We start from the raw sequence: 112,627 nt of genomic DNA, 5'->3' as shown, positions 1-112,627 counted from the left end.
CCCTCCGTGGGCCGGGCGGCCGTACGGGTGCTGGAGGCGGCGGGGCTGCGGGTGGTGCTGCCGCCGACGCTTCGGGGGCGTGCGGTGGTCGGGGACGGTACGTCGAAGTCGGCCCTGGCGCTGCCGGCCGCCCGCCGGGGCCGGGTCTGCTGCGGACTGACGTACGTGTCGACGGGCCAACTGGACCGCGCCCGCGCGGTGATGCGCCGCACGCTGGACCTGATGGCGCCGGTGCTGGAGACCTCGGCACCGGTCGTCGTCCTGGAACCGAGCTGCGCCGCCGCCCTGCGCACGGACCTGCCGGAGCTGCTGCACGACGACCCGCGAGCCGCCCGGCTCGCGGCCCGCGTCCTGACCTTCGCCGAGGCCCTGGAGCGTCACGCCCCCGACTGGGCCCCGCCCGCCGTGGACCGCCCGGTCACCGGCCAGACCCACTGCCACCAGCACGCGGTCCTGGGCGACGCGGCCGACCGCCGCCTGCGCGAGGCGGCGGGCCTGACCGGTGAGCTGAGCGGCGGCTGCTGCGGCCTCGCGGGCAACTTCGGTTTCGAGGACGGCCACTACGGGGTCTCCGTCGCCTGCGCCGAGGACCAGCTGCTCCCGGCGGTGCGCGAGGCGCCGGCCGGGGCGGTGGTGCTGGCGGACGGCTTCTCGTGCCGGACGCAGCTGGAACAGCTGGCGGGGGTGCGGGGGCGGCATCTGGCGGAGGTGCTGGCGGAGGGGCTGGAGCAGCGGCCGGAGTGACGGAGGCTACGGCCGGTGGAACTCGACCTCGGGGCGGGACGCCGTGGGGCCGTCGAGCAGAGGCTGGGGGATGCCGCGCAGGTGGCGGTCGAAGAAGGCGTGAACATAATCGCGGGTGATGTACCAACTCCGCTCACCTGAGAGCGGTGCCTCCGGATCCGTCGGCAGTCCGAGCCGGTCGCCCAGCCAAGGGAAGTCGGTGAAGGAGAAGTGCCCGGCCCCTTCGACGGTCAGCCACCGCTTCCAGCCGTGCAGACGGTCCCAGGCACCGGCCCAGTCGGGGCCGTCGCTGCCGGGGCTGTGGGTGTTCGCCGCGCCGACCATCATGAACGGCCGTCGACCGAGCCCGGACCCGGCGTCGTCGACGAAGAAGTCGCCGTCGAGATCGACGCCCGCCCGAACCCGGCGGTCGGCGGCCATCGTCGCGGCGGCGGTCGCCCCGCCGATCGAATGCCCGGCTGCCCCGATCCGCCGGGGATCGATCACGCGGGCCAGCGCCCCGGTCCTCCGGCGGTCCGTCAGCTCGTCGATCACGAACGACAGGTCGGCCGCCCTGCCGCGCACCACAGCGCCCGACTCGTCCCGTCCGTCGACCTCTTCGCAGGCCACGCAGGGCATGACCCGGCCTCCGGGGAACTCCGTGGCGAGCGATTCGTAGGCGTGGTCCACGGCGGCGACGACGTAACCACGACTGGCCAGGTCGTCGGCGAGCGAGGTGAGCGTGGCGCGCGGCATCCCGAACCCGGGGGACAGCAGTACCAGCGGGAAGCGTCCCCGCGCCGGGGCGGCGCCGACCCGTGCGTGCGTCCGGGTGCCGGCGAGCGTCTCGGCCGGCACGACACCGGCCAGGCCCCTGGCCTCCAGCAGGAGCCGTGCCTCGTCGGTCGTCATGTACGCCGCCGGTGCCCCGTCCCCCGCCCGGCGGGCCGGGTACGACACGGTCACCAGCAACTCCCGCCCCCGCGCCGTCGGCACCCAGGGATCGGTGCGGTGCCGGTCGACGAGGTGCAGGGCGCGGCGCCCCACCGGGTGCTGTCCGGCGGGGCGCGGCAGCTCGGGCGCGCTGGTGCTGCGCGTCCCCGGCACCGAGTACTTCGCCTGCGCGGGTGCCTGCTGGGAAGCCGTCGCGGGCGCGGCGCCCAGGAGCGGAACGGCCAACGCGCACGTCAGCAGGGCGGCCAGTGCGACTCTGTGCGATCTGGTGGTCATGTCCCGAAGCTAGGTCCCCGACCGCGCTCGACACATCGGCCCCGGGCGCCGCTCGGCGTACGACCAGGGGATGACGCCGGAGGGCGGGGTGATACCGCGGGGCGACGGGAGACAGACGGCTCGTATCGGTGCCTCCCCCCTCGGAGTCGATGACTTCCAGCCGTCGGCCGCGGCTCCCGGCCACTCTCAGGACGTCGGCGAGGCATTCCGCCAGTCGCCCCACAAGGTCCTGCGGACACTGCGCGAAGAGGGGCTCACTCACACGGAGCCCGGCCTCGGTTCTTTCGTCGCCGAGCGGCCGGGAGGCAGTGGCGCCGACCCGGCCTGACCGGAACCGTGCCGGGCAGCCGCTGCGTGATCGTCTGTATGGACGGTTCGGGTGGTCGAGGGGGAGGGGCGCGGCGGCGCGTCGGTGAGCGGGAGTGGTTCGTGGTGGGCGGCGCGGCCATTGTCGCGCTGGCCGTCGTCACGGGTGTGGTGATCGCGGGTGACTCCGCGACCGACGTCGCAGCGCCGCACGACTGCCGGACCTCGGTGCACGGCACCGCGCCGGTGACCCAGCGGCCCGCGTCGGCCGAGACCGCCCCCGCCGCCGACTTCGACGGGGACGGCCACCCCGACCTGGCCTTCGGCTCGCAGGGGGACGTGGAGGGCGGGGCCGGAGGCAGCAGCATCGAGGTGGCGTACGGGGCGGGGGACGGGACGGGACCGACGCGCTGTCAGCACCTCACGCAGGACGACCCCGGCATACCGGGGAGGAACCGCGACGAGAGTTTCTTCGGGTCCGACGTGGTCGCCCGCGACCTCGACGAGGACGGGTACACCGACCTCGCCGCCGCCGTCTTCGACTGGGAGCCGAGCGTGATCGTCATGTGGGGCTCTGCGGACGGGCTGTCCCGCGCCACCCGGGTGCCGGGGACGGACACCAGCCACGTCTCCTGGGACATCGACCCGATCCTGGACGAGCAGCTCGCCGCCGGTGACTTCGACGGCGACGGGCACACCGATCTGGTCTTCGGGCTGGGCTCCGGGAAGGGGCTGCTCAAGGGGCCGTTCGAACGGGACGGCACCCCGGCGGAGACGGCCGCCGTGCCGGCACCGCGCCGGCCCGCGGGGAACGTCGACTCCGCGAACTACGTCGACCTCGTCGCCGGGGACCTGGACGGCGACGGCGCCGACGAGCTGGTGACCTTCCACAACGCCTGGTCCCCGGACGCCACTTGGTCCGAGACGCCATGGCCGGTCGGCTACTTCGAGGGCGGCCCGAACGGCCTCACCCGGCCCGACGGAGTGGACCTCCCCGACGCGGCGACGGCGGCCGTCGGTGACGTGGACGGCGACGGCTACGGCGACCTGGTCCTCAGCCCCCGGGGCGGCGACGCGAGCCGCAGCTCGGTGACGGTGGTGTACGGGTCGGAATCGGGGCCGGGCAAGCGCAGGACGACGATCGACCGCGACACGCCGGGCGTGCCCGGCGAGGAGCCCCAGGACGAGGACGCCGGCTTCATCTCCCTGGACACCGGGGACGTGAACGGTGACGGATACGCGGACGTGGCGGCCGGGGCGCCGCGATGGGACCCGTACGCCGAACCGGGCCCCGAGCAGGTGCTGTTCCTGGCGGGCGGCCCGGACGGACTGACCGGCGAGGGCGCCCGGGTCTTCGAGGGCGGCACCTTCCCCGGCTCGGGCGAGCGGACGGGCTTCGGCTCGGAGGTGGCCCTCACCGACCTGGACGGCGACCGCCGTGCCGAGCTGGTGGTGGCCGAGCTGGGCGGTGACACGACCGACGGCTCCGCGTGGCTGCTGCCCGGCACGGGCGACGGGCCGTCCGCCGAAGGTGTCGTCAGGCTCTACGGGGAGACCTTCGACGACAGCGAGGACCTGGACCTTGTGATGGGCGGCGGGGGCATCGCCCACTAGGGCCACTTGGGCCACTGGTGCTCCAGCCGTAGATCGCCGGTGCGACGTCCGACCGACCGCGCCTACGGGTGCGTGTCCGTGATCGCGATGACCTCATCGAGGCGGTCCAGGGTGGCCTGCAGGTCGTCGACCTTGGCCTGGATGCGGTCGCGCTCGGCGCGCAGCATGGCTCGTTGCTCGGCGTCGGTGTGCCCGGTGTCCCAGCACGGAAGGAGTTCCGCGATCCTTCGACTGGTCAGACCGGCGGCGAACATCTGCTGGAAGAAGCGGACCAGGGTGACGGTGTCCTGCCGGTAGAGGCGCTGGCCGGACGGGCTGCGCTCCGCGGTGAGCAGCCCCTGCTGCTCGTAGTAGCGCACGGCGCGTACCGAGACACCGGCGCCCCGTGCCACCTCGCCGATGCGGAGCAGCCGCTCGGCAGCAGCCTCCGTGACGGTCATGGTGATTCCTCTCGTCCCGGTCCTGAGGGCCAGCACTTGCCTCTGACGTCAGCGTCAGGTTTTAGCGTACCGGGCATGGATATCAACGACTCCGTCGCCCTTGTCACCGGAGCCAACCGCGGCCTGGGCCGCGCCTTCGCCACGCGCCTGCTCGAACGGGGCGCCCACAAGGTCTACGCGACGGCCCGCCGGCCGGAGACCGTGGACCTGCCCGGGGTCGAGGTGCTGCCCCTCGACATCACCGATCCGGCATCCGTGAGGGCCGCCGCCGAGGCCGCCCCGGACGTCTCGCTACTCATCAACAACGCGGGAATCAATACGAGAACCGATCTGGTGACCGGTTCGCTGGACTCGGTGCGGCACGAGCTGGAGACCAACATGTTCGGCCACCTGGGAATGGTCCGGGAGTTCGCGCCGGTGCTCGCCAGGAACGGCGGGGGCGCGATCGTCAATGTCCTCTCCGCCATGTCGTGGTTCGGGGGCGCGGGCGCCAATGCCTACCACCTGACCAAGGCCGCCGCCTGGGCCATGACCAACGGCGTTCGCCTGGAGCTCGCCGAGCAGGGCACGCTCGTCACAGCGGTACACCTCGGCCTGGCCGACACCGACATGGCGGCGGGCTGGCCCGTGGACAAGATCGCTCCTTCGGACCTGGCCGACGCGGCGCTCGACGGTGTCGAGGCGGGCTCCGCCGAGGTCCTTGCCGACCGATGGAGTCGGGACGTCAAGTCCCGGCTGCCGCTGACGCCGGAAGAGTTCAACGCCGCGATGGACCGCGCCCTGGCGGCGCTGATGGCTGCCTGAGGGGCCCTCGCGGTGCGCCGGCCGCTCTCCGGATCACTGCCCGAGGCGGTACTTCAGGTGGGTGGCCAGGGGAGTGTGCACCACCCGGACCGGTTCGAGGTCGCGGCGGACCGCTCCCGGCCCCTCGAAGAGCCGCAGTCCGGCTCCGAGGAGCGTGGGGACCACGTGGAGCTGGAGCTCGTCGACGAGACCGGCCCCGAGGTACTGCCGCACCGTGTCCGCGCCGCCCGCGATGTCGACGTTGCGGTCCCCGGCGGCGGTCTTCGCCTGCTCCAGGGCGCTGTGGATGCCGTCGGTGACGAAGGTGAAGGTGGTGCCGCCCTTCTTGGCCAGGGTCGGGCGGGGACGGTTGGTGAGGACGAAGACCGGGGTGCGGAAGGGCGGGTCCTCGCCCCAGAACTCCTCGCCCGTGTCGTACATCATCCGGCCCATGACCACCGCGCCCGTGGCGTCGAACCACTCCCGGACCAGCTCCGAGTCGCGGTTCTCCACCCCGCCGGTCATGCCCTGGCGTTCCCGCCAGCTCGCCAGGGTGTGGATCCAGTCGAAGATCGGCTCGCCGCCGTCACCGCCCGGGTTGTCGAGGGTGACGTTCGGGCCGGCGACGTAGCCGTCGAGGGTGATGGCCAGGTCCGCGGTCACGGTGGTGGTCATGGGGGTGCTCCTCGGGTCGTGGAGTGTGCCTTCACCCTTGCGTCGACCGGGGGCCGGCGCTTTCGACACGTCCCGCGAAAGTGATTCAGGGAGCCGTCTCGCCCCGCACCAGCGGACGGCACACCGGCTGGACGTCCTCGGGCAGGTCGTCCGGTCGGCACCAGCGGGCCTCCAGGATCTCGAACGGGTCGATGCGCAGTTCGCCGCCGAGCAGACGGGCCTCGTAGGCCACTTCCAGGCGGGTGCGCAGGCCGCTGTTCAGCATGACCAGGCGGCCCACCTCCACGTCGAGGCCGGTCTCCTCCCGCACCTCGCGGACCACCGTCCGCCGGAAGTCCTCGCCCTTGCGCGCGAAGCCGCTCGGCAGACCCCACTGGCGGCCCGGCGGCCACATCCGGTGCTTCAGCAGCAGGACCCGGCCCTCGTCGTCGCGGACCACGCCGGTCACGCCGACCACGTACTTCGTGTGCAGCAGCCACATCACACGGCTCTGGAACGGGCGCAGGAGGCGCCACAGGCGGGCAATGAGTCGTCTCACAGGGCGGACGCTACCTCCTCGGCGGGCGGGCCGATCCGGGGGAGGGCGCCCACGGACCGGATGTCCGTTGACAGCGGCGTTCCCCGCCCGCGACAGTTGCATGGCAGGCGTACGCGCCTGTCCTGGTCCACTACCGTGGACCGTGCCGTACAGCTCGATGAACGAACCCGTCCCGCAGACCGTCCCGGAGCACCCGTGAGTACCCCCAGCGCTACCCCCGGCACCCCCACCCCGGCCGCCACCGCTTCCCCGGCGGGCCCCGGGGCAGCGCCCGCCACCGGTCAGGCCGCCGGTCGGGCCCCCGCGCCGGACGGCGCGCAGGGCGGGCGGTGGGGGGCCCTCGGGCCCGTCGGTCTCGTCCTGGCCGGCGGTCTGTCCGTGCAGTTCGGTGCCGCGCTGGCGGTGAGCCTGATGCCGCGGGCCGGTGCGCTCGGCGTGGTGACGCTGCGGCTGGCGGTCGCCGCCGTCGTGCTGCTGCTCGTCTGCCGGCCCCGGCTGCGCGGGTACTCGCGGGCCGACTGGGGCACGGTCGTCGTCTTCGGCATCGCCATGGCCGGCATGAACGGCCTCTTCTACCAGGCCGTCGACCGCATCCCCCTCGGCCCCGCCGTCACCCTGGAGGTGCTCGGCCCGCTCGCCCTGTCCGTCTTCGCCTCGCGGCGCGCGGTCAACCTGGTCTGGGCCGGGCTCGCCCTGGCCGGCGTCTTCCTGCTCAGCGGCGGCGGCTTCGACAGCCTCGACCCGGTCGGTGCCGCCTACGCACTCGCGGCGGGGGTCATGTGGGCGGCGTACATCCTCTTCAGCGCCCGCACCGGCCGCCGTTTCCCGCAGGCCGACGGGCTGGCCCTCGCGATGGCGGTCGGCGCGGTGCTGTTCCTGCCGCTGGGCATCGCCGAGTCGGGCGCCGAGCTGATCGACCCGGTGACGCTGGCGTTGGGCGCCGGGGTCGCGCTGCTCTCCTCCGTACTGCCGTACACCCTCGAACTCCTCGCCCTGCGCCGCCTGCCGGCCCCCACCTTCGCCATCCTCATGAGCCTGGAGCCCGCCATCGCCGCGGCGGCCGGTTTCCTCATCCTCGACCAGGCCCTGTCCGCGACCCAGGCCGCCGCCATCGCACTCGTCATCGCGGCGAGCATGGGGGCGGTGCGGACCCAGGTGGGGCGGCGGCGGGCGAAGGCGGTCCCGGACCTGCCGTAGGACCCCGGCCCGACCGGCCGTCACCTCCAGCACATAGGCTGCGGACCTGGTCATCTCATCGGGATCATGGGGAGGGAACCGATGAACCACCCGGCCGAGGTCTTCCAGCCCTTGCAGGACGACGATCCGCGCGCGGTGGGCGGCTACCGGCTCGCCGCCCGTCTCGGAGCGGGCGGCATGGGGCGGGTCTACCTGTCGCACACCCGGGGCGGCCGGCCCGTGGCCATCAAGGTCGTACGGTCGGAACTGGCCGACGATCCGACCTTCCGGCGGCGTTTCGGCCGGGAGATCAAGTCGGCCCGGAAGGTCAAGGGCGCCTACACCGCCGAACTGATCGACGCCGACGCCGACGGCATCCCGCCCTGGCTGGCCACGCTGTACGTACCCGGGCCCTCCCTGTCGGGCGCCGTCGCCCGGAGCGGGCCGCTGCCGGTGCCGGCGGTGCTGTGGCTGATGGCGGGGGTCGCGGAGGCGCTGCAGGCCATCCACGGTGCGGGCATCGTGCACCGGGACCTCAAGCCGTCGAACGTACTGCTCGCCTCCGACGGCCCCCGCGTCATCGACTTCGGCATCTCGGTCGCCGCCGACAGCACCGCGCACACCGCCACGGGCGCCGCCATCGGGACCCCCCAGTACATGGCGCCCGAGCAGGCGTCCGGGGGCGACGTCACGGCGGCGACGGACATCTTCTCGCTCGGGCAGACGGCCGCGTTCGCGGCGCTGGGCAGGCCGCTGTACGGCGACGGGCCGGCCGCCACCGTGCTGTACCGGATCGTCCACTCGCAGCCCGACCTGTCCGAGCTGCCCGAACGCCTGCGCGACCTGCTCGGCCGGTGCCTGGCCGCCGACCCCGAGGACCGGGCCACCCCGGTCGAGGTCGTCGAGTGGTGCCGCCGGGAGCTGGGCCGGGACGACGGGGAAGAGGCGGGCCCGGCCGTGTGGCAGGAGATCGCCGGGCCGCCGGTGACGGTCCCGCCGCCGGTCGCGGCCACGGGCCCGGCGACCGCCGCGGCCTCGGTTCCGGTCCTGGACCCCACCGTGGGGCACACGCGACCGTGGACGGCTCCGCAGCAGGCCGTCGCGCAGTGGCCGGGCGCGGCACAGTGGCCCGCCGGTCCGTACGGCACGACCGCGCCGCAGCGGCAGGACGGCCCAAAGGAGCGCGGGCGCCGCCGGAGACGCGTCGCGCTGATCACGGGCGCAGCCCTGGCCGCGGGCGCGCTCGCGATCACCGCGGCATGGACGGTCTTCGACGCGGCGTGGGACGCGGTACGGGACCGCACCCGGGACACGGCGGCGTCCGCGTCCGGGACGCCCCGTCCGCAGGCGAAGGGGTCGGCCCCGGCCGGGGAGACCGACGCGTCGTCGATCGGGCCGGGTGCCGCCTCGTCCGCCGGCGCGTCGGACACGGGGGCCGACGGTCTCACGGCGGGGGCCACTGCTCCGCAGGCTCACGTCTACCTCACCCCGTTGCTGACCCACGACAACTCGCTGATCCTTCACAACGGCGAGGAGAGCAAGGACCGCAAGGGCGACATCCGCTTCGGTTGCGAGAGCGCGGGCTGCGAGCTGACGAGCGACACCAGCGTCATGGTTCACAACGTCCTCGGCCCCGGCGCCACGTACGAGACGTGCCGTCGGCTGACCTCCGACTCGGAGGCCTCCCATGAACTCCTGCTGGCCGACAAGGCGGCGGGAAGCGAGATCTGCGTCAAGCACCGCAACGGCGACATCGCGCTGATGGTCATCCAGACGAAGTCGACCGCGATGCCGGACATCGGCTTCCTCGCCACGGATCTGACGGTCTGGCCGGCGGAGTGAGAGGGCGGACGCGGTGACCGGTTCCGGGCTGTGAGAGCTCGGGTGCTTCGGGAGACGGCCTTCGCCCAAAATCATGCAAGCATGCTTGATTGTTAAGCCCACCCCTGCGATGCTCCACCCGGCACCACCCCGCACACCGCCGTGCCCGAGGGGAGCGACCGTGTCCGACCCGACGCCCGTGATCGACGACCTGCGCGAGGAGAGCGAGGAACTCGACGCGCTGGTCGCCCGGTTGAGCCCCGAGGAGTGGCGGCTCGCCACCCCCGCGCCCGGCTGGACGATCGCCCACCAGATCGCGCACCTGGCCTGGACCGACCGGGCCGCCCTGGTCGCCGTCACCGACGAGGAGGGCTTCGGCGCCCTGGTCGACCAGGCCCTCGCCGCGCCCGACCGGTACGTCGACGACGGCGCCGAGGAGGGTGCCCGGCGGGAGCCGGCCGAGCTGCTGGCCGCCTGGCGGGACGGACGCGCCGCCCTCGACAAGGCGCTGCGCGCCTCGCCCCCCGGCACCCGCTTCCCCTGGTACGGCCCGCCCATGGCCGCCGCCTCCATGGCCACCGCCCGCCTGATGGAGACCTGGGCCCACGGCCTCGACGTCGCCGAGACGCTCGGCGTCACCCGTCCGCCCACCGACCGCCTGCGGCACATCGCCCGCATCGGCGTCCGTGCCCGGGACTTCGCCCACGCCGCCCACGGACTCACCCCGCCCGCCGAGCAGTTCCGCGTCGAACTGACCGGCCCCGGTGGCGACCTGTGGACGTACGGCCCCGAGGACGCTCCGCAGCGCGTCACCGGCCCCGCCCTCGACTTCTGCCTCCTGGCCACCCAGCGCGCCCACCGCACCGACCTCGCCCTCACCGCCGAGGGCCCGGACGCCGACCGCTGGCTGGACATCGCCCAGGCCTTCGCCGGACCACCGGGAGCCGGACGCCCACCGAAGGGAACCGTTCGGTGAGCGTGCTCCGCGTCGGCAACGCCTCCGGCTTCTACGGCGACCGCTTCGACGCCGTGCGCGAGATGCTCACCGGCGGTCCCCTGGACGTCCTCACCGGCGACTACCTCGCCGAACTCACCATGCTCATCCTCGGCCGCGACCGGCTGAAGAACCCGGACGCCGGGTACGCCCGCACCTTCCTGCGGCAGCTGGAGGAGTGCCTCGGCCTCGCCCACGAACGGGGCGTGAGGATCGTCGCCAACGCCGGCGGGCTCAACCCGGCCGGACTCGCCGACGCCGTACGGGCGTTGGCCGACCGGCTCGGCATCCCCGTGCGGGTCGCGCATGTCGAGGGCGACGACCTGACCGCCGCCCACCCGGGGACGCTGGCCGCGCACGCCTACCTCGGCGGTTTCGGCATCGCCGAGTGCCTGCGCGCGGGCGCCGACGTGGTCGTCACCGGGCGGGTCACCGACGCCGCCCTCGTCACCGGGCCCGCCGCCGCGCACTTCGGGTGGCAGCCGACGGAGCACGACCGGCTGGCGGGCGCCGTCGTCGCCGGGCACGTGCTGGAGTGCGGGGCGCAGGCGACCGGCGGCAACTACGCGTTCTTCCGGGACGGTGACGTGCGGCGGCCCGGCTTCCCGCTCGCCGAAGTGCACGCCGACGGGAGCTGCGTCATCACCAAGCACGACGGCACCGGCGGCTTCGTCGACGTCGGCACGGTGACCGCCCAACTGCTGTACGAGACGGGCGGCGCCCGGTACGCGGGCCCCGACGTCACCGCCCGGCTGGACACCGTACGGCTCACCCAGGACGGACCCGACCGGGTACGGATCGACGGGGTGCGGGGCGAGGCACCGCCGCCCACGCTCAAGGTCGGCCTCAACCGGCTCGGCGGCTTCCGCAACGAGGTCGCCTTCGTCCTGACCGGACTGGACGTCGAGGCCAAGGCCGCGCTGGTCCGCGCCCAGATGGAACCCGCCCTCGGTGAGGTCGCCGACGTGCGCTGGGACCTCGTCCGCACCGACCGGCCCGACGCCGGCACCGAGGAGACGGCCAGCGCCCTGCTGCGGCTCGTCGTGCGCGACCCCGACCCGGAGAAGGCCGGCCGGGCGCTGAGCGGAGCCGCCGTGGAACTGGCCCTGTCCAGCTACCCCGGCTTCCACGTCCTGGCGCCTCCGGGCAAGGGCGCCCCCTACGGCGTCTTCGAGGCAGCCCACGTCCCGCAGGACGCCGTGGACCACGTGGCCGTCCTGCACGACGGGCGCCGGGTGCCGGTGGCGCCCGCGAAGGACACGGCCGTACTCGAAGCCGTACCGGAACCGCCTCCGCCGCCACCGCTCCCAGCCGGCCCCACCCGCCGCGCACCCCTCGGCCTCGTCGCCGGTGCCCGCAGCGGCGACAAGGGCGGGGACGCCAACGTCGGCGTATGGGCGCGGACGGACGAGGCCTGGCGGTGGCTCGCGCACGAACTGACCGCCGACCGGCTGCGCGAGCTGATCCCCGAGGCCCGCGACCTGCCCGTCACCCGGCACGCCCTCCCCGGCCTGCGCGCCCTGAACTTCGTCGTCGAGGGCATCCTCGGCGAGGGCGTCGCCGCGCAGGCCCGATTCGACCCGCAGGCCAAGGCGCTCGGCGAATGGCTGCGCGCCCGGCACGTCGACATACCGGAGGTTCTCCTGTGACCGTCAGCCCGGAGGTACAGCCGTGACCGTCCTCGCCTCCGCCCTCGACCCCACCGCCCCCGACCACCGGGCCAACCGCGAGGCCATGCTCGCCAAGCTCGCCGACCTGGACGCCGAGCACGCCAAGGCCGTCGCGGGCGGCGGCGAGAAGTACGTCGCCCGGCACCGGAAGCGCGGCAAGCTCCTCGCCCGCGAGCGCATCGAGCTGCTCCTCGACCCCGACACGCCCTTCCTCGAGCTGTCACCGCTCGCCGCCTGGGGGAGCGAGTACACCGTGGGCGCCTCCCTCGTCACCGGCATCGGCGTAGTCGAGGGCGTCGAGTGCCTGATCACCGCCAACGACCCGACCGTGCGCGGCGGCGCCAGCAACCCCTGGTCGCTGAAGAAGGCCCTGCGCGCCAACGACATCGCCCTCGCCAACCGGCTGCCCTGCGTCAGCCTGGTCGAGTCCGGCGGCGCCGACCTGCCGTCGCAGAAGGAGATCTTCATCCCGGGCGGCGCGATCTTCCGCGACCTCACCCGGCTGTCCGCGGCCGGCATCCCGACGATCGCCGTCGTCTTCGGCAACTCCACGGCGGGGGGCGCGTACGTCCCCGGGATGTCCGACCACGTGATCATGGTCAAGGAGCGAGCGAAGGTCTTCCTCGGCGGGCCGCCGCTCGTCAGGATGGCGACCGGCGAGGAGAGCGACGACGAGTCGCTGGGCGGCGCCGAGATGCACGCCCGCACCTCGGGGCTGGCCGACCACTTCGCCGTCGACGAGCCCGACGCGATCCGCCAGGCCCGCCGCGTCGTCGCCCGGCTCAACCACCGCAAGGCGTACGCCGATCCGCCGCTCGCCGAGCCGCCGAAGTACGACCCGGAGGACCTGCTCGGCATCGTCCCCGGCGACCTCAAGACCCCCTTCGACCCGCGCGAGGTCATCGCCCGGATCGTCGACGCCTCCGACTTCGACGAGTTCAAGCCGCTGTACGGGACGAGCCTCACGACCGGGTGGGCAGCCCTGCACGGCTACCCGGTGGGCATCCTCGCCAACGCCCAGGGGGTGCTGTTCAGCGAGGAGTCGCAGAAGGCCGCCCAGTTCATCCAGCTCGCCAACCAGCGCGACATCCCGCTCCTCTTCCTGCACAACACCACCGGCTACATGGTCGGAAGGGAGTACGAGCAGGGCGGCATCATCAAGCACGGCGCGATGATGATCAACGCGGTCAGCAACAGCCGCGTCCCGCACCTCTCCGTCCTCCTGGGCGCCTCCTACGGCGCCGGGCACTACGGGATGTGCGGCCGCGCCTACGACCCCCGCTTCCTCTTCGCCTGGCCCAGCGCCAAGTCCGCCGTCATGGGCCCGCAGCAGCTCGCCGGCGTGCTCTCCATCGTGGCCCGCCAGTCGGCCGCCGCGAAGGGGCAGCCGTACGACGACGAGGGCGACGCCGCGCTGCGCGCCATGGTGGAGCAGCAGATCGAGTCCGAGTCGCTGCCGATGTTCCTGTCCGGGCGGCTCTACGACGACGGCGTCATCGACCCGCGCGACACCCGCACCGTCCTCGGCCTGTGCCTGTCCGCCGTCCACACCGCACCCTACGAGGGCGCACGCGGTGGCTTCGGCGTCTTCCGGATGTGAGGGAACCACTGTGATCAGTACTGTCCTCGTCGCCAACCGGGGCGAGATCGCCTGCCGCGTCTTCCGCACCTGCCGCGAGTCGGGCATCCGGACGGTCGCCGTGCACTCGGACGCGGACGAGAACGCCCTGCACGCGCGCGTGGCCGACGCGGCGGTACGGCTGCCGGGCGCCGCCTCCGCCGACACCTATCTGCGCGGCGACCTGGTCGTGAAGGCCGCCGTCGCCGCCGGCGCCGACGCCGTCCACCCCGGCTACGGCTTCCTCTCCGAGAACGCCGACTTCGCGCGCTCCGTCACCGACGCCGGGTTGGTGTGGATCGGTCCGCCGCCGGAGGCGATCGAGGCGATGGCGTCCAAGACCCGCGCCAAGGAACTGCTCGGCATCGCGCCCCTCACCGACGTCACCGAGACCGACCTGCCGGTGCTGGTGAAGGCCGCGGCCGGCGGCGGCGGACGCGGCATGCGCGTCGTACGGCGCCTCGCCGACCTCGACGCCGCACTGACCGCCGCCCGCGCGGAGGCCGCGAGCGCCTTCGGCGAAGGCGAGGTGTTCGTCGAGCCCTACGTGGAGGGTGGCCGCCACGTCGAGGTGCAGGTCCTCGCCGACACCCACGGCACGGTGTGGACGCTCGGCACCCGCGACTGCTCCCTCCAGCGCCGCCACCAGAAGGTCATCGAGGAGGCCCCCGCACCGGGCCTGAGCGCCCCGCTCACCGAGGACCTGTACGGGCAGGCCGTCCGCGCCGCCCGCGCGGTCGGCTACGTCGGCGCCGGGACCGTCGAGTTCCTGGTCGCCGACGGCAGGGCGCACTTCCTGGAGATGAACACCCGCCTTCAGGTCGAACACCCCGTCACGGAGGCCGTCTTCGGCGTCGACCTCGTCGCCCTCCAGATCCGGATCGCCGAGGGCCACGCCCTGGACACCGACCCCCCGCCCGCGCGGGGCCACGCCGTCGAGGCCCGCCTGTACGCCGAGGACCCGGCGAACGGCTGGGCCCCGCAGGCCGGCCGACTGCACCGCCTCGCCGTCCCCGACGGCATCCGCCTGGACACCGGGTACACCGACGGCGACGACATCGGCGTCCACTACGACCCGATGATCGCCAAGGCGGTCGCCCACGCGCCCACCCGCGCGGAGGCCGTCCGCCGCCTCGCCGGCGCCCTGGAACGGGCGGCGGTCCACGGCCCGGTCACCAACCGGGACCTGCTCGTACGCTCCCTGCGGCACGAGGAGTTCACGTCCGCCCGCATGGGCACCGGCTTCTACGACCGCCACCTGGCCGACCTGACGTCTCCCGCCCCGGATCCCCTCGCGCCCCTGGCCGCCGCCCTCGCCGACGCCCACGGCCGCTCCCGGTTCGGCGGCGGCTGGCGGAACGTCCCGTCACAGCCCCAGGTCAAGCGGTACGCCATGGCGGGCGAGGAGCACGAGGTCCGCTACCGCCACACCCGCACCGGCCTCACCGCGGACGGCGTACGCGTCGTCCACGCCGACGCCCGCCTCGTCGTCCTCGAATCCGACGGCGTACGGCGCCGCTACGACGTCGCCCGCTACGGCGACGACCGGATCCACGTCAACACCACCCTCCTCACCGCCCTGCCCCGCTTCCCCGACCCCACCGCCCAGCACGCCCCCGGCTCCCTCCTCGCCCCCATGCCCGGCACGGTCGTCCGCGTCGCGGAGGGCCTGACGGAGGGCACGACCGTCCAGGCCGGCCAGCCCCTCCTGTGGCTGGAGGCGATGAAGATGGAACACCGGATCACCGCCCCGGCCACAGGCACGCTGACGGAACTGAAGGCCGTACCAGGTCAGCAGGTCACGGTCGGCTCTCTACTGGCGGTAGTGCAAGCGCCCTAGGGGCGCGGGGAACTGCGCGACCAGCCACGACGCTCCCGCACCCGGAAGGAAGCCCATGGCCACCACCATCGAATCCGAAGACCACAAAGCCCTCCGCACAGCGGTATCCACCTTCGCCAGGAACCACCCCCGCACCCTCGGCACCGACAACCGGCAGTTCTGGCAGGAAGCCGCCAAACTCGGCTACATCGGCGTCAACCTCCCCGAGGCCTACGGCGGAGGCGGCGGCGGGATCACCGAACTCTCCCTCGTCCTGGAGGAGATGGGCGCCGCCGGCAACCCCCTGCTCATGATGATCGTCTCCCCGGCGATCTGCGGCACCGTCATCTCCCGCTTCGGCACCGACGCCCAGAAGCGGGACTGGCTCCCGTCCCTCGCCGACGGCACCCGCCTGATGGCGTTCGGCATCACCGAACCCGACGCGGGCTCCAACAGCCACCGCATCACCACCACCGCCCGCCGCGACGGCACCGACTGGCTCCTGACCGGCCGCAAGGTCTTCATCAGCGGCGTCGACATCGCCGACGCCACCCTCGTGGTCGGCCGCACCGAGGACGCCCGCACCGGCAGGCTCAAGCCCTGCCTGTTCATCGTCCCCCGCGACACCCCCGGCTTCGAGCGCCGACAGATCGACATGGAACTGAACGCCGCGGAGAAGCAGTTCGAGCTGACCCTCGACGACGTACGGCTGCCCGCCGAAGCCCTCGTCGGCGACGAGGACGCGGGCCTCCTCCAGCTCTTCGCCGGACTCAACCCCGAGCGCATCATGACCGCGGCGTTCGGCATCGGCATGGGTCGCTACGCGCTCTCCCGCGCCCTGGAGTACGCCCGTGAGCGCACCGTCTGGAAGACCCCCATCGGTGCCCACCAGGCCATCGCCCACCCGCTCGCCCAGGCCCACATCGACCTCGAACTGGCCCGCCTGATGACGCAGAAGGCCGCCCACCTCTACGACGCCGGTGACGACACGGGCGCCGGTGAGGCCGCCAACATGGCCAAGTACTCCGCGGGAGAAGCCTGCGTGAAGGCCGTCGACCAGGCCGTGCACACCCTCGGCGGCAACGGCCTCACCCGCGAGTTCGGGCTCGCCCAGCTGATCACGGCGTCGCGCGTGGCCCGCATCGCCCCGGTGAGCAGGGAGATGATCCTCAACTACGTCTCCCACCAGACCCTGGGCCTGCCCAAGTCGTACTAGACCGCGTCCTGGACCTGTTGGAGGAATGGTGTTCCGCAGCGAGTACGCAGACGTCCCGCCCGTCGACCTGCCCATCCACGAGGCCGTCCTCGGCCGGGCCGCCGAATACGGGGACACCCCGGCGCTGATCGACGCCACCGACGGCACCACCCTCACCTACGAGCAGGTGGACGGGTTCCACCGGCGCGTCGCCGCCGCCCTCGCCGAGGCCGGCGTCCGCAAGGGCGACGTCCTCGCGCTGCACAGCCCCAACACGGTCGCCTTCCCGCTCGCCTTTTACGCCGCCACCCGCGCGGGAGCCTCGGTCACCACCGTGCACCCGCTCGCCACGGCCAAGGAGTTCGGCAAGCAACTGGAGGACTGCGCGGCCCGCTGGATCGTCACCGTCTCACCCCTGCTGGACACCGCCCGGCGGGCCGCCGAACTAGCGGGCGACGTCCAGGAGATCCTCGTCTGCGACAGCGCACCCGGCCACCGCTCGCTCATCGACATGCTGGCCTCCACCGCCCCCGAACCGTCCGTCGCCATCGACCCCGCCGAGGACGTCGCCGCCCTGCCGTACTCCTCCGGCACCACCGGCACCCCCAAGGGCGTCATGCTCACCCACCGGCAGATCGCCACCAACCTCGCCCAGCTCGAACCGGCGGTCCCGGCCGCACCCGGCGAACGTATCCTCGCCGTGCTCCCCTTCTTCCACATCTACGGTCTGACGGCCCTCGTGAACGCCCCGCTGCGGCTCGGCGCCACCGTCGTCGTCCTGCCCCGCTTCGACCTGGAGCAGTTCCTCGCCGCCATCCAGAACCACCGCATCACCGGCCTGTACGTCGCCCCGCCGATCGTCCTGGCCCTCGCCAAGCACCCCCTGGTCGCCGACTACGACCTGTCCTCACTCCGATACGTCATCAGCGCCGCCGCCCCCCTGGACGCGAACCTCGCCGCCGCCTGCTCCCGACGGCTCGGCCTCCCGCCCGTCGGCCAGGCCTACGGCATGACCGAACTCTCCCCGGGCACCCACGTCGTCCCCCTCGACGCCATGGACGACGCCCCGCCCGGAACCGTCGGCAAACTCATCGCGGGCACGGAGATGCGCATCGTCTCCCTCGACACCCCCGGCAAGGACCTCGGCCCCGGCGAGTCCGGCGAGATCCTCATCCGCGGACCCCAGGTCATGAAGGGCTACCTCGGCCGGCCCGACGCCACCGCCGCCATGATCGACACCGACGGCTGGCTGCACACCGGGGACGTCGGGCACGTCGATGCCGACGGGTGGCTGTTCGTCGTCGACCGAGTCAAGGAACTGATCAAGTACAAGGGCTTCCAGGTGGCCCCCGCCGAACTGGAAGCCCTCCTGCTCACCCACCCCGGCATCGCCGACGCCGCCGTCATCGGCGCCTACAACGACGACGGCAACGAAGTCCCGCACGCCTACGTGGTGCGCCGCCCCACCGCACCCGGCCTCTGCGAGGCGGAGGTCATCATGTACGTCGCCGAACGCGTCGCCCCCTACAAACGCGTGCGCAAGGTCACCTTCATCGACGGCGTGCCCAGGGCCGCCAGCGGCAAGATCCTCAGGCGCGAGCTGAGGGAGCGCCCGTGACCCTCGTCGCCCGCACCCGCACCCGGGGAGTCCAGACCCTCACCCTCGACTCCCCGCACAACCGCAACGCCCTCTCCGCCGCCCTCGTCACCGACCTCGCCACCGCCCTCACCGACGCCGGCGAGGACACCGACGTACGCGCCGTCCTCCTCACCCACACCGGCAACACCTTCAGCGCCGGCGCCGACCTGCGCGACCCGCCCGGTCCCGACGCCCTGGTCGCACTGCTCCGACAGATCGTCGAACTGCCCAAACCCGTCATCGCACGCGTCACCGGACACGTCCGCGCGGGCGGCCTCGGCCTGCTCGGCGCCTGCGACATCGCGGCCGCCTCCACCACGTCGACCTTCGCCTTCACCGAGGTCCGCATCGGCGTCGCCCCCGCCGTCATCTCCCTGCCGCTCCTGCCCCGCACCGACCCCCGCGCCCTCGCCCGCCACTACCTCACCGGCGAACGCTTCGACGCCGACCAGGCCGCCCGCACCGGCCTGGTCACGGCGGCGGGCGACGACGTGGACGCCGTACTGGCACCCGTCCTCGACGGTGTGCGCCGTGCCTCACCGCAGGGCCTGGCCGAGACGAAACGGCTGCTCACGGCTAGGGTGCTGGAGGCCTTCGACCGGGACGCGGACCGCCTGACCGCGCTCTCGGCCCGGCTGTTCGCCTCTCCGCAGGCCCGCGAGGGGATGACGGCCTTCCTCGAACGACGGGATCCGGAATGGGTGGTGTGAGCGGCGCCGTGCACACGGCCGACCGCGCGGAGCGCGTTCCCAAGCAGGACCGCAGCCGGGCCACCCGGCAGCGGCTCCTGGAAGCCGCCGTGGCCTGCCTCGCCGAACACGGCTGGGCCGGCTCCACGGTCTCGGTCGTCGCCGAACGCGCCGGCGTCTCCCGGGGCGCCGCCCAGCACCACTTCCCGACCCGCGAGGACCTCTTCACGGCCGCCGTCGAATACGTCGCCGAGGAACGCTCCGGCGCACTGCGCGCCCTCTTCCCCGAGGGCGCCGGCGCCGACGACCGGCACGCCGTGGTCGCCGCGCTCGTCGACCTCTACACCGGCCCCCTCTTCCGCGCCGCCCTCCACCTGTGGGTGGCCGCCTCCAACGAGGAGCAACTGCGCGGCCGGGTGACCGAACTGGAGGCCCGCGTCGGCCGCGAGACCCACCGCATCGCCGTCGACCTCCTCGGCGCCGACGAGTCCCGCCCCGGCGCCCGCGAAACCGTCCAGGGTCTCCTCGACATGGCCCGCGGCCTCGGCCTCGCCAACCTCCTCACCGACGACGCGGCCCGCCGCGAACGGGTCGTGGAGCAGTGGGCCCGGCTGCTGGACGGCGTACTGGACGGGACGCCGGGCCGGCGCCATGGGTGACCGGTTCCAGGTGATCGTCGACATCGACGCCGGTGAGGCCGACGCGCGGCGGCTGGCCGGGCGGGTGCTGGAGTGGCTGGTCGCCGAGGGCGTCGTCCTCGCCGAACGCACCCGGTGCGTACCCGGACAGCCCCTCGGACACCCGCCCGGCCCGCACTGGGAGCGGGCGGTCACCGACGACTGGGACCTCGCGCCCTCGGACGGACTCGCCGTCCACACCCGGCGCACCGGCTTCACCAGCGGGGCGGACATGCCCGGCGCGGCCCACTGCCCGCACTGCGCCGCACCCACCCCACTGGACGACCCGGACGGCGCCACGGCCTGGCAGCGCTTCAGCACCGCCATGCAAACCTGGCACGACACGGGCGCCGCGACCGTCGACTGCCCCGCCTGCGCCACCGCCGTCCCCGTCCAGGACTGGACCTGGGACGAGGCGCCCGTCGCCCTCGGCCACCTCGGCTTCGAGTTCTGGAACTGGCCCGACCTCACCGACGGCTTCCGCGCCCGCCTCACCGCACTCCTCGACGGCCACCGCACGGCGTACGTGTGGGGACGCTTCTAGGCGGCAGGCAGGCAGGACGACGGCGCCCCGAGGCGTCGCCCCATGGGTGTCTACTCCGGGGGCGTGGGCGTGTCGTGGGTGCGGTACATGGCCTGTACGTCCATCTCCAGCTGGATGGTCGGACCGACGACCGCGATACCGCGGGCCAGCATGGAGCGCCAGTTCAGGGTGTAGTCCTCCCGGTGGAGTTCCGCCTTGGCGAGGGCCGCACAGCGCAGCTCCTGGTCGTAGCCCCCGTTGACCATCCCGAGGTAGGTCGTGTCGAGTCCGACGGAGCGGCTGGTGCCGTGCATGGTGAGCGTGCCGTGCAGGGTCCACTTGGACCCGCCGCGGTAGGCGAACCGGGTACTGGTGAAGTCGATGTAGGGGTAGCGCTCGACGTCCAGGAAGTCGGCGGAGCGCAGGTGGTTGTCACGGGTGTTGTTGCCCGTGTTGATGCTGGCGGCTTCGATGCGTACCGAGACCTGCGAGTCGGTCATGTCCGGTGCGACGCGGATGCCGCCCTGGAAGCGGGTGAACCGGCCGTGCACATGAGCCATGCCGACGTGTTTGGCGATGAACCGAATCGCGGTGTGCGGGGGGTCGAACAGCCAGGTCCCGGCTGTCGGAAGCTCCAGCTGGCGCGCGGGCGCGAGGCCCACGCGGGTCGGCGTCAGAGCGACCCCGGCCGTGATGTCGACGGTCTCGCGGGCGGGCGACAGGCCCTCGGCGACCGTCATGACGCTGTACGACCCCGGAGGCAGCGTCGCTATGAAGTAGCCGTTGGGATCCGTGGTTCCACGTGTCACCACCCGGTGGCTCTCCACCGCGCTCACGGTGACCTCGGCCCCGCCCATGGGCTGCCCCATGGGATCGACGACCTGGTAGCCGAACGCCCCGGCGTCGGGCGGCAGGGGGACCGACATGCTCGGTCCGGCACCGGCGGCACCGCGCGAAAGCCGGCGTCGTAGCAACCTGAGGGCCATGGAGTTCACCTTTCTTCACAGGGGCACCGCGACGCGGCCCACTCGGTCGCCGATGTTCGCGGTCGCCAAAGTGGGTGGCGACGGGAGGGCGTATGCGGAGGCGGCGGTTCACTGGTGATCATAAAGCCGCACGGTTCAGCCACTCGGCCCCTGAGCGGGAGCAGTTCCCTCGCCCGGTCCGTGGATGCAGGGTCGTATACCAGCACATAGGCGGCCCAGGTCACCGCACCTCGGCTTCGGTGCTTTGCAGCGATGCTGTGGCGAAGGGCACGGAAGGGGACCGTGATTTTCACCAGCAGTCCCGATCTTCATCACGGACCCGACACGAGCCCGGTCTCGTGGGCGACGAGGGTGACGAGCGACGAGCAGGCGCATCCACCGCGCGCCGTTCCGGAACCCCGGTCGCGTGGGGGGCGTCAGGGAGCGAGCCGCTCCACCCGCCACCCCCCGTCCGCCCGAGCCGCGTACCGCAACCGGTCGTGCAGCCGGTTCTCCCGCCCCTGCCAGAACTCCACCGCCTCCGGCACCACCCGGAACCCGCCCCAGTGCGGCGGCACCGGCACCCGCTCGCCCTCCGGATACCGCGCCGCCAGCTCGGCGTACGCGGCGTCCAGGGCCTCCCGGCCCGCCACCACCGACGACTGGGCGCTCGCCCACGCGCCCAACTGCGAGCCGTGCGGCCGGGTCCGGAAGTACCCGGCGGTCTCGTCCCGGCCGGTGCGCCGGGCCGTTCCCGTCACGACGACCTGCCGGGCCATCGGATGCCACGGGAACAGCAGCGACACGTGCGGGTTCTCGTCCAGCTCACGGCCCTTGCGCGACCCGTAGTTGGTGTAGAAGACGAACCCCCGCTCGTCGAAGTGCTTCAGCAGCACCGTGCGGGAACTGGGCCGGCCCTCCGCGTCCGCCGTGGAGACGACCATGGCGTTCGGCTCGAACAGCCCGCCCTCCGTCGCGGCCTGCTTGAACCAGCGCGCGAACTGCTCCACGGGCGTGGCGGCCAGCTCGGACTCGGAAAGCCCCTCGGCCCGGTACTGCTTGCGCATCGAGGCGAGATCGAAGGGGACGGCATCGCGGTCGGTCACACCGGCCATCCTGCCGTATCCACCGCCCACCCCACTGCGTCCTTCGTCACCATGTGGCACTCAGTGCCGCGACCCCTCCCCAAAGGTGGCACTCGGAGATATCGTGCTGGTCCCGTCCCGGTTGGATGACCCCCGGCCGGACGGGGCATCACAGGGGTGACCGCAGACCAGGACCGCGAGTCGACGTACGACCGCGGATCCCCAGGACCCGGTGATCCGAGACGGGCCGGTCGCCACACATCACGATCACGAGGAGCCGCCTGATGTCCGACTTCGTACCCGGGCTCGAAGGAGTCGTCGCGTTCGAGACGGAGATCGCCGAACCCGACAAGGAAGGCGGTGCCCTCCGCTACCGCGGCGTCGACATCGAGGACCTCGTCGGGCACGTCTCCTTCGGGAACGTCTGGGGCCTGCTCGTCGACGGCGCCTTCAACCCCGGCCTGCCGCCCGCCGAGCCCTTCCCGATCCCCGTGCACTCCGGCGACATCCGCGTCGACGTCCAGTCCGCCCTCGCCATGCTCGCGCCGGTCTGGGGCCTCAAACCCCTCCTCGACATCGACGCCGAGCAGGCCCGCGCCGACCTCGCCCGCGCCGCCGTCATGGCTCTTTCCTACGTCGCCCAGTCCGCCCGCGGCCAGGGCCTGCCCATGGTCCCGCAGCGCGAGATCGACAAGGCCCAGTCCGTCGTCGAACGCTTCATGATCCGCTGGCGCGGCGAACCCGACCCCAAGCACGTCGCCGCCGTCGACGCCTACTGGACCTCCGCCGCCGAGCACGGCATGAACGCCTCCACCTTCACCGCCCGCGTCATCGCCTCCACCGGCGCCGACGTGGCCGCCGCCCTCTCCGGAGCCGTCGGCGCCATGTCCGGCCCGCTGCACGGCGGCGCCCCCTCCCGCGTCCTGCACATGATCGAGGAGATCGAACGCACCGGCGACGCCGAGGCGTACGTCAAGAAGACCCTCGACGCGGGCGAGCGCCTCATGGGCTTCGGCCACCGCGTCTACCGCGCCGAGGACCCCCGCGCCCGCGTCCTGCGCCGCACCGCCCGCGAACTGGGCGCCCCCCGCTACGAGGTCGCCGAGGCCCTGGAGAAGGCCGCCCTGGCCGAGCTCCACGCCCGCCGCCCCGACCGGGTCCTGGCCACCAACGTCGAGTTCTGGGCGGCCATCATGCTGGACTTCGCCGAGGTCCCGGCGCACATGTTCGCCTCGATGTTCACCTGCGCCCGCACGGCCGGCTGGTCCGCGCACATCCTGGAACAGAAGCGCACCGGCCGCCTGGTCCGCCCCTCGGCCCGCTACGTCGGCCCCGGCTCCCGCGACCCGCGCGAGATCGAGGGCTACGACACCATCGCGACCTGACGCCGACCCCGTACACGCAGACGACCCGCGAGTCTGGTTCCTCCGGAGAGGAGCCGGCCGGACGTACCGGCGACTCGCGGGTCGGGTGACTGCTTGGGATTGGGCCGGCTGCACGCGTCGTTCGCGCACTGGTCCGGCACCGCACTGAGTGTGGTGGCGAGCCGCTAGCCCGCAGTCACCTCACGCGTCCGGTATTCATACATCTGCCGAACCACCTCCCTTCTCGTGTACGGCCCACCCTAAGAACTGGTCGGCCATCGAATCAACGGCTTTTTTCGCGGCCGGTACGACGCCCCTCCGGCGTCCGTCCCGATGTCGATCTCCATGGACGCGTCCGCGCTGGTCACCTACCGTTCCGCCCATGACGCAGCGACATGGGGAGCCGTCGGTGAGGCGGGCGATCGTCAGTGGTTCGGTCTTCGAGGAGCGGATCGGGTACGCGCGGGCCGTCGTGGACGGGGACCGGGTGCACGTGTCGGGGACGACCGGGTTCGACTACGCGTCGATGACGATCTCCGAGGACGTGGTGGAGCAGGCCGGGCAGTGTCTGCGGAACATCGGGGCGGCGCTCGCCGAGGCGGGGTGCACGTTCGGGGACGTGGTGCGGGTGCGGTACCTGCTGCCCGCCCGGGAGGACTTCGAGCCGTGCTGGCCGGTGCTGCGGCGGGCGTTCGGCGAGGTGCGGCCGGCCGCGACCATGATGGTGTGCGGGCTCGCGGACGAGCGGATGCGGATCGAGATCGAGGTGGACGCGCGGCGCGGGCCGGTCGGACCCGGGTCGGGGCTGCGGATCGAGGCCGTGGAGGTGGGCCGCGGCGGGGACGGGGACACCATGGTGGAGGAGTGGCGGTACGTGCACAACGAGGTCGTGCCGCCCGCCGCGATGGGTCCGCAGGAGGCGCGGGAGCGTGCTGCGCGGTACCGGCTGGCCAACGCCTACCTCGGGGACGTGCTGGTCGGGTGCTCCACCGTGCGGCCGCCCGAGGGGGAGGAGCGGGTGGCGACCGTGATCGCCCGGGTGCTGCCCGCGTTCCGGGGGCGCGGGATCGGTGCGGCGCTCTACGAGGCGGGCATGGCGCGGGCGTGGGCGCTCGGTGCGGGGGCGGTGGAGACCGTGGTGCTGGCGGCGAACGGTGACGGGTTGCGGTTCGCCGAGGGGCGTGGGTTCGTGGAGCGGGATCGGTACGTGTTGGATGGGGAGAGTGACGAGTGGGTCGATCTGAGGCTCGCGGCGACCCCGTCTTGACGGGGGCGTATGCCGAGTTTCCGCAGTACAACGATTTCCGCAATCTTGCGGGAACCCGGTGTGTGCTGCATCACGTTCGAGTTGAATGAAGGCCAGTGACGCAGCCTGCAGGGGGTCCAGGTGAGTGCTTCCCAGCGTAGTGGGACCACCGACGAGCTGGGGCCGGACGAGCCGGAACAGCCGGAGCGGGACGGCGCGGACCTGTTGGCCGCGCTGCTCGACGGCATGGACGCGGCCCTGTGCGCGTTCGACGCGGACGGGGTGGTCACCCATTGGAACCGCGAGGCGGAGCGGATCCTGGGCTGGAGCGCGGCCGAGGCCGTGGGGCGGCAGGGGTTCGCCGGGTGGGCCGTGCGCCGGGCGGACGCCGGGGAGGTCGAGGAGCGGCTGCTGTCCGCGATGCGTGCCCCGGGGCGGCAGGTGCACGAGTTCGCGCTGCTGACCAAGGACGGCGGGCGGGTGCTGGTGCGCACCCAGTCCGCGGCCGTGCGCGGTCCCGACGGGCGGCCCGCGGGGGTGTACTGCGCGTTCAGCGAGGTGCACGCGCAGATCGACCTGGAGCGCTCGATCGCGCTGAGCGAGGCCCTGCTGGAGGACGCGAGCTGGGGCGTGGTGCTGGTGGACGTGGATCTGCGGCCGGCCGTGGTGAACGCCCACGCGGCGCGTGCCCTGGGTGCCGGGCGTACGTCCGTGCTGGGACGGCCGCTCGGTGATCTGCTCGCGCAGGGTGTGGAGGAGCTGGAGAGCGCGCTGACGCACGTGCTGGCGGAGGGTGCGCCGCCCGGGCCCGCCGAGGTGTGGGTGAGTGTGCGTACGCCGGAGGGTGAGCGGCGCCGGTGCTGGCGCAGCGGGTTCGTGCGGCTGGCGTCGCCGCTGGCGGAGGAGCCGGTGCCGCTGGGTGTCGGCTGGCTGTTCCAGGACGTCACGGAGGGCAAGCAGGCCGAGCAGGAGGCGGCGCTGCTGCGCTTTCGCACCAACCAGCTGCACCGGGCGGCGCGGGCGGCGGCGGAGTGCGAGGATCCCGCGGAGGCGGCGGTCGTCCACCTGGACTTCGCGCTGGCCGGGTTCGCCGACCATGCCCTGATCGACCGGGTGGTGGGGGAGAGGGGTCACGGGGCGGGGGATCTGGAGGCGGTGGATCCGGAGGCGGCGGGGCCGGTGCGGCTGATGCGGGTGGCGGCGACGCCGTCGGGTGCGCCGGGGCCGAGCGTGCCGGCCGGGACGTCCGGGATGCCGGTGCGTTACGGCGAGGGGCATCCGGCGGTGCAGTGTGTGGAGCGGGCGGGTTCGGTGCGGGCCAGTGCCGGTGCGCGGGCGGTGCCGGCGGAGCGGGTGCGGGAGTGGGCGACGGCCCGGCAGTGGCCGGCGGACACGGTGCACGCGCTGTGTGCGGTGCTGCGCAGCCGGGGGCGGACGCTGGGCGTCGTGACGTTTCTGCGCGGCTCGGGCCGGAGCGCGTTCGAGCGTTCGGACGCGGTGTACGCCGAGGACGTGGCGGTGCGCATCGCGGCGGCGCTGGATCTGGCCGGGGCGGTGGAGGGGCGGCAGGGGCAACGGTAGGGGCAACGGTAGCGGTGCCGCGGGCGGTTCCCCGGGTCGTTGCCGCGGGTCGATGGCGTGGGTCGGGCCGGTCGGCTCAGTGGCGGTAGAAGATCCGGTCCCCGTACCGGTCCATCACGCGGCCGTTCCACTCGTGGCCGCCGTCGACGTTGCCCGAGCGCAGCAGGGGCGGTTCGACGCCGCGGTCGGCGAGGGCGGCGGCCGCCGTGGCCGTCATGGCCTGCATCAGGGCGCTGGTGACGACCGTGGAGGCGGGCGCGAAGGGCGCCGGGACGGTGTCGAGCGTGAGTTCCGCGTCGCCGACGGCGATCTTGGAGTCCAGCACGATGTCGCAGTGGTCCTTGAGGAAGGTGCCGGAGGCGTGCCGCGACCTGGTCTCGGAGGCGTACGCCACCGAGGTCACGCCGATGACGCGTACCCCCAGGGCGCGGGCGTTCATGGCCATCTCCACGGGCAGCGCGTTGCGCCCGGACAGGGAGATGATCACCAGGGCGTCGCCCTCGCGGAGCGGCGAGGAGTCCAGTACGGCGCCGGCGAGGCCGTCGACCCGCTCCAGCGCGGAGCCGAGCGTGGCCGGCACGACGTCGACGCCGACGACACCGGGCACGGCGAGCAGGTTCATCAGGGCGAGGCCGCCGGCGCGGTAGACGACGTCCTGTGCGGCGAGGGAGGAGTGGCCGGCGCCGAAGGCGAAGAGCCGGCCGCCGCCCACCACGGTGTCGGCGAGCAGCGTGCCGGCCGCCTCGATGGAGTCGGCCTCCTCGTCGCGGACCCGTCGCAGGAGGTCGATCGCGGCGTCGATGAACTGGCCGGCCGGCTTGCGGTCGCTCATGCGGGACCCCTTCGGTGTGGCTGCGTCGCGGATCACCGTGCGGTCTGGACCAGTGCGGTGTCAATACGGCGTCGAGGCCGGTGTGCGGGCCGTGCGGGCGCGGGTTTCGGCGGCGCGGCACGGTTGTCGGTGGTATGCGTCAGAATTGGTGGCAGGGCCAGCGCACGCGCCGGTGGGCCGTAGCCTCCGGCAATCTCATCAAGGGGCACGTATGTCCGGACTGATCGACACCACGGAGATGTACCTCCGCACCATTCTGGAGCTGGAGGAGGAAGGCGTGGTCCCGATGCGCGCCCGGATCGCCGAGCGGCTCGATCAGAGCGGTCCGACGGTCAGCCAGACGGTGGCGCGGATGGAGCGCGACGGTCTGGTGTCCGTGGCGGCCGACCGGCATCTGGAGCTGACCGACGAGGGCCGCCGGCTGGCCACGCGGGTGATGCGCAAGCACCGGCTCGCGGAGTGCCTGCTCGTCGACGTGATCGGCCTGGAGTGGGAGCAGGTGCACGCCGAGGCGTGTCGCTGGGAGCACGTGATGAGCGAGGCCGTCGAGCGCCGGGTGCTGGAGCTGCTGCGGCACCCGACGGAGTCGCCGTACGGCAACCCGATCCCGGGCCTGGAGGAGCTGGGCGAGACCGACGGTGCCGACCCGTTCCTGGACGAGGGCATGGTGTCCCTCGCCGACCTGGACCCGGGCGTGGAGGGCAAGACGGTCGTCGTGCGCCGTATCGGCGAGCCGATCCAGACGGACGCGCAGCTGATGTACACGCTGCGCCGGGCGGGCGTGCAGCCCGGCTCGGTGGTGAGCGTGACGGAGTCGGCCGGCGGTGTGCTGGTGGGCAGCGGGGGTGAGGCGGCGGAGCTGGAGTCGGAGACCGCCTCGCACGTGTTCGTCGCCAAGCGCTGACGGTCGTCGGGCCGTCGACTCCGCGCGGTGCGGGCCGGATTCGCGCCACGGCGCGGATCCCGCCGATTCCGGGATTCGGTGAGCCGAATCGCAGCCTCCGGCCACGGCGCGTGCAAGGCTGTGGCGTGAGGCATATGACGTGAGGGCTCTGGGCCGTGGTGTGACAGCGATGTCGCCCCGACCGGAGAGGGGGAGGGACGTGCTGCTGAGACGGAGAGGGCCCCGGCGCCGTGTGGCGCCGGGGCCTGTCCTCCCCTGTGCTGACCCGGAGCCCCGAGCTCTCAGGGTCAATCCCCTCGGACCGTTTTCCCCGAGCGGTCCGCCTCCCGTTGAAGATCTCCCCTCGGCGACGGCGATCAATCCCTGAGGGGGGTCACTCGAATGAGGGGTGTTGTTCGCCGGAACGGCATTTTCGAATAGGCATTCGATACTCTGCGGGCGTCGGACGGCCGTGCAGACGGCGGCCGGTCACGGCGACAACGACAGGCACGGCAGGCAGGACACGGTTCACAGGACCGGCCGGCCCCGCGGGGCGGGCGGTACGAGCGGAGCTTGGGGGTGCCAGGATCCATGGCGCGACGCATCGACGTGACCGGCGCGGGGGGCGTACGCCTCGCGGCCTGGGAGTTCGGCGACCCGCCCAAGACCGACCGGTTCGACCCCACGGACCCCACCGCCCCCACGGACCTCACGGGCCACTCCGGCGGGTCCCCCGCCCCGGCCGGTGAGCTGCCGGGCGTGCTGTTACTGCACGGCCTGATGGGCCGCGCGTCGCACTGGGCCCCCACGGCGCGCTGGCTCGCCGCCCGCCATCGGGCCGTCGCCCTCGACCAGCGCGGCCACGGCCGCAGCGACAAACCGCCGCGGAGCTCCTACACCAGGGAGGCCTACGTGGAGGACGTCGAGGCCGCCCTGGAGCAGCTCGGTCTCGGCCCGGCCGTCCTGATCGGCCACGCCATGGGCGCGCTGACCGCCTGGCAGCTCGCGGCCAAGCGGCCCGACCTGGTCCGCGGTCTGGTCATCTGCGACATGCGGGCCTCCGCGCTCGGCGGGGCCTCGCAGCACACCTGGGCCGAGTGGTTCCGCGCCTGGCCGGTCCCCTTCGCCACCCTCGCCGACGTGCGCAAGTGGTTCGGCGAGGACGATCCGTGGGTGGAGCGCCCGAATCCGGCCCGGGGCGAGTTCTACGCCGAGGTGATGGCCGAGTCCCCGGACGGCTGGCGGCCGGTCTTCGAGCCGGAGCACATGCTGCGCTCCCGGGAGACCTGGGTGTACGACGCCCACTGGGAGGAGCTGGCCCAGGTCCGCTGCCCCACCCTGGTCGTCCGCGGCCTCGACGGCGAGCTGGGCCGCGCCGAGGCGCAGGAGATGGTCCGTGTGCTGCCGCACGGCCAGTACGCGGAGGTCGCCGACGCCGGCCACCTCGTCCACTACGACCAGCCGGAGGCGTGGCGAGCGGCCATCGAGCCGTTCCTGGACGCCCTCGGCAACGGCTGACCGTCCCCGGCGTCCCCACGGCGGTCCACCACCGCCCCGGCGGTCAGCCCTTGCTGACCGCCGTGAGGATCTCCGGCAGTCGCCCGGCCGTGCGCGGTGCCGCCAGCCGCAGCCCGGCCAGGGTCAGCGCCGCGCCGTACACCGCGCCCACCGGCAGCAGCAGCGGGCTCCCGTCACCGCGCACGTGCAGCCAGACGGTCAGCGCGATCACGGGCGCGCACAGCAGGGCCGCGCCGACCATGCCGCCGAAGATCGAGACCCAGGCCAGCCCCACCTGACCGGGGGCGACGTTCTTGTAGCCCTCCTGCGGGATGGAGTACGGGAAGCGCGCCGAGGTCCACGCCCCGGTCGCCAGCATCGCGCCGAGCAGCGCGAAGGACAGGCCCAGCGCCTCGGGCAGGGTCCGCCAGTCGCCGAGCATCGCCGTGGTCAGGACGGTGACGACGGTCGCGTACGGCAGGGTGACCAGCAGCAGGGCCAGCGCGCGGGCGCGCAGTTCCACGTAGGCGTCCCTGGTCGACGAGATGGTCATCGCCACCATCCAGAACGCGGACGTGTCCTGCCCGAACTGGTTGTACATCTGGATGCCGAGCATCCCGGCGGCGAAGCAGGCGAAGTAGACCGAGCCGGTGCCCTGCCAGGCGTTGAAGACCGGCACGATCAGGCCGATGGCCAGCGAGGTCACCCAGGCGGCCTTGGTCTTCGGGTCGCGCCACACGTAGCGCAGGGTGCGTTCCATCGTCGTGCCGGTGCGGCCCGCGGGCAGCAGGCGGGCGAGCCTCGACGAGTCGCGCTCGCGCACCGGACGCGTGTCGCCGGGCAGGGTCGAACCGTCCGGCGTCGTCATCAGCCGCGTCAGATGCCGCTCCCACACCCGCAGCAGCAGCACCGGCGCCGCCGCCGTCAGCGCCAGCTGGGCGAGCGCGACGCCCCAGGACCCGTCGCTCGCCGCGTCCATCGCGCCGATCGCGGAGGCGGGCGGCACCCAGCGCAGCACGTCGGCCACCGGGTCGAGCTGCTCCAGCCCCGACGAGCCCAGCCGCTGCGCGCCGAAGTTGACGAGCTGCGCCCCGACCGCGATGACCAGCCCGCTCAGCACCGCCAGGTCGCGGCCCTTGCGGCTGGTCAGCAGCCGTACGTTGGCGGCGGCGACGGCCCGCGCGAGGGTCACGCACACCAGCAGTGCGAGGGCCCCGCCGACGACGCCGACGACGTACGCCGCCCCGCCGTGCGCGACCGCGACCACGGAACCGGCGAACATGCACACCGTGAACAGCGGCCCGATACCCACCAGCGAGGCCGTGAGCAGGGCCCTGACCAGAGTGCGGGGCCGCAGCGGCAACATCACCAGCCGGGTCGCGTCGAGCGTTTCGTCGCCGCCGGGGAAGAACAGCGGCATCACCGCCCAGCCGAGGCCCAGCACGGCCGCCAGCAGCACGACCAGCGAGTCCACGTGGTCGTGCCCGCGCAGGGCGATCAGGCCGATCAGCTGGAGCGCGGCGAAGAGCAGCACGGCGGCGGCCGAGGCGATGTAGGCGGCGCGCCGACCGCCGGACTGCCGCAGCCCGTTGCGCAGGAGCGACAGCTTCAGCCGTACGAACACGGAGGTGACCGATGCGCCCCGCGCGGCCGGGGCGGCCTGCCCGCTCATCGGGCCCCGCCGCCCAGCCAGTCGAGGTCCGACCCGGCGTCCCGGCCGTCGGCGCCGACGAGTTCGAGGAACGCCCGCTGAAGGGAGGCCGCCTCGCCGCGCACCTCGGCGAGCGTGCCGGTGGCGCGGATGCGGCCGGCGGCCATGACGGCCACCCAGTCGCACAGGGACTCCACCAGCTCCATGACGTGGGAGGAGAAGACGACGGTGGCGCCGGAGGCGGTGTAGCGCTCCAGGACGCCCCGGATGGTCTGCGCGGAGACCGGATCCACGCCCTCGAACGGCTCGTCCAGGAACAGCACTTCGGGGTTGTGCAGCAGTGCCGCGGCGAGCCCGATCTTCTTGCGCATGCCGGTCGAGTAGTCGACGACCAGCTTGTGCTGGGCCCCGGCGAGGTCGAGCACGTCCAGCAGCTGCGTCGCCCGCTTGTCGACCTCGGCGCCGGGCAGTCCGCGCAACCGGCCGGTGTAGCCGAGCAGTTCGCGTCCCGACAGGCGCTCGAACAGCCGCAGCCCCTCCGGCAGCACCCCGATCCTGGCCTTCACCTCGACCGGGTCGCGCCACACGTCGTGCCCGACGACCTCCACCGTCCCCTGATCCGGCCTCAGCAGCCCGGTCACCATGGAGAGGGTGGTGGTCTTCCCGGCGCCGTTCGGCCCGACGAGTCCGATGAACTTGCCCGCGGGCAGCTCCAGATCGATCCCGCCCACGGCGACCTGCTGCCCGAACCGCTTCCAGAGCCCCTGCACACGTACGGCACTCGCGCCCACCACGTCTCCCTCCGTCGCCTTTGCACCCTACGGGGAGAGAAGCGCCCTGAAGGGGCGCGGGGCTGTGTCGATACGCGGCTCCGCCGCGCTGGCGCGACCGGACCGGACAAGCCGCACACGCCGGAACACAGCGACCCGGCAGACGAGAAGGCGCCCCCTAACGATCCCGCCCGCACGCATACGCCAACGGCGACACCAACTCCTCCACATCCGGCAGCCACCGATTCGCCGCCGTCGGCCGGCAGACCCACTGCACGGCCCCCCGCGTCCCGTACCGCGTGGGCGGCGCGGCCACGTACGCCCCCTCGCCGAGCGCGGTGAGATCGAGGAGCCGCGGAGACCACCCCAGCTTCCGGACCAGCTCCGGCACCTTGGCGGCGGCCCCCGGAAGGACGAAGAACCGCATCCGCCGGTCCGGGGTCAGTGTCACCGGCCCGAGCGTCAGCTCCATCCGCTCCATCCGTGCCAGCGCCAGGAACCCCGCGGTCTCCGGCACGTCGATCGCGTCGAACGTGCGCCCCGTGGGCAGCAGGATCGACGCCGTCGGCTGCTTCTGCCACATCCGGCGGGCGACGGTCGCGCTGCCCGTCGCCTGTGTCGCCCAGTCCTCGCGCGCCGGGTGCGCGCCCGGGGCGGCGCACGCCGGGTCGCCGCAGGAGCAGCGCTGCACCCCGTCGGCTGCTTCCAGCCAGGTGCCGGGGACCACGTCCCAGTGGCGCTCCTCGGCGTAGCGTACGGCGGTCTCCAGCAGCGACGCGCCGCGCTGCTGCGGGATGTGGGCGGCTTCGGTGGCGGGGATGGTCTCTGTCACGTGGAACTCAACTCCCGTGCTCACCGGGGGTTACGGCGCTCGCGCGCGCGGGGGAGGAGCATCGATTCCGCATCCGGGGCGCATGGGTGCATGTGCGGGGGCGCGCGGGAGGATTCGCCGCGGGAGCTGGGTAGCCACGTCTGGGGCCGACGCGGGCCGTCACCCCGGCAATCCTCGCAAGCGACCGATCTTCGCAAGCTTCGCAAGTCTCGCATTGTCGGCACAACGACGGGGCATTGATCTTCACGGCTGGATTTTCCGGACCTTTGGGAACCGCCGGGACAGCATCGAGACCGCATGAGACCGCATGGGGGTTACGCCATGGCCGCAAGGCCTCTCGTCGCGCGGCAGCCGAACGAACGACTGCAGGCGCTCATTCAGGAAGCGGGCTGCTCGAACGCGGGCCTCGCCCGCCGGGTCAACGTGTGCGGGGTCGAGCACGGGCTCGACCTGCGGTACGACAAGACCTCCGTGGCCCGTTGGCTGCGCGGGCAGCAACCGCGCGGCCGGGCACCGGCGATCATCGCCGAGGCGCTCGGACGCAAGCTCGGCCGCACGGTCACGATCGACGAGATCGGCATGGCCAACGGCAAGAACCTCGCCTCGGGTGTCGGCCTCCAGTTCTCGCCGACGGTACTGGGAGCCATCGAGCAGGTCTGCGAGTTGTGGCGCAGTGACGTGGGGCGGCGGGACTTCCTGTCCGGTTCCTCCGTCGCCGCGTCCGCGCTCGTCGAGCCCAGCCGGGACTGGCTGATCTCCGCCCCCGACTCGCAGGTGTCGCGCTCGGCCGGACCGCGGGTGGGGCCCTCCGACGTGGCGGCGGTGCGGGCGATGACGCAGGCGCTGGTGGAGCTGGACCACCAGCACGGCAGCGGGCACGTGCGCCCGGTCGTCGTGCACTATCTGAACAGCGTGGTCTCCGGGCTGCTCGCGGGCTCCTACCGGGAGGCGGTGGGACGGGAGTTGTTCGCCACGGTCGCCCGGCTGACCGAACTCGCCGGGTACATGGCCGTCGACACCGGCCAACCCGGCCTCGCCCAGCGGTACTACATCCAGTCGCTGCGGCTGGCGCAGGCGGCCGGCGACCGCGGTTACGGCGGGTACGTGCTCGCCGCCTCCATGAGCCACCTCGCCGCGCAGCTCGGGAACCCACGGGAGATCGCCCAGTTGGCGCGCGCCGCGCAGGAGGGGGCGCGCGGGCGGGTGACACCGCGTGCGGAGGCGATGTTCCACGCGGCGGAGGCCCGCGGGCACGCGCTGCTCGGCGACGTACGGGCGGCCCACGCGGCGGCCGGGCGGGCGGTCACCGCGATGGACGCGGCAGATCCGGCGGCCGGGGACGACCCGGTGTGGATCGCGCACTTCGACGAGGCCTATCTCGCCGACGAGTTGGCGCACTGCCACCGGGACCTCGGGGAGGCCGACGCGGCGGCGCGGTGCGCCCGGCAGGCGCTGGACGGGCACCCCGAGTCGCGGGCGCGCAGGCGGGCCATCGGTCATGTGCTGCTGGCCACGGCCCAGGTGCAGCAGCGCGAGGTCGAACAGGCCTGCACCACGGCGACGAAGGCCGTGGAACTCCTCGAGGGCCTGCGCTCGAACCGGGGCGCCGAGTACCTGGAGGACTTCCAGGCGCGGCTGGATCCGTACCGGGAGGAGGCGGTGGTACGGGAGTTCGGGGCGCGGCTGGACCTGCAGACGGCCGCGTGAACGAGGGGCCGCGGGCGCGTGAACGGGCGGGCGACGCAGGTGCGGTGTGACGGAAGAGCCATGAACAGCGCGCCGCGGCCCGGTTTTGTTACTGCGGTCACAGGGAAGGAGTTGACGCCCCGGGCGGCGTGGCAGTGGGCTCCGGGGACCCGGTAGCGTGAGCCGACGATTCCGAAGGTCCCCCATTCGTAGGAGTCCCGGTGACGCAGAGTGGACAGGGCGAGGAGCCCTCGCCGCGACAAGCGCGCGAAGGCATCGTGCTGCCCTCGGACGGTGGCGAGCCGCTGCTGCCGGGCCTGACCGGCGCGAGCGCGCCGGCCGGCCCCGCTCCGGCGCCCGCCTCGGCGCCGCCCGCCGCCCAGCCCTGGGACCGGCCGTGGGGGCCCGAGCAGCAGCAGAGCCCGGCCCCCGATCAGGGCTGGCCCACTCCGCCCGACGCCCAGCCCTGGGGGTCCCCGGAGGCCGGCGCCCAGCCGTCCGCCGCGCACGCCTGGCCCGCGCAGGGCGGCCCGGCCCAGTCCCCCGGCGCCCTGCCGCCCCGGCGGGCCCGGGTCCGCTGCCCCCGGAGGGTGCGCAGGCCGGCCCGGGGTACGGGGGGCCGGCCGGCGGGCAGACGTACGGCGGCTCCGGCGGCGGGCAGGCGTACGGCGGATCGTTCAGTCAGGCGTACGGCGGGTCGTCCGACGGTCAGGCGTACGCGGGACAGCCCGGAGAGCAGGCGTACGGCGGTGCGTCCGGGAGCGAGGCGTACGGCGGCCGGGCTCCCGGCGGATCTGCCGGTGGCCAGGCTCACGGGGCGCAGCCGCCGTACGGTCAGCAGGGGCAGTACGGCCAGACCGGGGCGTTCGGCCAGGCCGGTCCGCACGGGCAGCCCCCCGCGGCCGTCCGGCAGCCGGCCGCCGCCCCGCTCCCTCCCGCCGACGAGGGCGCAACCCAGTACCTGCCGCCCGTCGGGGCCGCTCCCGCCGACGAGGGCGCGACGCAGTACATACCCCCGGTACCCGCGGCCGGGAACCCCGCCGACGAGGGCGCCACGCAGTACATACCCCCCGTCTCCCCGGGCGCGCTGCCCCCGGAGAGACCCGCCCGGCCGCAGCACTCCGAGTCCACGCAGTTCCTCGGCACGGCACCGCAGTACCCCGCGCAGCCCACGCCCGGGTACCAGCCCGCCCCCGCCGGCCCCGACGCCGAGGCCACGCAGTTCATCGCGCCGGTGCCCGGCGGCCCCGCCGCCCCGGCCCCGTACGGCGGCGCGCCCGGCGGCGACGAGGGGCGGCAGCCCCCCGCCGAGTTCGACAGCCTCTTCCGCAGCGCCCCGGGCGCGGACGGACCGGCTTCCTCCACCCAGCAGATGCCCCGCTTCGACGAGCCGCGGGCAGCCCACCCCGGCGGCCCCTCCGCCTACGCCACGCAGGGCCCGGGCGGTGGCGGCGGCAGGCGGCGCGGCGGTCACGACGACGGCGGCCGGGGCGGACGCGGCGGGCGCACCGGCTCGCGCGTGCCGCTGCTCGCGGCCGTGGGCGTCGGCATCGCCGTCGTCGGCATCGGCGCCGGCGCGATGATGGCCAACGGCGGCAAGGAGGAGGACAAGGGCGACAACCAGCCCGTGTCCGCGACGGCCCCGGTCTCCGAGTCCGCGTCGGCCCCCGCGTCGCCGTCGGTCGACCCGGCCCGGGAGCAGGCCGTCGCGCTGGACAAGCTGCTGGCCGAGAGCGGCACCGGCCGGACCACGGTGATCAACGCCGTGGCCGACGTGAAGTCCTGCGACAACCTGCCCCAGGCGGCCAAGGACCTGCGCGAGGCCGCCAAGCAGCGCACCGGGCTGGTCACCAGCCTCTCCGAGCTGTCCGTGGACAAGCTGCCGCGGCACACCGAGCTGACCACCGCACTCACCAAGGCGTGGCAGGCGTCCGCGTCGGCCGACAACCACTACGCGGCCTGGGCCGACCGGACGGCCGGGAAGAAGGGCTGCAAGAAGGGCAAGGCCGCCACCCAGCCCAAGGAGGCCAACCGGGAGAGCGGCACGGCGAGCACGGAGAAGGCCAAGGCGGCCAAGCTCTGGAACGCCATCGCCAAGCAGTACGGCCTGACGGAGCGCGGGCCCACCCAGCTCTGACCGGCGCCCCCGGCTCGGACCGGGCCCGGCCGGGGGGCCCGCTCAGACCACGTCGGCGTTCTGCAGGGTGCGGGTGGCGTCCACGGCGCCCTGGCGGGCGGAGACCAGCCGGCCCTGCCGCACGACCTGCAAGGTGACCTCGGTGTTGACCAGGCGCGGGAAGCCGACCGACGCGAGCTTGCCGGCGAACGTCCACTGGAGGGCCGGGGTGAGTCCGTCCGTGCCGACCTTCAGGCCGCCGTCGAGGGCCCGCCGGACGGTGTGGGAGCTCACCTCGCCGTCGCCGAGTGACTCGACGACCTTCTTGAGGACGGTGTACGCGATCCAGGTGGTCTGCACCCCGGCGTCCGCCGCGTCGATGTCGTTGTCGCCGAACGCCTCCTGTTCGATCACCTTCTTCATCCCGTTCCAGGCCGGGTCGTCCACCGCCGGGTACCAGCCGGTGACGTAAGCCCCTTCGTAGGGCCCGGACGCCCCGCCGCTCGCGTTGACCGTGGTCTGGTCGACGCTGCCGAGCACGCTCGCGGTCCGCACGTCGGGGTAGTCCTCGCGGGCCCGGCGGAAGGAATCCATGAAGGTGCCGGTGCGGTCGCCGAGGACGGGCACCACGCACCCCGGGTCCACCGGGTCGCCGGTCGCGTGCTCCAGGGCCCGCTCGGACTGGCCGCCGTACTCGGTGGCGTCCTCCGCCGCCCGCTGGTCCTGGGCGCGCTCGTGTCCGCCCGAGGTGAGCCCCGAGTCGAGCAGGACGGGGAGCTGGTCGCCCGCGATGGTGTCGGGGCGGACGAGGGAGACGGGCCCGCAGGAGTCGGCGAGCGCGCTGCCGAGGCCGGCCAGCAGCGCGGGCTGGCCGCCGTTGACCGGGTAGGACACGGGGCTGGTGAACTCCGCGTTGGTGATGCCGTAGCCGCCTATGTACGGGATGCCGGCGCCCTCCAGCACGGGGAAGAAGGAGTCGGCGTGCTGGCTGTAGGAGCCGACGACCGCGACCGCCTCCTCGTTGACGGCACGCCGGGCGCACTTGGCCGCGGTCACGCTGTCGTTGTGGTCGTTGCAGGTCAGCACGTTGAGCTGACGGCCGCCGACGCCGCCGTTCGCGTTGATCCAGCGGGCGTAGGCCCGGGCGAAGGAGGTCATGCCCGGCTTGTTGGTCGCGCCCGTTTCCTGCGGAGCCCAGGTCATGACGGTGATCGGGTCGTCCTCGGAACCCCCCGTGGTACCGGGGACGACCCCGCAGCCGGCGGCGAGCGACACGCACGCCACCAGCGCGCCCGCCGACAGTGCGCCGGTGCGGGTGGCCCGGGAGCGGCCGCTCGGGCGGCGGAGGAAGCTGCTGCGGGTGGGTCGCCTTCCGGTCATGTACCCGCACGATTCCGTCACACGGCCAACCCGGAGGTGACCTGCGGTCAACGCGTGGTGACACGGAGGTGAATTGCGGGGGGCGGTGAGCCGTCCCGGAAGGGGAACGTACGATCGATGACCGTGCAAGGTTCGGAGAACTCTTCCCGTCGCGGCCGTCGCTCCTCCACCATGGGCGGCATGCCCCTCAACGACATGCCGTGGTGGCGCTGGCGCAGCAACGTGCGCTCCGCGCTGCACATGCTCTCCGCCCCCGCCTTCCAGCGGGACGTCTGGCTGGCCGGTGTGGACGGCTACGGCGACGTCACCGACGCGGTGTACCGGCTGGTGGAGGACACCTGGCTGGACCACTGGTCGGCGGAGAAGTACGTGGGCACGGTCTTCCGGGACTCGCAGGAGGCGGCGCTCGTCGACACCGCCGTGCTGCGCGTACTGAGGATCATGCACCAGGTGGGGCCGGACGCGCCGGTGAACGCCTATCTCGACCACCCGGACTGGCCGGAGGCGGTGCGCGCGGCGCGCGACGCGCACCTGCGGCTGGCCACCGGTGACGGCGACGACCCGGAGGCGGAGCCGCGCTCGCTGGAGCTGCTGCGGATCCTGACCCGGTCCGCCTGACGGGACGGCGCTCGGGCGGCGGGCCCGGATATGGGACCCTGTCCTGCATGAACGAGCAGTCCTCCGTCGCCGTCCCGTCGGCCGCCGCCCCGGCCGACCAGTACGTCCTCACCCTGTCCTGCCCCGACAAGCAGGGCATCGTGCACGCCGTGTCGAGCTACCTGTTCATGACCGGCTGCAACATCGAGGACAGCCAGCAGTTCGGCGACCACGACACGGGACTGTTCTTCATGCGGGTTCACTTCTCGGCCGACGAGCCGGTGACCGTGGACAAGCTGCGGGCCAGCTTCACGGCGATCGGCGACGCCTTCCAGATGGACTGGCAGATCAACCGGGCCGACCAGAAGATGCGCATCGTGCTCATGGTCAGCAAGTTCGGGCACTGCCTGAACGACCTGCTCTTCCGGGCCCGGATCGGCGCGCTGCCGGTGGAGATCGCGGCCGTGGTGTCCAACCACACGGACTTCGCCGAGCTGGTGGGGTCGTACGACATCCCCTTCCACCACATCCCCGTGTCGAAGGACACGAAGGCCGACGCCGAGGCGCGGCTGCTGGAGCTGGTGCGCGAGGAGAACGTCGAACTCGTCGTGCTGGCCCGCTACATGCAGGTCCTCTCGGACGACCTGTGCAAGCAGCTCAGCGGCCGGATCATCAACATCCACCACTCCTTCCTGCCGAGCTTCAAGGGCGCCAAGCCGTACCACCAGGCGCACGCGCGGGGCGTGAAGCTGATCGGCGCGACCGCGCACTACGTGACGGCGGACCTCGACGAGGGCCCGATCATCGAGCAGGAGGTCGAGCGGGTCGGCCACGACGTCACGCCGGACCAGCTGGTCGCCGTCGGACGGGACGTGGAGTGCCAGGCGCTGGCGCGTGCGGTCAAGTGGCACGCGGAGCACCGGATCCTGCTGAACGGCCGACGGACGGTCGTCTTCGCCTAGGCCGTCGGCGCGTCATCGCTCAGTACCGTCGTCACCCGGAGCCGTCGTACCGGATCCCCGGAACGCCGGAAGGGCGGCGTGACGCCGGCGTGTGCCGGAGTACGCCGCCCTGGGGCGGAACGGGTGGGCGGGGGAGGAGTGACGTGGCCCGCGTGGTCACGGCGGTCTACTTCGGGTCGCTGTTGAACTTCGAGGTCGACCAGAAGTAGCCGAGCGCGGTGAGGGCGAGGCACCAGACGAGGGCGAGCCACCCGTTGTGGCCGATCTCGGTGCCGAGCAGGAGGCCGCGCAGGGTCTCGACGGCGGGCGTGAACGGCTGGTACTCGGCGACGGGCTGGAACCAGCCGGGCATGGAGTCGACCGGGACGAAGGTGCTCGAGATCAGCGGGAGGAAGATCAGCGGCATCGCGTTGTTGCTGGCGGCCTCCGCGTTCGGGCTGACCAGTCCCATCCCCACGGCGATCCAGGTCAGGGCCACGGTGAAGAACACGACGAGCCCGAAGGCCGCCAGCCACTCCAGGGCGGTGGCGTCCGCGGAGCGGAAGCCGATGGCCAGGCCGACGGCGCCGACGAGGACCACGCTCATGATCGACTGCACCACGCTGCCGATGACGTGCCCGATGAGTACGGAGCCGCGGTGGATGGCCATGGTGCGGAAGCGGGCGATGATGCCCTCGGTCATGTCGTTGGAGACGGAGACCGCGGTGCCGATCGTGGTGGACCCGATGGTCATCAGGAGCAGGCCCGGCACGATGTAGGCGACGTAGTCGGAGCGGTCGCCGCCGCCGATGCCGGCGCTCATCGCGTCCCCGAAGACGTAGACGAAGAGCAGCAGCAGCATGACCGGTGTGAGCAGCAGGTTCAGGGTGAGGGACGGGTAGCGCCGGGCGTGCAGGAGGTTGCGGCGCAGCATCGTGGACGAGTCGCGCACGGCGAGGCCGAGGTTGCTCATCGGACGGTCTCCTTGGGCTGGTCGGTCTGGGCGGGGACGGTGGCGGTGCCGGTGAGGGCGAAGAAGACGTCGTCGAGGTCGGGGGTGTGCACGGTCAGTTCGTCGGCCTCGATGCCGGCCGAGTCCAGCCGGTCCAGGACGGTGCGCAGTGCGCGCTGGCTGCCGTCGCTGGGGATCTGCAGGGCCAGCGCGTCGTCGTCCCCGGTGCTCCCGTGCAGTGCGGAGGCGGCGGACCGGTAGGCGGCGGGGTCGGTGAAGCGGAGGCGGACGTGTCCGCCGGGGATCATCCGCTTCAGCTCCTCCGCGGTTCCTTCGGCGGCGATGCGGCCGTCGTTCAGCACGGCGATGCGGTCGGCGAGTTCGTCGGCCTCCTCCAGGTACTGCGTGGTGAGGAAGACGGTGACGCCGTCGGAGACCAGCTCGCGGATGATCTGCCACATGTTGTGGCGGGAACGCGGGTCGAGGCCGGTGGTCGGTTCGTCGAGGAAGATGATCCGGGGGTCGCCGACCAGGGTCATGGCGATGTCGAGGCGGCGCTTCATGCCGCCGGAGTAGGTGGAGGCGGGCTTCTTCGCGGCCTCGGTGAGGTCGAAGCGCTCCAGCAGCTCGGCGGCGACCCGCCGGCCCTCGCCGCGGGAGAGGTGGTGCAGGTCCGCCATGAGGAGCATGTTCTCCTCGCCGGTGATCAGCCCGTCGACGGCGGAGAACTGCCCGGTGACGCCGATCGCGGCCCGCACGGCCTGGGCGTGGGTGGCGAGGTCGTGGCCGCCGACGCGGATGTCACCGGCGTCGGCCGTGATGAGCGTGGAGAGGATCTTGACGGCGGTGGTCTTGCCGGCGCCGTTCGGTCCGAGCAGGGAGAAGATCGTTCCTTCGGGGACGGTCAGGTCGACACCGCCGAGGACGGTCTTGTCGCCGTAGGACTTGCGCAGTCCGTGCGCCGCGATGGCCAGGTCGGTCATGACTGTTGCTCCTCAGAGGCTGCGGGCGGTGATGTCGCCGTGGGCGGTGGTCGCGTGGATGGTCAGGCCGGGGGTGCCGCCGGTGTTCTTGAGCGCGTTGTCGATACGGCCGTAGGAGGTGCCGGCGTCCAGGGCGGCGGAGACCCCGGCGGCGGCGCCGACCGACACGTCGCCGGACTGGGTGCGCAGGGTGAGGGTGCCGCTCACGGCCTCCGCGATCCGGATGTCCCCCTTCGCGGTGCTGATCTCGGCGGGCCCGCCCAGCCGGCCGACCGAGACGTCGCCGGCGGCGGTGGTGAGGCGGAGGCTCGCGGCCTCGTCGACCTTGACCGGGCCGTGCGCGCCCTCGTAGTCGACGTCGCCGAGCCGTCCGACGCCCCGGAACTCGGTGGCGGCCGTCCTGGCCTCGACGCGGGAGCCGGCCGGCAGCCGGACCGTCACCTCGAGGGATCCGGAGGCGCCCAGAAGCTGGTTGTTCGCCGGGGTCGCGATCCGCAGGACCCCGTCGCCGAACTCGACCCTGGTCTGCTCCGCCGCCTTCACGTCGCGCCCCTTCGAGGGGTTCGCGGGCAGGACCTCGACCGTGGTGTCGGTGCGGTCGGCGGCGATGAACTGGATGCGTCCCGCGGGGACGTCGAGGACGGCGGAGATCGGGGCCGGGGTGTCGAAGGTCTGCATCGTGTTCTCCTGTGCTCGTCGGTGTTTCTGACATGAGAAACGCTACGTTGCCTTCATGGATTCATCAACGCTCTTGTTGCGCACTGAAGACGTATGCGCAGGTCAGAGAAGATATTTCGTTGCAACAGATTGAAAGTAACGCAACATCAGAGAAGGCTGTCGTTGCAATGGTGAGGAGGTGAACGCTATAGTGACGTCACCAAGGGAGCGCGAAGGAGATCACGATGCCGGGAGGCAGGCTCACCCAGCAGGAACGCCAGCAGATCGCACTGGGTCTGGCCGACGGCCTCGCCTACGCGGAGATCGCCAGACGCCTCGACCGCCCCACCTCGACGATCACACGCGAGGTGATGCGCAACGGCGGTCCCACCGCGTACCGCGCCGACCTCGCGCACCGGGCCACCGAGCGTCGCGCCCACCGCCGCAGGCAGCCCGCCTCCCGGGGGCCGCAGGCGCTGCCGCAGGCCCACGGACGTGACGCCGAGGCCGTGCGCGAGTACGAGGAGACGCTGACCACGGTCTTCATGCAGACGGGCACGCCGAAGATGATGGCCCGGGTGATGGCCTGCCTCTGCGTCAGCGACACGGGCAGCCTCACCGCGTCCGAACTCGTCCGGCGCCTCCAGGTCAGCCCGGCGTCCATCTCCAAGGCGGTCGCGTTCCTCGACGAGCAGGGCCTCGTGCGCCGCGAACGCGACGAGTCGCGCCGCGAGCGCTACGTCATCGACGACGACGTCTGGTACCAGTCCATGATCGCCAGCGCCCGGGGGACGCTGCAGGTGGCCGAGACCGCACGTCAGGGCGTCGGTGTCCTCGGCGCCGGCACCCCGGCCGCGGAGCGTCTGGAAAGCATCGCCCGCTTCCTCGACTTCATCTCCGAGAGCATCGTCCGGGCCGCGGACCAGGCGCGTGAGGTCCTGCACACGGCGCCCGCCACGCCCCGTGACGGCGCCGAGTGAGCCGCTGCTACATCCGGCTCAGGCTGGCCGCCGCGAACAGGACGTCCCTGATCGCCTCGCGGTCGCCCACCTGACCGGCCGCCGCCTCCGCCGGCGGCACGTGGCCCGCGGCCAGCCGGCAGAACTCCACGCCGTCCAGGGCGACATGGGCCACCTCGTGGTCGGCGGAGCCCGTCGCGCCCGGCGAGTCGAGCGGGATCAGCCACTCGCCGCCGCCCGACCCCTCGATCTCCAGCCGCAGGCTGCGTCCCGGCGCCCCCGCGGTGACCAGGTGCGGGCGGGTGCCCGGTGCGGCCAGCCCGGCCCGGCGTCGTTCGGCCAGGACGGCCGGCAGCATCCGGGCCGCGAGGTCGATCATGCGGTTCAGATGGCGCGCGGAGGGCGGCTCGTACGGGTAGTCCACGGCGTCCGCGATGTCCTCCGCGTGCACCCAGCACTCGAACGCCCGGTCCAGCATGGCGTCGTGCAGCGGCAGCTCGAAGTCGCCGTACGACACGGGCATCCCGCCGGCTGCCCCGGTGAACGAAACGGTCCGGACGATGCCGTGGCTCTGCTCGCGCCACGGCGCCCGCACCGCGCGGGTGGGCGGGTAGTGCGAGGCACGCCAGTACGCCTCCGTGCGGCCGGCCGGCGCGGAGGTGGGCGCGGTGATGTCGCCCAGCGGATCGGCGAGGCCCAGGGCGGTCGCGACCAGCCCGTCGACCGTCAGCAGGTGCGCGATGACCCCGGCGACGGTGGTACGGCGGCTCGCGGCGCCGTCGGCCTCGAACCAGCGCAGCCGGACCGGGGCGTGCCACTCGGCGTCCCCGAAGTCCTGGAGCAGCGCGTCCAGCCGCGCGGTCTCGGCGTCGTACGGCGTCGCCCACTCGGGCACGGGGATGCGCGGCGGGCGCCGCTCCAGGCACCCCTCCAGGACGCGGGTGCGCAGCGCGGGGTCCAGGTCGAGGCTCTCCGGTCGCTGGAGCAGGGCCACGGCGTCGCGCAGCCGCAGCGCCTCGTCGGCACAGGGGGCGCACTCGCCGATGTGCTCCTCGACCGCCGCCGCCTCCTCGGCCGAGCAGGCGGCCAGCGCCCACGCGCCGAGGAGCGACGTCAGCACGTGGTGCTCCAGCGTGAGGGGACCGCCCGGGGCCGCGTCGGGCAACGCCCGCCCGGTGTCCTCGACGGACGCGCGGGGGAGCGGTATGTGGGGGGCCGGGGCGGGGTCGCCGGGCTCTCCGGGGGACGAGCCGCCCGGCCCGCGGGGGTCGTCTCCGTCGTGCCTCCCGCCCGGCCCGCCGGGTTCGTTGCTCCCGCCAGGTCCGGCAGGTCCGCCCGGTGCGTCGGGCCCGGCCGTGCCGCCCGGTCCGTCGGGCCCGGCCGTGCCGCCTGTCCCGCCCGGCCCCGGGGCCGTGTCCGGCCGGCCGTCCCCCTGCGGGCCGCCTGCGGCCCGGTTCCGCGCCGGACCGCCGGAGGCGTCCGGCAGGGTGGCGCCGTCGGCCGAGGGCGTGCCGGGGGCGGCCGGACTCCCCGGGCGGACCGGCCTGCCCCGCTCGGCACGGCCGCCCCGCGTCCGCGTGCCCTCGTCCCCGGTGTCTCCGCTCCCCTGCGTGTCCGCGCACCCGTCCTCGTCGTACGCCCCCTTCACGCCGCACCCCCGTATCCCGGCGGCGCTCCGGGCGTCCCGGGGGCGCCGGCGTCGCGGGCCGTGGACAGGAGCTGGAGGCCCAGGCGGAGGCGGCGGCGGGCCTCGTCCTCCGTGACGCCGAGGTCGGCGGCGGTCTGGCGGTAGTCGCGGCGCTGGAAATAGGCCAGCTCCAGGGCGGCGCGCAGCGGCGCCGGCATGGACTGGACGATGTAGTCGGCGCGCGCGGCGACCGAGGCGCGGCGCACCCTGCTCTCCAGCTCCTCCACGGTCCCGGAGCCGTCGCGGGCGAGGGCGGCCGTCTCCGTGGCCCGCAACCGCTGCACGGCCAGCCGGTGGGTCAGCGCGGCGATCCAGGTGCGCAGCGGGCCCTGCCGGGGGTCGTAGGCGTCCGGATGCTCCCAGACGTGCGCGAAGACGTCGCGCGTGATGAGGTCGGCGGCCCGCTCGTCGTCGAGCACGCGGTGCGCGAGCCCGTGCACCAGCGAGGCGAACCGGTCGTACAGCTCACCCAGGGCGGCGGCCTCGCCGCGTGCCAGCCGCTGCTGCATCTTGCGGTCCCAGCGCGGCGGTGCCTCCCTCTTCGCCATGCGGCCTCTTCACCCCCTGTGTCCGTACGTACCTGTACGTCGCCCTCCAGCCTGCGGCCGGCGTCTCCCCGAATGTAGTCGGCACGTCCGACACCGCACGCCCCTTTGTGCCAATGCGCGCCCCCGGCGGCCCGCACGTGCTAAACGCCTCCCCTACCCTCTATCGTGCGACCGGATCCGACCGAACAGGATCGAAACCGTCTGAAACAAGCCCTTTCTGATCGTTCCCCGTTTCCGGGCGGGCGTTTGCGGGAACGGCCGGTGGGCAGGCGCGCGCCCAAGAAGCGTAAGCATGGCTTCCGTTTCGGGTGAATTTCGGGCTTTTCCGGACGTCCGATGTACCGGCGACTGAAGGGCATGGTGGTGACGTTCAATGTGACCGGCGGCGAGCGGGGCGAATGGTCCGTGCTCCAGGTGTCGGGCGAACTGGACCTGGTGACGTCACCGGTGCTGCGGCAGCGCGTGCACGACGAGGTGGCCGAGGGCCGGCACAGCCTCGTCCTGGACCTCTCGGAGGTCCTGTTCTGCGATTCCAGCGGGGTCGGGGTGCTCATCGCCTCCCGGCGGCTCATCCGCTCCTGTCAGGGACGGCTGCGCCTGATACTGCCCGCCCAGGGAGCCGTCGACGGCTCCCACGTCAACCGCGTCCTCGGCGCGCTCGGGGTGCGCCGGCTCTTCGACGTCCACCCCGACCTCGCCTCGGCGACCGGCGACAGGCCCCGCCCGCTGTCCGCCTGAACCGGACTCCCGCACGGCCCGTCCGCCCGTATGCCGCCCGCGGTCGCGGCCGGCGTCGTACTCTCCGAGCGAGACGCAGACCACCGACACCGACGTGAGGCGGCCGGAGAGAACCATGGTCAACAGCGAGTACGAGCGCAGGATCGCCGCACGCTTCGCCACCTTCGACCAGGACGGCAACGGTTACATCGACCGTGCGGACTTCAACGCGGCGGCCAAGGCGCTGCTCGCCGAGTTCGGCACCGCCGCCCGTTCCGAGAAGGGGCAGGCCCTGTACGGCGGCGCGGAGGCGCTCTGGCAGGGCATGGCGGGCATCGCCGACCGGGACGGCGACCAGCGCATCACCCGTGAGGAGTTCGTCACCGCGGCGGTCAAGCGGCTGCGGGACAACCCGGACCGGTTCGCGGAGATCGCCCGCCCGTTCCTGCACGCGGCCCTGGACGTCGCCGACGCCGACGGCGACGGAGCGGCCACCGTCGAGGACGTGGCGCGCGTGCTCACCGTGCTCGGTGTGCCCGGGGACGCCGCGCGGTCGGTCGCCGCCGCGCTCGACCCGGACGGCGACGGCAGGGTCGGGGAGACGGAGATCGTCCCGGCCTTCGCCCGCTACTTCACCGTCCCGGAGTAGCACGCCTCCAGCCGCCCCCGCCCCCGCCGCCCCCGTCCTCGTTCCCGCGAGGCTGCCGACGAGGATGTCGCGGATCGTGGCACGCATCGGTCACGGAGCGTCGATGCGGGGTTGTGTCCGCCGTGTTGTCCGTCACGGCCCGGAGTCGGTGCCACACTCCGGTACCTTGTGTGGGATGCGAGTGGTCCTGAGCGCCGGCCGTGCCGGAGTTGCCCCTGGGGCGGCTCCGGAACCGGGGACGCGTGCCTTGCCCCGCGGGGCGGAACGGCCGTCGGCCGCCGCCTGTTCGACTCCCCGGGGCGAGCGTCGCACAGTATGCCGCAGGGGTACTCCTTCGCGCTGGAATATGCCCGAAGCGCTTGTTGGCGTGACTGTACGTCAACCATGCTGTCCCACAAGGGATTCACGTTCCGTGATCCCTGCCCCGGCTGTTGTTCTGGCCATGCAGAGAATGGCTACGATCGTGGCCCTCATGAGGCGCGAGCCTTTGTGTCCGCCGGTTCGGATGGTGTGAGCGGTGCAGGTGCTTCAAGTGCAACTGGAGGTCCGGCCCGACCCCTCGGAAGTGGGGCGGGCCCGGCGGTGGGCGCGCTCACGGCTCGCCGGGTCCGGGATACAGGCCGACGAACCACTCGCCGAGACGCTGGTGCTCCTCGTCTCCGAACTCGTCACCAACGCCGTGGTGCACACCGGTCGTTCGGCCGTGCTGCGGCTGGTGCTCCCGGGGGCGGTGACGGAGGAGACCGAGGAGGCCACCGTCCGCCTCGAGGTGGACGACGCGAGCGACCGGGCTCCGGTGGCCCGCTGCGTGGACGGCGAGGCGACGGGGGGCCGGGGGCTCGCGCTCGTCGACGGCCTCGCCGACCGCTGGGGCTGGAGCCGGGAGGGCACGGGCAAACGCATCTGGTGCGAACTGGACCGCTGTGCCGGGCGCGAGGGCGCCGCACCCGCCTGCGGGAGCGTCGACGGCGCGGTCGCGTACGGGGGGTACGCGTACGAAGTGGTGTAGCGGCCGGCGCGGGAGGCGGACGTGCCCGGTGCACGGGACCCGCCGTCCACGGAGCCGGTGCGGCGGTGCGCCGGGGTGTGCTTCCGTGCGCGTCCCGTACAAACGGGGTGTAAGTGATGAACAGCCCTTTGCGGGTTGACGGATCGTGACCGTTTCCTCACGCTTGTAGTCGACGATTCGCCGCGAGGGGACGACGAGGGCTCGGTGACGGAGCCCTCGACGAGTGTGGGTCGTGTTTTCGGCGGCGGTTCCCTCGGGGGCGACGGGAGCCGGGCGGGAGCGCCGGAGTCGGGTGGCGGCGTGCGGTGCCATGCTCGGGGCGATCGGCGCCGCGCCGCCGGCCGACGAGTTCCCGTCCGCCGCCCCTCACTCTCCACAGGCTGTGGACAAGTCCGGCCGGAAGGTCCGCCGGTACGCGGTCGGGGTGACCCCGAGGGCCGCCTGCAGATGCTGCCGCATCGACTGGGCCGTGCCGAAGCCCGAGTCGCGGGCCACCTGGTCGACGGAGAGGGCGGTGGACTCCAGCAGATGCCGGGCCCGTTCGACCCGCTGCCCGGTGAGCCACTGGCCCGGACTGACGCCGACCTCCTCGCGGAAGCGGCGGGTGAAGGTACGCACCGACATCGACTCCTGGGCGGCCATGTCCCGCAGCTGGATCGGCTCCTGGAGGCGGGCGAGCGCCCAGGCGCGGGCGTTGGTCGTGGAGGACTGCTGCGGATCGGGCACCGGCCGTTCGATGTACTGCGCCTGCCCGCCGTCGCGGTGCGGCGGTACGACCGTGCGGCGGGCCACCTCGTTGGCGACCGCCGTGCCGTGGTCCCGGCGCACGATGTGCACGCACAGGTCGATCCCGGCCGCGACCCCGGCCGAGGTGAGCACGTCGCCGTCGTCCACGAACAGCACGTCGGCGTCCACCCGCACCTTCGGGAAGAGCCGCTGGAAGTGCTCGGCGGAGGCCCAGTGCGTGGTCGCCGGGCGCCCGTCGAGGTAGCCGGCGGCGGCCAGGACGTACCCGCCCGTGCAGATCGCCACGAGCCGGGTGCCGGGCCGGACGTGGGCGAGCGCGGCGGCCAGCTCCTCGGTCAGCACGCCCTCGTCGTGGACCGGGCCGAGCTCGTAGGAGGCCGGGACGACGACCGTGTCGGCGGTGGCCAGGACTTCGGGACCGTTCTCGACCATGATCGCGAAGTCCGCGTCGGTCTCGACGGGCCCCGGCGGGCGCACGGAGCAGGTGACGACCTCGTACAGGCGGCGCCGCTGATCGTCGCGGGCGAGTCTGAAGATCCGCTGCGGGATGCCCAGTTCGAAGGGGAGCAGGCCGTCGAGGGCGAGGACGACGACGCGGTGCGGCCGGGGGGCGGGGAGCGTGCGCTCGGACGTCATGGCCCGATCCTAGCGAACCATGACCCTCGGGCCACTCGATCGGGCCGACGCCGTATCCGAACCTCTATGACGTGCCCCAGACAACCGACGCCGCCGCAGCCGCCGTACACGGAGCGAAGCCCGACCGCCCGCGCCGCCGCCCCCGCGTGCACCGCGCCTGGTGGGTCGCCGCCGTCACCTTCGTCACGATCATCGGCGCCGCGGCCTTCCGCTCCCTGCCCGGCATCCTCATCGACCCGCTCCACCAGGACTTCGGCTGGTCACGCGGCACCATCGGCGCCGCCGTCTCCGTCAACCTCGCGCTCTACGGGCTGACCGCGCCCTTCGCCGCCGCGCTCATGGACCGCTTCGGCATCCGTCGCGTGGTCGCCGTCGCGCTGACCGTCATCGCGCTCGGCTCGGGCGCGACGGTCTGGATGGAGTCGGCCTGGCAGCTGATCCTCTGCTGGGGCCTGCTGGTCGGCCTCGGCTCCGGCTCCATGGCGCTCGCCTTCGCGGCCACCGTCACCAACCGCTGGTTCACCGAACGCCGCGGCCTGGTCACCGGCGTCCTCACCGCCGCCTCCGCCTCCGGCCAGCTGATCTTCCTGCCTCTGCTGTCCTGGATCGTGGAGACGTACGACTGGCGCCCGGCGGCCGTCACGGTCGCCCTGGCCGCCCTCGCCGTGGTCCCCTTCGTCTGGCTCCTCCTGCACGACCACCCCGCCGACGTGGGCCTCGCGCCCTACGGCGCCGAGGAGTTCGTCCCCAAGCCCGCTCCCGTGCCGGGCGCCGCCCGCCGTGCGCTCACGGTCCTCTTCTCCGCCGCCCGCACCGGCCCCTTCTGGCTGCTCGCCGGCACCTTCGCGATCTGCGGCGCCTCGACCAACGGGCTGATCCAGACCCACTTCATCCCCGCCGCCCACGACCACCACATGCCGCTGACGACCGCCTCCACGTTGCTCGCCGTCATCGGGATCTTCGACGTCGTCGGCACGATCGCCTCCGGCTGGTTCACCGACCGCTTCGAACCGCGCCGCCTGCTCGCCGTCTACTACGCCCTGCGCGGCATCTCCCTCCTCTTCCTCCCGCTCCTGCTCGCGCCCAGCGTCCATCCCCCGATGGTCTTCTTCATCGTCTTCTACGGCCTCGACTGGGTCGCCACCGTCCCGCCCACCCTCGCCCTGTGCCGCGAGCAGTACGGGCAGGACAGCGCCATCGTCTTCGGCTGGGTCCTCGCCTCGCACCAGGTCGGCGCCGCTCTCGTCGCCTTCCTCGGCGGTGTCGCCCGCGACCGGTTGGGCTCCTACGACGTGGTCTGGGTCGCCTCCGGCGCCCTGTGCGCGGCGGCGGCGCTGATGGCCCTGGTGATCCGCCGCCGCCCGGCTCCGGCGCCCGGCGCCGCCGCCTAGCCCGGCAGCCGGGACACCCGGCCCCCCTCCTTCTTCGCCACCGCCCCGGCGATCCGCGAAGCGTCGATGGCCAGCTCGCGGAGCATGCCGCTGATGGGGTTGGTGAAGCCGGTGAAGTACAGGCCGGGGGCGTCCGGCGGGGTGCGTGCGCCCCGTGCGGACGGCCGGCCCCGGGCGTCGAGCACGCCGAGGTGGCCGACCAGTCCCTCCAGGCCCCGGAGGTAGCCGGTGGCGGCGATCACCGCGTCCGGGGCGATGCGGGTGCCGTCGGCGAGGACCACCTTGCCGTCCTCGAAGCCCTCCACGGCGGCCACCACCTCCACCCGGCCGCGCCGCACCGCGTCGATCAGGCCGACGTCCTGCACCGGTATCGCGCCCTCGGCCGCCCGGGTGAGCAGGCCGCCCTCCGGTCGGGGCAGCCCGTGCGCCGACAGGTCGGGCGTGCTGATCCGGGCCAGCGGACGGGCGAGCCGGTCGACCAGGCCGGCCGGCAGGCGCCGGGCGAGGACGCCGTTGTACTGGGCGGGCCAGCCGGCGGTGGAGCGGCGGACGATGTGCGGTGCGGTGCGCACCGACAGCCGGACCCGGGCGGCGCCGCCCTCCACCAGGTCCACGGCGATCTCGGCGCCCGTGTTGCCGACGCCGACTACCAGGACGTCCCGGCCCGCGTAGGGGGCCGCGTTCCGGTACTCGGCGGCGTGCCGGAACTCACCGGTGAACGAGGACCGGCCCGGCCAGTCCGGCACGCGCGGGGTGTGGTTGTAGCCGGTGGCGACCACGACCGCGGCGCCGGTCAGCTCACGGCCCCCGGAGGCGTGCAGCGTCCAGCCGGCGCCGTCGGACGCACGCTCGACGCGGAAGACCTCGACGCCGGTGACGATCTCCAGCTTGTGGACGTCGGCGTACTTCTCCAGGTACCGCACCACGTCGTCCCGGGCCGGCCAGCGCCCGAAGCGGCGCGGCATCTTCAAACCGGGCAGCGCCGACAGGCGGCGGGTGGTGTGCAGGCGCAGCCGGTCGTAATGGCGGCGCCAGGACGCGCCGACGCGGTCGGCCCGCTCCAGGACGACGGCCCGCAATCCCCGCGCGCGCAGCGCCTGGGCGACGGCGAGGCCGCCCGGGCCGGCGCCTATGACGTACACGGGGCGGTCCGCGGGGTGTGCGGACGGCGGCTGAGCGGACGCTGTGGAGTCGGCCATGCGGCGAGCGTAATCAAGGCTCGGCTTGATGGGTCTCGGTCAAGACCGGAATCGGTTGCGGATCGGTCACGACCGCGGCGTGCGGTGGGGCGGCGGGGTGGATCCGGAACCGGGGGTGGGCGTAGCCGCCGGGGGTATGGGTCCTGGGTGGACATGGACCCGCCGGGTTCGGATCCGGTCCGGGGCCCGGTCGGGCCCGGTACCTGTCCGGGTCGGCACGCAAAGCCCGGGCCGCGCCCGAGCGGGTCGGTTTCAATGGCCCGATGGCTTCGACACGCATGCACACCCTGCTTCCCTCCCTGCCCGAGCCCCGCGGACACGGCCTGCACCTGCGCTCGTGGGACGCCGGCTCCGACGCCGACGCGGAGATCTGGCTGCGCGGCTGCCTGGACCCCGACTTCCAGCGCTGGAACACCCCGCTCAAGCTGTGGACCGATCTCGCCGGCGCCCGTGAGTCGCTGCGCGCGCGGGCCCGGGAGGCCGAGGAGGGCAGGTGCTCCTCGTTCCGGATCACGGACGGGGAGAGCGGTGCGACGCTGGGCCACATCGGCGTCAACGAGATCAACCTGACGCTGAAGCTGGCCCGGGTCGGCTACTGGGTGCTCCCCGAGGCCCGCGGCCGGGGCGTCGCCACCCGCGCCCTGCTGCTCGCCTCGCGCTGGGCCTTCGCGGAACTCGGCCTCCACCGCCTGGAACTGGGCCACGCGGTGGGGCACCACGCCTCCTGCCGGGTCGCCGAACGCTGCGGTTTCGCCTACGAGGGCACGATGCGCGGGGCGATGTTCGAGGCCGGCCGGCACGACGGGTTCCGGGACGCGCACCTGCACGCGCGGCTGGCGACGGACGCCGAGCCGGAACCGCCCGCCATGCGCTGACCGTCGCTCATGGCCACAGCAGGCGGGTGCGCCAGCCGCCCTCCGCGTCTTCCGCCCGCCGGTAGGACAGCCGGACGTGGCGGCGGCGGGCGTCTCCCTGGAAGAACTCCACCTCGTCGGGGCGCAGCCGGTACAGCGTCCAGGACGGGACCGGCGCCTCGGGCTCCCGCCCGGCCCGCTCCCAGGCCGCCTCGGAGGCGCGGGCCAGCTCCGCGGGCGACCCCAGCTCCTCGCTCTGCCGTCCGGTGAGCGCGGCGGCCAGGGCGCCGGCCGACCGCGCGTGCAGGTCGGCCTGCGCCTCCTCGGCCGGGGCGACGGCGACCGGGCCGCGCACCCGCACCTGGCGCCCCAGCACCGGCCAGTAGAAGACGAGCGCGGCGCAGGGGCGGGCGGCGAGGTGGCGGCCCTTGCGGCTGCCGGAGTGCGTGGCGAAGGACCAGCCGTCCTCGTCGGCACCGTGCAGCATGACGACGCGTACGTCCGGCAGGCCCTCCGCGTCCGCCGTCGCCAGCGACACCGTGTGCGGCTCTCGCTGCCCGGCCGCCACCGCCTCGGCGAACCACCGCGTGAACAGGGCCAGCGGGTCGCCGGGCGCGGTGGCCGGGTCGAAGGGCGGCAGTTCGGTGACCGCGGGGTCCCACACCCGCAGTGACCTCAACAGCTCGTGCAGATCGGTCGGCTCGGTTCCCATGCCCCGATTGTCACGGGTGGCGGACGCTCACACCGTGCCGAGGTCCGAGGAGACCCAGCGCTCGGGCCGCATACGGACGACGACCTGATCGCCGTGTTCGGCGGAGGCGAAGGCGACGTAGCCGTCGACCTTGTCGGCCGGGAGGTAGCGGGCGGACATCTCCCGCAGGTCCTCCTCCGTGGCGGCGACCGTCTCGACGACCGGCCCCTCCACCGACACGTACCGGATGGTGGGCTCCAGCCGGTCGACCATCAGCGTGAACCGCCCCGCCGCCTTGATCAGTTGATTCTTCCGGCTGTCCAGCCCGGTCATGATCCAGACGTCGCCGCCGGGCGCGTACTGGTACCAGATCGGCACGGTCAGCGGGGCGCGGTCCGCTCCCGCGTCCACCGCGAGCGCGGCGATGTGGGGCTCGGCCAGGAACTGCTCACGCTCTTCGCGGGTCAGGGCCATTCCGGTCTCCTCCAGCGGGTACGGGTGTCGTTCGCTTCCTCAACACCGGCCGGGCGGGCGGCTGTTCCCCTCGTGGAGCGCCCGCCGGAATCAGGTCAGCGCCAGGCGCTGCACCAGCAGGAACGCGCCGATGCCCAGCATCGCGGCCCCCGACGTACGGGTGACCGCGCGGGCGGCGGCCGGCCGGGCGCCCAGGACGGCACGGGCGGCGACACCCACCGTGAGGTACACGGCGGCACAGCAGGCCATGTGCAGCAGCCCCAGGACGACAGTCTGCACGGGCACCGGCGGGTGCGCACCCCGGGTGACCAGGAACTGCGGCAGTACGGACAGGTAGAGCAGCAGGCCCTTGGGGTTGAGCCCGCTGATCGTGGCACCGCGCAGGAAGACCCGGGTGCGGGAACCCCCCTCCGCGGTGGCCGGGCCGTCGTCCCGCGCGGCACCGGGAGTGCCGGGCCGCCGCAGCACCCCCCACCCCAGCCACACCAGGTACGCCGCTCCCGCCACCGTCAGCACCGTGAGCAGCCCCGGCGACCCGGCGACCAGGACCGCCAGCCCCGCCGCCGCCAGCAGCGTGTGCAACGCGTACCCGGCGACCAGGCCGCCCACCGCCCACGTCACCGACCGCTCGCGCAGTCCCGCCGCGATGGCGTACGCCCAGTCCGCGCCCGGCACGCACACCAGCAGCAGGTCCAGAGCGAGGAAGGAGAGGAGAAGTCCGGAGTCCATGACGGGAAGGTTAGGAGCAGACGCCCCGAAAGTGTTCCCGAAGTTTCCCCTGGTCAGTCGCTTGCGTGGAAGAATATGCCCCGTGGACGACATCGACCGGAAGATTCTTGCCGAGCTTCAGCAGGACGGGCGGCTGACCGTGACCGAACTGGCCGCGCGGGTGCGGCTGAGCGTCTCGCCGTGTCACCGGCGGCTGCGCGAGCTGGAGCGGTCGGGGGCGATCGGTGGCTACCGTGCGGTGGTGGACCCGGCCGCGGTGGGCCTGAACTTCGAGGCGCTGGTCTTCGTGTCGATGCGGCAGGAGGACCGGGACACGGTCGCCGAGTTCGAGCGGGCGGTCAGCGAGGTGGGGGAGGTGCTGGAGGCGCAGCGGCTGTTCGGGGAGCCCGACTATCTGCTGCGCGTGGTCGCCGCCGACCTGGCGGCCTACCAGCGGCTCTACGACGAGCGGCTCGCGACCCTGCCCGGGGTGCTGCGGCTGACGTCGACGCTGGTGATGAAGCACGTGGTGCGGGACCGGCCACTGCCGGCGTAGTGCGGGAGGCGACGGGGCGACTGCGGCGACAGGGCGCTACTTGGCGGGCTTCTTGCCCGTGACGCCGAGGTACGTCAACAGCGCGAGGCTGGGCTTGAGTTCGGCCTGCTTGACGCCCCAGGAGGAGAAGCCCTTCTGGTGCGAGGCGGCGGCGGCCAGCATGACGACCAGGGAACCGGCGATCGCCGCGGGATTCACGTCCTTGTCGACCTTGCCCTTGGCCTGGAGCTCGGCGACGGAGTCCGTGAGGGAGGAGTTCACCGAGTTCAGGACCTTCATGCGGATCTTGGAGAACCGCTTGTCGCCCTCGGCCGCGCCCAGGTCGACGACGCGGAGGATCGCGTCGTTCTTCCGCCAGAAGTCCAGGAAGCCGTCGACGAGTTCCTGCGCCGTCTGCCAGCCCGCCTTGCCGGTCCACGAGCGTCCCGCCGTCAGCTCGGCCAACCCGGAACTCTCGGCGGCCATTTGATCGGCGATCTCCAGGACGGCGCCCTCGACGTCCGGGAAGTACTGGTAGAAGGTCGCGGGCGAGGTGCCGGCCTTGCGGGCGACATCGATGACTTTGACATCGCGATAGGGGGAGGAGCTGAGCATTTCGCTGAGGCAGTCGAGCAGTTTCTGCCGGGTCGCCTGCCCACGTCGACCGGCCACGCGGCCGTCGACGGTACGCACTTGTCCTGTCATGCCGTCAGCTTACCGACGGGTGATCGGAGCGCGATTCGGCCGACTGCAAATGGGGTGCACGGGCGCGAAGAGGCTGGTGTGCCTGGTCTGCGCGGTGCGGGCGACGCGGTTACTTTGACGGCATGGCCGAAAACGGGGCATCAGAGAAGAGGGCGTCCGCTCGTCCGGAGCGGGCTTCCGCGCGCCCGGAACCCCCGGAGGGCGCCCCCTGCTGGGTGGACGCACAGCTGCCGGACGTGGAAGCGGGCAAGCGCTTCTACGGCGAGCTCTTCGGGTGGACCTTCGACGAACAGGAGGAGGGCGCCGTACGGGCGCGACTGGACGGCGAGCCCGTCGCCGCACTGGTCCGCAAGACGGACGGCCGGATGCCCACCGTGTGGACCGTGTACTTCCACACCCCGGACGCCGTCGCGCTGGCCGGGCGCATCCGGGCGGGCGGCGGCCAGATCGTCACCCCGCCCCACCCGGTGGGCGACCAGGGCACCAGCGCGCTCGCCGCCGATCCGGACGGCGCCGTCTTCGCCCTCTGGCAGCCGGACCGGCATCCCGGCTTCGGACGCCGGCACGAGCCGGGCGCCTTCGCCTGGGCCGAGCTGTACACCCGCGACACCGAGGCGGCCAACGCCTTCTACGGCGACCTGTTCCGCGACGCCCTCTTCGGCCCGGACGCCGACCCCGACTTCGGCCGTGCCCCTCTCGCCGGCGTCTTCCCCGCCGAGATGCCGCCGCACTTCCTCGTCCACTTCCTCACCGAGGACGTCGAGGCGTCGCTCGGCGCGGTGGCGCGGCTCGGCGGGCGGGTGCGGGTGCCTCCGTTCGAGACGTCGTACGGAGGGGTGGCCGTGGTCTCCGACGGCCAGGGGGCGTCGTTCGCGCTGCTGCAGCGCTGAGCCGAGGCCCCCGGGTGCAGGGCCTCTCCCAGGAGATCTTCGCCCAGGGTGCTTCTTCTGGGGGGCGTCGCCCAGGGGTCTTTGCCCGGGATCGGGATGACACACCCCGATTGTCCGCAGGTTCGCCACCAGCGCTTCCGGCAGGAAGAATCGGGGTGCGTGCCGCCACTCGGGTGCGGTGGTGAGACGCTGCACTTCGGTCGCGTACATATGTGGGTGGCGCGGCTCGTACGGGGAGGTGGCAGGCAAGTGGTGGATCAGCTGACGCAGCACGATCCGCGGCGGATCGGGCCGTTCGAGGTGCTCGGCCGGCTCGGTGCCGGCGGCATGGGGCTGGTCTATCTCGCGCGCTCGGCGTCCGGGCGGCGTGTGGCGATCAAGACGGTCCGGACGGAGCTGGCGGAGGACCAGCTGTTCCGCGTCCGCTTCACGCGCGAGGTGGAGGCGGCCCGCGCGGTCTCCGGCTTCTACACGGCGGCGGTGGTCGACGCTGACCCGCGCGCCGCGGTGCCGTGGCTGGCCACGGCCTACGTGCCCGCTCCCTCCCTCGAGGAGATAGTGAACGAGTGCGGGCCGCTCCCGGCCCAGGCCGTGCGCTGGCTGGCGGCGGGCGTCGCGGAGGCGCTCCAGTCGATCCACGGAGCGGGCCTGGTCCACCGCGACCTCAAGCCCTCCAACGTCCTCGTCGTCGAGGACGGCCCCCGGGTGATCGACTTCGGCATCGCGTCCGGTGTTTCGAACACCCGGCTGACGATGACGAACGTCGCCGTCGGCACGCCCGCCTACATGTCCCCGGAGCAGGCCAAGGACTCCCGCAGCGTCACCGGTGCCAGCGATGTGTTCTCGCTCGGCTCCATGCTGGTCTTCGCCGCCACCGGGCACCCGCCCTTCCACGGCGCAAATCCGGTCGAGACAGTCTTCATGCTGCTGCGCGAGGGCCCCGACCTCGAAGGACTCCCCGACGAGCTGCGCCCGCTCATCGAGTCCTGCATGCAGATGGAGGCCACGGCCCGCCCCAACCCGGCCGACCTCCAGTCCCAGCTCGCCCCGCACCTGTTCGGCTCCGGCTCCGACGACAGCGGTACGGCGTCGGCGTGGCTGCCGGAGCGGGCGGTGGGCCTGATCGAGAGCCGCCGGGGCGGCCGGCCGGCGCCCAAGCTCGCCACGACGGCCGGCGGCCGGGGCGGCGCCGGCGCCGGTGTCGGTGGCGCCGGTGGCTCGGGGGGCGGCGTGCCCGCGCCCCCGCTGCCGCCCCCGCCCTCCCACGACCCCGTCGTACCGGCACCGCCCGTGCACGCGCCGCCGCCCGCACCCGTCGGCGCCCCCGACGCCGGCCCCGTCCGGCTGGCCGGGGTCTCGGTGCCCATCGGCCCCGGCCCGCGCGTCGCCGACATGCGCGCCGCCGCCGTCGCGGCGCCCCCGCCGGAGTCCGCCCTCGCCGCCTCCTGGTCCCGCCCGCGCACCGGCGTCAACGGCGCCGCCCCCGCCGCGCCGCCCGCCCCCACCGCGCCCCCCGAGGCGTCCCCGGCGGGCTGGCGCCCCTGGCGCTTCCGCATGTCCAACGACGTGTGGGGCACCCCGTCCGTCGCCGAGGACCTGGTCTACGTCACCTCCTTCGAGGTGCACGCCCTGGACGTCGCCACCGGACGCCGCCGCTTCAAGACCAGGGACGTGGCCTGGTCGATGGCGGTGGCGGACGGCCGTATCCACGCCTCCGACGGCCCGACCCTCTTCGCCCTCGACGCCCGCGAGGGCGCCGACCTGTGGCGCGTACAGACCGACGCCTGGGTGTACTCGCTCCAGGCCGAGCGGGGCACCGTCGTCACCGCCACCCGCGGCGGCGGCGTCCAGGGCTGGGAGGCCTCGGGCGGCCAGAAGCTGTGGGAAGTGACCGGCTGCCAGACCGACTTCGAGTCCCCGGAGGCGGGCGCGGCCCTGCACGACGGCACGGTGTACGTCTGGCAGGACGCCCGGCTGCGCGCCCTGGACGCCCGTACCGGCGACGAGCGCTGGTCGTACCCGATCGGCGACGCCGCCTCCTGCGGCGGCGTCCCGGTCCGCGTCGCCCACGCCCCCGACGGCTACGTCTACGTCTCCGCGGGCACCCGCGTCCTCGCCCTGGAGGTCACCACCGGCCACGTCCGCTGGCACTTCGAGGCCCCGGCCGTCTTCCTCGCCCCGCCCGCCTTCGTGCCGGGCCCGGCCGTGACCGGCGGCGGCGTCTACCTCGCCGACTACCTCGGCACCGTCTACGCCCTCGACGCCACCGACGGCCGCGACCGCTGGCGCATCGCGACCGAGGCCCGCTCCTCGACCGACCCGGCCCTCGTCGCCGCGGGCCACGTCCACGTCGGCAGCGGCAAGGGCCTGTACACCCTGGACGCCGTCACCGGCACCCCCAAGTGGCGCTTCCAGGCGGGCGGCGACATCGTGGGCGCCCCCGCGGTCGCCGAGGGCCGCATCCACTTCGGCTCCACGGACCACCTCCTCTACACGCTCAAGGCCGACGACGGCCGCCTCCGCTGGAAGCTCGCCACCGGCGGCGAGATCACCGGCTCGCCGGTGGTGCGGGACGGCATCGTGTACGCGTGCAGCAAGGACCGCTGCGTGTACGCGCTGGACGCGGAGAAGGGCACGGGGACGGCCCGCACGACATGAGTCCGGGCGCCGGCGGCATCGTCGCCGGCGCCCGGACACACGTCGGCCGCGGCGGCTCCCCTCCGCGCCGCCGCGGCCGATCCCCGTGTGGAGGAAGGTCTACTTGCCGTCGCCGTCCAGGTCCAGGGCGGGCGGGGCCGGCATGTTGTTGTCCATCGTGGTGATGGCGTCCTTGGCCGGCGGCGAGGGCATGTTGTTGTCCTGCGTCGTGAACGTCGCGTCCGACGCCGGCGGGGTGGGCATGTTGTTGTCCAGCGGCGTGACGGTCGCTTCGTCCTTCTTGTCGCTCATGCGCTTGCTCCTCTGCGGTGGTCAACGAGTGCGGAACGCCCGTCCGGAAGCTCCCCCGAGGGCCACCGGACGGGCGTTCGGAGCCGCACACTAACCGGTGGGCTCTCCGGTCACCCGTCTGCCCCCCGACGCGACGGCGTGACAGGAACGAGACTGGCGGACGCCGATAAACGAATGCTGAACGCCCGCCGCCGTACGGCGCCGCGCGCTCCTCAGGCCGCCGTGGCGGGCTTCAACAGGGAGCGCACGGCATCGGCCTCCGGGGCGCCGTTCGCCTCGTAGAGGTTGAGGGCCTCCTGCCAGCACGCCCTGCCGCGGTCCACTTGTCCGAGATCGCTCAGCGCCTGACCGAGCAGCTTCAGGACGTGACCGCGCATCCGGTCGCCGCCGATGCACCCGAGGGCGAGCGCCTGTTCGGCGTGTTGCGCGGCCTGCGCCGGGCGGCGGGAGGCGATGTGGGCCTCGGCGATCCTGAAGTGGGTCGATCCCGCCCAGAGGCGCTGCCTGTGGTCGAGGAAAATGGTCAGGGCACGCGAGAACTGTGCGAGGGCGTCGATGTGCCGGCCGGCCGTCGTCAACGCCACTCCCAGGGCGTAGTGGCCGTTGGCCAGGCGCATGGTGCTGCCGACTTCGATGTGGACGGCCAGGCCGTTCTGCGCGAACTCGACGGCCTTCGCGGTGTTGCCCATCCCCATGTACGCACGCGAGAGATTGCACAGGGCGGTCGCTTCGCACAGGCCGTTACCGGCCGCCCGGAACCCGTCTATGGCCTGGTCGAAGAACCTCTTGCCGTCGGAGTACCGGTGCTGGTGCAGGGCGATGAGCCCGCGGTCCTGGGCCGCCCAGCTCTCAGCGGTGGGGTCCGCCGCGGCGGCCGCGCACTCCATGGACAGACGCGCCTCGGCGGACGCCTGCTGGATGCGGCCCGACACCAGGAGGAAACCGGTGAGGGCGATACGCGCCCTGCCCTCCGCACGGGTGTCCCCCACGGCCTGCGTCGCCTCGCGCACGGCCATGGCCGTCGCCTCGTACTGGCGGGAGTTCGCGCCGGACTCGGCCAGGTCGCGCGCCGCCCAGAGGAGGTCGACGGCCCGGCGCAGCCTGGCCGTCCCCGAGGCCTGGCGCACGCACGCCAGCAGGGCCGCCGATTCGGTGTACAGCCAGTCCAGCGCCGACTGGCCGTCGTCGAAACGCAGGCCGGGATACTCGGTCGCCTCCAGGTCGTCCACCAGGCGGTCCCCGGGCCGCTCGATCGCGTACACCCCCGCCGCGGTCGCCAGGTAGAAGTCCAGCAGCCGCGACAGCGCCGCCCCCCGCTCGCTCGGCGGATGCTCGTCCCGCTCCGCGCAGGCGCGCGCGTAGAGCCGCACCAGGTCGTGGAACCGGTAGCGGCCGGGCGCCGCCGACTCCAGCAGCGACGTGTCGACCAGGGACTCCAGCAGGTCCTCCGTGTCCTCCGCGGGAAGGTCGAGCACCGCCGCCGCGGCGGCCAGGGAGATGTCCGGGCCGTCCGCCAGCCCCAGGAGCCGGAAGGCCCGCGCCTGGGCCGGCTCCAGCTGGCCGTAGCCCAGTTCGAAGGTGGCCTTGACCGCCAGGTCGCCGGCCCGGAGTTCGTCCAGGCGGCGGCGTTCGTCCGCGAGCTTCGCCGCCAGCACCGAGACCGTCCAGGTGCGGCGGGCCGCCAGGCGGGACGCGGCGACGCGGATGGCGAGGGGCAGGAAACCGCACGCCCCGACCACGTCCAGCGCCGCCTCCCGCTCCGAGGCCACCCTCTCCTCGCCCACGATCTTCGTGAAGAGCGTCAGCGCCTCCTCGGGAGACATCACGTCCAGGTCGACCAGGTGCGCCCCGGCGAGGTCCACCATCCGCACCCGGGACGTCACCAGCGCCGCGCAGCCCTCCGCCCCCGGCAGCAGTGGCCGTACCTGGGCGGCGTCCCGGGCGTTGTCGAGGAGGACGAGGACGCGGCGGCCGTCCAGGACGGAGCGGTAGAGGGCGGCCCGCTCCTCCAGGGAGTCGGGGATGGCCGAGTCGGCGGTGCCGAGGGCGCGGAGGAAGGCGCCCAGTACCGTCTCCGGCTCCACCGCCCGCGCACCCGCCCCCTGGAGGTCGACGTACAGCTGACCGTCGGGGAAGGCGCCCCGCGCCCGGTGGGCGACGTGCACCGCGAGGGTGGTCTTGCCGACGCCGCCGATGCCGGCCAGCGCGGAGACCGCCATGACGCGGCCCGACGGCCCGTCCCCGGACGCCGAGGCCAGTACGTCGCTCAGCTCGCGGACGAAGGCCGTGCGGCCGGTGAAGTCCGGGACCGTGGCGGGGAGCTGGGCCGGGCGGACCGGAGCGGGCGCCGTCTCCTCCGCCGGCGCCGACGGCTCGGCCAGGGCCGGGTCGGCCTGGAGGATGCGCTGCTGGAGTTCCTGGAGCCCGGGGCGCGGGTCCACGCCGAGTTCGTCGGCCAGCAGGCGGCGCGTGTCCGCGTAGACGGCCAGGGCCTCGGCCTGGCGTCCGCTGCGGTACAGGGCCAGCATCAGCAGTTCGCGCAGGCGCTCGCGCAGGGGGTGGGCCGCGGTGAGCGCCGTCAGCTCCGAGACCGCCTCGGCGTGACAGCCCTGCTCGAGGTCCATGTCCAGGCGTGTCTCGAGGAGTTGGAGGCGCCATTCCTCCAGGCGCACGCGCTGCCCCTCCGCGTAGGGGCCCGGTACGCCCGCCAGGACCTCGCCGTCCCACAGCGCCAGCGTCCGGCGCAGCACGTCACGGGCGTGGCACAGGTCCCCGCGGTCGCGGGCCTTCTCCGCCTCGGCGGCCAGGGCCCGGGCCACTCCCAGGTCCAGGGACCCCTCGCCCGGCAGGCGCACCGCGTACCCGCCCGACTCGCTCACCAGCACGCCCGGGTCCAGGACCTTCCGCAGCCGTGACGCGTACGTCCGTACCGCCGCCAGTGCCTGCGACGGCGGTTCCTCGCCCCACAGGGCGTCGATCAGCTCGGCCGCGGTGGCCGTGCGGCCCTCGCGGAGCAGCAGGGCGGCCAGCAGGGCCCGTTGCTGGGGGGAGCCGGTGGCCAGCGGTTCCTCACCGCGCCAGGCGCGTACCGGCCCGAGCACGCCGAAGCGCAGCGCGGCCGACTCCTCGGACTCCGCCGGGGTTCCCGGATGCCGCTGCTCCGGAACCCGCGGTCCACCGTCCATGCCGTCCCCCTAGACATCCTGAGCAACCAGGCCAGTTTGCCTTGTTCATGCCGACCACGTCAGCCGTGGGAGACGCCGATCACAGGTCCCTCACCTGCTCCCTCCACCCTCCAGGTCCACCCGCACGGTCAGATGCCCCGTCCCGACGCCCATGGCCCGTACCGCCAGGCTGTTGAACCGGGGGAGGTGCCGCATACGCGCGATCGGGTCGTCGTCGGCGAGGAGGTGGGCCGTGCCGGTGTGCCAGCGACCGCGGATGCGTACCCGTACCCGCGGGTCGGCCCGGATGTTGCGGACGTACTGGGAGCGTTCGCCGAACTCCGACACCAGCCAGAAGGAGTCCCCGACCCGGCGCCCGCCCACCGGCGTGTGCCGGGGCAGGCCGGAGACGCGGCCGGTGGTCTCCAGCAGGGTCTGGCCCGGCAGGCGGCGCGTCACCGCGTTGAGCCGGCGCTGAAAGGCCGTGACCGCTCGGTACTTCCGCTCGGCGAAGGGCGGCTTCCCGGCGGGTGGCGTCCGTGCGGACGGCTTCCGTGCGGACGGCTCCCCGGTGTTGGGCGACATCGACATCGTTCGTTCACACTCCCGACTCGTGTGCCTCCATCTTCCCTGGAAAACCTCAGCGAGACAGCGTGTGCGGGCGGAGAGGCGGGTGATGCGGTCGTGCGGGTCGTGACCTGGAATCTGTGGTGGCGGTTCGGACCCTGGGCCGAGCGGCAGAAGGCGATCCTCGCCGTGCTGAGGGAGCTGCGGCCCGATGTCCTGGGACTTCAGGAGGTCTGGTCCACCGACGACGGCGCCGGCCTCGCCGAATGGCTGGCCGGCGAACTCGGCCTGCACTGCGCCTTCGCCGCCTCCGAGGCCCCCGGCCGGTGGCAGCGGCGGATCGGGGACGACACGGTCGGCATCGGCAACGCGGTGCTCACCCGCTGGCCGGTGACCGAGCGGGCGGCGCTGCGGCTGCCCGCGCCCGCGGAACTCGACGACGGGCGGCTCGCGTTCTACGCCCGCCTGGACGCGCCCGGCCACCCGGTCCCGTTCTTCACCGTCCACCTGAACTCCGGCACCCGCGCCCGCGCCGTACGCCGCGAGCAGGCCGCCGCGCTCGTGGAATTCGTCGCCGCGCACCGGCACGGCACCGCCTTCCCGCCCGTCGTCACCGGGGACTTCAACGCCCCTCCGAAGTCGCCGGAGGTCCGCCTCCTGCGTGCCGGGGGGCTCCACGACGCGTGGGACCACGCCGACCCGGCGGCCCCGGGAGCCACCTGGGACGCGGCCAACCCGTACATCCCTCACCCGCCGGTGCCGGGCGTCCGGATCGACCACGTCCACGTGGGACCGCCCGGGCCGGGCGGCCTCGGCGCGGTACGTGCCGTGCGGAGGGCCGGCGACGGCCCCGTGGACGGCGTATGGCCCTCCGACCACGCGGCGGTCGTCGCCGACCTGGACGACGGTCAGGCGGTCAACGCCCCAGGAAAACCGGGTTCGTGAACGCCGCCAGCGCACCCGGCAACGGCCCCGCCGCCGCCTCGTGCCGCAACTCCGCCCGCACGTACGCCGCGTAGGAGGCGGTCGTGCGCCACTCCACGACGTCCGCGCCGGACACCGGCAGCGGGGCGCTGGTGAACAGCACGCCCTGGTCCGTGACGAACCGGACCGTGCAGCGCGGGGCGCCCGTCACCTCCAGCCGGACGGTGACCGGGGTGTCGTCGTCCACGCGCAGCCGCTCGCCGATGCCGGCGTGCTCGCCCCGGCCGCCGGACGCGGTGAAGGCCAGCGACACCTTCGCCGACTCGGCGACGTACGACCGCCCGGCCCGGATGCCCTCCTGGATCGCCTCCCGGGTCAGGTCGTCGGCGAGCACGACGGTCTGCGGGCGCCCGATCGGGTCCGGCGAGCGGTGGGAGTCGCTGCTGCCCATCGCCGGGATCCAGTCGCCGCCGCCCCGCCCGCCGCGCCCCTCGCGCACGGCGGCGACCAGCATGCCGTCCCAGTCGGCCAGCGCCACCTCGTCGTCGGGCGTGTAGGCCCCGTTCCACACCTCGACCGCGTCCGCCTCCCCGAAACCGAACTTCCAGTTGCAGCCGATGCAGGTGGCGTGCGGGTGGGCCGGGACGACCAGCCCGCCGGCGCGGCGGATCTGCCGGGCGAAACGGCCGAAGCGGTTGTCCCGGGCCCGGTAGCGCCAGTCGACGAAGGTGCCGGGATCGGTGCCGAGGGCCACGACGTGACCGTTGCGGGTCGTCACCTCCTCACCCAGCATGATCAACAGGTCGTCCCCGGCCTCCGGCGCCCAGTGCGCGTGCGCCGCGTGGGTGTTGTGCTCCGAGGAGTTGATGAAGTCCAGGCCCGCCGCCCGCGCGAGCCGCGCGATCTCGGCGAGGGTGTAGCGGCCGTCGGAGTACACCGAGTGCAGGTGGCAGTCGCCCCGGTACCAGGCGCGGCCCCGCCCCTTGGCGCGCTCGGGCGGATACACCGGACGCGGGGCCTCGTCCTGCTCCCCGTACGTCAGCGTGATCGTGATCTCGTACGACAGGCCCTGCGGCGCCACCGTGTACGGGCCGAGCGCGACGTGCCACGTGCCCGGCCGCACCGGGCCCGGGATGTACCCGGGTGTCGCGTCGTCCGCCCGCACGAAGAACTCGGTGCGCGCCCCGCCCGACCAGCCCCGGAAGCCCCGGCCACCCAGGTCGGTGCCGCGCTCGTCGAAGAGGCCGATGTCGAGGGCGTTGCCCGCGGTGCCGGCCGGGACGGCGGGCCGGTCGTAGGTGTAGGCGACGTGGATCTCCCGGACCCCGGAGGGCACTTCGACGGGGACGTACACGAAGTCGGGCGAGCCGGTGGGCAGCGTGCCCCGCACCGTTCTCGTCCGCCGCTCCCGGGGTGCCGCCGATGCGAAGCTCACGGTCCCCAACGTAAGCGCCGCGGCCGCTCCCGTCACGAACACCGCGCGTCTGCCGATCCCGGCGTGGTCGTCCTCGCACATGCTGCTGCTCCCAAGGTGTCGTGAGTGACTGGCATGGGTGGTGCAGGGGTGGTGCGTGCAACCCTGGTATTGAGCCGTGAACTCCCGTGCAAGAAAAGGGGGTGGGCGCATAGCGGGCCGGAAACCGGAGGGTGGGCGCGCCCGGCCGGACGCGGTGGGGGACGGGACGGCCCCCGGCGCTTCGATCATGCCGCTCGTATGCTCGAAGGATGACGACTTCCGCGACCCCCGGAACCGGCTCGACGGGCCCCACCGAGAACTCCCTGCGCCGCGCCCTCAAACGCGCCCGGGACGGCGTCGCCCTCGACGTCTCCGAGGCCGCCGTGCTGCTCCAGGCGCGCGGCGAGCACCTGGACGCCCTCACCGCGTCCGCCGCCCGGGTCCGGGACGCGGGCCTCCAGGCCGCCGGGCGCCCCGGCGTCATCACGTACTCGAAGAGCGTCTTCATCCCGCTGACCCGGCTGTGCCGGGACAAGTGCCACTACTGCACCTTCGTCACCGTCCCCGGCAAGCTGCGCCGCGCCGGGCACGGGATGTTCATGTCGCCGGACGAGGTCCTCGACATCGCCCGGCGCGGCGCGGCCCTCGGCTGCAAGGAAGCGCTCATCACCCTCGGCGACAAGCCCGAGGACCGCTGGCCGGAGGCCAGGGAGTGGCTCGACGCGCACGGCTACGACGACACGATCGCCTACGTCCGGGCGATCTCGATCCGCATCCTGGAGGAGACCGGCCTCCTCCCGCACCTCAACCCGGGCGTCATGACCTGGACGGACTTCCAGCGGCTCAAGCCCGTCGCGCCCTCCATGGGCATGATGCTGGAGACCACCGCCACCCGCCTGTGGTCCGAGCCCGGCGGCCCCCACCACGGCTCCCCGGACAAGGAACCGGCCGTCCGGCTGCGCGTCCTGGAGGACGCGGGCCGCTCCTCCGTCCCCTTCACCTCGGGGCTGCTGATCGGCATCGGCGAGACCTACGAGGAGCGCGCCGAGTCCCTGTTCGCGCTGCGCAAGGTCTCCCGCGCCTACCACGGCATCCAGGAACTGATCATCCAGAACTTCCGCGCCAAGCCCGACACCGCGATGCGCGGCATGCCGGACGCGGAGCTGGACGAACTGGTCGCCACGGTGGCCGTCGCCCGGCACATCATGGGCCCCTCCGCCTGCCTCCAGGCCCCGCCCAATCTGGTGGACGCCGAGTACGAGCGCCTGATCGGCGCGGGCATCGACGACTGGGGCGGCGTCTCCCCGCTCACCATCGACCACGTCAACCCCGAACGCCCCTGGCCGCAGATCGACGAACTCGCCGAGAAGTCCCGCGCCGCGGGCTTCGAACTGCGCGAACGGCTCTGCGTCTACCCGGAGTTCGTCAGGCGCGGCGAGCCCTGGCTGGACCCGCGCCTGCGCCCGCACGTGACGGCCCTCGCCGACCCGGCCACGGGCCTGGCCCGCGAGGACGCGACCGTCGAGGGCCACCCCTGGCAGGAACCGGACGAGGTGTTCACCGCCACCGGCCGCACCGACCTGCACACCACGATCGACACCGAGGGCCGTACGTCGGACCGCCGCGACGACTTCGACGAGGTGTACGGCGACTGGGGCGCCCTGCGCGAGGCGGCGGCACCCGGCATGGCACCCGAGCGCATCGACACCGACGTACGCGCCGCCCTGGCCACGGCCGCCGACGACCCGACGAGGCTCACGGACGACGAGGCGCTGGCCCTGCTGCACGCCGACGGCCCGGCCCTGGACGCCCTGTGCAAGGTCGCCGACGACGTACGCAGGTCCGTCGTCGGCGACGACGTCACCTACATCGTCACCCGCAACATCAACTTCACCAACGTCTGCTACACCGGCTGCCGCTTCTGCGCCTTCGCCCAGCGCCGCACCGACGCCGACGCCTACACCCTCTCCCTGGATCAGGTCGCCGACCGCGCCCAGCAGGCGTGGGACGTGGGCGCGGTCGAGGTCTGCATGCAGGGCGGCATCCACCCCGACCTGCCCGGCACGGCGTACTTCGACATCGCGAGGGCGGTCAAGGAGCGGGTCCCCGGCATGCACGTGCACGCCTTCTCGCCCATGGAGGTCGTCAACGGCGCGACCCGCACCGGCCTGTCGATCCGCGAGTGGCTGACCGCGGCGAAGGAGGCGGGCCTCGACTCGATCCCCGGCACCGCGGCGGAGATCCTCGACGACGAGGTCCGCTGGATCCTGACCAAGGGCAAGCTGCCCGCGGCGACCTGGATCGAGGTCATCGAGACGGCCCACGAACTGGGTCTGCGGTCCTCGTCCACGATGATGTACGGCCACGTCGACCAGCCCCGCCACTGGCTGGGCCACCTGCGCACCCTCGCCGGCATCCAGCAGCGCACCGGCGGCTTCACCGAGTTCGTCACGCTGCCCTTCATCCACACCAACGCACCCGTCTACCTGGCGGGCATCGCGAGGCCCGGCCCGTCCCTGCGCGACAACCGCGCGGTGACGGCGATGGCCCGTCTCCTCCTCCACCCCCACATCCCCAACATCCAGACGAGCTGGGTGAAGCTGGGCACCGAGGGCGCGGCGGAGATGCTCCGCTCCGGCGCGAACGACCTCGGCGGGACCCTGATGGAGGAGACGATCTCCCGCATGGCGGGCTCGTCGTACGGCTCGTACAAGTCGGTCAAGGACCTGATCGCGGTCGCGGACGCGGCCGGCCGCCCGGCGAAGCCCCGGACCACGCTGTACGGACCGGTGCCCGAGGAGCGGCAGCGGGCGGCGACGGCGTCGGACGGTCACCTGCCGGAGCTGCTGCCGGTACTGGACTGAGCGGTGCGCCGGGGCCGCCCGGTCCAGGCGTCCGTGGACGTGTCCCAGGACATGAGCCCCCCGCCTTCGGTGGCCGACCAGAGGGTCCCGCCGTCGGCCGGCGCATGAGTGGTCCCCCGTCCTCGTGTGCGGCGGCCCGGCCGCGTGACCTCGTCGATTATGTGACCTGACGTCAAAAAAGGCGCGAGAATACATAGTTGGCGGTCAATCTTGCGAGTGTCGGGGGAGCCACGGGTGAGCAGCGCGTCGCACGGTCTGCGGGACGACGATCTTCCGGTGGTGTTCCGGTCCTCGGATTCCGCCTCGCTGGGCGGGCAGCGGAACTACATCCGGGGCACCAAGCTCCGGCTCACCCTGGCCGTGGCGGCAGCCGTGTGCGGCGCGCTCGACCAGCGGGCGGCCGTCGTGGGCCTGGTGGTCGTCTTCGTGCTGACCATCTGCGCCGAGGTCTGGCTGCTGACGGAACGCCCCGAACAGTCCTGGTACGACGGCAGGGCGCTGGCCGAGTCCACGAAGACGCTGGCCTGGCGCTTCGCGGTGGGAGGAGCCCCCTTCCCCGCCGACCTGCCGAGGCCCGACGCCCACCGCCGCTTCCAGCGGCGGCTGGGGGAGCTGCTGAGGGAGGCCCCCGTTTCGAGCCTCGCGCCCGTGGGGTCGATCGCGGTCACCGATGCCATGAACACCCTCCGCTCGCGGTCCTTCGCCGACCGCAAGGAGGCGTACCTGCGGCACCGGATCGAGGACCAGCAGCGGTGGTACACGGCGAAGGCGGCATCGAACGTCCGCAACGCGCGCCGATGGCGCTTCGTGCTCATCGGGGTCGAGGGGCTCGGCCTCACGGCCGCTGTCCTGCGGCTGCTCGAACTCTTCACGTTCGACCTGGCGGGCATTCTCGCCGCCGTACTGGGTGCGGGCTCGGCCTGGCTCGCCGTCCGGCAGCACGAGACGCTCGGCCGCGCCTACACCTTCGCCGCCACCGAGCTGAGCGTGATCCATGAGCGGCTGACCCATGCCGACGAGGAGGCCTGGGCGGGCGAGGTCTCCGACGCCGAGGAGGCGATCAGCCGCGAGCACACGATGTGGCGGGCCTCCCGGGGAGCGGGCTGACGGCTCGGTAGCGGGGCCGGGCACGCGGAACCGTCACAGTAGGATGATCGGACCCCCGGTGTGTTCGGGGTTCTCGTAGCTGAGGAGATGCGTGCCCGTGCCAGCCCGACTTCCCTCATGGGCCTGGGTCTCCGGTCTGACCGTGGGGGCGATCGCGGCGGTGAGCGTCCTGGCCGTGCAGGCGGACCAGGGACCCCATCCCACCGCCGTGGCGACCAGGCCGAGCCCGTCGGCGACGGCGGACGCGAAGCCGTCGCCCGAGGAGACCGCGCCGGCCCCGGTACCCGACGGCTCCGGCACCGGCCGTCGCATCGTGTACTCCCTCGACCAGAAGCGGGTCTGGCTGGTCGACGCGAGCGACGCCGCGCGGCGGACGTTCACCGTGTGGCCGGGCACGGTCAGCCCCGGCCCGGGCACCTACACGGTCGGGAGTCGCACCGAGGGGGCCACGACCGGCTCCGACGGTGTGCAGATCGAGCAGATCGTCTACTTCGCCCAGGAGGACGGCGTCTCCGTCGCCTTCTCCAACGCCGTCGACGGCTCCTCGCCCCCTCCGCCCGCCTCCGGTACGAAGACGGGCGGCATACGGCTGCGGAAGGCGGACGGCGCGGCGGTCTGGGCCTTCGCGACGTCCGGCACGAAGGTCATGGTCGTCGGCTAGCGTCCGCCTCGCCGGGCGTCAGCTGGGCGACGATCAGTACGACCCCGCTGATCAGGAAGATCCGGGTCGCGGCGTCCAGCCCGTTCCAGTCCGCCGACTGCCACATGGAGAACCACTCCCCGCCGATCCCGATGAACCCGGCGCCGAAGAGCAGCATCAGCATGAGAGTGCCGTAGGTGGTCATGCGCCGCGCGGCCGCGTGGTCCCGGCGTATCCACAGCCAGGTGGCGTATATCAGCACGAACGCCGAAACCGTCTCCCACGCGATGATCGCGACGTACGCGGCGTCCTGGACGCCCTCGTTCGTGATCGCCCGCCACATCAGGTCGTCGTCCTTGAACGTCGTGTCCATCGCGAGGACGTGACGCACGAACTGCTGGTTGGTGCCGAAGTCGGTGATGTTCCCGAAAGCGACCAGGGTGATGTAGAGGGCGAGGACCGCGGTGAGGGCGGTGGCTGCGAGGGGCAGGGTGCGTTGGGTGTTGGCCATGGGAGCACTATGGCGAAGTCCGGTGCGCCCGGGGCGGGTAGGGTCCGAGACGTGATCTCTTCGAAGCGTTCCGTCGACGAGCTGCCGGGCGATCCGCGCCGCCTGAACCTGGAGTACCGCTCCTGGCACTTCGTCAGCTCGGCAGGAGACCGGAACGGCTTCGACGAATGGCACGTGACGATCTGGCCGAACCGTTTCCTGGACCGCCCCAAGTGGTCGGCGACGCGGACCGTCCAGGACGACATCGGGTCGGTGCGCTTGTTCCGCATGCGGATGGACGACCGGTTCAGTCCCTTCCCGTTCGCCGACGCGGAGAGCCATGACGCGGGCCTGTCCAACCTGGTCCTCGGCGTCTACGACCTGGGCGGGGGCGGCTACCGCCAGGAGTTCCGGGACGCCGTGACCTCCGCCGACGGGGACCTCCTCGTCCTCTTCGACGTACGCCTCGACGAGGCGTGGCGGGGCTTCGGCCTGGGCCCGGTCCTCGTCTCCGAGGCGATCTGGACCCTGGCCGACGGTTGCAGCGCCGTCATCGCCGCCGACCCGCTGTGGGAGAGCGTCGGCTTCCGGCGCCGTGTCGATCCGCTCGGTCACCTCATGGATCCCGCGACCGAGGAGGCGCGCGACCTGCGGAACGAGCGGCGCAAGGACCTCGACGCGCTGGCCGACGCCTACCGCGAGTCGCTCCGCCGCCGAAGGGCCACGAACCAGCGCCGTGGAGCGAACCCTGACGTCCGGCCTGCCTGAGGAGTCCGACCCGCCCCCCGGCGGCCCGGCGGCCCTCGACGTGAACACTCAGCCGGAAAGTGTCCTCCAGCACCTCAAATGAGCGGCCAGAGGACAGATCCCACCCGAGTGCTCACGCTTTTCCGGCTCACATGGTCGCCAGGACCAGCACGGCCGCGTTCAGGGCCAGGTACCCGATGGGGAACGCGATGTTGTGGAAGACCCGCGCGCGGATGTGCGCGGCGACCGCGCCGACGAAGAAGAGGACGAGGCCGGCCGCGGCGGCGACGCCGAGGGGCCGGACGCCCAGGAGGCCCACGAGGAGCCCGGCGGCCCCGGCGGCCTTGAGCGCCGCGAGCCCCGGCAGCCACGACGCGGGCACCTCCACCTCGGCCGAGTTGGCGAGGACGAACCGCGCCCGCCTCAGGTCCGCGAGGGCGATCCCGGCATTGGCGATGACGGCGACGACGGTGACGATCACATGAGCCGTGGACACGGCGGGCTCCTTCCGGCCGTTCTTCCGAGGGCCACCACCAGCCTCGCCGCGGGTTCCCGCGACGTCCAATACCTGCACCCATAACCTGATGGCATGGATGTCGACACGCGTCTGCTGCGCTGCTTCGCGGCCGTGGCCGAGGAGGGCAGCCTGACCCGGGCCGCCGAGAGGCTGTACGTCTCCCAGCCCGCGCTGACCAAGCAGATCCGGCGGCTGGAGGCAGGACTGGGCGTGGACCTCTTCACCCGGTCGCGGACCGGCATGGCCCTCACCGAACCGGGGCGGACGCTGGCGCGACGGGTCCCCGCCCTGCTGGCCGGGTGGGATGCGGCGCTGCGCGAGACCAGGTCCGCCGCGAGCCGGGCGGCCCGTGTCCTGCGGGTGGGATTCCTCGCCAGCGCCGCCAACGAGGCGACACAACCGATCGTCGCCGAGTTCGCCCGGCGCCGGCCGGGCTGGCGGGCCGACATGCGGCAGGCCGCCTGGTCGAACCCCTCGGCCGGACTCGCCGACTCGGACGTCGACGTCGCGCTGGTGCGCCTGCCGTTCCCGGGCCAGGAAGCACTGCGGGTGCTGCCTCTGTTCAGCGAACCCCGCTGCGTCGCACTGGCCGAGACCCACCCGTTGGCCGCCCGCGAGACGATCGCGTTCCGCGAACTGTGGGACGAGCCCTTCGTCACGGCCCCGCCCGAGACGGGCCGCTGGCGGGAGTACTGGCTGGCCGCTGACGAGCGAGACGGCCACCCGGTCCGCGTCGGCGCCGTCACCGAGCGCCCGGACGACTGGCTCACCGCGATCGCCAACGGCTACGGCATCGCCCTCGCCCCCGAGTCCGCCGCCCGCTTCTACACCCGGCCCGGTGTCGTCTACCGTCCCCTCACCGGGGTCGGCCCCAGCCGGGTCGCGGTCGCCTGGGCCCCCGCCGACGACGACACTCCCGTAGTCCAGGACTTCGTCCGCTGCTGCCGCGACGCGCGCACCGACCGGCCCGACGGCACGTGAACGTTTCCACACCGCTGCGGTCCTGAACCGGCCGCCGTCGTTCGAATACAGTGCTGGACGTCGTACGTACGGACCGCGTCGGTGGCGAAGGGAGGTCCGGGTGGACGCGACAGCCGGTGCCGTCTGGGGGCGCGCCGAGCAGCAGGACTTCCGCAGCCGGGTACGCGGGACACTGCTCGGCGTGGCCGTCGGCGACGCCTTCGGCGCCCCCGTCGACCGGCTGGACCTCGACGGCGTCCGCCGGGCGCACGGCGCGGAGGGCCTGACCGACCCGGCGCCCGCCTACGGCCGGCGCGGCGCCGTCACCCACCTCACCCAGCTCACGCTGTTCTCCGTGGACGGGTTGATCCGCGCCCAGGTACGCCGGGACACCGGCGCCTGGCACCCGCCGACCGACCTGCACCGGGCGTACCGGCGCTGGGCCGCCACCCAGCGCGACTGGGGGCCCGACCTGCGGCGCAAGGAGGACGGCTGGCTGGCCCGCGAGGAGTGGCTGTACGCGCGCCGGGACGCGACCCGGGCGCTGCTGCTCGGACTCGGCGACGAGACGATGGGCACGCCCCAGGCGCCGAAGAACCCCGGGGAGCGCGGTGCGGAGGCCGCCGCCCGCTCCGCGCCGTTCGGGCTGCTGGTCGGCTGGGAACCGCAGCTGGTCGCCCAGCTCGCCGTGGAGTGCGCGGCGCAGACCCACGGCCACCCCGACGGCTACCTGGCGGCGGGCGCGTACGCCGTGATCGTGCACGGACTGGCGCGCGGGGACAGTCTGGACGCCGCGGTGCAGCGGGCACTCGCCCTGCTCGCCGCCCGTCCGGGACACGAACCCGTGGCCGAGGCCCTCCAGCACGCGCTGGGCGCGGTGAGGCAGGGGCTGCCGACGGCGGAACGCGTGAGCGAGCTGATCGGGGAGGGAACCGCGGAAGGGCTCGTCGGCGCCGCCGTGTACTGCGCCCTCGTCGGCGAGGACGTACGGCACGGGCTGCGGCTCGCCGTCAATCACGGCGGTCCCTCCGCGGCGGCCGGCGCCCTGACGGGCGGACTGCTCGGCGCCCTGCACGGCGAGACGGCGCTGCCGCCCGCCTGGCTGGCCGAGCTGGAGGGCCGCCCGACGATCCTGGAACTGGCCGACGACTTCGCCATGGAGATGACCCAGGGCCCGGCCCTGCACGGCCCGGCGGGCTCGTCCCCGGGGTGGCTGGCGCGCTACCCGCGGGCTTGACGGCAGGCCCTCCGCGAGAGCCACGAACCGAGAAGCGTCGGTCACCGGCGACGGCTAGCGTGACGGGCATGGACCTCAGCATTCACACCACTGTCCTCCCGCACGACGACCCGGACGCGGCAGTCGCCTTCTACCGGGACGTCCTCGGCTTCGAGGTGCGCAAGGACGTCGGGCAGGGCGCGATGCGCTGGATCACGGTCGGCCCCGCCGACCAGCCCGACGTCTCCCTGCTGCTGGCGCCGCCGGCCGTCGACCCCGGCATCACCGAGGCGGAGCGCCGCACGATCACCGAGATGATGGCCAAGGGCACCTACGGGTGGATCCTCCTCGCCACCAAGGACCTCGACGGCACCTTCGAGAGGGCTCGCACGGGTGGCGCCGAGGTCGTCCAGGAGCCCACCGAGCAGCCGTACGGCGTCCGCGACTGCGCCTTCCGCGACCCGGCCGGCAACCAGATCCGCATCCAGGAACTGCGCTGAACCCGGGCGGTGTCCCGACCGCCCGGGACACCGCCCGCACCCGCGTGGCCGGCGCTAGTCGCTCACCCGGGACCGCGCCACCGATTCCTCCGCGCCGCCCGCCGGCGTCGGGATCGCCGCCGCCGCGCCGGAGGCGTCGTCGTCGCCGTCCGTGTTGACCTTCTCGATGATCGCGAGCCGTTCCGGAGTGTCCTCCGGCTTGAGGTAGCCGATCAGGACGTACAGGACCAGCGACACGGCCAGCGGGATCGACACCTGGTACTCCAGGGGCACCCCGCCCTCCACGTTCCAGTGGATCGGGTAGTTGACCAGCCAGAAGGCGAGCAGGCCGGCCGCCCAGCTGGTGAGCGCGGCGGTCGGGCCGGAGCGGCGGAAGGGCCGCAGCAGACCGAGCATCATCGGGATCGCGATCGGGCCCATCAGCCCGGCCACCCACTTGATCACGACGGTGATGATGTCCTTGAACGTCGGCGAGTCGACCTGCGTGGCCACCGCCATGGACAGCCCGAGGAAGACCACCGTGGTCAGGCGGGCCGCCAGCAGGCCGGACCGGGTGCCCCAGGCCCGCGCCCGCGCCGACAGCACCGGCGCCACGTCGCGGGTGAACACGGCCGCGATGGCGTTGGCGTCCGAGGAGCACATGGCCATGGTGTGGGAGAAGAAGCCGACGATGACCAGGCCCAGCAACCCGTGCGGCAGCAGCTGCTCGGTCATCAGCGCGTAGGAGTCCGAGCCGTCCGGCTTCTGCGACTCCACCAGCAGCGGCGACATCCACATCGGGAAGAACAGCACCAGCGGCCAGACCAGCCACAGCACCGCCGACAGCCGCGCGGAGCGGGTGGCCTCTCGGGCGTTGCTCGTGGCCATGTAGCGCTGGGCCTGGTTGAGCATGCCGCCGTTGTACTCGAAGAGCTTGATGAAGAGGTAGGCGAGCAGGAACACCGCACCGTACGGGCCGACCAGCGGTTCGGCGTGGCCCTGGAGTTCGGGTTCGTCCCAGACACCGAAGAAGCCGCCGTGGTCGTCGAGCCTCACGACGACGGCCACGAACATCGCGACACCGGCCAGCAGCTGGATGACGAACTGGCCCAGCTCGGTCAGCGCGTCCGCCCACAGGCCGCCGATCGTGCAGTAGACGCCCGTGACGACGCCGGTGATCAGGATGCCCTGGTTGAGGGAGATGCCGGTGAAGACCGACAGCAGGGTGGCGATGGCCGCCCACTTCGCGGCCACGTCCACGATCTTCAGCAGCATCCCGGACCAGGCCAGGGCCTGCTGGGTGGGCAGGTTGTACCGGTTCTTCAGGTACTCCAGGGGAGAGGCCACGTGCAGCCGGGACCGCAGCCGGTTGATGCGCGGCGCGAACAGGGTGGAGCCGATGGCGATGCCGAGCGCGATCGGGAAGGACCACGTCACGAAGGACGTCACGCCGTAGGTGTAGGCGATGCCCGCGTACCCGGTGAACATCACCGCGCTGTAGCCCGACATGTGGTGCGAGATGCCGGACAGCCACCAGGGCATCTTGCCGCCGGCCGTGAAGAAGTCGCTGACGTTGTCCACGCGTTTGTGCGACCAGACGCCGATCGCCACCATCACGGCGAAGTAGCCGATGAGCACGGACCAGTCGAGACCGTTCATGTGCCCCCTTCCGGGGTCCGCCTTGTGAACTCCGCTCAGCTGGTTGGCACTTCGCACGAGCGGGGTAGGGGCGTGGCAGGCCGCGAAGTGCCCGCTCATCGTGGGTGCGACGACGCGGGCACGACAAGGAAGGGGAAGGTCAAGAGCGAGTAAAAAGGTTCGGCTTGCTGACCTCAGTTCACCTACATGAACGGCTGGCGGGTCCGCCGACGGGTTACTTCAGCTCGTCCGGGCACGGCGTACCGCGCTTCAGCCCGTACGGCGACGCCAGCCTGTACGTGCCCGCCTCGGGGGCGATCAGCGTCGTCCACTGGTCGCCCTCGGCGGTTTCCTCCGTCTCCGTCAGACAGCCGTTGACGTTGTCGTACGTCTTCGGCGTGCCCTCCGGGGCGTCCTTGGACGCCTCCGTCTCCCGGGGCGGGGCCAGCTTGTTGCCCTCGTCGTCGACGAGGCTCAGCCACGGCGAGTACGGCACCCGGATCAGGATGCGGCCCGGCCGCTTCACGTCGATCGTCCACTCGTCCTGTCCGGCGCTCTGGACGACGGCGTCGGGTTCCGCCAGGGGCGTCGGGTCCAGCACCTGGAAGAGCTGCCAGTTGGCGTCCCCCCAGATCTGCTTCAGGTACGGCAGGCCCCGCTGGAGCAGCTCCCGCTCCCGCTTGCCGCCGTCACCGTCCGGCTCGCCCTTGGGCAGCACCACGTAGTGCACGGCCCAGCGCTTCAGCCACTCGTGGTAGTTCGCCGAGTTGAGCGTGTCGTCGTAGAAGAGGGGGTTGCGCTCCATGTCGGCCTGGCGGGTCCAGCCCCGGGCCAGGTTCACGTACGGCGCCAGCGCCGAGGCCTCGCGGTGGGAGCGGGCCGGAACGGCCTCCACCCGGCCCTTCTCCGCGCCGACCTCCTGCAACTCGTTGACGAGCGGTGCCAGCTCGCGCGCCCAGGACGCGGTCGGCTGGGTGTGGACGATGTCGTCGGCCGACTTGAAGCCGATCCAGCCCACGAAGCCGACGAGCGAGACCACGAGCGCGTACCACTTGCGGGACTTCGGCACCGTGAACGGCAGCGCGGCCACCAGCGCCACCCCGGCGAACAGCATCGCCAGGCGCGTGATGTTGGAACCGATCTGGGAGCTGATCAGCCAGACCAGCAGCACCGACAGGCCGTAGACCGCCGACGTGATCCGCACGGTCGTCCAGGCGCGCGGCACGAACCAGCACACCAGGCCCGCGTACAGGATCGGCAGGGCCGCCGAGCCGAAGGACATCGGCTGGGTGCCGGAGAAGGGGAACAGCACGGCCGACAGCGCCACCACCGCGGCCGGCGCGAGCCCCAGCGACCACGCGCCCGGACGGCGCTTCTGCAGGAACAGGGCCACCGCCACCAGGCCCACGAACAGGCCCGCGACCGGTGACGCCATGGTGGACAGGGCGGCCAGCGGAGCCGCGCACAGCCCCTTCGCCCACCGCTTGTTGCGCCAGCGGTGGGGCCAGCAGAACACCGCGGCGACCGCGCCCAGTCCGAACATCATGCCCAGCCCGAACGTCACCCGGCCCGACGCCGCGTTGCCCATCAGCCCGAACAGGCCCGCCAGCGACGCCCACAGGGGATTGCGGACCACCCGGCTACGGATCAGGATCATCGTCAGCAGCCCGGCCGACAGCGTCCCCGCGATCATCATCGTCGTACGCACGCCGAGCACCGACATCAGGTACGGCGAGACCACGCTGTACGACACCGGGTGCATGCCGCCGTACCAGGCGAGGTTGTACGCCGAGTCCGGGTGCCGACCGACGAACTCCGCCCAAGCGTCCTGCGCGGCGAGGTCGCCGCCACTGTTCGCGAACGTGAAGAACCAGGCGACGTGGAGGACGCCGGCGAGGACGGTGACGGACAGCACGGGGTGGCGCAGCATGCGCTCGCGCACGGCCAGCAACGCCGCCTTCACCGCAGACGGCGCTTCCGGCTCGGCGCGGTCGCCGTCACGGCCGCCGTTCGCCGGACCATGACCGGCGCTCCCGCCCTCCGCGCTCTCCCCGTCCGCGCGGGGCGCGGGTACGCGTGGTCGCGGGCCGGCTCCCGGGCCCGGATCGGCGTCGTCGGCGCGTGTCGGCTCCGCAGTGGCCACCTGAAGGCACTCCCCGTGTCCCGTCTTCTCATTTCGGCCGTGTCCCGTTCCCGCGACCGGCGACCTGCCCCGATTCGTGACGCTAGCACGCACGCCCGCACCGTGGCTCGTTCCCCTCTGGGAAGCGAACGCCCCCGCGGCCGGGCGGCCGCGGGGGCGTGACATCGCTGGGGACCGGGTGGGCGGGAGGTCAGCCCAGGCGGGTCAGCCTGTCCGTGAAGGCGGGCTCCACGAGATCCTTCTGGAGGGCGACGGGAACCTTCACCGCACCGGCAGTGCCGCCGTCGCCCACGGTCAGCGTGCCGACCTTCGTGCCGGCGGCGGCCGTGTGCGGCACCTCGTCCGCGTCGAACGTCAGCTTCACCGTCAGACCCGGCCAGCCCACGGCCTTGACGTCCTTCGTGGCGACGACCGGCGTCCGGCCGCCGAGGCCGTCATCGACGTACCCGACGACGTCCCCCTTCTTCAGGATCGTGGCCGACTCCAGGATGTCCTGCGCGGCCCGGATCAGCTGGTCGCTGGAGTCGAGCGCGGCGGCGAGGATCCCCTTCTCCGCGGTCGCGGGCTGGCGCACCACGGCTCCGACGATGGTCCGGGTCTCACCGCCGACCTCCTTCTTCGCGGCGAAGACGAGGTTGCCGAGCGCGGAGGTGGTGGTGCCGGTCTTGATGCCGACGACCCCGTTGTGGCCGACGAGCTGGTTCCAGTTGGGGTGGTTCTTGCCCTTGTAGTCGTCGTACGACATCTTCTGGGCCACCTCGCGGAACGCGACCGACTCCATCGCCGCCTTGGCCAGCTTCACCTGGTCCACGGCCGTGCTCACCGTCGTGTCGTTCAGACCCGACGGGTCGGTGTACGTGGTGTTGGTCATGCCGAGGTCCTCGGCGGCGGCGTTCATCTTCTCCACGAACGCCTTCTCCGACCCCGCGTCCCAGCGGGCGAGCAGCCGCGCCACGTTGTTCGCGGACGCGATGAGGATGGCGTCCAGGGCCTCGCGCTGCGAGATCTTGTCGCCCGCGTACACGTTGACGGTCGACTCGTCGCCCGCGTCCGACTGGTCCTCGGCCGCCTGGTCGATCTCGATCATCGGACCGTCGGCGCCGCTCTCGAGCGGGTGGTCGCGCAGGATGACGTACGCCGTCATGACCTTGGCGACACTCGCGATCGGCACCGGCTTCTGCTCGCCGGACGAGCCGAAGCTGCCGATGCCCTGCACGTCCAGCGCGGCCTGCCCGCTGGACGGCCACGGGATCTCGGGCTTGCCGCCCTCGAAGGTGAAGCTGTCCTGCGCCGTGAGGTCCAGCTCCGGCGCGGGCAGCGGACGCATGGACTGGACGATGCCGAGGATGATCACCAGGAGCAGGACCAGCGGCGTCCAGATCTTGACCCGGCGCACCGTCGTCCGCAGCGGGGTCTCCGGCGGCGGCGGGGTGTTCGTCAGCTCCGCCAGCAGGTCCAGCGGCGGCTTCGGCGGCAGCGGCTGCTGCGTCGTCCGCTCGGGCCCGACGTGCGGTACGGCGGTGGTGGTTCCGGTACGGGGGGCCTGCGGCGCCCCGGGGGCCTTGGGCGGCTCGGACTGCTCGGACGGCTCGGACGGTGCCTTCGCGGACCTCGGGGGCTTGCGCGTCGCCGGGTCGTCCGGATGCCGGAGCGCGACGAACTTGCTGGTCCGCTCGGCGTCACTCTCGGGCGCGGTGGCGGCGTCGCCCAGCTTCAGCATGGTCGTCGGCTGATCGACACCGCGCTCGGAGGGCCGTACGGCCTTGAAAACGGCGGTGGGCTGATCGACGGCCTCCTTCCCCGAGGCGCCGGGGGCACCGCCGTCGTCGGAGCCGGCGGCCTCACCACCACGGTCCCGCCCAGCGGCGTCGGCATCGGAGGCGGCGGCAGCGTCGGCGGGCGTCTTCCCGTCGCGGGGCGCGTCGTCGGTGCCCTGTCCCGCGGCGGCGCGTTCGTCCGCGTCGTCCTCCGCGCGCTGCGGAGCGTCGGCGCCCCCGTCGGCTTCCCCGTCCGCACCGTCGGCGCCGGGGCCGTCCGTGCCGTCCTCAGGGGCCGTCTCACCGCCCTCGGGGGCACCGCCCCCGACCGCGGGCTTCGTGGCGTCCCGGGACCCCCCGGAGCCCGCGTCCGCGTCCGTGTCCGAGGCGGCACCAGGCTCGTCCTCGTCCGTGTCGGCGTCGACACCGGCGTCCCGCCGGGCCGCCTCCGCGGCCCCCGCGCCCGGCGTGTCCTCCGCGCCGTCCGCCGTCTCCTCGCGCCGCGCACCCGAGGCGGCCCGCTCCTCGGCGGTCGCCACCCACGCCGCGACGGCGTCCCTCAGCCGCCCGTCACCCGCGGCGGCGGGGCCCGCGGGCTCGTCGGCGGCGTCGGAGTCCCCGGGGCCGTCGGACGCGGCGGAGGACCCGGTCCTCCCGGACGCACGGGAGGCGTCGGACCCCTCGGAGGAGCCGCCCCCGGCGGAGCCTTCCACGTCGGCGTCGTCGTTCCCGGCGTCGTCGTCCTCGGCCGGCTCCCCGGTCTGCGCGTCACGCACCGACAGCACCCGGGTGGCCGTGTCGACCCCGCCGCGCGACCCCGCGGACTTCGCGGACGCCGCGGACCCGGCGGACGCCGAAGGCTTCGCCGCCTCCCGCGCCACCGCCACCCGCGGATCACGCTTCTCGCTCGTCCCGGTCCTGGCTTCGGGAACCGGACCCGCGCTCCCCGACGTCGGTTCTTCCGACGACTCGTGCTGCTTCGACCTGTCGGGGGACTCGCCCGCCACCGATGCCTCCTCCATGCGCCGCACGCCGCGTGCGCGCTACCGAACCCGTACCGAAACCATGTACCAGTGTCCTGTGTACGGGTGGAACCCACGCGGTAGACGAGAACGACATACCTACTGGTTCCACTACGAACCGGTCACGCACCCTCGACAGACCAATGTGAGAGGGGTCACCCTGTCTGTCATCCACGCGGGGAGGCATGGATGGGCAGGAGCCGCAGAACACTTCCGGAAGAGCTTCTGCTGCTGGCGTTGGACCCGACCACGGGTACCACCGCACAGCCGCAGTCGCTCGACCTCGGTCTGGCCGGAGCGCAGCTGGTGGAGCTGGCGCTGGCCGGACGGATAGCCCCAGACGGGGATCGTATCGCCGTGGTGGCCCCACGGCCGACAGGAGATCCAACACTGGACTGCGCGTTGGAGTTGCTGCGAAGGCGTGGCGCTCCCGTACGGGCGGTCAACTGGATCGGCGGGCCCCGCCTGGGGCTGCGCCAGACCTATCTCTCGCATCTGGAGCGATGCGGCATGGTGCATGCCGTGGAGGGCCAGATGTGCGGGGTGCTGCCGACGACTCGCTACCAGGCGACGGACACGGCGATCAGCAGGGAGATCAAGGCCCGGCTGGACTCGGCGATCCGCACCGGCGTACCGCCGGACCCGCGGACCGCGGCGCTCGCCGCGCTGGCCCACGCGGTCGGTCTCGGCAAGCACCTCTACCCGGGCAACGAAGGACGCTCGTCACGGTCCCGCCTGCGGGACCTCATCCGGCACGATCCCATGGGCGGCCTGGTGGCGCACGCGGTGATGGACGTCCAGAACGGCGCTGCGGCCCAGCCGCGCCGCAGCCCGGCACCGGCCGGCCGCCAGGCCGCGGGACCGGGCGCCAGGACGGCCCCGGAACCCGCCCGAGGCGTTCCGGCGCAACCACGCCACGGATCCATGGCGCGCGCGGTGGCCCACTGAGCCGCACGAGCCGTACCGCACCACAGCACCACAGCACCGCCGCACACGCACCACAGCACCGCCGCACCACCAGTCCCCGAGCCCGGTCACGGGAGCCGCAGGTCCGCGCGGGGCGGTGGGACCGACCGTACGTCCGCGACAGCGGACAGCGGAAAGGTTCCGCCGCCCCGCGCGGCCATGTGCGCGGGTGGCGCCCCGAACTGGCGTGTACGCGGCGCATATCGACCGTTTCCCAGCGGTAGAAAGCACCTTGGTGGCAGTCTGCTCAGCAGCAGATACGCAAAGTGGCAGGTATGAGTCACGCAGCCGGAGGTGCACGTCCCGTGGCGTCCAATGTCAATCCCACCGTCAGGCGGCGCCGGCTGGGCCAGGAGCTGCGCCGGCTCCGCGAGCTCAAGGGCATGACGGCCGAGGAGGTGGCGGAGCGACTGCTGGTCTCGCAGTCGAAGATCAGCCGCCTGGAGAACGGCCGGCGCAGCATCAGCCAGCGCGACGTCCGCGACCTGTGCGGGGTGTACGAGGTCGAGGACCAGCGGATCGTCGACTCGCTGATGCAAATGGCCAAGGACTCGCGCCAGCAGGGCTGGTGGCACGCCTTCGGGGACATCCCGTACAGCGTCTACATCGGCCTGGAGACCGACGCGGAGTCGCTGCGGACCTACGAACCCCAGATCATCACCGGCCTGTTGCAGACCCGGTCCTACGCCGAGGCGCTCATCCAGGGCGCGCTGCCCGAGACGCCGGTCGCCGACGTCGAGAAACGGGTCCAGGTCCGGATACGGCGTCAGGAACGCATCACCGCGGAGAACAACCCGCTGCGGCTGTGGGTGGTCCTCGACGAGGCCTGCCTCCACCGGATGGTGGGCAGCAGACAGGTGATGCGCGAACAGCTGGAGCACGTCGCGGAGATGTCGCAGCTGCCGCACATCACCGTGCAGGTGCTGCCGTTCGACGTCGGCGCCCACCCCGGCATCAACGGGCAGTACTCGATCCTGGAGTTCGCCGACACCGCCGACTCCAGCGTCGTCTACATCGAGGGCGTCACCAGCGACCTGTACCTGGAGAAGGCGCAGGACGTGCAGAAGTACACGGTGATGTACGAGCACCTGCGGGCGCAGGCCCTGAACGTGGAGCAGTCGCGGCAGCGCATCGAGGACGTCGCGAAGGAGTACGCGCGCTGACGGGGCGGCGGGATGTTACACCCCGGGTGCGTCATTCTGGAAGAGTCACCTGGAATATGCCATCCGGTCGGGTGAATGGCTGCTCCGCTCGGTGAGGCCAGCGAGTAGCGTCGATCACGCCAAAGATCAAGCGTCATTGGCGTAAACCGCACTCAGCAACTCGCCACCGGAGCAGACATGGCAATTCTTCAGGGCGCCCAGGAATCGTGGACCAAGTCCTCCTACTCCGGAGGGAACGGCGCGTGCGTCGAGGTCCGGTCACCGGACACGGCGGCACTCGCGGTCCGCGACTCCAAGGTCGACGAGGGCCCGGTCCTGGCGTTCCCCGCCGACGCGTGGAACGCCTTCGTGACCTCGGTCAAGGAGTAACGGCCCGGGCGCCGTCCCCGGCACCGCCGACGGAGCCCTCTCGACCAGTTCGCCGACCTTGCCGAGAGGGCTCTGTTCAGTCCCGGCCTCCGTCACCCAGCCGCACGGGGCGACGGAGAGACGGGGGAGGCGGGGGAGACGGCGGAGACGGGGAACGCCACGTCGCAGACCGGATCCTGTGGCCCCGACGCCTCCCAGTCGGCGAAGTACACCTCACGGCACGGCCCCGACACCGTCAGCCCCTGGGCCGCGATCCACTCCTCCACCGCCTCGAACGCGGCCAGGATCTGCGGATGGGCCACCTGCGCCTTGGTGATCCGGGTGTAGACCAGCCGCCGGGCCGGTTCCACCCGCACCCGCGTCTGCCAGGCCCGCCCCCGCTCCTCGCACCACGCCCGGGCCGCCGCCTCGTCGGCGACGGGCACGCACGACTCCGCCGGGCCGTCGCTCTCCATCGACACCTCGGAGTGGTACACGACGAACGGCGCCGCCGTCACACCCCCGCAGCCCCGGGCCGCCTCCTCCAGCCGCCCCAGCGACGCACCGATCCAGGCGGGCAACTCGTCCGCCAGGGTGTGCCGCGTCTCGCTGATCACCACCTGCCCGGGCACGTCCACCGTCTCGACCACGAACTTCTCGTTCATCCCGGAACCCCTTCCCGAAAGACGTCCACGGAGGAAGTCGGCGAGCGTCCGCTGCCCGGCCACCCGGGCCTCGACCTCGGACCAGTAGGCGTCGAGCAGGGCGGCGCCGGCGGGCCCGTCCGCGCGCACCACCTCCGCGACCTTGGCCAGCGGCATGTCCAGCTGGCGCAGCAGGGCCACGAGCCGGGCTCGTTCGGCCTGGCCGGTGCGGTAGTAGCGGTAGCCGGTGGCCTCGTCCACATGGTCGGGCACGAGCAGGCCCATACGGTCGTACAGCCGAAGGGCCTTGGCCGACAGCCGGGCCCGCGCGGCGAACGCCCCGATGGTGAGCAACCCGTCCTCGCGTGCGCCGTCGGGTGCGAAGTCGCGCACGTCGTCGCCGTAGCCGTCGTGTCGGTCGTCCACGCCTGTCATCCTCCGTCACCGGGCGGCCTGTCCGCCCGGCGACGACGACGCTCGGGCCTGCCCCAGGGGCAAGGTCAACCGGCCCGCGCCCTCAGTCCGCGAGCCGTGCCTCCACCGCCGCCACGACCTCGGCCGCCTCCGGCTCGGTCTGCGGGGCGAACCGGGCGGCGACCTTGCCGTCCCGCCCGATCAGGAACTTCTCGAAGTTCCAGCGGATGTCCCCGCTGTGCCCCTCGGCGTCCGCGAAGCCCGTCAGCCGGTCGTACAGCGGATGCCGGCCCGCCCCGTTGACCTCCACCTTCTCGGTCATCGGGAAGGTGACGCCGTACGTCGCCGAACAGAACTCGGCGATCTCGTCGGCGCTGCCGGGCTCCTGGCCCATGAACTGGTTGCACGGCACGCCGAGCACGGTGAAGCCCTGCTCCGCGTACCGCTCGTGCAGCCGCTCCATGCCCGAGTACTGCGGAGTGAGCCCGCACTTGGAGGCCACGTTGACCACCAGTACGACCCGGCCGGTGTACTGGGAGAGGTCCGCGGACCCGCCCTGGAGGGCGCCGATCTCGACGTCGAGGGGGAGGCTGTCGTCCTTGCGTGCGTTCTGTGAGGTCGTCATGGGCGGATGCTAGCCCCGCGACGTGTCACACCCCTCGTCCGCCGCCCCGCCGCCCGCCTCGACGAGCACCTCCCCGGCCGCCGTCCGCGAGTACAGCACCGACCGGCCCGCCCGCCGCCGCTCCACCAGCCCCGCGTCCAGCAGCACCCGCAAGTGGCGCCCGACCGAACCGAGCCCCTGCCCGGTCACCCCGACCAGCTGGCTGGTGCTCATGGGCGAGCCGAGCAGCGTGAGCACGCCCGCGCGGGCCGGTCCGAGCAGCGCGCCGAGGGCGGCGGGCGGGCGCCGGGCACCGTCGTCCGCGAGGGCACCCGTGCACGGGTAGACCACCGCGTACCGCTCGGGCTCCTCCCACGCCACCCAGCCGTGCCGCTGCGGAGTGACGGGGACGAGGATCAGCTCGGCGCCGGACAGGTCGCGGGGCGGGTAGGGGTTCAGGTTGATCTGGAGCCGGCTGTCGCCGAGCCAGCGGGTGCCGGGCCGCAGGGCGTCCAGCACGGCAGCCCAGCCGCCCCGGCTCACCTGCGCGGTCCGCGCGACGACATCGGCCTCCAGGACACGACGGCGCCGGTCCCAGTCCGGCCGTACCGCCCCCGCCCAGACGTCCTCCAGCAGCGCGGCGGCCCGCTCGGGCAGGTCGTCGCGGTCCAGGGCGGCGGGGAGCCGGCCCCCGAGGCAGACGGCGAGGTCGGCGCGGGCCTCGTCGGGGCGGGTCGCCCGGATCCGCGCGACGCCCTCCTCGAAGCTCTCGCCCGCGCCCGGCGCAGGGGTGAGGAAGTCGGCGATCCACTCCCGGCCGAGGCCCGAGCGGACGAGCAGCGCGGTCACCGGGTCGTCCGCGAGCCGGCGCCGGTGCGCGGGCAGGTGGGTGTCGAGCCAGGCGCGTTCGCCGGGGTGCGCGGCCACATCGGCGTGCAGCAGCTTCAGGCAGGCGAAGGTCTCGGCGAGCGGTGAGACGACGAAGCGGCTGCGGGCGAGCGTGTCGGCGTTGATCTGCCACCAGCCCATGCGGTCCGCACCCCCGTCCGCCGTGAGGTTTCGCCTCCACGCGAAACGATAACGGCCGTCCGCCGGTCCGCCCGAGACTCCCCGCATGCCGGACACGCCCCGCAAGAGCTACGCGGACCTCTTCAGGAGACCCGAGTTCAGCCCCCTGTTCCTCTCCACCTCCGCCAACATCGCCGCCCAGACGGTGAGCGGACTGGCGCTCGGCACGCTCGTGTTCCGGGCGACCGACTCGCCGCTGCTGTCCGCCCTGAGCATGTTCGGCCCGGCGCTCGCCCAGGTCCTGGGCGCCACGCTCTTCCTCTCCGGCGCCGACCGGCTGCCACCGCGGGCGACGCTGACGGGCCTCTCACTGGCCTTCGCCGCCGCCACCGCGGCCCTCGCGCTGCCCGGCCTGCCGGTCTGGGCGATGCTCGCCATCGTCCTCGCCGAGGGACTGATCGCCTCCCTCGGCGGCGGGGTCCGCTGGGGCCTGCTCAACGAGATCCTCACCAAGGACGGGTACCTGGCCGGGCGCTCACTCTTCAACATGATGAGCGGCGTCATGCAGATCACCGGCTACGCGGCCGGCGGCGTCCTGGTGACGCTGCTGTCGCCGCGCCTGTGCCTGCTGCTCGCCGCCGGCCTGTACGGCGCGGCGGCCGGCCTCGCCCTCCTGCTGACCCGCCGCCCGCCCCGCGCCGCCGGCCGCCCCTCCGTGACCGCCACCTGGCGCGCCAACGCCCTGCTGTGGTCCGCCCGTCCGCGCCGCCACGTCTACCTGGCCCTGTGGCTCCCCAACGGCCTCGTCGTCGGCTGCGAGTCCCTGTACGTCTCCTACGACCCGCGCGCCGCGGGCACGCTGTTCGCCTGCGCCGCGCTGGGCATGCTGGCCGGGGACGTGACCGTCGGCCGCTTGCTGCCGGCCCGGCTGCGTCCACGCCTGGGCGTCCCGCTGCTGGTGCTGCTGGCCGCGCCGTACCTCGCGCTCTTCCTGCGCCCGCCGCTGCCGCTGACCGCCGTACTGGTCGCCCTGGCCTCCGTCGGCTTCGGCGCGAGCCTGGTGCAGCAGGAGCGCCTGGTCACCCTCACCCCGGACGAGCTGACCGGGCACGCCCTCGGCCTGCACTCCGCCGGGATGCTCACGGCACAGGGCCTCGCCGCGACCCTGGCGGGCACGGTGGCCCAGTTCACCTCCCCGGCCACGGCGATGACCGCGATGGCGGTCGTCTCCCTCGCGGTGACGCTCACGCTGACCGTGGCGAGCCGACGGGACGCGGGTGACGGAGGGCTGCTGCCGAGGCGGGTGCCGGGGGCGGCGTGAGCCGCGGGGACCGTCACGACGTGATCCGCGGGGACCGTCGCCAAGTGATCCGCGGGGCCCGTAGCGATCCGCGGGCCCCGTCCGGCTCTCGGCCTCGATTGGGTTAAGGACCGCTCGGTGACTCCTGCGGAACCAGACCCTTGCATAGGCTAAGAGACTGGGGAGGGACGCCTGAGAACAGGACAGGGCGGCTCTTGAGCGCTGCGACACCGGAGTAGTCATGACCGTGGAGAAGCCGCCGTCCAGTTCCACGATGCTGGCCTGGATGCCCGTGGCGGCCATGACGGTGGTCGCCGTCGTCGACCTCACGGCCGGCCCGGACGTGGGGCTGCTGCCGCTGGTGTCACTGGGACCGGCGTTCGCCGGTCTGGTCGGCGGCTGGCGGCGCACGGCGGTGATCGGACTGGTCGCACTGCTGCTCTGCCTGGGCCTCGGCCTGTACAACGGGCTCTTCGACCGGCCCCGCGGCTACACCGCCATGGCGTCGGTGGCCGGCGTCACCGGCGTCGGCATCGCGGCGGCCGTGATGCGCACGCGCCGGGAGGCGGAGCTGGCCAGTGTGCGGTCGATCGCGGAGGTGGCCCAACGGGTGCTGCTGCGCCCGGTGCCGCTGACCGCGGGGCCGCTGCACGCGGCCGTCTCGTACACCTCCGCGCTCGCCGAGGCCCGTATCGGCGGCGACCTGTACGAGGTGGTGGCCTCGCCGCACGGCGTCCGGGTGATCGTGGGCGACGTGCAGGGCAAGGGCCTGGGGGCGGTGGAGACGGCGGCGCGGGTCCTCGGCGCCTTCCGGGAGGCGGCGTACGACGAGAAGGACCTGGTCAAGCTCGGCGAGCGGCTGGAACGCAGCGTCGCCCGGGAGCTGGAGGACGAGAAGTTCGTGACCGCGATCCTCGCCGAGATCGGCCTGGACCACCGGGTCGTCCTCCTCAACTACGGCCACCCGGCCCCGATGGTCGTCCACCCCGACGGCACCGCCGACTTCCCTCAGCCGCCCACCTACGCCCTCCCGCTGGGCCTGTCCGCCCACGGCGGCCCCGGCCCGGAGCCCTTCCCCGTCCCCTTCACCCCCGGCGACCAGCTGCTCCTGTACACCGACGGCGTCACGGAGGCCCGGGACGAGGAGGGCGGCTTCTACCCGCTCGCCGAGCGCGCCCACCTCCTCGATGACCCCGACGTCCACCGCGCGCTGGACGCCCTGCGCGAGGACCTGGTCCGGCACGCGGCCGGACCGCACCACGACGACGCGGCGATGCTGCTGCTGCGCTACCAGGACCACGACGGTGGCGGACCTGCCGCCGCCGCTCCGGCCGGATGAAAGGGCCGGAGCGGCGGTGCGGGCCGGTGGCGGCGTGGGCGGTGCGGCCGGAGAGCCCGGCGCTTCTCAGGCGTGGCGGGCGCCCGCGGACGCCATGCCGAGCCAGGTGTGCGGGTTCCCGGCCCAGCACCAGCCGAGCTTCGGGGCCTTCTGACTGATCCAGATCGCCGGGACCCGCCGGTCACCGGACCGGGACCCGCCCAGCGAGAAGCACTTGTTCTTCACCAGGATCTGCGGGGCGTGCGTCAACAGCGCGATGCCCTCCTCGATGGTGAGCAGGGTGCGGCCCCGCCCGGCGAGGGCGGCCATCGCGTCGTTCGGCACGGCCCCGCAGTACTCCTCCCCGCGCTCGACGTCGAACAGCAGGTGGACACCGTCCCCGCCGGGCGGCTCGGCCTCCTCGGTGGCGACGAACCGTTCCAGGGAGCCCGGCTCGAAGCTGCGGTCGACGAAGCCGGGCAGCTTGCCGCCGTGGAGGGCGGTCAGCGGCATGGTCCGCTCGACGGGCGCGAGCTCACGGGTGACGACCAGGACGAACGGCACCCGGCCGGTCACGGCCGGATCGTACGGAGTGCCCGCCGCGGCGCCCGCCCGCTCCACGGCCTCGGCGCGCAGCGGCGCCACCAGCTCGGCGAACTGCTCGGGGGTGCGTCCGGCGAGCGCCGGGTAGCCGAGCGAGGTGAGCGTCCGGACCTGCCGGTCGAACTCGCCCCCGGCGTCGTAGGAGCGGGAGCCGGAGGCCGTGACGGAACTCTTCCGGTCGGTCAACCGAGGTCCTCCTTCGTCTTCTTCGTCTTTTCCGTCGCGGCGGTCATCGCGACGGACTCGATGTCGGCACGGTTGCCGGACGTGATCGTGCGGGCACGGGGGTCCGGGACAGCCTCGGCGTCGCTCCCGGGACCGTGGCCGGGGTCGGTTCCGAGGTCGGTCACGCGGGGACCTCGATCCGGGCCAGGGAGCCGGTTTCCAGGGCGCACCACAGGGCGCCGTCGTGCGGGGTGATGCCGTGCGGTTCGCTGTCGGGGCGGGACAGCGCGTACGAGGTGACGCGCCCGTCGACGGTGATCCGGCCGACCCGGCCGCTGCCCCACTCGGTGAACCACATCGCCCCGTCGGGCCCGGCGGTGACGGCGTGCGGCCGGCACGCCGGGTCGGGCAGCGGGTACTCGCTGATCTCACCGTCCACGGTGATCCGGCCGATCCGCCCGGCCCCGATCTCCGTGAACCACAGCGCTCCGTCCGGCCCCGCCGCGATACCGACCGGCGCCGCGCCCCCGGTCGGCAGGGCATGGACGGTGCCGGTCCCGTCGGTGCCGATCCGCCCGATCGCGTTGTGCTGGTTGAGAGTCGTCCACAGCGCTCCGTCCGGCCCCGCCGTGATGGCGGACGGAAAGGCGCCGGGCGCCGGGTACTCGGTGATCTCGCCGTCCATGGTGACGCGGCCGATCCGGTCGGCGGCGGACAGCGTGAACCACATGGCCCCGTCCGGCCCGGCGACGATCCCGAACGGCCCGCCCTCCGGGGTCGCCGGTGCGAAGGACGAGTACGAGCCGTCCGGCGCGATCCGCCCGATGCGGTGCGCCCGGTACTCGGTGAACCACATCGCCCCGTCCGGCCCCGCCGCGACGATGGTCGGCCCGGCCCCGACCGGGTGGACGGTGACACTCCTGTCGCCCGGTTCCCGGCGCCCGACGGCGCCCTGGTGAACGAGGGTGAACCAGAGGGCACCGTCCGGCCCTTCGGCGAGGGCGTAGGGGCCGGCGTCAGGGCCGCTGACGGTCAACTCCCTTACGAATGCAGAGACTTCCCGAAACTCATTCATCAGTAGTCAACTTAGACCACCGACATCTTCGGAACCACTGACATCACCGAGACCACCGACGCCCGTGCACTTCCGGTCGGACGGGCGGATCAGCGCAGTCCGGCGAAGAGGTCGTTCTCGGGAACGGCCGCGCCCGTGGCGTCCTGGACACGTACGAATGTCTCCATGCCCATCAACTCGCCGAACCTCTCCTTGCCCATCTTGAGGAAGAAGATGTTCTCGCCCTGACTGGCGTGGGCGGCCAGCGCGTCGAACTTCTGACCGCTGAAGGCAGTGGTGTCCACCCACGTGGTGATCTCGTCGTCGGGGAGGCCGATCTCGGCCAGCGCGGCGGCCTCGGCAGGATCCGGCTCAGGCATGTCCTCACCGAACTCGCGCATGGTCTCTCCGAACCGCTGCATCATCGAGCGCGGCATCGTCGTCCAGTACACCTTCGGTGTCAGCGCGGTCATCTCCAGCGCCGCCATCGTGATGCGGTGGGCCTGGATGTGGTCGGGGTGGCCGTAGAAGCCGTTCTCGTCGTAGGTGACGACCACGTCGGGCCGGTAGTGCCGCATGAGTTCAGCGAGTCGGGCAGCGCCCTCCTCCACGGGTGTCTGCCAGAAGGATCCGGGGGCGTCGTTGCTCGGCCAGCCCATCATCCCGGAGTCCGCGTAGTCCAGCATCTCCAGATCGCTGACCTTCAGGACGCCGCAGCTCGCCTCCAGTTCCTGACGGCGCATCAAGGCGACGGCCGCCGGATCGTGCCCGGGATCACCCGGCTTGACACCCCCCGGCCCGTCCCCGCAACCGCCGTCGGTACACGTCACGAGAACCGTGCGGATGCCTTCCGCCGCGTACCGCGCGAGGACCCCTCCGGTTCCGGTGGCCTCGTCGTCGGGGTGGGCGTGTACTGCCATGAGCGTCAAGGGCCGGTCAGTCATGAAACAGTCCTCCTGCACGAATACGTCTGGTCCGATGGTCCGAGTGCGCGGCGGGGCACCGCGATTCGGGGGCCGGATCCTGGTGGAGGGCGGACGCCCTTGGCCTCCGCGCTTCCCGCCCGCACGGCACCGGTCCCGGTCGATGCAACCGTGCCGACCGGACCGACTGTTCCCGGCACGACGGCTTTTTCCAGGCACCGGGGCTCGACGCGAAGACCCTCGCGGACACAACTCCTGGACCGGACCCGGACATCCGCCCACGCAAAACGGCCCCGGACGACGGGTCCGAGGCCGAAACAGGCTCCTCCCTGGGTTGGAAACCCCAGGTCAGAGCGATCACGCATGGTGCCCCCGGCAGGATTCGAACCTGCGACACCCGTTCAAGGAGTCTTCCCTAGGAGAGCGTGTGACCTGCGGAAACGGTGATCGCAGGGCATCTGGCCCGGGGAAACTCCGTACCCGCACGGCCGGCGACGGGCCGCCGCCCCGACGGCCCCGACCGGCACCACCCACCACAGCTTCCTCATCGAACGCCCCTCCGCTTCCGGGTGTCCCGGCGGCCACCGTCCGGCGCCGGGTTTCCGTAGCCCCACGGACGAACGGCCGCGGTCACCGAGGCCGGTACACGTGCTGCCCCGTCGTCACCCGTCCGACTGGAAGATAGGGCCGTTCGGCCTGCCGTCGGCTGGATGCGGGCGCGGTCCCGTACCGGAGCGAACTACCTTCCACGAGGGCTGGACACACCCTGCCCGAGACGCAGGGCCGGAGAGGCGGACCTTCGCCGTCCAACGGCCGACCACCAAGCGCTCCGCCGAGTGAGGAACGTGATGGCGACCCATACCGAGCCGGTGGCTCCCGTCCCGGTGGCCGAGCGCCGTGGCCGGGGCCACGTCGTGGTCACCTGGCTGACCACGACCGACCACAAGAAGATCGGCCACCTCTACCTGATCACCTCGTTCGCGTTCTTCCTGATCGGGGGAGCGCTGGCCATGGTGGTGCGGGCGGAGCTGGCGCGGCCCGGTCTCCAGATCGTGTCGGCGGAGCAGTACAACCAGTCCTTCACGATGCACGGCACGATCATGCTGCTGCTGTTCGCCACTCCGACGTTCGCCGGGTTCGCCAATGCGATCATGCCGTTGCAGATCGGGTCCCCGGACGTCGCGTTCCCGAGGCTGAACATGCTGTCGTACTGGCTGTTCGCCTTCGGTGGCCTGATCGTGCTCGGCAGTTTCCTCACCACGCAGGGTGCCGCAGACTTCGGCTGGACCGCCTACCCGCCGCTCAGCGGCGGTGAGCGCACCCCGTACACCGGCGGTGACCTGTGGATCATGGGGCTGGCGCTCTCCGGCTTCGGCACCATCCTCGGCGCGGTCAACTTCATCACCACGATCATCTGTATGCGGGCGCCCGGCGTGACCATGTTCCGGATGCCGATCTTCACGTGGAACGTGCTGCTGACCTCGGTGCTGGTCCTGCTGGCCTTCCCCGTGCTGGCCGCCGCCCTGCTGGTGCTGGAGGCGGACCGGCAGTTCGGTGCGCACGTCTTCGACCCGGAGAACGGCGGGGCGATCCTGTGGCAGCACCTCTTCTGGTTCTTCGGCCACCCCGAGGTGTACATCCTCGCCCTGCCCTTCTTCGGGGTGATCACCGAGATCATCCCTGTCTTCTCGCGGAAGCCGATCTTCGGCTACATGGGGCTGGTGGGTGCCACCATCGCCATCACCGGCCTGTCGGTGACGGTGTGGGCGCACCACATGTTCGCCACCGGTGCGGTGCTGCTGCCGTTCTTCTCGTTCATGAGCTTCCTCATCGCCGTGCCCACCGGGGTGAAGTTCTTCAACTGGATCGGCACGATGTGGCGGGGCTCGCTGTCGTTCGAGCCGCCGATGCTGTGGGCGGCCGGCTTTCTGGTCACGTTCCTGTTCGGCGGACTGACGGGCGTGCTGCTGGCCTCGCCGCCGATCGACTTCCACGTCACCGACAGCTACTTCGTCGTGGCGCACTTCCACTACGTACTCTTCGGCACGATCGTGTTCGCGATGTTCGCGGGGTTCAGCTTCTGGTGGCCGAAGATGACGGGCACCATGCTCGACACCCGGCTGGAGAAGGTGCACTTCTGGACGCTGTTCGTGGGCTTCCACACCACGTTCCTGGTCCAGCACTGGCTCGGCGCCGAGGGCATGCCCCGCCGTTACGCCGATTACCTGGCCGCCGACGGCTTCACCGCCCTCAACACCATCTCCTCCATCGGTGCCTTCCTCCTGGGCCTGTCCACGTTGCCCTTCCTCTACAACGTGTGGAAGACCGCCCAGCGCGGCGAGCGGATCGAGGTCGACGACCCCTGGGGCTACGGACGCTCGCTGGAGTGGGCGACCTCCTGCCCGCCGCCCCGCCACAACTTCGTCACCCTGCCCCGGGTGCGCTCCGAGTCGCCCGCCTTCGACCTGCACCACCCCGCGCTGGCCGACCTCGACCAGGCGGAGAACACCGGACAACGCGACGCGCTCGACACGAGCGGCCACAAGGGCGACCGGAGATGACGGACGAGCACCTCCGCGGTCCGGGCCCCGGTGTCGCCCAGGGCATCGCGGCGGAGGCGGAAGGCTTCCTCCTGGCGCGAGAACACCGGCAAGCCGCACACCGGGAGGCGCAGGCACTCTGCGGCGCCCTCCCCTGGCTGACCACCGCCCAGGCGGAGGACCTCACCCGGCACTACGTCGCCCACCGTCTCCGCCTCTCCCACCAGATGTTCGAGGCGACCCTGCGCCGCGCCGACGAGCTGGGCCGGGAGTACGAGGCCCGGTACCTGCGGCTGCGACGCGACCTGCTCAGACGCCACGGTGCCTGGGCATCGTGCCTGCTGGCCTGTGCGGCCGCCGTCAGCGGTGCGCTGTGCACGGTGGCCCGCTGAACGGACACGGGCGGACCGCTCCCGTCTGCGGATGTCCCGCGCGTCCCGTCTGCGGAAGTCCCGCGCGTCGGTGACCGGCAGCCACCGTCCGGGGCCGGCGCCCGCGGTCTCCCGGTCCGGTCCGGCGAGCAGGTGAGCCGGGGAGTACGGGGTACTCGCCTCGGCATGATGAAGCGCGCGCTGTGGCAGGGACTGGTGGCCGGCACAGCCGGAGTCCTGGTGATGACGCTGGGCGAGAAGGCGGAGCAACGGCTGACCGGCCGGCCCGACTCCCACGTCCCCGCCCGCACACTGGAACGCCTCACCGGCATGCGGGAGTATCCCCGCCGGCAGCCCGTGCCGGTGAACCTGGCCATGCACGTCGGGCAGGGCGCCCTCCTCGGCGTGTTGCGGTCGGTGATGGCGCACGCCGGGCTGCGTGGACCCTGGTCGTCGGGGAAGTTCGCCGTCGTCCGGGTCACCTCGGACCAGATCCTGGAGAACGCCACCGGCGTCGGTGCCCCGCCTGAGACCTGGCCGCGCGGTGAACTGGTCGTCGACCTGCTGCACAAGGCGGTGTACGCCTTCGCGACCGGCGCCGTCGCCGACGCCCTGGCCGCGCGGTCGGGCCCAGGTCCGGGGCAGCGCCATGCGTCGGTTGGCACCGGTCGGCAGGCGGCCGTGGGCCCCGTGCCGCGCGACCAGGCCCGGGGACGGTAGCGCCGCCGAGAATCACTGTCGGTCGTGCCGCCTCACAGGGGTTCGTCTCGGTCGAGTGGGCCCCAGCGTCCGGGCTGTTCGGTGATGATGCGGGAGGCTTCTACGATCACTTGGCCGGCGATCCAGCCGAGGGGTTGGATCGCCGTGACCAATGGCTCGTTGTCCGGTCCGCGCGCCGTCTCCGTGCCGTGCAGGACCCACGGTCGGGTGCGGGCGTCTTTGACGCGTGGCAGGTGGCAGTAGTCGTACAGTCGGCGGGCGACCCAGACGTGCAGGGGGCGCTGGCCCCACCAGTCCTCGAGGTCCAGCGGACTGGCCGACAGGCCCGGCAGCTTGATCCCGGTCAGATCGTCCGTACTGCTCATCCTCGGCAGGTCGCTCTCCGGCCCGCGGGACCAGCGCACGTAGAGGCCGCGACGGCGGGTGATGAGCCGGGTGAGCTCATCGAGGCTGCTGAACGTCGGCAGGTCGACGGTCTTGGTCATGATCCTGGTGGGACGATGCCGGAGCACTCACGTAGCCAGAAGCGAGTCGTCTTCGGTACGCGCTCCGGGCAGCTGGTGACGGGCGGCAACGAGGGCGGTGTCGATGTCGCGGGTCCCGGTCGACACGCACAGCGTGTAGGCGACGTCGTCCATACGCCGGCGCGCCTCCTCGGTGCCGTCTTCGGCGTGCAGGGCACGCAGCGTCTCGTACTGCTCGATGAGGTTCTTCAGCACGACGGGGTGTGCCAAGAGCATCGGGAGTCTCCCTTGTCACCGTCTCTCACGTGGGTCATACACCGACGTGTGCCCCGGCCCCCGGCCGCCAATCCGGTGCGTTCCCGCACCGGCGGCCAGAGGCCAGTGGGGTCCAGTGTCCGGGTCAGTCGGTGGACAGGGCCTGGAGCAGGTCGCCGACCTTGGGGTCGGGCAGGGAGCGGGCGACGTCGGCCTGGGCGACCATGCCGACCAGGTCGTGACCGTCGATCACCGGCAGGCGGCGCACCTTGTGTTCCGTCATGGTGCGCAGGATCTCCTCCACGTCGTCGTCGGCGCCGATGGTCACGGCCTCGCCCTGGGCCAGGTCACCGGCCGGGCAGGTCGCGGGGTCCTTGCCCGCGCCCAGCACCTTCACGACGACGTCCCGGTCGGTCAGCATGCCCTTGAGCTTGTTGTCCGTGCCGCAGATCGGCAGGGCACCGACGCCGAGATCCTTCATCTTGCGGGCCGCGTCCAGCACCGTCTCCTCGGCACCGATGCACTCGGCCCCGCCCGTCATGATGTCCCGTGCCTTCGTCATCAGGTTCACTCCCTGTGTCGTCGGCCGTCCCTGAGTACCGTGTCAGAGGACGGACGCGTTGGGTCGTTGCGGGCGGGGTTCCCCGCGGTCGCCCGCCGTAACGCTTGCCTCGGCGCTGACCTCACCGCCGCTGACAGCGGCACGCCGACCCCGGCATGAGCGGTCATCCAGCATCACTGTGGACGTCTACACCCACGTCGTCCAGGACACGCAGCGCGAAGCCATGAGCCACATGGACCGGCGGTGGCGCCCTATTTCAGGCGGGGGTGCTCTCGTCGGGGACGAAGGGGTCTCCGTGGCCGGGGACGATCAGGGCGGGCTTGAGGGCGAGGATCTTGCGGCGGGAGGCGCGCAGGCCCTCGTGGTCGTCGGAGGTGGGATCTTCGGCGGGGCCGCGGACGCTCCACCAGGCGTGGGTAAGGACGACGGTCCCTTCGGCGGTTTCCGCGACGGTGGAGATGTCCTGGGGGGTGTGGCCGGGCGTTTCCATCAGGCGGATCGAGGGGGAGAGCCGGTAGCCGTCGGCGGGACGGTCGTACCAGAGGTGGTTGTGGTAGGCGGCCCAGACGTCGTGGGCGCGCGCGTTGGGGAACAGGGCGGCGTTGAGGGTGTGGTCTGGGTGGTGGTGGCTGAAGACCACGTCGGTCACCTGTTCGGGGCTTACGCCGGCGGCGGCGAGCGGGTCCAGGATGAGTTTGCGGTCCTCGACCATGCCGGGGTCGACGACGACGATCGTGTCGCCGTCGCGCAGGAGGCAGACGGTCGAGGCGACGTGCCACGGCTTCTCGCGGCCGTCGCGGTCCGCGTTGCGTGCGTCGAGGCTGTCGTAACCGGTGGTCAGCAGGGTGAATGTGGCCGTCATGAGAGGTGATGGTCCTTCGTTGATCGTGGGGAACGACCGGATGGAGGGCGAGTTGGGCCGTCCATGCCGGGGGCTTGAGGGCGTGCGAAACCGCGCCCCGGCGCGGGTCCGGTGAACCGGCGGCGGGGCGGGGGTGGCTCGACTCAGTCGGTGGTGGTCTGCGTGCGGCGGGCGTAGGCGCGGGCGGCGCGGGCGCGGTCGCCGCAGCGCACCGAGCACCAGTGGCGGCGTCCCGCGCGGAGCAGGTAGCGGTTGCAGGGGGTGGAGGGGCAGGCCGTCAGCCGTTCGGCGTCGGGTCCGGTGAGCAGGTCGGCGGCGTCGGCGGCGAGGATGCCGAGGGCCTGGTCGACGATCTGGTCGATGGGGTGCGGGGCGGTGCGGTGCATGCCGCGGACCGAGTCCCATCCGAGCGGGGAGGCGGTGGGCACTCGCGTGAGGGCGTCGTTGACGGCCGCCAGCGCGGTGGCGGGAGCCGGGTGCCCGCCGACCTGGGCGGCGAGCAGGGCGCGTACCTGCTCGCGCAGGGAGCGCAGACGTGCCGCGCAGATCTCCTGCATGCCGGCGTCCGCGGGGGCCAGGTTGTGGTCCACCAGCCACTGGTTGGCGCCGGAGGGCGTGCCCAACGCATCGAGGAACTGGCCGCCCGGCAGGGCAATGGCGCTGTTGGCCAGGTCGATGGCGGGGTATTGCTCAGCGCCCGGTGCCGGGGGCAGCCCCGGGCCGGCTGCGTCGACGGTGGTGGCGGTATCGGTCTCACTCACGTACCTCACGCTACAGCTTGCTTCTATCCGTGACAAACGCCTATGGTCACGGATGTAAGCCAATTTATCCGTGAGGTGATTTCGTCATGGCAGCAACCGGCGCGTCCAGCGAGCAGGTCCCCATCCGTGTCTTCGGCGGTCCGACCGCCCTCATCGAGTACGGCGGGCTGCGGTTCCTGACCGACCCGACCTTCGACGCCCCCGGCACCTACCCCTCCGGCCTGGCCAAGACCGCGCCCGCCTCCGCCACGCCCGCTGATCTGGGCCGCATCGATGTGGTGCTGCTGTCGCACGACGAGCACGACGACAACCTCGACGCCTCGGGCCGGGCCCTGCTCACCGATGTCCCCCTGACCCTGACCACGCCCAGTGGCGCGGGCCGGCTGGGCGGCACCGCACGCCCTTTGAAGGACTGGGAGTCCATCGAGCTCGACCGCCCCGGTGGCGGCACGGTCACCGTCACCGGCGTCCCGGCCCTGCACGGACCCGGAGCACGCGCGGACCTCGAACCCGTTGTCGGCGAGGTCGTCGGTTTCGTCCTGAGCGGTGACGGCCTGCCCACCGTCTACGTCAGCGGCGACAACGCCCAGCTCTCCCTGGTCCGTGAGATCGCCGACCGTTTGGGCCCGGTGGACACCGCCGTACTGTTCGCCGGCGCGGTCCGCACTCCCGTCCTGGACCGCGCGCTGCTCACGCTCGACAGCGCTCAGGCCGCCGAGGCCGCCCGCATCCTGGGCGCCCGCCGGATCGTGCCGGTCCACTTCGACAGCTGGGCCCACTTCACCGAGGGCCGCGAGCAGCTCGTGGACGCCTTCACCACCGCCGGACTGATCGACCGCGTCGAACTGGCCTGACACCGAACGCCCTGGCCCCGCGGCGCGCCACGCGTGCACCGCGGCGGTCCTTTCCCCGGCCCGGTCCCTCGCGCCAGGCCGACGCACCGCAGAAGGAAACCCCGTGAACGACCCGATCAGGGGCACGGCGCGCGGCTCCGCTCCGGCGCCGCTGTCCGTCCTCGACACCGCCTTGGCCGGCCGCGGCGTCAGCGCCGCCGACGCCCTGTCCGGCAGCATCGCACTGGCCGAACTCGCCGAGAGGCGCGGTTTCACCCGCTACTGGGTGACCGAACACCACTCCATGCCCGGCGTCTCGTCCTCCAGCCCCGCCGTCCTGCTGGCCCGACTGACCGCCCACACCACGCGGCTGCGGCTCGGGGCGGGCGGAGTGATGCTGCCCAACCACCCCCCACTGATCGTCGCCGAGCAGTACGGCCTGCTCCAGGCCCTCGCTCCGGACCGGATCGACCTCGGTCTGGGCCGCGCCCCGGGCACCAACCAGGCCACTGCCGCCGCCCTGCGACGAGGCCGCTCCGACGACGACGACTTCCCGCAACAGGTCGTCGAGCTGCTGCGCTTCCTCGACGACGACTTCCCCGAAGAGCACCCCTACCGCGAACGCGTCTACGCCGTGCCCGGACCGGGACAGGACAAGGAGAACGGTCTTCCGCAGACGACCGGCCGCCCCTCGGTCTGGCTGCTGGGATCCTCCGGATACTCCGCCCAGCTCGCCGCCCGCCTGGGCCTGCCCTTCGCCTTCGCCGCGCACTTCTCTCCCGATCACGTGGCCGGTGCGCTCCAGCTCTACCGCGACCGGTTCACCCCCTCGGCCGTCCTCACCGAGCCGTACGCACTGGCCAGCTTCGCCGTCATGGCCGCCGACGACGAGCACGAGGCCCTGCGACAGACACGCAGCTACGCCCACAGCATGATGCGCATGCTCCACGGCAAGTCCTACCTCGTACCCACCCCCGACGAGGCGGCTTCCGACCCCTACACCGCCTCGGAGCAGCACGTTCTCGACCGCTGGACCAACACCGTCCTGCACGGCACGCCCGAGCGGGTCACCGCGCACCTCGACCGCCTGCACGAGGCCGCTCGGCCCGACGAAATCATGATCGCCAGTGTGGGCCACACCCCTCAGGCGCTTCTGCGCTCGACCGAACTGATCGCCGACGCCTACACCCTGCCGAGCACACCGTCCGCTCGCTGACGGCCCCGGGCAGCTCGCACGGGCCACCTGACTCGCAGCCGGACAGGAACACATAAGGCACCCCAACACCACGCCCGCCCGCAACCACCGGGCTCGTAACGGAGACACCATGCCCCACACCGCGACTACGCCCCCCAGCGTGCCGGTCGACGCCCCACCGGCCGCTCCCGGCCCTTCGCTCCCCGAGACGCAAAGGCGCATCCTGGTCATCCTGCTGGCGTCCCAGATACTCAGCGGCGTGGGGCTCGCGGCCGGCGTCACCGTTGCCGCCCTGCTGGCTCAGGACATGCTCCACTCCACCACTCTGGCCGGGCTGCCCAGCGCACTGCTCACCGCAGGCTCCGCCCTCGCCGCCGTCACGATCGGCCGCGTCTCGCAGACCCGCGGGCGCCGCCCCGGCCTGGCCGCCGGCTACCTCGCAGGCGCTCTCGGCGGTGCCGGAGTCGTCGTCGCCGCCACCCTCGACAACCCCGCCCTGCTGTTCATCTCCCTCTTCCTCTACGGTGCCGGAACCGCCGCCAATCTCCAGGCGCGCTACGCCGGAGCCGACCTCGCCGCCCCGCGTCACCGCGCCCGCGCCCTGTCCACCGTCCTGGTCGCCACCACGCTGGGCGGCGTCGTCGGCCCCAACCTGACCGCCCCCGCCGGACACCTCGCCACCGCCCTCGCACTGCCCCCGCTGAGCGGCCTGTTCCTCGTCTCCAGCGCGGCGTTCGCCATGGCCGCACTGACCCTCCTGATCTGGCTGCGTCCCGACCCCCTCCTGCTCGCCCGTACCCTCCCCTCCGAGCCGGAGGCACCGGAGCGCACCGGCACGGGACCGGCGCCCCACCTTCAGCAACCCGCCACACACCGCCGCCCCGGCCTGCCGCTGGGGGTACTGGTGATGGTCCTCAGCCAGCTCGTCATGGTCGCGATCATGACGATGACCCCCGTGCACATGCACGACCACGGCCACGGCACCGGCGCCTCCGGCCTCGTCATAGCCCTGCACGTCGGCGCGATGTACCTGCCCTCACCCCTGACCGGAGCGCTCACCGACCGCTACGGCCCCACCGTGACGGCCGCCGCCTCCGGACTGACCCTGCTGGCTGCCGGTGTCCTCGCCGCCGCCGCGCCGGCCGACTCCGTCCTCCTGCTCACCGTCGCTCTCATCCTGCTCGGCATCGGATGGAACTTCGGCCTCGTCAGCGGCACCACCATCATCACGAACGCCGTCCCCCTGGCCACGCGAGCCAAGACCCAAGGCATGGTCGACGTCGCCATCGCCATCGCCGGAGCCACCGGCGGCATGACCTCCGGAATCGTCGTCGCCGCGGCGAGTTACCCCTTCCTCGCCCTCACCGGCGCCGCCTTCGCCCTCGCCCTCCTCCCCGCAGTCATCGTCACCGCCCGGAAGATCCCGCCCCGTACACCGTCCTCGCAACGCTGACAGACCGGCGCCGACCGTGAGCCCACCCAGAGACTCCGCAGCGCTGAAACGCCAGACGCATGAGGCATCCCTCCCTCGGCCCGCTCCTCACGCGGGCCAGGGGAGGGAGGCAACGAGGTGAGAGCCCTCGCCCGCCACCAGCGGAAACCCCAGGGGCGGCTTCAGGCCGGCCGGCATCAACGTCTCAAGCCGGTCGATCAGCTTCTCGTACCGGCGTCCGGCCGGCTCGTCTTCGCGGGCATGTCGCACAGCTCCCCACCTCTGCCTGCGATCGTGTGTGTGCCACACGTGTGCCGTGAGCACGAAGGCCCTCCCGTCCAACGGACGGAAGGGCCTCTGAACTGGCGTTTCTCTGTGCCCCCGGCAGGATTCGAACCTGCGACACCCGCTTTAGGAGTTCGATCCGAGGCTGGGTATGACTCAGTCCTCCTTCGCCGTGGCGGCTGAGTAGAGGCGCTCCTGTATGCCAGTGTCCGACGTCGTTGATGTCAGACGTGGATGTCAGCGGAGTACCTTCAACCGGCTGCCGCCGTTCCCTCATTCCGTAGCAACGACGCTACCAAGACCAGCAAGACGAAGGGCCAGGTTCCGGGGTGAGTCGATCAGCTTGTGGCGGCCCTTGACGGACTCTAACGCTGCCACGACAGGGCTCGATAGGAACGAGATCAGCTCGTCCACCTCCTGTCGGGACGGGCGGGGAGCGAACTCCTTCCGCAAGGCATAGATGACGTTCTCGACGCTGATGTAACCGTCGTCGACGGGGTCCTCATCCACGGCTTCCTGGAAGGCCAGGTCGATGATCCTGCGCATCAGCAGTGAGCGCCGCTCCAGTGCCTGATACCGCTCGGCCAGGTCGTCGCTGAACGTGTCGATTCGTGAGAAGGCGTCCCGCAGTTCAGTGAGGGGCATCGGGTTTCGCGAGTGGTGGTCGAGCAGGGTGGCGAGGTCCTCGATGCGCAACATGATGACCTCGTTCTCCACTGCCCAGTTTTTGAGGCGCGGAGCGAATTCCGGTCCTACGACGATCACGTGATCGGCCTTGTGCTTGCGCTTGTGGTCGCGCAGAGCGTCGAATTTGACGCTGGATTCGGCGACTTGGCCGTTGCCTGAGCTCTTCGCGTCCACGATGATCCGGTAGCGATCCTTCATGGCCAGCTGCGCGATGCCCAGGACGTCCGTGCGGCCTGAGCCGCCAAGGTGCTCGGTCTGGAACCCGAGGAACGCGAAGGCGCGTGCGACGGCCTGCTCGAACTCCCGACTGTCCGTGCCGACATTGCCGTACTGCCGCAGATGCGCGATGACATTCGCCGGCACCGGAGAGGGGAGCGCGTCATGAGTCTCCTCCGGTTCGGCTTCGACCGGCAGCTGAAGTGTCAGGTGCTCCGCGAAACTTCGGCCGGCCGCGGTGACACGGAACCGCTGCCAGTCCACCCGCTCCACGAGGCCCGCGTCCTGGAGGAAGGCGAGCCTGAGACGGACCTCGCCGTTCGACGCCTGGGTGTAGCCGTATGTCTCCTTCGCCATGGCTACTAGCGCCGAGGTGGTCGCGGGCTTGGCCAGGTGGCGCAGGATCTCACCGAAGAACAGATACCGCGCATGCAGATACGCGGCGAGTAGCCGCTCGTTCCCCTCGTCGACGAGTCGGTGCGCGTCCGCACTCGGTGAGAAGTGGTTGAACGACGTCTGCTCCACGAGCCCTGTGTGCCGCAGGGCGTGCATCATCGTGGTGAACGACGTCTTGCTGATGCCGAACTCGCTGCCGCACAGCTCGCCGAATTCCTCGAGCCCCGCACCGTTGCCCAAGAGGGTGATCAGCTTGCGCAGGGCAGCGGCTGGCGTCAGGGTTGATTCTCCGTCGCTGCTCTCGGACGCGTTTCCCCTGGGGATGTAGCCGATTAGAGTGCGGCGGTTCCTTAGGTCGACCTGCTCCAACTGCAGATAATCGCTGAAGAACGCCAGCTGCTCTTCCTCGCCGCTGTTCGGTTCGGCCGCCTCTTCTCCTTCTCCTCGGGCGCTCTCGGGCGGGCAAAGTGGGAGCATTTCCAGCAGCGCGTCCCCCAGCTTGGTCCTGACCACCCGCTGACCCCACAGCTCGATCATTCCCAGGCTCCGGAGCCACATCGTGCGGTCCCGCACCGGTGTGACGGTTGTCCAGTTCAACCCGTACGTCTCCGTTGCGACCTCCAATAGGTCCGCCTGCTTGGTTTGGTCTCCAATTGCCAGAAGAAGTTCACCGAAGAACTTCACACGGGCGTGCAGATGTGCAGCCAGGAAGGAGTTGTCCATGCTCTCCAGCCATTGCCGTGCGTAGGCGCTGGGCTGCCACTGGGTTCCGCCTGACCGCTCGGCGAGGCCCGGAGCAGAGAGCACTCGCCGGCACAGGTCCTCGCAGGGTGCGCTGAACAGCTTCCCATCTGGCGACCGCCACTCCAGCGATTCCTTGCTGTCGCAGGGCAGTTGAACGAGCAGCTGTCGAAGCAGATCCGCCTGAACCTCCATGCCGCCTTTGATGTAGCCCAGCGAGTTGACTCGGTCGCGCCATGGCTTGGCGGGTACGGGCTGGTGGCTGTGCATCTGCTCCCCCTTCACTGCGGTACTCGTATCCCCGTCCGAGAGTAGGGACCCCCACTGACAATGACGGCAAGCAGCTCAGAACGGGGCTACCTAGACTGCGGTGAGAAACACCCCATCTTGCCGCACCGCCACCCCTGGGAGGAAACGCGTTCCGCGCGGGGGCTGTGACCTGGCCTTTCCTGGACGCCGCCTGAGCCTCACCTGTCGCTGTCGGTCGCCGTCGATCGGCCTCGGGCACCCTCGCACGGCCCAGGGACGGCCCAGCTCTGACCGTGATCAAGGGCGTCGTAACCTTCCTCGGGTGGACGACTCCCCTTGCTCCTGCCTCCTGTGCGCGCCCCCTGCCGAAGCCCCGGCCTTGGATGAACGCGACGGACGCATAGCCGCGAACGTCACCGACCACGGCTGGCACGTGATGGGCGTCGGAGCCGGGGACGAGGCGCCGGCGGACTGGGCCTATTCGATCGGCCTGTGGCACACCTTGCGCAGCCCTGAGGTCTGCATCTTCGGCCTGCGGGTCGAGACGATGATGTCCGTCCTCAACGTCGCGGGACGAGAGATCCGCAGCGGCCACCCTCTGCAATCCGACCAGGAGCGCGACGACATCCTGAACGGCTACTCGGTGGCCGTCCGGCGGGTGCACCCGAGCTGGTACCGAGACTTCTTCGGCGCCGGGCTCGATTTCTACCAGGCACCTCCGCTTCCGGTCATGCAACTGTTCTGGCCTGACAAGGAAGGCCGGTTCCCCTGGGACGACCAGGCGCAGGAGTACTGCCGTACGAGCCAGCCTCAGCTGTGGACCTCAAAGGCCGAGACCAGCGGGCCCTGGGCTGACCTCGACTGAGGTCGCCGGCTCGGCTCCTGCCCTGAGCCAAGCAAGCCCGGCACCGCGCTACGCGACTAACGGCTGATCGGAATCTCGTAGACGATCTCGCAGTGAGCCGCGGGCACCACAATGTCCGCTGTCTCTACGGGCCGACCGTCGTCGCTGTAGTAGGTCCGCCGGATGTGCGTAACGAGTGCGGCTTTCTGGATACCGAGTAGCGACGCCTCCTCGCCGGACGCCTGCCTCGGCTCCGGCTGCTCCACGGCATGGCTGACCGTGATGCCGATCGCGGCCATACGGTTCACGACGCCCGCTCCAGCATGCGGCCCGCCCTCGGGGAGAACGACGAGAGTGCCGGCGGTGAGTTCGTACGGCTCCCAACTCGTTGACAGCTGCACCGGCCTGCCGTCCGCCAGGAACTCGTACGCGGTCCGCACGCACAGTTCACCCTCGTCGATCCCGAGTCGCACCGCGATGTCTGCGGGGGCCGGCACCTTGGCGTCCGTCCGACTCTCCCAGTCCCCCTGCCTACCCACGGCCTTCATGTCGGCCCGGAAGGGCGACCCGCTCGGCTGCTCGCGCGCCGACGAACGCACCACCCGCACCCGCTGTCTGGGCTCGGCGACGTAGGTACCCGACCCAGCGCGGCCTTCCAGCACGCCTTGGGAAATCAGAAGCTCTTGCGCCCGACGGACCACGTTCTCGCCGACGCCGCACTCCTGGCCGATCTGCGCGCGAGAGGGCAGACGGTCTCCCGGCTCCCACAGGTGCTCCGCGATCCGCCGCCGGAGTTCGTCGGCGACGCGGAGATAGGGCGGCTGCTCAGGCATATGGAAAATCTAGTCCACTAGCTCTAATCTAGTTAACTAGCTTCACTCAAAGTGATCGCTGGATGACGGAGGCTGCCCTGTGCCCGCTTCGGGAGTTAGCGCGGCGGCCATCGCCGCCCGGCTGTCCGCCCTCGGGCTTTCCACGCGAGTGGAGGAACAGCACCAGCACACATCGGTGGAAGCGGAGGTGCCGGACGCGCTCTCCGCCGAGTCGTGGCGGGAGGTTCTGGACGTGGTGGCTGAGGCCGACCGATTCGGGCTCCTCGCCACCAGCTTGAACGGCCGCACCTTATGGGCGGTCGTACGCAAAGCGGTCCCCACGACGGGCGATGTCGGGGGCCAAGCCATCAGCGATAGGAGCTGAACAGCGTGTTCAACCGTATCCGCCGCGCCTTCTCTCTAACCAGGGTGCGCAACCCTCCAAGGGGCAGGCACCGCCGGCCGTTAGTGCCCGCCTCTCCTCCTCCGCCTCTTTCCGTCTCTCGTAGGCCCGATGGCACGTCGGCCCCCGGTTTGAGCCGTACAGCCGACGACACGGCATCTCACCGAAACCTGCTCAGAGGAGAGGACGTGGCCCTGGTCCGCCCGTACATCCTGGCGATGGAAGGACGCGTCCCGACACGCGCGATGGTCATCGCCCCTCACCTCTCGGCGGACGCCTGGTCAGCGCTGACAGGGGCCTACTGATGCCACATCGTCGACAGCCGCACATCCCAGCCGCCTCGTCCGTTCCCTACCGCTCGACTGCATGCCGAATCGGCACCCACGTCTGCGCCGACGCCTCCCCGACGCCGGCCCCGTCCGACATCCCGGTGATCTGCGAGGCGTGCGACTGCCCGTGCCACTCGGGCGTTGACCCGTCCGCGCCCTTGGAGGTGACGCGGTGACGGCGTATGCCCCCGGCGGCGCGCTGGTCTCCAACATCGAGGTCACCGCTAACACCGTGCAGCGCGGTGACGTCATCCAACTCGGCGGCCATGCCTTCCGGGTGAGAGATCTCTTCCAACTCCCCCAGGGAGCGAAGCAACTGGTCTTGGAGTCGGGCGAGCTGCTGACCATACATGCGCGTACCCGGCTCGTCGTCGTGCGAATGCAGAGAAGGCGGTGACCGGCTCCATGCGCTCACGCCACCTCGGCATCGCCGACGACCTCCGGCAGCAGATCACAGCTGGCCGCATCCTGCCGAGCGAACGCCTTCCATCCGAGGCTGTCCTCGCCGACCGATACAGGGTCAGCACGGTGACGCTGCGAAGAGCACTCTCCGTGCTCCAGTCGGAAGGCCTCGTCGAGAAGATCCACGGCAAAGGCAACTTCGTCCGCCGCCCTCACCGCAAGATCATGTACGTCGGCGGCTGGGGCACCCTGGACCCGTGGACCGCCGCCGAGCCGGACTCGCGCGTCACCATCCGCAGCACCGAACTTCAGGCCCAAGCGCACTTGGCGACCTTGTTGAAGGTGCCTACGGGGAGCCCCATCGTGGAGTTCACCTGCCTCAGTCGCGAAGGGGAGTCACCGCACGGCCTGGCCCGCGTCTACCTGCCGCATGACCTGGTCCCGCCCGGAGCGCTCGACGATGCCTCCACATTCAGAGAGGCAGCCACGAGGTTCGCCTTCCTCGGCCCACCGCGGACTACTGCCCGAGAGACGGTGAGTGCCCGCCTCCCTACGCCGGACGAAGCGTCAGCCCTCCGGATCAGCATTGCGTCCGTCGTCCTCTCCATCACTCGCATCGCCACCGACTCCGCGGGCCGAGTCGTCGAGGCCACGCTTCTGGCCTTCCCGGGGGATCGAGTCGACGCCGTGTTCACCACCCACCACGTAATCGACGAAAGGCAGAGCAAGGTATGACGACACCGACCGAACTGCGACTCCTGCCGTGGTCGGGCCCGGAAGGCAAGCCCTGCTACCTGAGCACCGATGAACGAGGCGGCTACATGTCCCGCCTGGCGGACAACATCGAGGCCGTCCAACTTGGTACGGCGGCCGAGCTACTGGAGGAAGCCTCCGAAACCCTCAGCGACCGGGATGTGACCCTTGACGAGTTGCGACGCTTGGCGAAGGAGCTGAGCGGGGCTCTCCGCGACGTCCTCCGCGTTGCCACCAGCCGCGGTCACCTCCTGACGGTCGGCGAATCGGGCCCCTGAGACCGCAAAGAGCGGCTGCCTGCAGCGACGTCCCTTGACACGCACAGAGAGGAACCCCGTCAACTGGTCACCGCTGGCTATCTAGTGGTCCTGACGAAGCCCACGGCTCTGATGCAGTTCAGATGCTGTGGGCTTCTGACCGTGAGCCCTCAGCTTGGGAAGCTGCGATCATTAGGAGCCGGTCTGGGCACTGACCTGGGCTAATGGCTGGGCCGGGGCCTCGTCTGGCTCAGCTGCTTTCACCGTGATTCCCCGCTGTTCCCCGCTCGTTCTGGTGCGCCTGTGGTGCGGTCCCTGCGTTCCTCGGCTGCTGGTTCGGCTTGTACTGCTCGGGGAAGTCGGGGTGGTCCTGGTAGGGCAGTGCAAGATCGAGCGGTTGGTGCAGGTCCAAGTAGCAGCGAAGCCGAACTCCGGGCTCCCCAGGAACACGGGTCGTGCTCTCGGCTGTCGCGGTCGCCCATCGCGCGGCGATCGCCTGCTGGAACGCCAGCGCTGTCCGGTCATCAGCGGCCGCGAAGTCCATGACGATCAGACCCGGCCGCGCCACGTGCGCTTCGTTGAATGGCTCCACAGTCGGCCAGACGACACAGCCCCGCATGGGGTTCCCGCCTCCGGCAGTGATCACCCAGACAGGCACAGGTGCGACGTTGATTGACGACCGCTCACAAGGATGACCTTGATCATCTACGTCGGCTGCGGAGGAAATGTCTCGCAGTTACAACTCGACTGGTGCCGTGCAGCGAATCGAAGAAATAGTCGCTGAGCTTGAAGCTGATGGGCCGAGGGGCAGGGCGAAGCGAATAGCCGCTTGGAGCTTGAATCGAGCGCACGTTCGACGTGTTGGGCAAGTGTCGCAGCGGCCCTGGACGTGCTCTCCCCTAGGTCGTCGCGGTGTGTCACCATACGGGTACGCCCGCTGCCCAAGGGGCCTGCAGGACAGGAGAGGCGGCGCGAGCGACTGTGACGGGTGGTCGGCAGGCCACAGATAGCACTACGGGCGGGGTAGCTTTGCGGACCGATTTCGGCGATCTTGTCATCGTGCAGGCCATTGTGCATGTTGTGCCGCAGCGCAAGCGATCAGATCCCGACGAACCCATCCCTCTGAGCGAAGCGCCATGCACCCTCAATGACGCTGTGCGTACCGCCCTGCAGGCCCGACTTCGTGGCGTCCTTGCCTCTACCGGGCGGGAAGTCATCGAAGATCCAGAGTCCAAGTCTGCACTGCCTGATCGCGTCTACTCTTTCTTGGCCGGCGAGATCAATCTCGTAGACGTCTCTGTTGAGCTGGTGCACCTGTTGAGGAACAGTCAGTCGGGGGTGAACTCGGCAGGGTTGCTACTGGTAGCCGAAGCTCGACTGGGAGACGATCGTTCACTGTTGATCGTAAAGCTCGAGCAAGAGACAGGCATGCAAGCAACGGAGACCTTCGTCAATGGCTTGCGCACGTTCGACATGAAATACCTCGCCGATCTTCTGTTCACTGAGAAGTCCAAAATCCACAAGGTTGCTCTCTTCCCGGAGAGTGGGATCGCCGAGGAACGAATTGAAGGCTGGGCTGCAGATCGGCAACTCTCTGGGAGAATGGCGGCTTTCTTCCTTGAACGCTTCCTCGGTTGTCGACAGAAGAACGAACCACGAGAAATTACGCGCCGGTTTCACGACGCTACTACCGAGTGGATCAACGCCTATGTCGCGGATCCTGACACGCGCATTAACTATGTGATGGCCGCGCTGGCCGAGCTGCAGAGCCCGACTCGGCATCTCGACCCTGTCGATTTTGCTCAACGGCACCTTGATATTCTTCATCGTGATGCGTTTCTTGAGCACTTGCAGGGCGCCGACGTGCCTACTCGGACATTTGATAAGGACACGGAGCATCTGCAAAGTCGCCTGAATAATATGCGTGTAGGCTTTGCGAACGGCGTTTTCATCGTGGCACCAGTCAACGCCTTGGAAAATGATGAAGTGCTGGCTCTCGAGGATCAGGGCGACGGCGTCACTAGCGTGACCATCACTGGGACGGTCACGACGGCTACTACTTATGCGCCGCCCGGTGGCCGGCGCCGTACAAAGGGCGAGGGCCAAACTGGTCAATCCCCGTCTGCAGAGGGCGGGGACGGCCCGCCCGTCGCTGGATAGGCCATGAGTGTTGCCGAAGCGGCATTCGAGCGCTACCAGCGAGAGCGCCCCGCTGTCGAGGTTGCGGCGAAGCTAACTGCGGCACATCTGCGTCGACGGGCTGCGCGTGCGAAAATCACCTGCGAAGTCTCCTATCGAGCGAAGGAGATCAGCAGCTTTGTGATGAAGGCCCAACATAAGGGCTACCACGACCCTTGGTCTCAGATCACGGACAAAGCGGGCGTGCGTATTGTCGTTCAACATAGTGGTCTACTCGATCAGGCTCTCGATCTGGTTAGTCGATCACTCACCGTAGTTGGTGAGCCTGAGGATGATCGACTTATGGTCGGAGCGGAGGATCGTCTTCAGTATCCGAGGCTGCACGTGCAGGTCGTCGCGTTCGGCGATCAGGCGGGTGAGGATGGGAAGCCATACGAGTGTGAAGTCCAGATCCGCACTGAGGCTACGGACTTGTGGGCAAGGATGTCGCACAAGCTCATGTACAAGGCCGATTCGTCCGCCGTACCATCCGATGTCAGACGCTCCCTGTACCGTCTGATTGCTCTGGTCGAGCTATACGATCTTGAGGTCCGACGGGGGGTTGAAGCCTTGGCGCAGTACCCCGATGTTGCCCTTAGTAACCGTCTCCTCGATGAGGCCGAGCACCTCTTCCGCACGTTTACCGAGCACGAACCGCGACGGGACCTCTCGGAAGAGGTGGTTGATGTGCTAGTTAAAACCATCCCGGACCCGGCCAATTATCCAAGTCGCCTGGCTGAATTTGCTCAGTCGCGCAGGTCTGATTTGGAACGCGCCTATCAGGATTATGGGCCGGCTAGTGACCACTTTTTGCGGCATGGGCGCTACGTCCTGGCGAGCCAACCGGAGAGCCTCATAATCTTTGAACGCCTATCCAGCGCTAAGATGCTGCTGCAAGGGCGATGGGTTGATGAACTGCCGGAGTCGATGCTGAATGATATGGCAGATGCTTGGGGGGTATCTCTTTGACTGAGCCTGGCAAGCTAGAAGCGGCAGGAGTGATTGCCGCAACGGCAATGTTTGTGGAAGTGCTTGTCGTTGGCATCGGTTCCCTAGTCGCGATGACTGGTCTTGTGGCGGCTACTCTCGGACATGAGGTCATGAAACAAGCTGGACCGGTCCTTGCGTCAACAGCAGCTGCAGGGGCAGGGTTGGCTTTCGCGTACGCGCTTGGGATCGTAGTTGACCGTGGAGCCGATTACGCTTTGAGGGCTTCTCGCAGGCGTCTGCGGAGGATTCATTTCGACTCCAATGAAAAGTACCGCCAGGCGCGTCGTGTTGTCGCTGATCAGCCCCATATTATGGCCATGGCTGATTATGCGCGGTCGCGGATGAGGATCTGTCGTGGGTGGCTGGCAAATTGCCTTTTTCTTGTGATCGCGGCTGACCTTTTGATTTGGCGGTTTCCCGTTCGTGACCGGCCTGTGCTGTTGATCGTCGTCACGGCCACCGGCTTGCTGCTTGCGTGTGGCTTTTATGCCGCGTGGAGGAGCATTACGCTGACTGGGTATAGAAAGCTCGCCCAGCAAGCAGCAGAAATCCCGCAGGTGCCGAGCCAGGTCGGAGCTGGGGCGCAAAGCTAACAGACAGAGGTCGGTGGAGCGGCTTTGGGCTGGAGCTGCTTTGGCGCGAGTGATCATGGCCCCGTAAGCTTGTGGCGCGTCGGGCAGTCTGTTGACCTGCCCGGTAAAGCACGACGTTGGGGCCGTGATCTTCGAGGCTCGCGCCAAAGTGGCTGCCTAAAGCCGTGGAGCCGACCGCCCCAGCCACGACGTAGTCCTTCTTTGGCATCAGGTGGCTGACTGCTCTGAGCGCGGCACGGGCGCCGGCCGGGCTGGAGCGGGGCGGAGACAGGAGCGCAGGCCCGGCCGGGGGCCGGGTCGCGCGCGGGGAGCGGAGCGAGCCGCCTTGATGAAGTAGGGAAAGTCTTATCCCGCTGGGAGGAGGTGCTTGCCATCGTGGCTTCGTACGTGGGGGCCAGCCCCATCTAGGGCGTCCAGGAGCCTGATCGCGTAGACCTCGGCCATGCGGTCGCTGACCTCGTCGGGTGTGAGCCAGGAGACGGCTGTGGACTCGCTTGAGGTGCGCTCGGTCCCACCGGAAGGCTTGCAGCGGAAGACCAGGGCGACGATGCCTCGGGTGGTGTTCTTGTAGACGCCGGTGAGTTCGTCGACCTCGACGTGGATGCCGGTCTCTTCCCAGACTTCGCGGGCTACGCCGGCCTCTGGGGTCTCGTTGAGTTCGAGTACGCCGCCGGGGAGTTCCCAGGTGCCGTTGTCGGCTCGGCGAATGGCCAGGAGGCGGCCGTCTTCGCGCACGACGACTCCGGCTACGGATACGGAGTGCAGGGGCGTCGACGTGGCTTCCTGTGGTTGACTCATGT

The 112,627-nt window shown here is 72.1% G+C and carries 105 protein-coding genes and 1 pseudogene (2 of these 106 cut by a window edge); 59 read left to right on the top strand and 47 right to left on the bottom strand.

What is annotated here, in order from left to right; translation table 11 throughout:
* Positions 1-744: the 3' portion of an FAD-binding and (Fe-S)-binding domain-containing protein gene (locus ACLIN4_RS15400; protein WP_411575902.1), read on the top strand. Its footprint begins 2,118 nt before the window's first position; the window shows 744 of its 2,862 coding nt (coding positions 2,119-2,862); its start codon lies off the left edge, out of view; its stop codon occupies positions 742-744.
* 6 nt (positions 745-750) lie between these two features.
* Here ACLIN4_RS15400 and ACLIN4_RS15395 read toward each other — a convergent pair whose 3' ends face one another.
* The gene (locus ACLIN4_RS15395; RefSeq protein WP_411575901.1) at positions 751-1,953 is read right to left on the bottom strand and encodes an alpha/beta hydrolase family protein; all 1,203 of its coding nucleotides are present in this window, start codon (positions 1,951-1,953) and stop codon (positions 751-753) included.
* Between the two features lie 366 nt (positions 1,954-2,319).
* Between ACLIN4_RS15395 and ACLIN4_RS15390 the strand changes: the two genes are divergently transcribed.
* The gene (locus ACLIN4_RS15390; protein WP_411575900.1) at positions 2,320-3,873 is read left to right on the top strand and encodes a VCBS repeat-containing protein; all 1,554 of its coding nucleotides are present in this window, start codon (positions 2,320-2,322) and stop codon (positions 3,871-3,873) included.
* A gap of 62 nt (positions 3,874-3,935) precedes the next feature.
* On the opposite strand, the gene ACLIN4_RS15385 is transcribed toward ACLIN4_RS15390, so the two are convergent.
* The gene (locus ACLIN4_RS15385) at positions 3,936-4,313 is read right to left on the bottom strand and encodes a MerR family transcriptional regulator (RefSeq protein ID WP_107477813.1); all 378 of its coding nucleotides are present in this window, start codon (positions 4,311-4,313) and stop codon (positions 3,936-3,938) included.
* 75 nt (positions 4,314-4,388) lie between these two features.
* Between ACLIN4_RS15385 and ACLIN4_RS15380 the strand changes: the two genes are divergently transcribed.
* Positions 4,389-5,117 (top strand): SDR family oxidoreductase, encoded by a 729-nt coding sequence (locus ACLIN4_RS15380; RefSeq protein ID WP_107477814.1) that lies wholly within the window; start codon positions 4,389-4,391, stop codon positions 5,115-5,117.
* Between the two features lie 33 nt (positions 5,118-5,150).
* On the opposite strand, the gene ACLIN4_RS15375 is transcribed toward ACLIN4_RS15380, so the two are convergent.
* Both ACLIN4_RS15375 and ACLIN4_RS15370 read right to left on the bottom strand, forming a co-directional pair.
* Positions 5,151-5,771, bottom strand: a complete 621-nt coding sequence (locus tag ACLIN4_RS15375) for a dihydrofolate reductase family protein (protein ID WP_107477815.1) — start codon at positions 5,769-5,771, stop codon at positions 5,151-5,153.
* A gap of 85 nt (positions 5,772-5,856) precedes the next feature.
* Positions 5,857-6,309 (bottom strand): NUDIX hydrolase, encoded by a 453-nt coding sequence (locus ACLIN4_RS15370; protein ID WP_107477816.1) that lies wholly within the window; start codon positions 6,307-6,309, stop codon positions 5,857-5,859.
* A 195-nt stretch (positions 6,310-6,504) separates the two neighbouring features.
* Between ACLIN4_RS15370 and ACLIN4_RS15365 the strand changes: the two genes are divergently transcribed.
* The 11 genes from ACLIN4_RS15365 to ACLIN4_RS15315 all read left to right on the top strand — a co-directional run bounded on the left by ACLIN4_RS15365 (position 6,505) and on the right by ACLIN4_RS15315 (position 20,151).
* Positions 6,505-7,506, top strand: a complete 1,002-nt coding sequence (locus tag ACLIN4_RS15365; RefSeq protein ID WP_289908129.1) for an EamA family transporter — start codon at positions 6,505-6,507, stop codon at positions 7,504-7,506.
* Positions 7,507-7,587: 81 nt separating this feature from the next.
* Positions 7,588-9,327, top strand: a complete 1,740-nt coding sequence (locus tag ACLIN4_RS15360) for a serine/threonine-protein kinase (RefSeq protein WP_107478125.1) — start codon at positions 7,588-7,590, stop codon at positions 9,325-9,327.
* 160 nt (positions 9,328-9,487) lie between these two features.
* Entirely contained in the window at positions 9,488-10,282 is a 795-nt protein-coding gene (locus ACLIN4_RS15355; protein WP_179342485.1) for a TIGR03084 family metal-binding protein, read from the top strand.
* Positions 10,279-11,949 carry an acyclic terpene utilization AtuA family protein gene (locus ACLIN4_RS15350; RefSeq protein ID WP_382023177.1) on the top strand — a complete coding sequence of 557 codons (1,671 nt, stop codon included), beginning with the start codon at positions 10,279-10,281 and terminating at the stop codon, positions 11,947-11,949. Before ACLIN4_RS15355 ends, ACLIN4_RS15350 begins: the two co-directional genes overlap by 4 nt.
* A 22-nt stretch (positions 11,950-11,971) precedes the next feature.
* A complete protein-coding gene (locus ACLIN4_RS15345) occupies positions 11,972-13,570 on the top strand; it encodes an acyl-CoA carboxylase subunit beta (protein ID WP_307652624.1) in 1,599 nt (532 codons plus the stop codon).
* 10 nt (positions 13,571-13,580) lie between these two features.
* Positions 13,581-15,428: an acetyl/propionyl/methylcrotonyl-CoA carboxylase subunit alpha gene (locus ACLIN4_RS15340; protein WP_411575899.1), complete on the top strand. Its 1,848-nt coding sequence runs from the start codon at positions 13,581-13,583 to the stop codon at positions 15,426-15,428.
* 55 nt (positions 15,429-15,483) lie between these two features.
* Complete coding sequence (locus tag ACLIN4_RS15335; protein ID WP_107478121.1) at positions 15,484-16,623, top strand: acyl-CoA dehydrogenase family protein; 1,140 nt, start codon at positions 15,484-15,486, stop codon at positions 16,621-16,623.
* Between the two features lie 28 nt (positions 16,624-16,651).
* Positions 16,652-18,220: a 4-coumarate--CoA ligase family protein gene (locus ACLIN4_RS15330; RefSeq protein WP_411576757.1), complete on the top strand. Its 1,569-nt coding sequence runs from the start codon at positions 16,652-16,654 to the stop codon at positions 18,218-18,220.
* Positions 18,217-18,951, top strand: coding sequence for an enoyl-CoA hydratase family protein (locus ACLIN4_RS15325; RefSeq protein WP_107478120.1), 735 nt, complete (start codon positions 18,217-18,219; stop codon positions 18,949-18,951). Before ACLIN4_RS15330 ends, ACLIN4_RS15325 begins: the two co-directional genes overlap by 4 nt.
* A complete protein-coding gene (locus tag ACLIN4_RS15320; RefSeq protein ID WP_179342484.1) occupies positions 18,939-19,589 on the top strand; it encodes a TetR/AcrR family transcriptional regulator in 651 nt (216 codons plus the stop codon). The genes ACLIN4_RS15325 and ACLIN4_RS15320 overlap by 13 nt, the downstream gene beginning before the upstream one ends.
* Positions 19,582-20,151 (top strand): hypothetical protein, encoded by a 570-nt coding sequence (locus ACLIN4_RS15315; RefSeq protein ID WP_289908133.1) that lies wholly within the window; start codon positions 19,582-19,584, stop codon positions 20,149-20,151. Before ACLIN4_RS15320 ends, ACLIN4_RS15315 begins: the two co-directional genes overlap by 8 nt.
* A gap of 50 nt (positions 20,152-20,201) precedes the next feature.
* On the opposite strand, the gene ACLIN4_RS15310 is transcribed toward ACLIN4_RS15315, so the two are convergent.
* Positions 20,202-21,116, bottom strand: a complete 915-nt coding sequence (locus tag ACLIN4_RS15310; protein ID WP_179342483.1) for a YceI family protein — start codon at positions 21,114-21,116, stop codon at positions 20,202-20,204.
* Positions 21,117-21,532: 416 nt separating this feature from the next.
* The gene (gene pdxH / locus ACLIN4_RS15305) at positions 21,533-22,210 is read right to left on the bottom strand and encodes a pyridoxamine 5'-phosphate oxidase (RefSeq protein ID WP_289908134.1); all 678 of its coding nucleotides are present in this window, start codon (positions 22,208-22,210) and stop codon (positions 21,533-21,535) included.
* A 254-nt stretch (positions 22,211-22,464) separates the two neighbouring features.
* Between pdxH and ACLIN4_RS15300 the strand changes: the two genes are divergently transcribed.
* From ACLIN4_RS15300 to ACLIN4_RS15290, 3 genes are all read left to right on the top strand, one after another.
* Complete coding sequence (locus tag ACLIN4_RS15300; RefSeq protein WP_411575898.1) at positions 22,465-23,565, top strand: citrate synthase 2; 1,101 nt, start codon at positions 22,465-22,467, stop codon at positions 23,563-23,565.
* A gap of 361 nt (positions 23,566-23,926) precedes the next feature.
* Complete coding sequence (locus ACLIN4_RS15295) at positions 23,927-24,811, top strand: GNAT family N-acetyltransferase (protein ID WP_411575897.1); 885 nt, start codon at positions 23,927-23,929, stop codon at positions 24,809-24,811.
* 120 nt (positions 24,812-24,931) lie between these two features.
* A complete protein-coding gene (locus tag ACLIN4_RS15290; protein ID WP_411575896.1) occupies positions 24,932-26,371 on the top strand; it encodes a PAS domain-containing protein in 1,440 nt (479 codons plus the stop codon).
* Positions 26,372-26,447: 76 nt separating this feature from the next.
* Here ACLIN4_RS15290 and ACLIN4_RS15285 read toward each other — a convergent pair whose 3' ends face one another.
* Positions 26,448-27,203: an SIS domain-containing protein gene (locus ACLIN4_RS15285; protein WP_289908136.1), complete on the bottom strand. Its 756-nt coding sequence runs from the start codon at positions 27,201-27,203 to the stop codon at positions 26,448-26,450.
* Between the two features lie 211 nt (positions 27,204-27,414).
* Between ACLIN4_RS15285 and ACLIN4_RS15280 the strand changes: the two genes are divergently transcribed.
* Together ACLIN4_RS15280 and ACLIN4_RS15275 are read left to right on the top strand one after the other, a co-directional pair.
* Complete coding sequence (locus ACLIN4_RS15280; protein WP_100046119.1) at positions 27,415-28,107, top strand: metal-dependent transcriptional regulator; 693 nt, start codon at positions 27,415-27,417, stop codon at positions 28,105-28,107.
* Between the two features lie 570 nt (positions 28,108-28,677).
* A complete protein-coding gene (locus ACLIN4_RS15275; protein ID WP_289908137.1) occupies positions 28,678-29,604 on the top strand; it encodes an alpha/beta fold hydrolase in 927 nt (308 codons plus the stop codon).
* Between the two features lie 43 nt (positions 29,605-29,647).
* Here ACLIN4_RS15275 and ACLIN4_RS15270 read toward each other — a convergent pair whose 3' ends face one another.
* From ACLIN4_RS15270 to ACLIN4_RS15260, 3 genes are all read right to left on the bottom strand, one after another.
* The gene (locus ACLIN4_RS15270; RefSeq protein ID WP_411575895.1) at positions 29,648-31,255 is read right to left on the bottom strand and encodes a transporter; all 1,608 of its coding nucleotides are present in this window, start codon (positions 31,253-31,255) and stop codon (positions 29,648-29,650) included.
* Positions 31,252-32,028: an ABC transporter ATP-binding protein gene (locus ACLIN4_RS15265; RefSeq protein WP_107478113.1), complete on the bottom strand. Its 777-nt coding sequence runs from the start codon at positions 32,026-32,028 to the stop codon at positions 31,252-31,254. Before ACLIN4_RS15265 ends, ACLIN4_RS15270 begins: the two co-directional genes overlap by 4 nt.
* Before the next feature lie 154 nt (positions 32,029-32,182).
* On the bottom strand, positions 32,183-32,836 hold the full coding sequence (locus ACLIN4_RS15260; protein WP_107478112.1) for a bifunctional DNA primase/polymerase: 654 nt from the start codon (positions 32,834-32,836) through the stop codon (positions 32,183-32,185).
* Between the two features lie 321 nt (positions 32,837-33,157).
* Between ACLIN4_RS15260 and ACLIN4_RS15255 the strand changes: the two genes are divergently transcribed.
* Both ACLIN4_RS15255 and ACLIN4_RS15250 read left to right on the top strand, forming a co-directional pair.
* A complete protein-coding gene (locus ACLIN4_RS15255) occupies positions 33,158-34,543 on the top strand; it encodes a transcriptional regulator (RefSeq protein WP_100046123.1) in 1,386 nt (461 codons plus the stop codon).
* Positions 34,544-35,033: 490 nt separating this feature from the next.
* The gene (locus ACLIN4_RS15250) at positions 35,034-36,659 is read left to right on the top strand and encodes a hypothetical protein (protein ID WP_411576756.1); all 1,626 of its coding nucleotides are present in this window, start codon (positions 35,034-35,036) and stop codon (positions 36,657-36,659) included.
* A 42-nt stretch (positions 36,660-36,701) separates the two neighbouring features.
* On the opposite strand, the gene ACLIN4_RS15245 is transcribed toward ACLIN4_RS15250, so the two are convergent.
* The gene (locus ACLIN4_RS15245) at positions 36,702-38,018 is read right to left on the bottom strand and encodes an ABC transporter substrate-binding protein (protein WP_107479827.1); all 1,317 of its coding nucleotides are present in this window, start codon (positions 38,016-38,018) and stop codon (positions 36,702-36,704) included.
* 117 nt (positions 38,019-38,135) lie between these two features.
* Between ACLIN4_RS15245 and ACLIN4_RS15240 the strand changes: the two genes are divergently transcribed.
* Complete coding sequence (locus ACLIN4_RS15240) at positions 38,136-38,636, top strand: SCO4402 family protein (RefSeq protein ID WP_100049616.1); 501 nt, start codon at positions 38,136-38,138, stop codon at positions 38,634-38,636.
* 47 nt (positions 38,637-38,683) lie between these two features.
* Positions 38,684-39,577: a formyltetrahydrofolate deformylase gene (gene purU, locus ACLIN4_RS15235; protein WP_381942087.1), complete on the top strand. Its 894-nt coding sequence runs from the start codon at positions 38,684-38,686 to the stop codon at positions 39,575-39,577.
* A 166-nt stretch (positions 39,578-39,743) separates the two neighbouring features.
* On the opposite strand, the gene ACLIN4_RS15230 is transcribed toward purU, so the two are convergent.
* From ACLIN4_RS15230 to ACLIN4_RS15220, 3 genes are read right to left on the bottom strand one after another with little or no spacing between them, the layout of a single operon-like run.
* On the bottom strand, positions 39,744-40,529 hold the full coding sequence (locus tag ACLIN4_RS15230) for an ABC transporter permease (protein WP_107479826.1): 786 nt from the start codon (positions 40,527-40,529) through the stop codon (positions 39,744-39,746).
* Positions 40,526-41,491 carry an ATP-binding cassette domain-containing protein gene (locus ACLIN4_RS15225; protein ID WP_107479825.1) on the bottom strand — a complete coding sequence of 322 codons (966 nt, stop codon included), beginning with the start codon at positions 41,489-41,491 and terminating at the stop codon, positions 40,526-40,528. The genes ACLIN4_RS15230 and ACLIN4_RS15225 overlap by 4 nt, the downstream gene beginning before the upstream one ends.
* Before the next feature lie 12 nt (positions 41,492-41,503).
* Positions 41,504-42,169 carry a DUF4097 family beta strand repeat-containing protein gene (locus tag ACLIN4_RS15220; RefSeq protein ID WP_107479824.1) on the bottom strand — a complete coding sequence of 222 codons (666 nt, stop codon included), beginning with the start codon at positions 42,167-42,169 and terminating at the stop codon, positions 41,504-41,506.
* Positions 42,170-42,393: 224 nt separating this feature from the next.
* On the opposite strand from ACLIN4_RS15220, the gene ACLIN4_RS15215 reads away from it, so the two are divergent.
* Positions 42,394-43,128, top strand: a complete 735-nt coding sequence (locus tag ACLIN4_RS15215; RefSeq protein WP_289908141.1) for a helix-turn-helix domain-containing protein — start codon at positions 42,394-42,396, stop codon at positions 43,126-43,128.
* A gap of 7 nt (positions 43,129-43,135) precedes the next feature.
* Here the strand turns inward: ACLIN4_RS15215 and ACLIN4_RS15210 are convergent, their stop codons facing one another.
* Both ACLIN4_RS15210 and ACLIN4_RS15205 read right to left on the bottom strand, forming a co-directional pair.
* On the bottom strand, positions 43,136-44,755 hold the full coding sequence (locus ACLIN4_RS15210; RefSeq protein WP_411575894.1) for a zf-HC2 domain-containing protein: 1,620 nt from the start codon (positions 44,753-44,755) through the stop codon (positions 43,136-43,138).
* A complete protein-coding gene (locus ACLIN4_RS15205) occupies positions 44,752-45,342 on the bottom strand; it encodes a sigma-70 family RNA polymerase sigma factor (protein ID WP_269955428.1) in 591 nt (196 codons plus the stop codon). Before ACLIN4_RS15205 ends, ACLIN4_RS15210 begins: the two co-directional genes overlap by 4 nt.
* Positions 45,343-45,699: 357 nt before the next feature.
* Here ACLIN4_RS15205 and ACLIN4_RS15200 point away from each other — a divergent pair, with 357 nt between their 5' ends.
* The 3 genes from ACLIN4_RS15200 (at position 45,700) to ACLIN4_RS15190 (ending at position 47,717) form a co-directional block, all read left to right on the top strand.
* Entirely contained in the window at positions 45,700-46,080 is a 381-nt protein-coding gene (locus ACLIN4_RS15200) for an STAS domain-containing protein (protein ID WP_100049311.1), read from the top strand.
* 115 nt (positions 46,081-46,195) lie between these two features.
* Positions 46,196-46,708: an EF-hand domain-containing protein gene (locus ACLIN4_RS15195; RefSeq protein ID WP_107480553.1), complete on the top strand. Its 513-nt coding sequence runs from the start codon at positions 46,196-46,198 to the stop codon at positions 46,706-46,708.
* Between the two features lie 532 nt (positions 46,709-47,240).
* On the top strand, positions 47,241-47,717 hold the full coding sequence (locus tag ACLIN4_RS15190; RefSeq protein ID WP_289908170.1) for an ATP-binding protein: 477 nt from the start codon (positions 47,241-47,243) through the stop codon (positions 47,715-47,717).
* 366 nt (positions 47,718-48,083) lie between these two features.
* Here the strand turns inward: ACLIN4_RS15190 and ACLIN4_RS15185 are convergent, their stop codons facing one another.
* Complete coding sequence (locus tag ACLIN4_RS15185) at positions 48,084-49,100, bottom strand: GlxA family transcriptional regulator (protein ID WP_107479910.1); 1,017 nt, start codon at positions 49,098-49,100, stop codon at positions 48,084-48,086.
* Between the two features lie 71 nt (positions 49,101-49,171).
* Here ACLIN4_RS15185 and ACLIN4_RS15180 point away from each other — a divergent pair, with 71 nt between their 5' ends.
* Positions 49,172-50,491, top strand: a complete 1,320-nt coding sequence (locus tag ACLIN4_RS15180) for an MFS transporter (RefSeq protein ID WP_381913167.1) — start codon at positions 49,172-49,174, stop codon at positions 50,489-50,491.
* On the opposite strand, the gene ACLIN4_RS15175 is transcribed toward ACLIN4_RS15180, so the two are convergent.
* Complete coding sequence (locus tag ACLIN4_RS15175; RefSeq protein WP_411575893.1) at positions 50,488-51,690, bottom strand: flavin-containing monooxygenase; 1,203 nt, start codon at positions 51,688-51,690, stop codon at positions 50,488-50,490. The genes ACLIN4_RS15180 and ACLIN4_RS15175 overlap by 4 nt on opposite strands.
* Positions 51,691-51,953: 263 nt before the next feature.
* On the opposite strand from ACLIN4_RS15175, the gene ACLIN4_RS15170 reads away from it, so the two are divergent.
* Positions 51,954-52,565 (top strand): GNAT family N-acetyltransferase, encoded by a 612-nt coding sequence (locus ACLIN4_RS15170; RefSeq protein WP_107479915.1) that lies wholly within the window; start codon positions 51,954-51,956, stop codon positions 52,563-52,565.
* Positions 52,566-52,572: 7 nt separating this feature from the next.
* Here ACLIN4_RS15170 and ACLIN4_RS15165 read toward each other — a convergent pair whose 3' ends face one another.
* From ACLIN4_RS15165 to ACLIN4_RS15155, 3 genes are all read right to left on the bottom strand, one after another.
* Positions 52,573-53,256 (bottom strand): pyridoxine/pyridoxamine 5'-phosphate oxidase, encoded by a 684-nt coding sequence (locus tag ACLIN4_RS15165; protein WP_107479912.1) that lies wholly within the window; start codon positions 53,254-53,256, stop codon positions 52,573-52,575.
* A 27-nt stretch (positions 53,257-53,283) separates the two neighbouring features.
* A complete protein-coding gene (locus ACLIN4_RS15160) occupies positions 53,284-53,709 on the bottom strand; it encodes a pyridoxamine 5'-phosphate oxidase family protein (RefSeq protein ID WP_100049301.1) in 426 nt (141 codons plus the stop codon).
* A 90-nt stretch (positions 53,710-53,799) separates the two neighbouring features.
* Complete coding sequence (locus ACLIN4_RS15155; RefSeq protein ID WP_107479913.1) at positions 53,800-54,438, bottom strand: LysE family translocator; 639 nt, start codon at positions 54,436-54,438, stop codon at positions 53,800-53,802.
* An 82-nt stretch (positions 54,439-54,520) separates the two neighbouring features.
* On the opposite strand from ACLIN4_RS15155, the gene ACLIN4_RS15150 reads away from it, so the two are divergent.
* The gene (locus tag ACLIN4_RS15150; protein WP_107479914.1) at positions 54,521-54,973 is read left to right on the top strand and encodes an Lrp/AsnC family transcriptional regulator; all 453 of its coding nucleotides are present in this window, start codon (positions 54,521-54,523) and stop codon (positions 54,971-54,973) included.
* A gap of 36 nt (positions 54,974-55,009) precedes the next feature.
* On the opposite strand, the gene ACLIN4_RS15145 is transcribed toward ACLIN4_RS15150, so the two are convergent.
* On the bottom strand, positions 55,010-55,645 hold the full coding sequence (locus ACLIN4_RS15145) for a TetR family transcriptional regulator (RefSeq protein WP_100049298.1): 636 nt from the start codon (positions 55,643-55,645) through the stop codon (positions 55,010-55,012).
* A gap of 134 nt (positions 55,646-55,779) precedes the next feature.
* Here ACLIN4_RS15145 and ACLIN4_RS15140 point away from each other — a divergent pair, with 134 nt between their 5' ends.
* Positions 55,780-56,547, top strand: a complete 768-nt coding sequence (locus ACLIN4_RS15140; RefSeq protein WP_411575892.1) for a VOC family protein — start codon at positions 55,780-55,782, stop codon at positions 56,545-56,547.
* A 249-nt stretch (positions 56,548-56,796) separates the two neighbouring features.
* The gene (locus ACLIN4_RS15135; protein WP_411575891.1) at positions 56,797-59,205 is read left to right on the top strand and encodes a PQQ-binding-like beta-propeller repeat protein; all 2,409 of its coding nucleotides are present in this window, start codon (positions 56,797-56,799) and stop codon (positions 59,203-59,205) included.
* Between the two features lie 99 nt (positions 59,206-59,304).
* Here the strand turns inward: ACLIN4_RS15135 and ACLIN4_RS15130 are convergent, their stop codons facing one another.
* The 3 genes from ACLIN4_RS15130 to ACLIN4_RS15120 all read right to left on the bottom strand — a co-directional run bounded on the left by ACLIN4_RS15130 (position 59,305) and on the right by ACLIN4_RS15120 (position 63,251).
* On the bottom strand, positions 59,305-59,496 hold the full coding sequence (locus tag ACLIN4_RS15130) for a hypothetical protein (RefSeq protein WP_100049540.1): 192 nt from the start codon (positions 59,494-59,496) through the stop codon (positions 59,305-59,307).
* 212 nt (positions 59,497-59,708) lie between these two features.
* On the bottom strand, positions 59,709-62,681 hold the full coding sequence (locus ACLIN4_RS15125) for an AfsR/SARP family transcriptional regulator (protein ID WP_107478683.1): 2,973 nt from the start codon (positions 62,679-62,681) through the stop codon (positions 59,709-59,711).
* 90 nt (positions 62,682-62,771) lie between these two features.
* Positions 62,772-63,251 carry a nitroreductase family deazaflavin-dependent oxidoreductase gene (locus tag ACLIN4_RS15120; RefSeq protein WP_179342557.1) on the bottom strand — a complete coding sequence of 160 codons (480 nt, stop codon included), beginning with the start codon at positions 63,249-63,251 and terminating at the stop codon, positions 62,772-62,774.
* Between the two features lie 93 nt (positions 63,252-63,344).
* Here ACLIN4_RS15120 and ACLIN4_RS15115 point away from each other — a divergent pair, with 93 nt between their 5' ends.
* Positions 63,345-64,172 (top strand): endonuclease/exonuclease/phosphatase family protein, encoded by an 828-nt coding sequence (locus ACLIN4_RS15115; protein WP_289908146.1) that lies wholly within the window; start codon positions 63,345-63,347, stop codon positions 64,170-64,172.
* Here the strand turns inward: ACLIN4_RS15115 and ACLIN4_RS15110 are convergent.
* Positions 64,144-65,667 (bottom strand): CehA/McbA family metallohydrolase, encoded by a 1,524-nt coding sequence (locus ACLIN4_RS15110; protein ID WP_107478685.1) that lies wholly within the window; start codon positions 65,665-65,667, stop codon positions 64,144-64,146. The two genes, ACLIN4_RS15115 and ACLIN4_RS15110, sit on opposite strands and share 29 nt — an antisense overlap.
* Positions 65,668-65,876: 209 nt before the next feature.
* Between ACLIN4_RS15110 and ACLIN4_RS15105 the strand changes: the two genes are divergently transcribed.
* From ACLIN4_RS15105 to ACLIN4_RS15095, 3 genes are all read left to right on the top strand, one after another.
* A complete protein-coding gene (locus ACLIN4_RS15105; protein WP_107478686.1) occupies positions 65,877-68,471 on the top strand; it encodes a bifunctional FO biosynthesis protein CofGH in 2,595 nt (864 codons plus the stop codon).
* Positions 68,472-68,705: 234 nt separating this feature from the next.
* Entirely contained in the window at positions 68,706-69,578 is an 873-nt protein-coding gene (locus ACLIN4_RS15100) for a DUF4231 domain-containing protein (RefSeq protein ID WP_107478687.1), read from the top strand.
* Positions 69,579-69,675: 97 nt separating this feature from the next.
* A complete protein-coding gene (locus ACLIN4_RS15095) occupies positions 69,676-70,239 on the top strand; it encodes a hypothetical protein (protein WP_179342558.1) in 564 nt (187 codons plus the stop codon).
* Here ACLIN4_RS15095 and ACLIN4_RS15090 read toward each other — a convergent pair.
* Complete coding sequence (locus ACLIN4_RS15090; RefSeq protein ID WP_381941673.1) at positions 70,223-70,729, bottom strand: DUF2165 domain-containing protein; 507 nt, start codon at positions 70,727-70,729, stop codon at positions 70,223-70,225. The two genes, ACLIN4_RS15095 and ACLIN4_RS15090, sit on opposite strands and share 17 nt — an antisense overlap.
* Positions 70,730-70,780: 51 nt before the next feature.
* Between ACLIN4_RS15090 and ACLIN4_RS15085 the strand changes: the two genes are divergently transcribed.
* A complete protein-coding gene (locus ACLIN4_RS15085; protein WP_411575890.1) occupies positions 70,781-71,476 on the top strand; it encodes a hypothetical protein in 696 nt (231 codons plus the stop codon).
* Positions 71,477-71,603: 127 nt separating this feature from the next.
* On the opposite strand, the gene ACLIN4_RS15080 is transcribed toward ACLIN4_RS15085, so the two are convergent.
* Entirely contained in the window at positions 71,604-71,951 is a 348-nt protein-coding gene (locus ACLIN4_RS15080) for a DoxX family protein (protein ID WP_381912514.1), read from the bottom strand.
* Positions 71,952-72,044: 93 nt separating this feature from the next.
* Between ACLIN4_RS15080 and ACLIN4_RS15075 the strand changes: the two genes are divergently transcribed.
* The 3 genes from ACLIN4_RS15075 to ACLIN4_RS15065 all read left to right on the top strand — a co-directional run bounded on the left by ACLIN4_RS15075 (position 72,045) and on the right by ACLIN4_RS15065 (position 74,648).
* Positions 72,045-72,953, top strand: coding sequence for a LysR family transcriptional regulator (locus tag ACLIN4_RS15075; protein WP_107478692.1), 909 nt, complete (start codon positions 72,045-72,047; stop codon positions 72,951-72,953).
* Positions 72,954-73,053: 100 nt separating this feature from the next.
* The gene (locus ACLIN4_RS15070; RefSeq protein WP_107478693.1) at positions 73,054-74,169 is read left to right on the top strand and encodes an ADP-ribosylglycohydrolase family protein; all 1,116 of its coding nucleotides are present in this window, start codon (positions 73,054-73,056) and stop codon (positions 74,167-74,169) included.
* A gap of 68 nt (positions 74,170-74,237) precedes the next feature.
* Positions 74,238-74,648, top strand: a complete 411-nt coding sequence (locus ACLIN4_RS15065; RefSeq protein WP_289908152.1) for a VOC family protein — start codon at positions 74,238-74,240, stop codon at positions 74,646-74,648.
* Between the two features lie 54 nt (positions 74,649-74,702).
* Here the strand turns inward: ACLIN4_RS15065 and ACLIN4_RS15060 are convergent, their stop codons facing one another.
* From ACLIN4_RS15060 to ACLIN4_RS15050, 3 genes are all read right to left on the bottom strand, one after another.
* Complete coding sequence (locus ACLIN4_RS15060) at positions 74,703-76,286, bottom strand: sodium:solute symporter family protein (protein WP_107478694.1); 1,584 nt, start codon at positions 76,284-76,286, stop codon at positions 74,703-74,705.
* A 214-nt stretch (positions 76,287-76,500) separates the two neighbouring features.
* Positions 76,501-78,408 (bottom strand): MFS transporter, encoded by a 1,908-nt coding sequence (locus tag ACLIN4_RS15055; RefSeq protein ID WP_411575889.1) that lies wholly within the window; start codon positions 78,406-78,408, stop codon positions 76,501-76,503.
* A gap of 190 nt (positions 78,409-78,598) precedes the next feature.
* Positions 78,599-81,172, bottom strand: a complete 2,574-nt coding sequence (locus ACLIN4_RS15050; protein WP_411575888.1) for a D-alanyl-D-alanine carboxypeptidase — start codon at positions 81,170-81,172, stop codon at positions 78,599-78,601.
* Positions 81,173-81,376: 204 nt separating this feature from the next.
* Between ACLIN4_RS15050 and ACLIN4_RS15045 the strand changes: the two genes are divergently transcribed.
* From ACLIN4_RS15045 to ACLIN4_RS15035, 3 genes are all read left to right on the top strand, one after another.
* Positions 81,377-82,135, top strand: a complete 759-nt coding sequence (locus tag ACLIN4_RS15045; RefSeq protein WP_100047997.1) for a GOLPH3/VPS74 family protein — start codon at positions 81,377-81,379, stop codon at positions 82,133-82,135.
* 323 nt (positions 82,136-82,458) lie between these two features.
* Positions 82,459-83,316, top strand: coding sequence for a helix-turn-helix domain-containing protein (locus tag ACLIN4_RS15040; RefSeq protein WP_179342805.1), 858 nt, complete (start codon positions 82,459-82,461; stop codon positions 83,314-83,316).
* 177 nt (positions 83,317-83,493) lie between these two features.
* Positions 83,494-83,685, top strand: coding sequence for a DUF397 domain-containing protein (locus tag ACLIN4_RS15035; RefSeq protein WP_043381490.1), 192 nt, complete (start codon positions 83,494-83,496; stop codon positions 83,683-83,685).
* Positions 83,686-83,777: 92 nt separating this feature from the next.
* Here ACLIN4_RS15035 and ACLIN4_RS15030 read toward each other — a convergent pair whose 3' ends face one another.
* From ACLIN4_RS15030 to ACLIN4_RS15020, 3 genes are all read right to left on the bottom strand, one after another.
* A complete protein-coding gene (locus ACLIN4_RS15030; protein ID WP_179342806.1) occupies positions 83,778-84,701 on the bottom strand; it encodes a MerR family transcriptional regulator in 924 nt (307 codons plus the stop codon).
* A gap of 124 nt (positions 84,702-84,825) precedes the next feature.
* On the bottom strand, positions 84,826-85,347 hold the full coding sequence (locus tag ACLIN4_RS15025) for a glutathione peroxidase (protein ID WP_411575887.1): 522 nt from the start codon (positions 85,345-85,347) through the stop codon (positions 84,826-84,828).
* 9 nt (positions 85,348-85,356) lie between these two features.
* Entirely contained in the window at positions 85,357-86,355 is a 999-nt protein-coding gene (locus tag ACLIN4_RS15020; RefSeq protein WP_289908156.1) for an ArsR/SmtB family transcription factor, read from the bottom strand.
* A gap of 85 nt (positions 86,356-86,440) precedes the next feature.
* Between ACLIN4_RS15020 and ACLIN4_RS15015 the strand changes: the two genes are divergently transcribed.
* Together ACLIN4_RS15015 and ACLIN4_RS15010 are read left to right on the top strand one after the other, a co-directional pair.
* Complete coding sequence (locus ACLIN4_RS15015; protein WP_411575886.1) at positions 86,441-87,655, top strand: MFS transporter; 1,215 nt, start codon at positions 86,441-86,443, stop codon at positions 87,653-87,655.
* 220 nt (positions 87,656-87,875) lie between these two features.
* Entirely contained in the window at positions 87,876-88,973 is a 1,098-nt protein-coding gene (locus tag ACLIN4_RS15010) for a PP2C family protein-serine/threonine phosphatase (protein ID WP_289908158.1), read from the top strand.
* A 66-nt stretch (positions 88,974-89,039) separates the two neighbouring features.
* On the opposite strand, the gene ACLIN4_RS15005 is transcribed toward ACLIN4_RS15010, so the two are convergent.
* From ACLIN4_RS15005 to ACLIN4_RS14990, 4 genes are all read right to left on the bottom strand, one after another.
* Positions 89,040-89,741, bottom strand: coding sequence for a DUF5701 family protein (locus ACLIN4_RS15005; protein WP_411575885.1), 702 nt, complete (start codon positions 89,739-89,741; stop codon positions 89,040-89,042).
* Positions 89,738-89,905, bottom strand: a complete 168-nt coding sequence (locus ACLIN4_RS15000; RefSeq protein ID WP_382053276.1) for a hypothetical protein — start codon at positions 89,903-89,905, stop codon at positions 89,738-89,740. Before ACLIN4_RS15000 ends, ACLIN4_RS15005 begins: the two co-directional genes overlap by 4 nt.
* The gene (locus ACLIN4_RS14995; RefSeq protein WP_411575884.1) at positions 89,902-90,795 is read right to left on the bottom strand and encodes a virginiamycin B lyase; all 894 of its coding nucleotides are present in this window, start codon (positions 90,793-90,795) and stop codon (positions 89,902-89,904) included. The genes ACLIN4_RS15000 and ACLIN4_RS14995 overlap by 4 nt, the downstream gene beginning before the upstream one ends.
* A gap of 89 nt (positions 90,796-90,884) precedes the next feature.
* Positions 90,885-91,718 carry a PIG-L family deacetylase gene (locus ACLIN4_RS14990; RefSeq protein WP_107480356.1) on the bottom strand — a complete coding sequence of 278 codons (834 nt, stop codon included), beginning with the start codon at positions 91,716-91,718 and terminating at the stop codon, positions 90,885-90,887.
* An 827-nt stretch (positions 91,719-92,545) separates the two neighbouring features.
* On the opposite strand from ACLIN4_RS14990, the gene ctaD reads away from it, so the two are divergent.
* The 3 genes from ctaD (at position 92,546) to ACLIN4_RS14975 (ending at position 95,328) form a co-directional block, all read left to right on the top strand.
* Positions 92,546-94,258: a cytochrome c oxidase subunit I gene (gene ctaD / locus ACLIN4_RS14985; RefSeq protein ID WP_289913955.1), complete on the top strand. Its 1,713-nt coding sequence runs from the start codon at positions 92,546-92,548 to the stop codon at positions 94,256-94,258.
* Positions 94,255-94,629, top strand: a complete 375-nt coding sequence (locus ACLIN4_RS14980) for a hypothetical protein (RefSeq protein ID WP_290014974.1) — start codon at positions 94,255-94,257, stop codon at positions 94,627-94,629. Before ctaD ends, ACLIN4_RS14980 begins: the two co-directional genes overlap by 4 nt.
* 165 nt (positions 94,630-94,794) lie before the next feature.
* Complete coding sequence (locus ACLIN4_RS14975; RefSeq protein ID WP_290014972.1) at positions 94,795-95,328, top strand: hypothetical protein; 534 nt, start codon at positions 94,795-94,797, stop codon at positions 95,326-95,328.
* A gap of 32 nt (positions 95,329-95,360) precedes the next feature.
* On the opposite strand, the gene ACLIN4_RS14970 is transcribed toward ACLIN4_RS14975, so the two are convergent.
* The 3 genes from ACLIN4_RS14970 to ACLIN4_RS14960 all read right to left on the bottom strand — a co-directional run bounded on the left by ACLIN4_RS14970 (position 95,361) and on the right by ACLIN4_RS14960 (position 96,609).
* Positions 95,361-95,813 carry a DUF6098 family protein gene (locus ACLIN4_RS14970; RefSeq protein ID WP_289908890.1) on the bottom strand — a complete coding sequence of 151 codons (453 nt, stop codon included), beginning with the start codon at positions 95,811-95,813 and terminating at the stop codon, positions 95,361-95,363.
* A 27-nt stretch (positions 95,814-95,840) separates the two neighbouring features.
* Entirely contained in the window at positions 95,841-96,068 is a 228-nt protein-coding gene (locus ACLIN4_RS14965) for a DUF5133 domain-containing protein (protein WP_107480566.1), read from the bottom strand.
* Between the two features lie 124 nt (positions 96,069-96,192).
* The gene (locus ACLIN4_RS14960; RefSeq protein ID WP_179350585.1) at positions 96,193-96,609 is read right to left on the bottom strand and encodes a CBS domain-containing protein; all 417 of its coding nucleotides are present in this window, start codon (positions 96,607-96,609) and stop codon (positions 96,193-96,195) included.
* A gap of 169 nt (positions 96,610-96,778) precedes the next feature.
* Between ACLIN4_RS14960 and ACLIN4_RS14955 the strand changes: the two are divergent.
* Positions 96,779-96,850: pseudogene (locus ACLIN4_RS14955) on the top strand (oxidoreductase); the annotation flags it as partial.
* Positions 96,851-96,865: 15 nt separating this feature from the next.
* Here the strand turns inward: ACLIN4_RS14955 and ACLIN4_RS14950 are convergent.
* Positions 96,866-97,471, bottom strand: coding sequence for an MBL fold metallo-hydrolase (locus ACLIN4_RS14950; protein ID WP_290014971.1), 606 nt, complete (start codon positions 97,469-97,471; stop codon positions 96,866-96,868).
* Between the two features lie 143 nt (positions 97,472-97,614).
* Positions 97,615-98,232 (bottom strand): CGNR zinc finger domain-containing protein, encoded by a 618-nt coding sequence (locus ACLIN4_RS14945; protein WP_289908893.1) that lies wholly within the window; start codon positions 98,230-98,232, stop codon positions 97,615-97,617.
* Between the two features lie 86 nt (positions 98,233-98,318).
* On the opposite strand from ACLIN4_RS14945, the gene ACLIN4_RS14940 reads away from it, so the two are divergent.
* The 3 genes from ACLIN4_RS14940 to ACLIN4_RS14930 all read left to right on the top strand — a co-directional run bounded on the left by ACLIN4_RS14940 (position 98,319) and on the right by ACLIN4_RS14930 (position 101,713).
* The gene (locus ACLIN4_RS14940; protein ID WP_107479918.1) at positions 98,319-99,086 is read left to right on the top strand and encodes an MBL fold metallo-hydrolase; all 768 of its coding nucleotides are present in this window, start codon (positions 98,319-98,321) and stop codon (positions 99,084-99,086) included.
* A 103-nt stretch (positions 99,087-99,189) separates the two neighbouring features.
* Entirely contained in the window at positions 99,190-100,281 is a 1,092-nt protein-coding gene (locus tag ACLIN4_RS14935; RefSeq protein ID WP_411575883.1) for an LLM class flavin-dependent oxidoreductase, read from the top strand.
* Positions 100,282-100,390: 109 nt separating this feature from the next.
* Positions 100,391-101,713, top strand: a complete 1,323-nt coding sequence (locus ACLIN4_RS14930) for an MFS transporter (RefSeq protein WP_289908895.1) — start codon at positions 100,391-100,393, stop codon at positions 101,711-101,713.
* 537 nt (positions 101,714-102,250) lie between these two features.
* Here the strand turns inward: ACLIN4_RS14930 and ACLIN4_RS14925 are convergent.
* Positions 102,251-104,287 (bottom strand): restriction endonuclease, encoded by a 2,037-nt coding sequence (locus ACLIN4_RS14925; RefSeq protein WP_411575882.1) that lies wholly within the window; start codon positions 104,285-104,287, stop codon positions 102,251-102,253.
* Between the two features lie 301 nt (positions 104,288-104,588).
* Here ACLIN4_RS14925 and ACLIN4_RS14920 point away from each other — a divergent pair, with 301 nt between their 5' ends.
* Positions 104,589-105,131 (top strand): DUF4262 domain-containing protein, encoded by a 543-nt coding sequence (locus ACLIN4_RS14920; protein WP_411575881.1) that lies wholly within the window; start codon positions 104,589-104,591, stop codon positions 105,129-105,131.
* Between the two features lie 56 nt (positions 105,132-105,187).
* Here the strand turns inward: ACLIN4_RS14920 and ACLIN4_RS14915 are convergent, their stop codons facing one another.
* Positions 105,188-105,943: a GntR family transcriptional regulator gene (locus tag ACLIN4_RS14915; RefSeq protein WP_411575880.1), complete on the bottom strand. Its 756-nt coding sequence runs from the start codon at positions 105,941-105,943 to the stop codon at positions 105,188-105,190.
* Positions 105,944-106,022: 79 nt separating this feature from the next.
* Here ACLIN4_RS14915 and ACLIN4_RS14910 point away from each other — a divergent pair, with 79 nt between their 5' ends.
* From ACLIN4_RS14910 to ACLIN4_RS14895, 4 genes are all read left to right on the top strand, one after another.
* The gene (locus ACLIN4_RS14910; protein ID WP_411575879.1) at positions 106,023-106,307 is read left to right on the top strand and encodes a hypothetical protein; all 285 of its coding nucleotides are present in this window, start codon (positions 106,023-106,025) and stop codon (positions 106,305-106,307) included.
* Positions 106,308-106,826: 519 nt separating this feature from the next.
* The gene (locus ACLIN4_RS14905; protein WP_411575878.1) at positions 106,827-107,051 is read left to right on the top strand and encodes a hypothetical protein; all 225 of its coding nucleotides are present in this window, start codon (positions 106,827-106,829) and stop codon (positions 107,049-107,051) included.
* 8 nt (positions 107,052-107,059) lie between these two features.
* The gene (locus ACLIN4_RS14900) at positions 107,060-107,791 is read left to right on the top strand and encodes a GntR family transcriptional regulator (RefSeq protein ID WP_411576755.1); all 732 of its coding nucleotides are present in this window, start codon (positions 107,060-107,062) and stop codon (positions 107,789-107,791) included.
* Positions 107,788-108,087: a hypothetical protein gene (locus ACLIN4_RS14895; RefSeq protein WP_411575877.1), complete on the top strand. Its 300-nt coding sequence runs from the start codon at positions 107,788-107,790 to the stop codon at positions 108,085-108,087. The genes ACLIN4_RS14900 and ACLIN4_RS14895 overlap by 4 nt, the downstream gene beginning before the upstream one ends.
* A 229-nt stretch (positions 108,088-108,316) precedes the next feature.
* On the opposite strand, the gene ACLIN4_RS14890 is transcribed toward ACLIN4_RS14895, so the two are convergent.
* The gene (locus ACLIN4_RS14890) at positions 108,317-108,658 is read right to left on the bottom strand and encodes a DUF6207 family protein (protein ID WP_411575876.1); all 342 of its coding nucleotides are present in this window, start codon (positions 108,656-108,658) and stop codon (positions 108,317-108,319) included.
* A gap of 437 nt (positions 108,659-109,095) precedes the next feature.
* Here ACLIN4_RS14890 and ACLIN4_RS14885 point away from each other — a divergent pair, with 437 nt between their 5' ends.
* Together ACLIN4_RS14885 and ACLIN4_RS14880 are read left to right on the top strand one after the other, a co-directional pair.
* A complete protein-coding gene (locus tag ACLIN4_RS14885; RefSeq protein ID WP_411575875.1) occupies positions 109,096-110,226 on the top strand; it encodes a nucleoid-associated protein in 1,131 nt (376 codons plus the stop codon).
* A gap of 3 nt (positions 110,227-110,229) precedes the next feature.
* A complete protein-coding gene (locus ACLIN4_RS14880; protein WP_411575874.1) occupies positions 110,230-111,213 on the top strand; it encodes a hypothetical protein in 984 nt (327 codons plus the stop codon).
* Positions 111,214-112,172: 959 nt separating this feature from the next.
* On the opposite strand, the gene ACLIN4_RS14875 is transcribed toward ACLIN4_RS14880, so the two are convergent.
* Positions 112,173-112,627: the 3' portion of an NUDIX hydrolase gene (locus tag ACLIN4_RS14875; protein WP_411575873.1), read on the bottom strand. 10 nt of this gene lie beyond the right edge of the window; the window shows 455 of its 465 coding nt (coding positions 11-465); its start codon lies beyond the right edge, outside the window — the gene reads right to left on this strand; it ends in the stop codon at positions 112,173-112,175.

Source organism: Streptomyces mutabilis, assembly GCF_046628145.1.
Classification (GTDB): domain Bacteria; phylum Actinomycetota; class Actinomycetes; order Streptomycetales; family Streptomycetaceae; genus Streptomyces; species Streptomyces mutabilis.
The sequence above is the reverse complement of the archived record's forward strand: the minus strand, read 5'-3'. Positions and strand labels throughout refer to the sequence as shown.

Bases quoted from the DNA above. Each gene is read 5' to 3' on its own strand.
- ACLIN4_RS15065 (WP_289908152.1), top strand. From the start codon at position 74,238: ATGGACCTCAGCATTCACACCACTGTCCTCCCGCACGACGACCCGGAC.
- ACLIN4_RS15385 (WP_107477813.1), bottom strand. From the start codon at position 4,313: ATGACCGTCACGGAGGCTGCTGCCGAGCGGCTGCTCCGCATCGGCGAG.
- ACLIN4_RS15075 (WP_107478692.1), top strand. From the start codon at position 72,045: ATGGATGTCGACACGCGTCTGCTGCGCTGCTTCGCGGCCGTGGCCGAG.
- ctaD (WP_289913955.1), top strand. From the start codon at position 92,546: ATGGCGACCCATACCGAGCCGGTGGCTCCCGTCCCGGTGGCCGAGCGC.
- ACLIN4_RS15155 (WP_107479913.1), bottom strand. From the start codon at position 54,438: ATGGACTCCGGACTTCTCCTCTCCTTCCTCGCTCTGGACCTGCTGCTG.
- ACLIN4_RS14925 (WP_411575882.1), bottom strand. From the start codon at position 104,287: ATGCACAGCCACCAGCCCGTACCCGCCAAGCCATGGCGCGACCGAGTC.
- ACLIN4_RS15220 (WP_107479824.1), bottom strand. From the start codon at position 42,169: ATGCAGACCTTCGACACCCCGGCCCCGATCTCCGCCGTCCTCGACGTC.
- ACLIN4_RS15045 (WP_100047997.1), top strand. From the start codon at position 81,377: ATGGGCAGGAGCCGCAGAACACTTCCGGAAGAGCTTCTGCTGCTGGCG.
- ACLIN4_RS15315 (WP_289908133.1), top strand. From the start codon at position 19,582: ATGGGTGACCGGTTCCAGGTGATCGTCGACATCGACGCCGGTGAGGCC.
- ACLIN4_RS15205 (WP_269955428.1), bottom strand. From the start codon at position 45,342: ATGGCGAAGAGGGAGGCACCGCCGCGCTGGGACCGCAAGATGCAGCAG.
- ACLIN4_RS15130 (WP_100049540.1), bottom strand. From the start codon at position 59,496: ATGAGCGACAAGAAGGACGAAGCGACCGTCACGCCGCTGGACAACAAC.
- ACLIN4_RS15240 (WP_100049616.1), top strand. From the start codon at position 38,136: ATGACCGTGCAAGGTTCGGAGAACTCTTCCCGTCGCGGCCGTCGCTCC.
- ACLIN4_RS15225 (WP_107479825.1), bottom strand. From the start codon at position 41,491: ATGACCGACCTGGCCATCGCGGCGCACGGACTGCGCAAGTCCTACGGC.
- ACLIN4_RS15360 (WP_107478125.1), top strand. From the start codon at position 7,588: ATGAACCACCCGGCCGAGGTCTTCCAGCCCTTGCAGGACGACGATCCG.
- ACLIN4_RS14990 (WP_107480356.1), bottom strand. From the start codon at position 91,718: ATGACTGACCGGCCCTTGACGCTCATGGCAGTACACGCCCACCCCGAC.
- ACLIN4_RS14915 (WP_411575880.1), bottom strand. From the start codon at position 105,943: ATGCCTGAGCAGCCGCCCTATCTCCGCGTCGCCGACGAACTCCGGCGG.
- ACLIN4_RS15015 (WP_411575886.1), top strand. From the start codon at position 86,441: ATGCCGGACACGCCCCGCAAGAGCTACGCGGACCTCTTCAGGAGACCC.
- ACLIN4_RS14940 (WP_107479918.1), top strand. From the start codon at position 98,319: ATGGCAGCAACCGGCGCGTCCAGCGAGCAGGTCCCCATCCGTGTCTTC.
- ACLIN4_RS15380 (WP_107477814.1), top strand. From the start codon at position 4,389: ATGGATATCAACGACTCCGTCGCCCTTGTCACCGGAGCCAACCGCGGC.
- ACLIN4_RS15090 (WP_381941673.1), bottom strand. From the start codon at position 70,729: ATGGCCAACACCCAACGCACCCTGCCCCTCGCAGCCACCGCCCTCACC.
- ACLIN4_RS15335 (WP_107478121.1), top strand. From the start codon at position 15,484: ATGGCCACCACCATCGAATCCGAAGACCACAAAGCCCTCCGCACAGCG.
- ACLIN4_RS14980 (WP_290014974.1), top strand. From the start codon at position 94,255: ATGACGGACGAGCACCTCCGCGGTCCGGGCCCCGGTGTCGCCCAGGGC.
- ACLIN4_RS14895 (WP_411575877.1), top strand. From the start codon at position 107,788: ATGACGACACCGACCGAACTGCGACTCCTGCCGTGGTCGGGCCCGGAA.
- ACLIN4_RS14880 (WP_411575874.1), top strand. From the start codon at position 110,230: ATGAGTGTTGCCGAAGCGGCATTCGAGCGCTACCAGCGAGAGCGCCCC.
- purU (WP_381942087.1), top strand. From the start codon at position 38,684: ATGAACGAGCAGTCCTCCGTCGCCGTCCCGTCGGCCGCCGCCCCGGCC.
- ACLIN4_RS15060 (WP_107478694.1), bottom strand. From the start codon at position 76,286: ATGAACGGTCTCGACTGGTCCGTGCTCATCGGCTACTTCGCCGTGATG.
- ACLIN4_RS15230 (WP_107479826.1), bottom strand. From the start codon at position 40,529: ATGAGCAACCTCGGCCTCGCCGTGCGCGACTCGTCCACGATGCTGCGC.
- ACLIN4_RS15320 (WP_179342484.1), top strand. From the start codon at position 18,939: ATGGGTGGTGTGAGCGGCGCCGTGCACACGGCCGACCGCGCGGAGCGC.
- ACLIN4_RS15010 (WP_289908158.1), top strand. From the start codon at position 87,876: ATGACCGTGGAGAAGCCGCCGTCCAGTTCCACGATGCTGGCCTGGATG.
- ACLIN4_RS14930 (WP_289908895.1), top strand. From the start codon at position 100,391: ATGCCCCACACCGCGACTACGCCCCCCAGCGTGCCGGTCGACGCCCCA.
- ACLIN4_RS15110 (WP_107478685.1), bottom strand. From the start codon at position 65,667: ATGTGCGAGGACGACCACGCCGGGATCGGCAGACGCGCGGTGTTCGTG.
- ACLIN4_RS15245 (WP_107479827.1), bottom strand. From the start codon at position 38,018: ATGACCGGAAGGCGACCCACCCGCAGCAGCTTCCTCCGCCGCCCGAGC.
- ACLIN4_RS15105 (WP_107478686.1), top strand. From the start codon at position 65,877: ATGACGACTTCCGCGACCCCCGGAACCGGCTCGACGGGCCCCACCGAG.
- pdxH (WP_289908134.1), bottom strand. From the start codon at position 22,210: ATGGCCGGTGTGACCGACCGCGATGCCGTCCCCTTCGATCTCGCCTCG.
- ACLIN4_RS15275 (WP_289908137.1), top strand. From the start codon at position 28,678: ATGGCGCGACGCATCGACGTGACCGGCGCGGGGGGCGTACGCCTCGCG.
- ACLIN4_RS15310 (WP_179342483.1), bottom strand. From the start codon at position 21,116: ATGGCCCTCAGGTTGCTACGACGCCGGCTTTCGCGCGGTGCCGCCGGT.
- ACLIN4_RS15280 (WP_100046119.1), top strand. From the start codon at position 27,415: ATGTCCGGACTGATCGACACCACGGAGATGTACCTCCGCACCATTCTG.
- ACLIN4_RS15390 (WP_411575900.1), top strand. From the start codon at position 2,320: ATGGACGGTTCGGGTGGTCGAGGGGGAGGGGCGCGGCGGCGCGTCGGT.
- ACLIN4_RS15170 (WP_107479915.1), top strand. From the start codon at position 51,954: ATGGCTTCGACACGCATGCACACCCTGCTTCCCTCCCTGCCCGAGCCC.
- ACLIN4_RS15255 (WP_100046123.1), top strand. From the start codon at position 33,158: ATGGCCGCAAGGCCTCTCGTCGCGCGGCAGCCGAACGAACGACTGCAG.
- ACLIN4_RS15140 (WP_411575892.1), top strand. From the start codon at position 55,780: ATGGCCGAAAACGGGGCATCAGAGAAGAGGGCGTCCGCTCGTCCGGAG.
- ACLIN4_RS15160 (WP_100049301.1), bottom strand. From the start codon at position 53,709: ATGGCCCTGACCCGCGAAGAGCGTGAGCAGTTCCTGGCCGAGCCCCAC.
- ACLIN4_RS15020 (WP_289908156.1), bottom strand. From the start codon at position 86,355: ATGGGCTGGTGGCAGATCAACGCCGACACGCTCGCCCGCAGCCGCTTC.
- ACLIN4_RS14960 (WP_179350585.1), bottom strand. From the start codon at position 96,609: ATGACGAAGGCACGGGACATCATGACGGGCGGGGCCGAGTGCATCGGT.
- ACLIN4_RS14975 (WP_290014972.1), top strand. From the start codon at position 94,795: ATGATGAAGCGCGCGCTGTGGCAGGGACTGGTGGCCGGCACAGCCGGA.
- ACLIN4_RS15200 (WP_100049311.1), top strand. From the start codon at position 45,700: ATGGTGGTGACGTTCAATGTGACCGGCGGCGAGCGGGGCGAATGGTCC.
- ACLIN4_RS15025 (WP_411575887.1), bottom strand. From the start codon at position 85,347: ATGACGACCTCACAGAACGCACGCAAGGACGACAGCCTCCCCCTCGAC.
- ACLIN4_RS15185 (WP_107479910.1), bottom strand. From the start codon at position 49,100: ATGACGTCCGAGCGCACGCTCCCCGCCCCCCGGCCGCACCGCGTCGTC.
- ACLIN4_RS15165 (WP_107479912.1), bottom strand. From the start codon at position 53,256: ATGGGAACCGAGCCGACCGATCTGCACGAGCTGTTGAGGTCACTGCGG.
- ACLIN4_RS15300 (WP_411575898.1), top strand. From the start codon at position 22,465: ATGTCCGACTTCGTACCCGGGCTCGAAGGAGTCGTCGCGTTCGAGACG.
- ACLIN4_RS15125 (WP_107478683.1), bottom strand. From the start codon at position 62,681: ATGGACGGTGGACCGCGGGTTCCGGAGCAGCGGCATCCGGGAACCCCG.
- ACLIN4_RS15175 (WP_411575893.1), bottom strand. From the start codon at position 51,690: ATGGCCGACTCCACAGCGTCCGCTCAGCCGCCGTCCGCACACCCCGCG.
- ACLIN4_RS14970 (WP_289908890.1), bottom strand. From the start codon at position 95,813: ATGACCAAGACCGTCGACCTGCCGACGTTCAGCAGCCTCGATGAGCTC.
- ACLIN4_RS14965 (WP_107480566.1), bottom strand. From the start codon at position 96,068: ATGCTCTTGGCACACCCCGTCGTGCTGAAGAACCTCATCGAGCAGTAC.
- ACLIN4_RS15395 (WP_411575901.1), bottom strand. From the start codon at position 1,953: ATGACCACCAGATCGCACAGAGTCGCACTGGCCGCCCTGCTGACGTGC.
- ACLIN4_RS14950 (WP_290014971.1), bottom strand. From the start codon at position 97,471: ATGACGGCCACATTCACCCTGCTGACCACCGGTTACGACAGCCTCGAC.
- ACLIN4_RS15375 (WP_107477815.1), bottom strand. From the start codon at position 5,771: ATGACCACCACCGTGACCGCGGACCTGGCCATCACCCTCGACGGCTAC.
- ACLIN4_RS15215 (WP_289908141.1), top strand. From the start codon at position 42,394: ATGCCGGGAGGCAGGCTCACCCAGCAGGAACGCCAGCAGATCGCACTG.
- ACLIN4_RS15120 (WP_179342557.1), bottom strand. From the start codon at position 63,251: ATGTCGATGTCGCCCAACACCGGGGAGCCGTCCGCACGGAAGCCGTCC.
- ACLIN4_RS15035 (WP_043381490.1), top strand. From the start codon at position 83,494: ATGGCAATTCTTCAGGGCGCCCAGGAATCGTGGACCAAGTCCTCCTAC.
- ACLIN4_RS14900 (WP_411576755.1), top strand. From the start codon at position 107,060: ATGCGCTCACGCCACCTCGGCATCGCCGACGACCTCCGGCAGCAGATC.
- ACLIN4_RS15195 (WP_107480553.1), top strand. From the start codon at position 46,196: ATGGTCAACAGCGAGTACGAGCGCAGGATCGCCGCACGCTTCGCCACC.
- ACLIN4_RS14995 (WP_411575884.1), bottom strand. From the start codon at position 90,795: ATGAATGAGTTTCGGGAAGTCTCTGCATTCGTAAGGGAGTTGACCGTC.
- ACLIN4_RS15270 (WP_411575895.1), bottom strand. From the start codon at position 31,255: ATGAGCGGGCAGGCCGCCCCGGCCGCGCGGGGCGCATCGGTCACCTCC.
- ACLIN4_RS15295 (WP_411575897.1), top strand. From the start codon at position 23,927: ATGACGCAGCGACATGGGGAGCCGTCGGTGAGGCGGGCGATCGTCAGT.
- ACLIN4_RS15285 (WP_289908136.1), bottom strand. From the start codon at position 27,203: ATGAGCGACCGCAAGCCGGCCGGCCAGTTCATCGACGCCGCGATCGAC.